Origin of the sequence: Ruthenibacterium lactatiformans (assembly GCF_000949455.1) — a bacterium.
Lineage (GTDB): Bacteria > Bacillota > Clostridia > Oscillospirales > Ruminococcaceae > Ruthenibacterium > Ruthenibacterium lactatiformans.
The window spans coordinates 1-115,343 of record NZ_JXXK01000002.1; the positions used below are offsets into that span (position 1 = coordinate 1).

100 protein-coding genes, 1 other RNA gene, 1 pseudogene and 1 riboswitch (1 of these 103 running past the window's edge) are annotated in these 115,343 nt (G+C 58.7%); of the genes and pseudogenes, 50 read left to right on the forward strand and 52 right to left on the reverse strand.

Features of this window, described 5'->3' with window-relative positions; all coding sequences use genetic code 11:
• A pseudogene (locus tag TQ39_RS01960) lies at positions 1-177 on the reverse strand (dihydroxy-acid dehydratase); the annotation flags it as partial.
• 384 nt (positions 178-561) lie between these two features.
• Here TQ39_RS01960 and TQ39_RS01965 point away from each other — a divergent pair.
• Positions 562-1,242: a CatB-related O-acetyltransferase gene (locus TQ39_RS01965; RefSeq protein ID WP_050004378.1), complete on the forward strand. Its 681-nt coding sequence runs from the start codon at positions 562-564 to the stop codon at positions 1,240-1,242.
• A gap of 80 nt (positions 1,243-1,322) precedes the next feature.
• Here TQ39_RS01965 and TQ39_RS01970 read toward each other — a convergent pair whose 3' ends face one another.
• A complete protein-coding gene (locus TQ39_RS01970) occupies positions 1,323-1,700 on the reverse strand; it encodes a RidA family protein (RefSeq protein ID WP_009325917.1) in 378 nt (125 codons plus the stop codon).
• 288 nt (positions 1,701-1,988) lie between these two features.
• On the opposite strand from TQ39_RS01970, the gene TQ39_RS01975 reads away from it, so the two are divergent.
• Together TQ39_RS01975 and TQ39_RS01980 are read left to right on the forward strand one after the other, a co-directional pair.
• Positions 1,989-2,825: a polysaccharide deacetylase family protein gene (locus tag TQ39_RS01975; protein ID WP_050004379.1), complete on the forward strand. Its 837-nt coding sequence runs from the start codon at positions 1,989-1,991 to the stop codon at positions 2,823-2,825.
• Positions 2,822-3,733 carry an N-acetylmuramoyl-L-alanine amidase family protein gene (locus TQ39_RS01980; protein WP_050004380.1) on the forward strand — a complete coding sequence of 304 codons (912 nt, stop codon included), beginning with the start codon at positions 2,822-2,824 and terminating at the stop codon, positions 3,731-3,733. Before TQ39_RS01975 ends, TQ39_RS01980 begins: the two co-directional genes overlap by 4 nt.
• A gap of 113 nt (positions 3,734-3,846) precedes the next feature.
• Here TQ39_RS01980 and TQ39_RS01985 read toward each other — a convergent pair whose 3' ends face one another.
• The 3 genes from TQ39_RS01985 to pfkB form a co-directional block, all read right to left on the reverse strand.
• Positions 3,847-4,986 (reverse strand): MFS transporter, encoded by a 1,140-nt coding sequence (locus TQ39_RS01985; protein WP_050004381.1) that lies wholly within the window; start codon positions 4,984-4,986, stop codon positions 3,847-3,849.
• Positions 4,987-5,195: 209 nt separating this feature from the next.
• A complete protein-coding gene (gene ptsP, locus TQ39_RS01995) occupies positions 5,196-6,905 on the reverse strand; it encodes a phosphoenolpyruvate--protein phosphotransferase (protein WP_050004383.1) in 1,710 nt (569 codons plus the stop codon).
• 28 nt (positions 6,906-6,933) lie between these two features.
• Positions 6,934-7,836 carry a 1-phosphofructokinase gene (gene pfkB, locus TQ39_RS02000; RefSeq protein WP_009325922.1) on the reverse strand — a complete coding sequence of 301 codons (903 nt, stop codon included), beginning with the start codon at positions 7,834-7,836 and terminating at the stop codon, positions 6,934-6,936.
• Between the two features lie 532 nt (positions 7,837-8,368).
• Between pfkB and TQ39_RS02005 the strand changes: the two genes are divergently transcribed.
• The 18 genes from TQ39_RS02005 (at position 8,369) to TQ39_RS02095 (ending at position 31,487) form a co-directional block, all read left to right on the forward strand.
• Positions 8,369-11,020 (forward strand): cation-translocating P-type ATPase, encoded by a 2,652-nt coding sequence (locus tag TQ39_RS02005; RefSeq protein ID WP_420865171.1) that lies wholly within the window; start codon positions 8,369-8,371, stop codon positions 11,018-11,020.
• Positions 11,021-11,206: 186 nt separating this feature from the next.
• Positions 11,207-12,523, forward strand: a complete 1,317-nt coding sequence (locus TQ39_RS02010; RefSeq protein WP_050004385.1) for a sodium-dependent transporter — start codon at positions 11,207-11,209, stop codon at positions 12,521-12,523.
• Between the two features lie 123 nt (positions 12,524-12,646).
• The gene (locus tag TQ39_RS02015) at positions 12,647-13,270 is read left to right on the forward strand and encodes a TetR/AcrR family transcriptional regulator (RefSeq protein ID WP_050004386.1); all 624 of its coding nucleotides are present in this window, start codon (positions 12,647-12,649) and stop codon (positions 13,268-13,270) included.
• Between the two features lie 344 nt (positions 13,271-13,614).
• Entirely contained in the window at positions 13,615-14,100 is a 486-nt protein-coding gene (locus TQ39_RS02020) for a hypothetical protein (RefSeq protein ID WP_050004387.1), read from the forward strand.
• A 412-nt stretch (positions 14,101-14,512) separates the two neighbouring features.
• The gene (locus TQ39_RS02025) at positions 14,513-15,211 is read left to right on the forward strand and encodes an ATP-binding protein (RefSeq protein WP_050004551.1); all 699 of its coding nucleotides are present in this window, start codon (positions 14,513-14,515) and stop codon (positions 15,209-15,211) included.
• 222 nt (positions 15,212-15,433) lie between these two features.
• Complete coding sequence (locus tag TQ39_RS02030; protein WP_050004388.1) at positions 15,434-16,642, forward strand: FprA family A-type flavoprotein; 1,209 nt, start codon at positions 15,434-15,436, stop codon at positions 16,640-16,642.
• A 188-nt stretch (positions 16,643-16,830) separates the two neighbouring features.
• Positions 16,831-17,253 carry a MarR family winged helix-turn-helix transcriptional regulator gene (locus TQ39_RS02035; RefSeq protein WP_009325931.1) on the forward strand — a complete coding sequence of 141 codons (423 nt, stop codon included), beginning with the start codon at positions 16,831-16,833 and terminating at the stop codon, positions 17,251-17,253.
• Entirely contained in the window at positions 17,250-18,956 is a 1,707-nt protein-coding gene (locus TQ39_RS02040) for an ABC transporter ATP-binding protein (RefSeq protein WP_050004389.1), read from the forward strand. Before TQ39_RS02035 ends, TQ39_RS02040 begins: the two co-directional genes overlap by 4 nt.
• The gene (locus TQ39_RS02045; protein ID WP_082052086.1) at positions 18,957-20,765 is read left to right on the forward strand and encodes an ABC transporter ATP-binding protein; all 1,809 of its coding nucleotides are present in this window, start codon (positions 18,957-18,959) and stop codon (positions 20,763-20,765) included.
• Positions 20,766-20,895: 130 nt separating this feature from the next.
• Positions 20,896-21,567 carry a response regulator transcription factor gene (locus TQ39_RS02050; protein WP_009325934.1) on the forward strand — a complete coding sequence of 224 codons (672 nt, stop codon included), beginning with the start codon at positions 20,896-20,898 and terminating at the stop codon, positions 21,565-21,567.
• Positions 21,564-22,649 carry a HAMP domain-containing sensor histidine kinase gene (locus tag TQ39_RS02055; protein ID WP_050004390.1) on the forward strand — a complete coding sequence of 362 codons (1,086 nt, stop codon included), beginning with the start codon at positions 21,564-21,566 and terminating at the stop codon, positions 22,647-22,649. Before TQ39_RS02050 ends, TQ39_RS02055 begins: the two co-directional genes overlap by 4 nt.
• Entirely contained in the window at positions 22,636-23,565 is a 930-nt protein-coding gene (locus TQ39_RS02060) for a hypothetical protein (protein WP_050004391.1), read from the forward strand. Before TQ39_RS02055 ends, TQ39_RS02060 begins: the two co-directional genes overlap by 14 nt.
• A gap of 14 nt (positions 23,566-23,579) precedes the next feature.
• Entirely contained in the window at positions 23,580-23,984 is a 405-nt protein-coding gene (locus tag TQ39_RS02065) for a hypothetical protein (protein ID WP_050004392.1), read from the forward strand.
• Positions 23,985-24,269: 285 nt separating this feature from the next.
• On the forward strand, positions 24,270-24,980 hold the full coding sequence (locus tag TQ39_RS02070) for an ABC transporter ATP-binding protein (RefSeq protein ID WP_050004393.1): 711 nt from the start codon (positions 24,270-24,272) through the stop codon (positions 24,978-24,980).
• Entirely contained in the window at positions 24,977-26,605 is a 1,629-nt protein-coding gene (locus TQ39_RS02075) for a hypothetical protein (protein WP_009325939.1), read from the forward strand. The genes TQ39_RS02070 and TQ39_RS02075 overlap by 4 nt, the downstream gene beginning before the upstream one ends.
• A 95-nt stretch (positions 26,606-26,700) precedes the next feature.
• Positions 26,701-27,024 (forward strand): hypothetical protein, encoded by a 324-nt coding sequence (locus TQ39_RS02080; protein WP_009325940.1) that lies wholly within the window; start codon positions 26,701-26,703, stop codon positions 27,022-27,024.
• A 619-nt stretch (positions 27,025-27,643) separates the two neighbouring features.
• Complete coding sequence (locus TQ39_RS02090) at positions 27,644-30,388, forward strand: sensor histidine kinase (RefSeq protein ID WP_050004394.1); 2,745 nt, start codon at positions 27,644-27,646, stop codon at positions 30,386-30,388.
• Between the two features lie 136 nt (positions 30,389-30,524).
• Entirely contained in the window at positions 30,525-31,487 is a 963-nt protein-coding gene (locus tag TQ39_RS02095; protein WP_050004395.1) for an aldo/keto reductase, read from the forward strand.
• 64 nt (positions 31,488-31,551) lie between these two features.
• Here TQ39_RS02095 and TQ39_RS02100 read toward each other — a convergent pair whose 3' ends face one another.
• Together TQ39_RS02100 and TQ39_RS02105 are read right to left on the reverse strand one after the other, a co-directional pair.
• Positions 31,552-32,844: an acyl-CoA reductase gene (locus TQ39_RS02100; RefSeq protein WP_050004396.1), complete on the reverse strand. Its 1,293-nt coding sequence runs from the start codon at positions 32,842-32,844 to the stop codon at positions 31,552-31,554.
• Positions 32,841-33,962: a LuxE/PaaK family acyltransferase gene (locus tag TQ39_RS02105; RefSeq protein ID WP_050004397.1), complete on the reverse strand. Its 1,122-nt coding sequence runs from the start codon at positions 33,960-33,962 to the stop codon at positions 32,841-32,843. Before TQ39_RS02105 ends, TQ39_RS02100 begins: the two co-directional genes overlap by 4 nt.
• A gap of 126 nt (positions 33,963-34,088) precedes the next feature.
• A riboswitch (Fluoride riboswitch) is annotated at positions 34,089-34,163 on the forward strand.
• Positions 34,164-34,216: 53 nt separating this feature from the next.
• On the opposite strand from TQ39_RS02105, the gene TQ39_RS02110 reads away from it, so the two are divergent.
• From TQ39_RS02110 to TQ39_RS02165, 12 genes are all read left to right on the forward strand, one after another.
• Positions 34,217-35,395 carry a cation:proton antiporter gene (locus TQ39_RS02110; protein ID WP_050004398.1) on the forward strand — a complete coding sequence of 393 codons (1,179 nt, stop codon included), beginning with the start codon at positions 34,217-34,219 and terminating at the stop codon, positions 35,393-35,395.
• 136 nt (positions 35,396-35,531) lie between these two features.
• Positions 35,532-36,509: a LacI family DNA-binding transcriptional regulator gene (locus TQ39_RS02115; RefSeq protein WP_050004399.1), complete on the forward strand. Its 978-nt coding sequence runs from the start codon at positions 35,532-35,534 to the stop codon at positions 36,507-36,509.
• A 77-nt stretch (positions 36,510-36,586) separates the two neighbouring features.
• A complete protein-coding gene (locus TQ39_RS02120) occupies positions 36,587-37,684 on the forward strand; it encodes a phosphate/phosphite/phosphonate ABC transporter substrate-binding protein (protein WP_050004400.1) in 1,098 nt (365 codons plus the stop codon).
• Between the two features lie 90 nt (positions 37,685-37,774).
• Positions 37,775-38,527: a phosphonate ABC transporter ATP-binding protein gene (gene phnC / locus TQ39_RS02125; RefSeq protein ID WP_009325949.1), complete on the forward strand. Its 753-nt coding sequence runs from the start codon at positions 37,775-37,777 to the stop codon at positions 38,525-38,527.
• Positions 38,524-39,345 carry a phosphonate ABC transporter, permease protein PhnE gene (gene phnE / locus TQ39_RS02130; protein WP_009325950.1) on the forward strand — a complete coding sequence of 274 codons (822 nt, stop codon included), beginning with the start codon at positions 38,524-38,526 and terminating at the stop codon, positions 39,343-39,345. Before phnC ends, phnE (TQ39_RS02130) begins: the two co-directional genes overlap by 4 nt.
• Positions 39,346-39,358: 13 nt before the next feature.
• A complete protein-coding gene (gene phnE, locus TQ39_RS02135) occupies positions 39,359-40,168 on the forward strand; it encodes a phosphonate ABC transporter, permease protein PhnE (protein WP_009325951.1) in 810 nt (269 codons plus the stop codon).
• A gap of 2 nt (positions 40,169-40,170) precedes the next feature.
• Positions 40,171-41,691 (forward strand): bifunctional metallophosphatase/5'-nucleotidase, encoded by a 1,521-nt coding sequence (locus tag TQ39_RS02140; RefSeq protein ID WP_050004401.1) that lies wholly within the window; start codon positions 40,171-40,173, stop codon positions 41,689-41,691.
• Positions 41,692-41,757: 66 nt separating this feature from the next.
• Positions 41,758-42,561: an inositol monophosphatase family protein gene (locus TQ39_RS02145; RefSeq protein ID WP_050004402.1), complete on the forward strand. Its 804-nt coding sequence runs from the start codon at positions 41,758-41,760 to the stop codon at positions 42,559-42,561.
• 263 nt (positions 42,562-42,824) lie between these two features.
• On the forward strand, positions 42,825-43,082 hold the full coding sequence (locus TQ39_RS02150; protein ID WP_009325954.1) for a (2Fe-2S) ferredoxin domain-containing protein: 258 nt from the start codon (positions 42,825-42,827) through the stop codon (positions 43,080-43,082).
• Positions 43,079-44,746 carry a [Fe-Fe] hydrogenase large subunit C-terminal domain-containing protein gene (locus TQ39_RS02155; RefSeq protein ID WP_009325955.1) on the forward strand — a complete coding sequence of 556 codons (1,668 nt, stop codon included), beginning with the start codon at positions 43,079-43,081 and terminating at the stop codon, positions 44,744-44,746. Before TQ39_RS02150 ends, TQ39_RS02155 begins: the two co-directional genes overlap by 4 nt.
• Before the next feature lie 19 nt (positions 44,747-44,765).
• The gene (locus TQ39_RS02160; RefSeq protein ID WP_050004403.1) at positions 44,766-45,941 is read left to right on the forward strand and encodes a SpoIIE family protein phosphatase; all 1,176 of its coding nucleotides are present in this window, start codon (positions 44,766-44,768) and stop codon (positions 45,939-45,941) included.
• Between the two features lie 113 nt (positions 45,942-46,054).
• On the forward strand, positions 46,055-46,351 hold the full coding sequence (locus TQ39_RS02165; protein WP_009325957.1) for an alpha-helical endospore appendage domain-containing protein: 297 nt from the start codon (positions 46,055-46,057) through the stop codon (positions 46,349-46,351).
• A 95-nt stretch (positions 46,352-46,446) separates the two neighbouring features.
• On the opposite strand, the gene TQ39_RS02170 is transcribed toward TQ39_RS02165, so the two are convergent.
• From TQ39_RS02170 to TQ39_RS02190, 5 genes are all read right to left on the reverse strand, one after another.
• On the reverse strand, positions 46,447-47,163 hold the full coding sequence (locus tag TQ39_RS02170) for an ABC transporter ATP-binding protein (protein WP_009325958.1): 717 nt from the start codon (positions 47,161-47,163) through the stop codon (positions 46,447-46,449).
• Positions 47,163-47,927, reverse strand: coding sequence for an ABC transporter ATP-binding protein (locus tag TQ39_RS02175; protein WP_009325959.1), 765 nt, complete (start codon positions 47,925-47,927; stop codon positions 47,163-47,165). The genes TQ39_RS02170 and TQ39_RS02175 overlap by 1 nt, the downstream gene beginning before the upstream one ends.
• Positions 47,928-47,930: 3 nt before the next feature.
• Complete coding sequence (locus tag TQ39_RS02180; protein WP_050004553.1) at positions 47,931-49,004, reverse strand: branched-chain amino acid ABC transporter permease; 1,074 nt, start codon at positions 49,002-49,004, stop codon at positions 47,931-47,933.
• Positions 49,005-49,013: 9 nt separating this feature from the next.
• Positions 49,014-49,895: a branched-chain amino acid ABC transporter permease gene (locus TQ39_RS02185; protein WP_009325961.1), complete on the reverse strand. Its 882-nt coding sequence runs from the start codon at positions 49,893-49,895 to the stop codon at positions 49,014-49,016.
• Positions 49,896-50,121: 226 nt separating this feature from the next.
• Positions 50,122-51,297: an ABC transporter substrate-binding protein gene (locus TQ39_RS02190; RefSeq protein WP_050004554.1), complete on the reverse strand. Its 1,176-nt coding sequence runs from the start codon at positions 51,295-51,297 to the stop codon at positions 50,122-50,124.
• A gap of 1,146 nt (positions 51,298-52,443) precedes the next feature.
• Between TQ39_RS02190 and TQ39_RS02200 the strand changes: the two genes are divergently transcribed.
• Positions 52,444-53,484, forward strand: a complete 1,041-nt coding sequence (locus TQ39_RS02200) for a uroporphyrinogen decarboxylase family protein (RefSeq protein ID WP_050004405.1) — start codon at positions 52,444-52,446, stop codon at positions 53,482-53,484.
• Positions 53,485-53,620: 136 nt separating this feature from the next.
• Here the strand turns inward: TQ39_RS02200 and TQ39_RS02205 are convergent, their stop codons facing one another.
• From TQ39_RS02205 to TQ39_RS02225, 5 genes are all read right to left on the reverse strand, one after another.
• Entirely contained in the window at positions 53,621-53,932 is a 312-nt protein-coding gene (locus TQ39_RS02205; RefSeq protein WP_009325967.1) for a YerC/YecD family TrpR-related protein, read from the reverse strand.
• A gap of 178 nt (positions 53,933-54,110) precedes the next feature.
• Positions 54,111-55,031, reverse strand: a complete 921-nt coding sequence (gene tsf, locus TQ39_RS02210; protein ID WP_050004406.1) for a translation elongation factor Ts — start codon at positions 55,029-55,031, stop codon at positions 54,111-54,113.
• A 21-nt stretch (positions 55,032-55,052) separates the two neighbouring features.
• Positions 55,053-55,784, reverse strand: a complete 732-nt coding sequence (gene rpsB, locus TQ39_RS02215; RefSeq protein ID WP_009325971.1) for a 30S ribosomal protein S2 — start codon at positions 55,782-55,784, stop codon at positions 55,053-55,055.
• 164 nt (positions 55,785-55,948) lie between these two features.
• On the reverse strand, positions 55,949-57,856 hold the full coding sequence (locus tag TQ39_RS02220) for an LTA synthase family protein (protein WP_050004407.1): 1,908 nt from the start codon (positions 57,854-57,856) through the stop codon (positions 55,949-55,951).
• A 96-nt stretch (positions 57,857-57,952) separates the two neighbouring features.
• Positions 57,953-58,228, reverse strand: a complete 276-nt coding sequence (locus TQ39_RS02225; RefSeq protein WP_009325974.1) for a YlmC/YmxH family sporulation protein — start codon at positions 58,226-58,228, stop codon at positions 57,953-57,955.
• 204 nt (positions 58,229-58,432) lie between these two features.
• Between TQ39_RS02225 and TQ39_RS02230 the strand changes: the two genes are divergently transcribed.
• Positions 58,433-59,098, forward strand: coding sequence for an HAD family hydrolase (locus TQ39_RS02230; protein WP_302386905.1), 666 nt, complete (start codon positions 58,433-58,435; stop codon positions 59,096-59,098).
• Between the two features lie 282 nt (positions 59,099-59,380).
• On the opposite strand, the gene sigG is transcribed toward TQ39_RS02230, so the two are convergent.
• The 3 genes from sigG to TQ39_RS02245 form a co-directional block, all read right to left on the reverse strand.
• On the reverse strand, positions 59,381-60,151 hold the full coding sequence (gene sigG, locus TQ39_RS02235; protein ID WP_050004408.1) for an RNA polymerase sporulation sigma factor SigG: 771 nt from the start codon (positions 60,149-60,151) through the stop codon (positions 59,381-59,383).
• A gap of 115 nt (positions 60,152-60,266) precedes the next feature.
• A complete protein-coding gene (gene sigE / locus TQ39_RS02240) occupies positions 60,267-60,992 on the reverse strand; it encodes an RNA polymerase sporulation sigma factor SigE (RefSeq protein ID WP_009325977.1) in 726 nt (241 codons plus the stop codon).
• An 83-nt stretch (positions 60,993-61,075) separates the two neighbouring features.
• On the reverse strand, positions 61,076-61,948 hold the full coding sequence (locus tag TQ39_RS02245) for a sigma-E processing peptidase SpoIIGA (RefSeq protein WP_050004409.1): 873 nt from the start codon (positions 61,946-61,948) through the stop codon (positions 61,076-61,078).
• A 193-nt stretch (positions 61,949-62,141) separates the two neighbouring features.
• Between TQ39_RS02245 and TQ39_RS02250 the strand changes: the two genes are divergently transcribed.
• The 3 genes from TQ39_RS02250 to TQ39_RS02260 all read left to right on the forward strand — a co-directional run bounded on the left by TQ39_RS02250 (position 62,142) and on the right by TQ39_RS02260 (position 66,923).
• Positions 62,142-64,565, forward strand: a complete 2,424-nt coding sequence (locus TQ39_RS02250) for an HAD-IC family P-type ATPase (protein WP_050004410.1) — start codon at positions 62,142-62,144, stop codon at positions 64,563-64,565.
• A gap of 207 nt (positions 64,566-64,772) precedes the next feature.
• Positions 64,773-65,888, forward strand: a complete 1,116-nt coding sequence (locus TQ39_RS02255; protein ID WP_050004411.1) for a helix-turn-helix domain-containing protein — start codon at positions 64,773-64,775, stop codon at positions 65,886-65,888.
• A gap of 390 nt (positions 65,889-66,278) precedes the next feature.
• Positions 66,279-66,923 carry a DUF3885 domain-containing protein gene (locus tag TQ39_RS02260; RefSeq protein ID WP_050004412.1) on the forward strand — a complete coding sequence of 215 codons (645 nt, stop codon included), beginning with the start codon at positions 66,279-66,281 and terminating at the stop codon, positions 66,921-66,923.
• A 297-nt stretch (positions 66,924-67,220) separates the two neighbouring features.
• Here the strand turns inward: TQ39_RS02260 and TQ39_RS02265 are convergent, their stop codons facing one another.
• The 9 genes from TQ39_RS02265 to TQ39_RS02300 form a co-directional block, all read right to left on the reverse strand.
• Entirely contained in the window at positions 67,221-69,608 is a 2,388-nt protein-coding gene (locus TQ39_RS02265) for an endonuclease MutS2 (protein ID WP_050004413.1), read from the reverse strand.
• A gap of 228 nt (positions 69,609-69,836) precedes the next feature.
• Positions 69,837-70,577: a DNA repair protein RecO gene (gene recO, locus TQ39_RS02270; protein ID WP_009325983.1), complete on the reverse strand. Its 741-nt coding sequence runs from the start codon at positions 70,575-70,577 to the stop codon at positions 69,837-69,839.
• Complete coding sequence (locus tag TQ39_RS20645; protein WP_155201229.1) at positions 70,522-70,674, reverse strand: YqzL family protein; 153 nt, start codon at positions 70,672-70,674, stop codon at positions 70,522-70,524. Before TQ39_RS20645 ends, recO begins: the two co-directional genes overlap by 56 nt.
• A gap of 113 nt (positions 70,675-70,787) precedes the next feature.
• Positions 70,788-71,690: a GTPase Era gene (era, locus tag TQ39_RS02275; protein ID WP_009325985.1), complete on the reverse strand. Its 903-nt coding sequence runs from the start codon at positions 71,688-71,690 to the stop codon at positions 70,788-70,790.
• The gene (locus tag TQ39_RS02280) at positions 71,691-72,152 is read right to left on the reverse strand and encodes a diacylglycerol kinase family protein (protein WP_050004414.1); all 462 of its coding nucleotides are present in this window, start codon (positions 72,150-72,152) and stop codon (positions 71,691-71,693) included.
• Position 72,153: 1 nt separating this feature from the next.
• Positions 72,154-72,651 (reverse strand): rRNA maturation RNase YbeY, encoded by a 498-nt coding sequence (ybeY, locus tag TQ39_RS02285; RefSeq protein WP_009325987.1) that lies wholly within the window; start codon positions 72,649-72,651, stop codon positions 72,154-72,156.
• 14 nt (positions 72,652-72,665) lie between these two features.
• On the reverse strand, positions 72,666-73,631 hold the full coding sequence (locus TQ39_RS02290; protein WP_009325988.1) for a PhoH family protein: 966 nt from the start codon (positions 73,629-73,631) through the stop codon (positions 72,666-72,668).
• Positions 73,632-74,028: 397 nt separating this feature from the next.
• Positions 74,029-75,234 (reverse strand): sporulation protein YqfD, encoded by a 1,206-nt coding sequence (locus TQ39_RS02295; protein ID WP_050004415.1) that lies wholly within the window; start codon positions 75,232-75,234, stop codon positions 74,029-74,031.
• Positions 75,234-75,545, reverse strand: coding sequence for a YabP/YqfC family sporulation protein (locus TQ39_RS02300; protein ID WP_009325990.1), 312 nt, complete (start codon positions 75,543-75,545; stop codon positions 75,234-75,236). Before TQ39_RS02300 ends, TQ39_RS02295 begins: the two co-directional genes overlap by 1 nt.
• 63 nt (positions 75,546-75,608) lie before the next feature.
• On the opposite strand from TQ39_RS02300, the gene TQ39_RS02305 reads away from it, so the two are divergent.
• Positions 75,609-76,769: a hypothetical protein gene (locus TQ39_RS02305; RefSeq protein ID WP_050004416.1), complete on the forward strand. Its 1,161-nt coding sequence runs from the start codon at positions 75,609-75,611 to the stop codon at positions 76,767-76,769.
• 80 nt (positions 76,770-76,849) lie between these two features.
• Positions 76,850-77,065 (forward strand): hypothetical protein, encoded by a 216-nt coding sequence (locus tag TQ39_RS02310; RefSeq protein WP_050004417.1) that lies wholly within the window; start codon positions 76,850-76,852, stop codon positions 77,063-77,065.
• A 122-nt stretch (positions 77,066-77,187) separates the two neighbouring features.
• Here the strand turns inward: TQ39_RS02310 and TQ39_RS02315 are convergent, their stop codons facing one another.
• Entirely contained in the window at positions 77,188-77,883 is a 696-nt protein-coding gene (locus TQ39_RS02315; RefSeq protein WP_050004418.1) for a YoaK family protein, read from the reverse strand.
• Between the two features lie 181 nt (positions 77,884-78,064).
• Here TQ39_RS02315 and TQ39_RS02320 point away from each other — a divergent pair, with 181 nt between their 5' ends.
• From TQ39_RS02320 to TQ39_RS02330, 3 genes are read left to right on the forward strand one after another with little or no spacing between them, the layout of a single operon-like run.
• Entirely contained in the window at positions 78,065-78,274 is a 210-nt protein-coding gene (locus TQ39_RS02320; protein ID WP_009325994.1) for a helix-turn-helix transcriptional regulator, read from the forward strand.
• Positions 78,275-78,745, forward strand: coding sequence for a hypothetical protein (locus TQ39_RS02325; RefSeq protein WP_009325995.1), 471 nt, complete (start codon positions 78,275-78,277; stop codon positions 78,743-78,745).
• Positions 78,746-78,759: 14 nt separating this feature from the next.
• On the forward strand, positions 78,760-78,966 hold the full coding sequence (locus TQ39_RS02330; protein WP_009325996.1) for a hypothetical protein: 207 nt from the start codon (positions 78,760-78,762) through the stop codon (positions 78,964-78,966).
• Positions 78,967-79,036: 70 nt separating this feature from the next.
• On the opposite strand, the gene TQ39_RS02335 is transcribed toward TQ39_RS02330, so the two are convergent.
• The gene (locus TQ39_RS02335; RefSeq protein ID WP_050004419.1) at positions 79,037-80,773 is read right to left on the reverse strand and encodes an ABC transporter ATP-binding protein; all 1,737 of its coding nucleotides are present in this window, start codon (positions 80,771-80,773) and stop codon (positions 79,037-79,039) included.
• Positions 80,770-82,503: an ABC transporter ATP-binding protein gene (locus tag TQ39_RS02340; protein WP_009325998.1), complete on the reverse strand. Its 1,734-nt coding sequence runs from the start codon at positions 82,501-82,503 to the stop codon at positions 80,770-80,772. Before TQ39_RS02340 ends, TQ39_RS02335 begins: the two co-directional genes overlap by 4 nt.
• Positions 82,504-82,697: 194 nt before the next feature.
• Here TQ39_RS02340 and TQ39_RS02345 point away from each other — a divergent pair, with 194 nt between their 5' ends.
• From TQ39_RS02345 to TQ39_RS02360, 4 genes are all read left to right on the forward strand, one after another.
• Entirely contained in the window at positions 82,698-83,375 is a 678-nt protein-coding gene (locus TQ39_RS02345) for a response regulator transcription factor (protein WP_009325999.1), read from the forward strand.
• Positions 83,372-84,394, forward strand: a complete 1,023-nt coding sequence (locus tag TQ39_RS02350; RefSeq protein ID WP_009326000.1) for a sensor histidine kinase — start codon at positions 83,372-83,374, stop codon at positions 84,392-84,394. Before TQ39_RS02345 ends, TQ39_RS02350 begins: the two co-directional genes overlap by 4 nt.
• Before the next feature lie 214 nt (positions 84,395-84,608).
• Positions 84,609-85,376: an ABC transporter ATP-binding protein gene (locus TQ39_RS02355; protein ID WP_009326001.1), complete on the forward strand. Its 768-nt coding sequence runs from the start codon at positions 84,609-84,611 to the stop codon at positions 85,374-85,376.
• Positions 85,369-87,318, forward strand: coding sequence for an FtsX-like permease family protein (locus TQ39_RS02360; RefSeq protein ID WP_050004420.1), 1,950 nt, complete (start codon positions 85,369-85,371; stop codon positions 87,316-87,318). Before TQ39_RS02355 ends, TQ39_RS02360 begins: the two co-directional genes overlap by 8 nt.
• A gap of 240 nt (positions 87,319-87,558) precedes the next feature.
• On the opposite strand, the gene TQ39_RS02365 is transcribed toward TQ39_RS02360, so the two are convergent.
• The 6 genes from TQ39_RS02365 to gdhA form a co-directional block, all read right to left on the reverse strand.
• Positions 87,559-88,044: a 23S rRNA (pseudouridine(1915)-N(3))-methyltransferase RlmH gene (locus tag TQ39_RS02365; RefSeq protein WP_050004421.1), complete on the reverse strand. Its 486-nt coding sequence runs from the start codon at positions 88,042-88,044 to the stop codon at positions 87,559-87,561.
• Positions 88,045-88,094: 50 nt separating this feature from the next.
• A complete protein-coding gene (locus TQ39_RS02370) occupies positions 88,095-88,886 on the reverse strand; it encodes an MBL fold metallo-hydrolase (RefSeq protein WP_050004422.1) in 792 nt (263 codons plus the stop codon).
• A gap of 71 nt (positions 88,887-88,957) precedes the next feature.
• A complete protein-coding gene (locus TQ39_RS02375) occupies positions 88,958-90,244 on the reverse strand; it encodes a UDP-N-acetylglucosamine 1-carboxyvinyltransferase (RefSeq protein WP_009326006.1) in 1,287 nt (428 codons plus the stop codon).
• Between the two features lie 362 nt (positions 90,245-90,606).
• The gene (locus TQ39_RS02380) at positions 90,607-92,226 is read right to left on the reverse strand and encodes a M23 family metallopeptidase (RefSeq protein WP_050004423.1); all 1,620 of its coding nucleotides are present in this window, start codon (positions 92,224-92,226) and stop codon (positions 90,607-90,609) included.
• A gap of 228 nt (positions 92,227-92,454) precedes the next feature.
• A complete protein-coding gene (locus TQ39_RS02385; RefSeq protein ID WP_050004424.1) occupies positions 92,455-93,345 on the reverse strand; it encodes an RluA family pseudouridine synthase in 891 nt (296 codons plus the stop codon).
• Positions 93,346-93,442: 97 nt separating this feature from the next.
• The gene (gene gdhA / locus TQ39_RS02390; RefSeq protein ID WP_009326009.1) at positions 93,443-94,792 is read right to left on the reverse strand and encodes an NADP-specific glutamate dehydrogenase; all 1,350 of its coding nucleotides are present in this window, start codon (positions 94,790-94,792) and stop codon (positions 93,443-93,445) included.
• Positions 94,793-94,955: 163 nt separating this feature from the next.
• Here gdhA and rnpB point away from each other — a divergent pair.
• Positions 94,956-95,296: RNase P RNA component class A (rnpB, locus tag TQ39_RS03315), an RNA gene on the forward strand.
• 39 nt (positions 95,297-95,335) lie between these two features.
• On the opposite strand, the gene TQ39_RS02395 is transcribed toward rnpB, so the two are convergent.
• The 10 genes from TQ39_RS02395 to secG all read right to left on the reverse strand — a co-directional run bounded on the left by TQ39_RS02395 (position 95,336) and on the right by secG (position 105,758).
• A complete protein-coding gene (locus TQ39_RS02395) occupies positions 95,336-96,352 on the reverse strand; it encodes an N-acetylmuramoyl-L-alanine amidase (RefSeq protein WP_167541518.1) in 1,017 nt (338 codons plus the stop codon).
• 141 nt (positions 96,353-96,493) lie between these two features.
• Positions 96,494-97,591: a hypothetical protein gene (locus TQ39_RS02400; protein ID WP_050004425.1), complete on the reverse strand. Its 1,098-nt coding sequence runs from the start codon at positions 97,589-97,591 to the stop codon at positions 96,494-96,496.
• A gap of 69 nt (positions 97,592-97,660) precedes the next feature.
• Positions 97,661-99,088: a sensor histidine kinase gene (locus tag TQ39_RS02405; RefSeq protein WP_167541519.1), complete on the reverse strand. Its 1,428-nt coding sequence runs from the start codon at positions 99,086-99,088 to the stop codon at positions 97,661-97,663.
• Positions 99,089-99,127: 39 nt separating this feature from the next.
• A complete protein-coding gene (locus TQ39_RS02410; protein WP_050004427.1) occupies positions 99,128-99,784 on the reverse strand; it encodes a response regulator transcription factor in 657 nt (218 codons plus the stop codon).
• 180 nt (positions 99,785-99,964) lie between these two features.
• Positions 99,965-100,858: an EamA family transporter gene (locus tag TQ39_RS02415; RefSeq protein WP_009326014.1), complete on the reverse strand. Its 894-nt coding sequence runs from the start codon at positions 100,856-100,858 to the stop codon at positions 99,965-99,967.
• A 387-nt stretch (positions 100,859-101,245) separates the two neighbouring features.
• Positions 101,246-102,064 carry a C39 family peptidase gene (locus TQ39_RS02420; RefSeq protein WP_050004428.1) on the reverse strand — a complete coding sequence of 273 codons (819 nt, stop codon included), beginning with the start codon at positions 102,062-102,064 and terminating at the stop codon, positions 101,246-101,248.
• A gap of 300 nt (positions 102,065-102,364) precedes the next feature.
• The gene (locus TQ39_RS02425; protein ID WP_009326019.1) at positions 102,365-102,805 is read right to left on the reverse strand and encodes a GNAT family N-acetyltransferase; all 441 of its coding nucleotides are present in this window, start codon (positions 102,803-102,805) and stop codon (positions 102,365-102,367) included.
• 63 nt (positions 102,806-102,868) lie between these two features.
• Positions 102,869-103,135 (reverse strand): pro-sigmaK processing inhibitor BofA family protein, encoded by a 267-nt coding sequence (locus TQ39_RS21175; RefSeq protein ID WP_009326020.1) that lies wholly within the window; start codon positions 103,133-103,135, stop codon positions 102,869-102,871.
• A 175-nt stretch (positions 103,136-103,310) separates the two neighbouring features.
• On the reverse strand, positions 103,311-105,410 hold the full coding sequence (gene rnr / locus TQ39_RS02435; protein ID WP_050004430.1) for a ribonuclease R: 2,100 nt from the start codon (positions 105,408-105,410) through the stop codon (positions 103,311-103,313).
• Between the two features lie 99 nt (positions 105,411-105,509).
• Positions 105,510-105,758 carry a preprotein translocase subunit SecG gene (gene secG / locus TQ39_RS02440; RefSeq protein ID WP_009326022.1) on the reverse strand — a complete coding sequence of 83 codons (249 nt, stop codon included), beginning with the start codon at positions 105,756-105,758 and terminating at the stop codon, positions 105,510-105,512.
• Between the two features lie 293 nt (positions 105,759-106,051).
• Here secG and TQ39_RS02450 point away from each other — a divergent pair, with 293 nt between their 5' ends.
• Positions 106,052-107,788, forward strand: a complete 1,737-nt coding sequence (locus tag TQ39_RS02450) for a gluzincin family metallopeptidase (protein ID WP_050004432.1) — start codon at positions 106,052-106,054, stop codon at positions 107,786-107,788.
• A 96-nt stretch (positions 107,789-107,884) separates the two neighbouring features.
• Here TQ39_RS02450 and TQ39_RS02455 read toward each other — a convergent pair whose 3' ends face one another.
• The 4 genes from TQ39_RS02455 to TQ39_RS02470 form a co-directional block, all read right to left on the reverse strand.
• Positions 107,885-110,131 (reverse strand): DNA gyrase subunit A, encoded by a 2,247-nt coding sequence (locus TQ39_RS02455; protein WP_050004433.1) that lies wholly within the window; start codon positions 110,129-110,131, stop codon positions 107,885-107,887.
• A gap of 114 nt (positions 110,132-110,245) precedes the next feature.
• Positions 110,246-112,225: a DNA gyrase/topoisomerase IV subunit B gene (locus TQ39_RS02460; protein ID WP_009326025.1), complete on the reverse strand. Its 1,980-nt coding sequence runs from the start codon at positions 112,223-112,225 to the stop codon at positions 110,246-110,248.
• Between the two features lie 151 nt (positions 112,226-112,376).
• Complete coding sequence (locus TQ39_RS02465; protein WP_009326026.1) at positions 112,377-113,306, reverse strand: hypothetical protein; 930 nt, start codon at positions 113,304-113,306, stop codon at positions 112,377-112,379.
• Positions 113,307-113,322: 16 nt separating this feature from the next.
• Entirely contained in the window at positions 113,323-114,441 is a 1,119-nt protein-coding gene (locus TQ39_RS02470; protein WP_009326027.1) for a putative NPN-dependent ornithine cyclodeaminase, read from the reverse strand.
• Between the two features lie 121 nt (positions 114,442-114,562).
• On the opposite strand from TQ39_RS02470, the gene TQ39_RS02475 reads away from it, so the two are divergent.
• Positions 114,563-115,343, forward strand: partial view of an aldehyde dehydrogenase gene (locus TQ39_RS02475; protein WP_270248419.1) — the 5' portion only. It continues 650 nt past the right edge of the window; 781 of the gene's 1,431 nt are visible here — the first part of the coding sequence; it begins with the start codon at positions 114,563-114,565; the stop codon falls past the right edge of the window.

A 115,343-nucleotide genomic window follows, 5' to 3' on the forward strand; every position in this document is an offset into this window, starting at 1 on the left:
TACTCCCGCAGCGGCGGCTTCCACCAAACACAGCAGGTGCGCGCTGCCGGGATGGCTGTCGCCAAACGTGCTCTCCACCATTACCTGCGGTTTTTCCAGGTCGGCCTCCGTCTGCCCCATACCCATGCGCAGCGGGTCGATCTCCGGCGAAAGCGTCCGCACCTTCTGGCTGATCATTTCCTGCATTCTCTACACTCCTTTTGATGATTGCGGCGGCTCACCGTTTTTTCCTGTACAGCGTTAAATAGATATCCATACCACAAGCAAATTCCTTTGGGGAATAATATCTTTTATGTCTAAAATATTGTAGCATATAGGCGCTGTCACAGCAAAAGCTTTTTTGCTGTACCAAATATTTTTCCCGAATACAAAAGGCGGGACGTCTACGCTTGCCTTCAACCTCTGTCGCAGTTATAATAAATGTTGTTCGCGGCTGCAAGGCAAGCAGCTTTCACCTGATATCAGTGGTGCATTATGAAAGAGATACGAAAAAAGAGGGCGGTTTCTGCCGCATTAAAAAATACGTCCGGAGGTGATATTGAATAGACAGGAGAATGATATATGAATCGCATCCCCAACCCTGACACAGTCTTTCCCAACGAATACGGCACTTCATGCTTTTTAAAAAACGTGATCACCGCCCCCAACATCTTTGTCGGCGATTATACTTATTACGACGACCCCGCTGCACCTGCGGATTTTGAAAAGAACAACGTGCTGTTCAACTGGCCCGAATTCGGCGACAGACTCATCATCGGGAAGTTCTGCTGCATTGCGAGCGGCGCGCGCTTCATTATGGGCAGCGCGAACCACCGGATGTGCAGCGTCACCACTTACCCATTCAATGTATTCGGCGGCGCATGGGCTGAAAGTACGCCGCCGCACCTGTCCCAGCTCCCATTCAAGGGCGATACCGTTGTGGGCAGCGATGTATGGCTGGGGCGGGAATGCACCGTCATGCCGGGCGTAAAAATCGGTGACGGCGCCATTGTTGCGGCTTATTCCGTTGTGACGCGGAACGTAGACCCTTACACCGTCGTGGGCGGCAATCCCGCAAGGCTGCTCAAGCACCGCTTTGACGCAGAGCTGACCGGGCTTTTGCTGCAGTTTCGCTGGTGGGACCTTCCGGCGCAGCAGGTGACGGAGCTTCTGCCGCTGCTGTGCGACCCCGACCTGGAGCATGTGCGCAAAACACTGCGCGCCCTGCTCCAGACGGAAACGGAGCGGCCGCATATATTATAAAATGCAGAACACCCGGCAGCCGAAACGGTCTGCCGGGTGTTTCCCTTATTTTGCCCCTATTGACATAAAGCTTATATGCTTTACAGTGCCGCGATCGCTTCGATCTCGCACAGGACATTCTTAGGCAGTGTCTTCACCGCCACACAGGACCGTGCGGGACGTGACACGAACGCCTCAGCATACACAGCGTTGAAAGCCGCAAAGTCGCTCATGTCCGCCAGGAAACAGGTCGTTTTCACCACTTTGTCAAACGAAGTGCCGTTGGCTTCCAGAATCGCCCCGACATTGGCGACGCTCTGGCGCGCCTGTTCCTCGATGGTCGCACCCGCGATCTCGCCCGTGGCCGGATCAATGGGGATCTGGCCGGAAGTGAACAGCAGATTCCCGACAGACACCGCCTGCGAGTACGGGCCGATGGCCGCGGGTGCTTTTTCTGTCTGCGTGTATTTGATTTCCATGTTTCTTTCCTTTCTGTGGAACAAAAGCGCCATGTGCCGTACCGAATGCCGCACCTCTTCCACCTCGCATAATAGATATGGATTTATCGTAGCACCGGCGTTTTCACTTGTCAACCGAAGCGCTGTATTTTCTCGTGTATGCCTCTCCACGGGGCGCAGCGCTCTGCAAAATATTCGGCGGCTCATTCTTTTCCGTCACAGGGTGTGCACGGCGAACAAAATCTGTCCGCCGTTACATTTTTCTTTTTGCGCCCGCATATGATTGCACCACAAGGCAGGTGAACAAAGATGTATCTATGCATCCCGAAAAAAGCGGCCCACCGCGTACTGGCTGCCGTGCTGTGCGCTGCGGCGGCGGGCGGCGTTCTGCTGGGGCTCGGCTGGCCGCGGGCGGAGGCAGAACCCGCGGCTGTGGCTGCTGCTTCTTATGAATGGGGCCTTTCGTTTCAGACGGAAAACGAACCGCCCGTTCCCAACCTCTCAGCCGAAAAGCTGCGCCCCTTCGATGCTTTTTACTGCGGAGACGCGGAGCAGAAGCGGCTGTATCTGACGTTCGATGCAGGGTATGAGAACGGCAATACCGCACCCATTCTTGACGCGCTGAAAAAGCACAACGCCCCCGGCACCTTCTTTGTAGTAGGCAGCTATATCAAGGAAAACCCGGACCTGATCAAGCGGATGGTCGCCGAAGGCCATACGGTAGGCAACCACACCTATCACCACCCGAACATGTCCCAAAAAGATGAAGCCTCTTTCAAAAAAGAGCTGAATGATCTTGCCGCGCTGTTCCAGGAAACGACAGGAACGCCCCTGCCGCTTTTCTATCGACCGCCCGAAGGCAAATTCAGCGATGAAAACCTTACCTGGGCGCAGGAACTGGGCTACAAAACCATTTTCTGGAGCCTCGCCTATGTGGACTGGAAACAGGATGCACAGCCTTCGCGGGAGGCCGCTTTTGACAAACTGATGCCCCGTACCCACGACGGCGCGATCGTGCTCCTGCATTCCACCAGCGCCACCAATGCGGCAATTCTGGATGAATTGCTGACACGGTGGGAAGAGATGGGGTATACCTTCGGCACACTTTCAGAACTTGGCGCGCCGCCTGCCGCGCCTGCCGCATGAGCGGGCCCGCACGCGCTTCCGGAGGCCGCGGCCCGCGCTCTGCGAGGCAGGGCGGCGTATACAGCCTGCACACCCGCGGCAGGCGCGCGCTTTGCCTTGGAGCGGTATGCCTTGCCGGCCTGCTGATGGCCGCATGCATGCACACGGTGCTCAGCGAGCCTGCCGGTTTTTCGGGCACGCCCCGCAGCCCGGCGCCTGCATCGCCTTCACCGCCCCAACTCACGGGCGACCCGGACCGGCCGTATCTGCTGCAGACCCAGCCGCCCTACACCGTGGCGCTGGATGCCGGACACGGCGGCTTCGACACCGGTGCGGAGGCGATCATCAAAGAACTGGAAGTATGCGAACAGACGGTAAACGCCCTCTATACGCTTCTGGAGCAGGACTCCAACTATGCGCCTGTGCGCACGCGCCCCAACGGCGAGGACCGCTCCATCAAGGAGCGTGCACAGGCCGCGACCGACGCCGGCGCTTCCCTGCTTCTGAGCGTTCATGCCAACAGCGACGAAAGCACGGGACAGTCCCACGGCTTTGAATGCTTCCCCACGCCGCCCGGGCGCACCTACTCGGAAGAATCCATGCGCTTTGCCCAATGCATCGCGCAGAAAATGGGCGGCGCCGGGCACCGCCTGCGCGGAGAAAACGGCATTCGTTTCGCCTATTACAACGGAAAGAGCAAACGCATCGTGGACAGCACCGACACCAAGATACGCGAGCAAAAGAGCTTCGGCATCGTGGAAAGGCCCTACTGCCCCGCCGTGCTGGTGGAGCAGTGTTTTCTGACCAATTACAGCGATGTGGAAAACTGGACGGGAGAGGCCGGATGCGCCCGCGCCGCACGTATCTATTACGAGGCGATCTGCGCCTATTTCGGCACCGAGCCTCTGCCGCAGGGCGGCAGCGTGTGAACGCCGCACCGCTCTTTCCACGAATACAGCAGCGCGCCCCCGGCCCTTGCGGCGGGGGCGCGCGTTTTGCATCCGGCGGCAACCGCCGTTTTTCAAGCGCCGGTGCGGCACGTTTATTTCATATCGTTTCTGCGGTGCAGCGCAACGGCGCATGCCGTCATGCCCATCAGCGCAAACACCGTGCACAGCATGCCTGCCCAGATGCCGAACCGCTGCGCCACCGCGCCTGTGATATACGGCATTAAAACCGCGCCCACGCCCGCTGCGGGAAGCATCACGCCGAGGCCCGCGCCGGAGAGCGCATTCCCCGCCGCGACAGCCGTCGGGTTCACGCCTGCAATGGCCAGGCCGAACAGGAACAGGCAGATCAGCGCAGATGCGGGCGTTTTTGCCACGAGAAGCAGGATATAGGTGCCTACGCAGCATGCGGACATCAGAGAAAGGGTGCGGAAGCTGTTTTTTACCGGGAAAACAAATGCGATGCACAGACGCCCGGCCAGCATTGCGCCCCAGATGACCGTAACGGTCATCTGGCCCGCCGGGCCCGAGAGGATGCCCACATCCTTGAAATATGTCACCATCCAGCCCGTGACGCTGATCTCCGTGCAGTTTTGAAAAAAGACAAGCCCGGTCAGCACCCAAAAACGGGGCGAACGCAGAAAAGACCAGTCGTTTTTGACACGCGCGCCGTCTCCTGTGCGGCCCGGCAGACCCGCCAACGCGAACACGCCCCACAGCGCCGCGCCGCACAGTGCAAGGCCTGCCATGGGCGCCCACCAGGGCAGCCCGCCCATACCCAGCGCCGCAATAAACAGCGGGCACAGCAGCGACCCCGTGGCAAAGCATGCATGGATGAGATTCATGCATTTCGTGCGCTCCCGTGCATGCGCCGCGATAAGCGCGCTGCTGGTGTTCAGCGTTGTGCCCTTGGCCACGCCCACCAATGTGAAAGCGGCCAGCAGCGCCCACGGGCTTCCCGTGAGGATCATTGCGCCGTAACCCAGCGCCGCACCGCCCGCCAGCATAAGAACGGTGCGCCGCTGGCCCCAGTGCGCGGGCAGCATGCCCGCGGCAAAGCCCGCCGCAAGGTTGCCCACGCTCAGCATGGCCAGCAGCAGGCCGCTCCACTGGTAGCTCAGGCCGTACCGTTCCTGCAAAAGCGCCATCACCACTCCGCCGCTGCTGGCGCACACACCATTGAGCAGCATGGCCGGATATGCGCAGGCCGCCTTGTTTTGCCGCAAAGCATTCATAAAACATCCTCCAGGCAAAGTAATGCCGCAGGCCTTTCCCGACCCGCAGCTATGGGTGCGGCGCTTTTGGCGCGGCGCCCGTCTTTTTGTATTCCAGTGTAGAAAAAAACGCCCGCCCCGTCAAGCGGGCAGGCGCAAAACCGCAAGAATGGCATGTGGGAACGGGATTTCCGCAATTTGTGCAAATCCTGCTCCCCGCCGCTTTGCTGCTATCTGCGGCGCGCGGCCAGCAGCGCCCGCACAGCATCCGCATCCGGACAGGCCAGTGCCTCCTTCGCCGTGCAAAGCGCTTCTTCCTCCGTCCAGCGTGAAACAGTCCGGCGCACTTCCGGCAGAGCGGAGGGCCCAGCACTGAAAGAATCCAGGCCAAACGCCATCCACAGAGGAATAAGACACGGGTCTGCTGCAGCTTCGCCGCACATGCACACCGGCACATCTGCCGCACGGCCCGCGGCGATCACATCCCGAATGCTGCGCAGCACCGCCGGATGGCAGGGTGCATATAGCTCCGCAATGTCTGCATTGCCCCGGTCCGCGGCTAAAATGTACTGCACCAGGTCGTTGGTACCAATACTGAAAAAATCCGCCTCCTTCGCCAGCAGATCCGCAATGACGGCGGCGGCCGGCGTTTCGATCATCACGCCCAGAGAAATCGCCCCGTCAAATGCAACGCCCCTCGCGGAAAGCGCCTGCTTTTCCTGCTCCAGCATCGTCCGTGCAGCGCGCAGCTCCTGTACGCCCGTCACCATTGGCAGCATGAGCCTGATGTTCCCACGCTCCGCCCCCGCGCGCAGCAGCGCCCGAAGCTGCGTGCGGAACACCTCAGGCCGGGCAAGGCAGTAGCGGATGCCCCGGCGGCCCAGGTAAGGATTCTCCTCCTTTTCCTGTCCCAGATACGGCAGCGCCTTGTCGCCGCCGATATCCAACGTACGGACAACCGCGGGCCTGTCCCCCATAGCGCGGGACACCGATGCATAAGCTTCGTACTGCTCCTCCTCCGTGGGCAAGGATGTACGTCCCATAAACAGAAATTCCGTCCGCAGCAGCCCGACTCCTTCCGCCCCGGCTTCATCCGCCGCAGCGGTCTGCCACACGCCGCCGATATTGGCGTACAGCGCGTACCTTTGGCCGCGGGCGCTCACCGCCGGGCCCGCGCGGTACGCCTGCAGCGCCTCCGCCTGTCTTTTCTCCTCCTCCTGTTTTTTCCGGTACCGCGCCAGCTCCGCCCCGCTTGGAGATACGATCACCGCGCCCTGCCCGCCGTCCACGACGACATCCTCCCCGCTCCGCAGCACAGACGCGGCCCCCGCGGCTCCCAGTACGGCGGGAAGGCCCAACGCACGCGCCAGAATGGCGGCATGGCTCGTCATGCCGCCGCATTCCGCCACAAAAGCGGCAACATTTTCCCGGTTCACGCTCACGGTCATGGAAGGCGTGAGATCCCATGCGACCAGCACGGTGCCCGGAGGCACGTCCGGGATGGACGCTTCACTGCGCCCCAGCAAAATCGCCAGCAGGCGGGCGCGGATATCCTCTATGTCCGCGGCACGCTGCGCCAGCAATTCGTCGCCTGCCGCGGCAAACAGCTGGATGTATGACGCACACACTGCGTCCAAAGCGGCCTCCGCGCATTCGCCCGCTTCAATGCGGCTGTCTGTCTGCGCAAGCAGAGCCGGATCGTTTGCCATCAGAATCTGACTGGCGAGGATGTCCGCCTCTTGTCCGTCCAGGCGCGCGCGCAGCGCGTCCGCCATAGCCTGCGTCCGCTGTGCAAATGCCTGCACGGCCGTGCGCAGGCGTGCTTTTTCCTGCTGCACGCCCGCGAAATGGACCTGTGTGTAATCAAGGCTCCCCTCCGCAATAACCACGGCCCGGCCGATGCCGACACCAGGGGAGACGCCTACGCCTTGCAGCAACATGTTCCTCTTCCCTTTCCCGGTATTCCGCTTAAAAGGTATTCAGCAGCTTCAATATTTCTTCCTTTGTGGCCAGCTCATCGGAAAACGCCGTCGCGCTGCCCGCGGCCGCGCCCATGCGCAGAGCGTAGGAATAGGTGCCCAGCTTGAGGTAACCGGCCAAAAAGCCCGCCACCATGGAATCGCCCGCACCCACTGCATTGCGCACCGTGCCCCGCGGAACGCCGATCTCCTGGAACTGACCCGTTTCGTCCAGCAGGATCGCACCGTCGCCCGCCAGAGAAACGAGCACGTTGCGCGCGCCCTTGTCCTGCAGCTTTGCGGCGCATGCACGGATATCATCCCCGGTTTTCAGTGTGCGGCCGAACAGCTCGCCCAACTCGTGCTGGTTTGGCTTGATAAGGAACGGGCGGTACTTCAGAACATTCAGCAGAAGATCCCCCGTGGCATCCACTGTGACGCGCACCTTCTTTTCCTGCAGCGCGGCCATGATCTTCTCATAGATATCGCCCGGCATACCCGCGGGAATACTGCCCGCCAGAACAAGGTCATCGCCGTCCGTGACGGCGTCCAGCTTTTTGTACAGCAGCGCCAGCGCCGCCGGGCCTATGTCCGGCCCTTTGCCGTTGATCTCCGTCTCGCAGGCGCCGCGAATTTTCACATTGATGCGGGTCATCCCGTTTTGCAGACGGATAAAATCCGTGCGCAGCCCTTTTCTTTGCAGCGCGTTTTCAACGGCATCGCCTGTGAAGCCCGCCAAAAAGCCCAGCGCCACATTTTCTATGCCCAGGTTCGTCAGCACCGTGGAGACGTTGATCCCCTTGCCGCCGCAATAGACCGCCTCATCGCCGGTCCGGTTCACAGTTCCTTGCGTCAGGTGCTCCAGCTGCACCACATAGTCGATGGCCGGATTGAATGTAACTGTATAGATCATATGTTTGCCTCCTTGATCGTTGATGCTATCATAACACTGCATGCGTTCAATTTCAAATATTTCCCACCGCGCACGAAGCCTGAGTTTTCCGGCGGAAAACGTGCGGAAAATGTCTTTTGTTAACGTTTCCTTTACAAACAGGGACTTGCAAGCGGCGAAAGCTGGTGTATAATATTGAACAAAGGAAACTTTTTCTTTTCTCCATGAGGGAGTAGTTCACGCCCCCGCCGGGGCGGTTTTAAGTCAACAGCATGGCCCGCACACGGACCTGGCTTAAAAGTAAGAGCGAGACTCATGTGTGGCGCCAAGCCGCACGTGGGTCTTTTTTCTTATCCAGGCCTCTTGACGGACAGGGATATGCCCCACAGGCCGCCCCTGCATTTTGCCGGGGTCTGGTATTGTGCGTGGCTTTTTTGCGTTGTTCCCCCATGCCGGGCGCTCGGCGCATGTTCCGCGGATGAAAAACAGCTTGCTGTTTTTTCATAGAAACACCAAATTGGGAAACCCTTGAAACGAGAAAGGATGTTGTGTGTTGAAGTTTTATTGTGACGAGGCCGGCCGGGCGCTTGCCGAACTGAAGAGCACCCCGGACGGCCTTACCGACGCGGAAGCCGCCAGGCGGCTGGCCGAAAAAGGCCCCAACAAGCTGGCCGAAGGAAAAAAGGTCACAACGCTGCAGCGCTTTCTGCAGCAGCTGAGCGACCCTATGATCATTATCCTGCTTGTTGCGGCGGCAGTGTCCGGTGTAACGGCGGCTTATTCGGGCGAAAGCTTTGCGGATGTGTTCATCATCCTTATCGTCGTGCTCATCAACGCCGTGCTCGGCGTGTATCAGGAGAGCAAGGCGGAAAAAGCCATTGAGGCGCTGCAGGAAATGACGGCCGCCACCAGTAAGGTGATCCGCGGCGGCAAACAGGTCTCGCTGAAAAGCGAGGAGCTGGTGCCGGGCGACGTTGTCGTTCTGGAAGCCGGCGACGCCGTGCCCGCAGACGGCCGCATTCTGGAGAGCGCCAGCCTGAAGATCGAGGAAGCCGCGCTCACGGGCGAAAGCGTACCCGTGAACAAAGTCGTTTCCGCACTGGGCCTCGACGACGGCAAGGACGTCCCCCTGGGCGACCGCAAAAACATGGCCTATATGGGCAGCACCGTAGTATACGGCCGCGGACGTGTCCTCATCACGGGCACCGGTATGGACACCGAGATGGGCAAGATTGCAGGCGCGCTGGCGCAGGCCGAAGAGGGACAGACTCCGCTGCAGAAAAAGCTGGCGCAGCTCAGTAAGATCCTGAGCTGGCTGGTGCTCGGCATCTGCGTATTCATCTTCGCCTTCAGCCTTATCAAGGCGGGCGATTTCCACCTCGACGTCATCATCAGTACGTTCATGGTAGCGGTCAGTCTTGCCGTCGCGGCCATCCCCGAGGGCCTTGCCACCGTCGTTACCATCGTACTCTCCATCGGCGTAACGAACATGTCCAAGCGCAATGCCGTCATCCGCCGCCTTACGGCTGTGGAGACGCTGGGCTGCGCACAGGTCATCTGCTCGGACAAAACCGGTACGCTGACGCAGAACAAGATGACGGTTGTGGAGCACGTGGGTGAAGAAGATCCCCTGGCCCGCGCGATGTCTTTGTGCAGCGACGCCAAGCCCGGCGAAAACGGCGACGCTGAGGGCGAGCCCACCGAATGCGCGCTGGTAAATTACGCCACCGGCGTCGGCCTGCCCAAGGGCACGCTGGAGGCGGCCCAGCCCCGTGTGGGCGAGGCTCCTTTTGACAGCGGCCGCAAAATGATGAGCACCGTGCACGAAAACAACGGCGCATATATCCAATACACAAAGGGCGCGCCCGACGTGGTGCTCAGCCGCTGTACCTCTTACGCCAAGGATGGTAAGATACTGCCCATGACGGAGGAAGCCCGCGCCGAGATCCTGCGCCAGAACAAGCAGATGGCCGACAAAGCGCTGCGCGTGCTGTGCGCGGCCAGCCGCGAATGGCCCCAGCTTCCGCTGGATTTCGAGCCGGACACGCTGGAGCATGACCTGACCTTCCTGGGCCTGACGGGCATGATCGACCCGATCCGCCCCGAGGTAAAGGACGCCATTACAGAGTGCCGCCAAGCCGGCATCCGTCCCATCATGATCACAGGCGACCACAAGGATACCGCCATCGCCATCGCCAAGCAGCTCGGCATCATCGAAACAGCGGATGAAGCCATCACAGGCGCGGAGCTGAACGACATCTCCGACGACCGGTTTGCGGAAGTGATCGGCCGTTACAGCGTGTATGCCCGCGTGCAGCCCGAGCACAAGGTGCGCATCGTCAACGCATGGCGCAAAAACGGCTTTGTTACAGCCATGACGGGCGACGGCGTCAACGACGCGCCCAGCATCAAGAGCGCGGATATCGGCATCGGCATGGGCATCACCGGCACGGATGTTACAAAGAACGTGGCCGATATGGTGCTGGCCGACGACAACTTCGCCACAATCGTCAACGCCGTGGAGGAAGGGCGCCGCATTTACGACAACATCCGCAAGGCCATCCAGTTCCTGCTGGGCTCCAATATGAGCGAGGTGCTGAGCGTGTTCTTTGCCACGCTCATGGGCTTTGTTATCCTGGAGCCCGTGCACCTGCTGTGGATCAACCTCATCACCGACTGCTTCCCCGCTCTGGCCCTGGGCCTTGAAAAGGGCGAGCCGGATTTGATGCACCGCAAGCCGCGCCCGTCCACAGACGGTATCTTCTCCGGCGGGCTGGGCGTAGACGTGGCGTATCAGGGCTTTATGGTCACCTGCGTAACGCTGGCCGCCTACTTTATCGGCCACTGGATGGAATCCGGCGTATGGGAGATCGCCGCCAGCCCCGACGGTGTGACGATGGCCTTTCTCACCATGAGCATGGCCGAGATCTTCCACAGCTTCAACATGCGCAGCCAGCGCGGCAGCGTGTTCACGCTCGGCTCTCACAACAAGGTGCTGTGGGGCGCCATGCTGCTCAGCCTTGTGCTGACGACCGGCGTCATCTACCTGCCCGGCATTTCGGGCGCGTTCGGCTTTACGCACATCAGCGCGCCGGAATATGCTGTTGCCATGGCTCTGGCCGTGTGTGTGATCCCCATTGTGGAATGCGTCAAGTTCTTCCAGCGTAAGGCTGCACGCCGCCGCGCGGAAAAACAGCCTGCGTAACCACGCGCTTTGAAGATTTCCCATTTGGTTTTTACGGGCCGCTGCAAATGCAGCGGCCTTTTTTACACCGCTCATGCCGGTAAAAACACAAAAAAGGCTTGGGAAGCATCCTGTTTTATGATATACTGAATGACATCACACTGCCGCAGGGCGCAGCTCCGCAGCGGCTGAAAGGAACGCTTTCTCATGCAGCAGAACCAACCTGCCAATTTCAAAAACCGCATCGGCTTCGTCCTTGCCTCTGTCGGCTCCGCCGTGGGCATGGGCAACATCTGGATGTTCCCTTACCGCGTGGGCCAGTACGGCGGCGCGGCGTTCCTGCTGATTTATTTCGGCTTTGTTGCCCTTTTCGGATGGGTGGGCCTTTCCGGCGAATTCGCCTTCGGCCGTCTGACGGGCACGGGGCCCATCGGCTCCTACGCTTACGCGCTGCGCAGCCGCGGCAAAAAAGGCGGCGGCGTGCTGGGCGCCATCCCTTTGCTGGGTTCGCTGGGCATCGCCATCGGATACGCCGTCATTGTGGGATGGGTGGTGCGTTACTGCTGGGGAGCCGTCTCCGGTTCACTGTTTGCCGTGGGATCCGAGGAATATTTCGGGCAGATCACCGGGCCGTTCGGCAGCCTGCTGTGGCACGGCGTGGTGGTGCTCGTCACGGTGCTGGTCCTGGCGCGCGGCGTGCTGCAGGGAATTGAAAAGGTGAACCGCATCATCATGCCCGCTTTCTTCGTGCTGTTTCTCGTTGTGGCTGTTTATGTGGGTTTTTTGCCCGGCGCTGCCGAGGGCTACCGCTATCTGCTGATTCCCCAGTGGGAAAAGCTGCTGGACCCGATGACATGGGTCATGGCCATGGGACAGGCGTTTTTCTCTCTGTCCATCACCGGCTCGGGCATGATCATCTACGGCAGCTACCTCTCCAAGAAAGAGGACATCCCCCGCGCCGCCATGCAGACGGCGCTGCTGGACACCTGCGCGGCTCTGCTGGCCGGCTTTGCCATCCTTCCCGCGGTGTTCGCTTTCGGCATGGACCCTGCGTCAGGCCCTCCGCTTATTTTCATCACGCTGCCCAAGGTATTCGCACAGATGCCGGGCGGGCGCTTCATTGCCGTGCTGTTCTTCCTCTCTGTTATTTTTGCCGGTATCACCAGCCTCATCAACATGTTTGAGGTGTGCGCCGAGGCAGTGACGACACATCTAAAGCTGCCGCGCAAAGCCGCCGTTGTACTGGTGGGCGCGTTGGCCTTTGCGGCGGGCGCGTTTATTGAATTTGAGCCGTACCTGGGCAAATGGATGGACGCCATCACCATTTATGTCGTGCCCTTCGGAGCGCTGCTGTGCGCGTTCATCATCTACTGGGTGCTGGGCGGCAAACGCATCGGAGAAGAGCTTGTGCTGGGCCGCAAAAAAGCGCTGTGCCGGGCGTTCCTGCCCACGGCGCGGTACCTTTACGTAGGGCTGGCCGTGTTGGTATTCATTTTAAGCATCATTTGCGGCGGCATCGGCTGAGCCTCTTCTACTTTTAGCTCCGGCTTCTTCTTTGTTTCAAAAAACTCTGAATTGTTTTTTTCGATTGCATATGGTAAAATAAAAACAAGTTTATGCATTTGTTTTTATTTTTAGGAGGATAAAATGCCAAAGGTCGCTTATTCTGAAGCGGAAAAGGCGCAAGTGCGAGAGGCGCTGCTCACCAAAGGCCTTGAGCTCCTGGCGAAACAGGGAATACAGCATACGACTGTGGAACAAATCTACAAGGCGGTAGGAATCTCTCGCACATTCTTCTATTCTTTTTTTCCCACAAAAGAGTCCCTCATCATAGAGGCACTTTACCTCCAGCAGCCAAGGGTTCTTGTATACGCACAGAAATTGATGGATGCTCCCTCTTTGAGTTGGCGAGAGGCTGTCACACAATTTCTTTGCGCCTGCTGCTACGGTGAAAAAAATGGGATCCTGATTTTGACCATTGAAGAGCAGCAAATGCTCTTTCGCCGTTTGTCGCACGAAGCCTATCGGACCTTTCGGGAAAAGCAGATCCGTTTGTTCGGCAATATTTTAGAGTGTTTTGGGATCGGGGCAGATTGTGCGAGAGTTGGTTTGTTTACAAATATAAGCCTGATGGCCATGATTGTCCGCAGAGCGATCCCGGAAACAATGCCGCTGTTTGTTCCCGAAGCGGCTGATGAAACAGTCGCATTTCAAATCAAGGCCATCGTGGACTTCCTGGAGCCTTTAAAGAAAGAAAACTTCTGCCGATGATGGTATGCATCGCATAGATTTATCCGGATTGTATGCTTTAATGCCGCACATCCGGATAGTTTTTTGAGCAAAATAAATACAAATTATAGAATTTGTATTTATTTCAGTTTTGGCTGCTGTAGTTTTATATATCTCTGAGACTGAAAATTCGCACATGGAAGTATCGCACTTTCCAGAACCTCTGGCCTGTGCGGCTGGCGATTGGAACAGCCATGCAAGGATTCCAGCGGCAAGAGCTTATGGAGGGCTTGGCCAGTCCACCAAGCGTATGTCCCCCTTTATTCATGACAGCAGAAACGCTGTGGTGATAAAACAAAATTGTTTTACAAGCAAGGAGAATGGTTATGGGTTTTTTCAGCAAATTATTTAAGGGGCCTGAAATCGACATGGAAAAGAGCAATGCAAACGCCGAAAAAATGCGTCTGCTGTTCAACCAAGCGGTAGAAAACGGAGCCGACTATCAACTGATTTTCGCCTACACAGAGGATGTGTCGCGGTTCAATTACGGGTTTGTCCACGGCAGTAAAACAAAAGTAGGGAATTTGATCGTCGGTTGGAATGAGGCAGAGCAGACGATCGTGGCGCTTCCCACCGTACCGGCTCTCTCTGGGTGCGGTGCACCTACCTATTACCGCCGTTCTGAAATTCTGAAAGCCTATCGGAACAAGTACCCCACCGATGCCTTTATTATCTACCCTGACAGAAAAAGCTACATCGGTATCAATGCCTGCGACTGGTTGGAAGACGAGAGTCTCTATGTATATGTGTCACAGACCGAAGCGCTCGCCGCTTTCACAGATTTTTTTATGAACCGTTTTGCCAAAAAGTGATACAGGCCACTCCTCTTAAAAAACGGAGAACCGATCGGGAGCACGGTTATGCCGATATTGGCAGGGTCCGAAGCCTATTTGCAGCAGAGCTGCAAAAACGGAGAAGAATATTTTTCCCAAAGCAAACGGTCACAGGCGCGCTCCCCTATCCCCTTGGCGCACCGTAGAGCCAGCAAGAGCGACGCAATGAGAACCGCGCCGCTCTTGTTTTTTCACCACAAGCGCGGAATAGCATCGGCCTTTTTTGTTGCGCACGGTGCACGGAGCGCTTTTTATTTGTATCTGCAAAAATATGGATTTCGTTGTAAAAACAACATACTGTTTCTTGTGGACGCGGTATGCTTACAGCAGCAAAGGCCGTGCGTGTGCAGCCACGCGCCCCGGCCGGCAAATGAACCGGGAGGAAAATGACATGAAAAGACGGATCATCCACATTGACGAAGAAAAATGCAACGGCTGCGGCCTGTGTGCCGCCGCCTGCCATGAGGGTGCCATCGGCATGATAGATGGCAAGGCGCGGCTGCTGCGCGAGGATTACTGCGACGGCCTGGGCGACTGCCTGCCCGCCTGCCCCACAGGCGCGATCCGCTTTGAAGAACGCGAAGCTCCCGCCTATGACCATGCGGCCGTCATGGCCGCCAAAGCGCAGAACGCCGCCCCGCAGCCCTGCGGATGCCCCGGCAGCGGTGCCCGCAGCATCCGGCGTGAAGCCGCCCCGGCGGACAGCGCCGTCCCCCGTACCGCCAGCGCGCTGTCCCAGTGGCCGGTCCAAATCAAGCTTGCTCCGGTGAACGCGCCTTATTTTCAAGGCGCACGACTGCTCATCGCGGCGGACTGCACCGCGTACGCCTACGGTGCGTTTCACGAGGATTTCATCCGCGGCCGCGTAACGCTCATCGGATGCCCCAAGCTGGATGAGGGCGACTACGCGGAAAAGCTCACCGCCATCCTGCGTGAAAACGATATCCAGAGCGTGACCGTGGCGCGCATGGAGGTTCCCTGCTGCGGCGGCATTGAAAACGCCGTCAAGCGCGCATTGCAGCAGAGCGGCAAATTCATTCCCTGGCGTGTAGCAGTTATCTCCACAGACGGGCGCACTCTGTCGGACTGACCGGTATGCCGCGGCAGCACGGTTCGCTTTTTCATGCATGTGCAGAGGCATTTTCTTGTAATTCGGGGCAAAATATGCTATGATTCTATTAGCTTTTGCTAACCTCTGCCGCCCGGATCGAACCTGCATGCAGAGCACTCCGCATACAGGTCCTCCTCCCTCCGCGGGGCGGCCTGCCGCTGTGCGGAGGGCCTGTTTTTATCAAGAAAGGAGCTGTCTCTCATGTACTGCACACGCGCTGTCAGCGACGCCGTTACCTGGGTCGGCGGCAATGACCGCCGCCTTTCCCTTTTTGAAAATCTGTTCCCCATCCCACGCGGGGTCACGTACAATTCCTATCTGATCCTGGATGAAAAAACCGCGCTTATCGACACGGTGGATGCCTCCATCTCGCGCCAGTTTCTGGAAAACATCATGCATACGCTCGCCGGACGGCATCTGGACTATCTTGTCGTCAACCATATGGAGCCGGACCATTGCGCCAACATTGAGGAACTGCTGCTGCGCTTTCCCGAGCTGAAAGTCGTGGGAAACGCCAAAACCTTTACTCTGATGCGCCAGTTCTATGACTTCGACCTGGAGGGCCGCATCATCACTGTGGTGGAAAACGATACGCTCAGCCTTGGTGCGCATACGCTGCGCTTTGTGTTTACACCGATGGTCCACTGGCCCGAAGTGATGATGACTTATGAAGAGCACGAGCATATCCTTTTTTCCGCCGACGCCTTCGGCAGCTTCGGCGCACTGAACGGCCACCTGTTCGACGACGAGATCGACTTTGAGTGCGGCTGGATGGCGGATACGCGGCGCTACTACGGCAATATCGTGGGCAAATACGGCCCGCAGGTCCAGGCCGCACTGAACAAGCTTTCGGGCGTGGAGATCCGCATGGTGTGCCCGCTGCACGGGCCCGTTTGGCGCTCCGGGTTGGACAGGCTGCTGGACAAATACCGGCATTGGAGCACCTATACACCGGAGGAACGCTCCGTGGCCGTATTCTACGGTTCCATGTACGGCGATACGGAAAATGCCGTAAATATCCTTACCTCCCGCTTGGCGGAGGCCGGTGTAAAAAACATCGCCGTCTATGATGTTTCCAGCACACATGTCTCCACGATGATCGCCGAGGTGTTCCGCTGCAGCCACCTGGTCCTTGCCGCGCCCACCTATAACAATGGGGTCTACCCCGCCATGCTGAATCTGCTGCACGACATGAAGGCGCTCAACCTGCAAAACCGCACCGTTGCCCTGATGGAAAACGGCTCCTGGGCACCGTCCTGCGCCCGGCAGATGCGCGCCCTTCTGGAAGAAATGAAGAGCATGGAGATCTTGGAGCCTGTGGTCACGCTGAAGTCCGCGCTGAAGGACGATTCTCTGGCCCAACTGGACGCGCTGCGTGATGCATTGATCGCTTCCCTTATGGCAGAGTGAACTGCTTTTCCCGGTTGCATTTTTTTCGCCCACTCTGTATACTGTTATTGTTATAAGCATACGCCCCGCTTTCCCCATTCGGACGGCGGGGCGTCGTTCGGCCCATATTGTTGCGTGCGCAACGAATGCGCGCGCAGCAGTTCACCATTTTGCGCCTTTGCCGCGCGTTTTCTGCGAAGGAGGTTTTTATGAAGCAGCATTTGATGCGCAACATCAATACCATCTCCCGGTGTGCCGCACTGTACCGGGACGCTCACCTTGCAGACTGCGGGCTGAGCGGCTGGCAGGCGCCTTATATTCCGGAAATCTGCGCCGCGCCGGGCATTACGCAGGATCAACTGGCTCTGCGCCTGCACGTGAACCGCAGCAACGTAACGCGCCAGCTGGCCATGCTGGAGGAAAACGGCTTCGTCCTACGGCGCCGCAGTGAAAGCGACCGCCGCGCGGTGGAGGTTTATCCCACGCAGAAGGCCGAGGAAACACTTTCCGCCGTACGGGCCGTATACCGGTCCTGGCGGGAAAAGCTGTTTTATGACCTGACTTCGGAAGAACGCGACCGGTTGGAGTCACTTCTGGAGCGCCTGGCCCGCCGCGCGGAGGACATTCAATGAAAACAGTTCTGCATTATCTGCGCCCCCGTCTGGGCATTATGAGCGTGGGGCTGCTCATCAAGTTTTTCGGCACCGTTGCCGAGCTTCTTTTGCCGTGGATGCTCTCTATTATTTTGGATAAGGCTGTTCCCGCCGGAGCGCTGGGCGGCATCCTTTTCTGGGGCGGGCTTATGGTGCTCTGCGCAGCGGCGGCGCTGGGCGGCAACGTAATCGCCAACCGACTGGCTTGCTCCACTTCCCGGGATGTGACGCGGCGGCTGCGGCACGACCTGTTTGCACGGGTGATGCAGCTATCCTGCGCACAGGAGGATGCATTCACCACGCCCTCCCTCATCTCCCGCCTGACGAGCGATACCTACAACGTACACCAGATGGTGGACAGGATGCAGCGCCTGGGTGTGCGTGCGCCCATCCTGCTGGTGGGCGGTATCGCGCTGACGCTTTCGCTGGAGCCGGTGCTCACACTGGTGCTCATTGCAACACTGCCTCTGCTGGGGCTTGTGGTGTGGTTCGTTTCCACACGGGGCATACGGCTTTATACCCGTACACAGCTTGCACTGGACGCCCTGGTACGGCGCGCGCAGGAGAGCATGGCGGGCATCCGCGTCATCCACGCGCTGTCCAAGGGAGACTATGAGCGCGCCCGCTTTGACGAAGCCAACGCCCGTGCGGTGAACTGCGACCAGCGCGCCGGCTTTTTGATGAACGTAACGAACCCTGCTATGAACCTTCTGCTCAATGCAGGGCTCACGGTGGTCATCGTGCTGGGCGCATACCGCGTAAACGCAGGACTTGCACAGCCCGGCTCCATCATCGCATTTTTGAGCTACTTCACCATCATCCTCAACGCGCTGATGATGGTCTCCCGCCTGTTTGTTATGTACTCCAAGGGCGCGGCCAGCGGACGGCGCATTGCCGAGGTGCTGGCCGCGCCCGCGGACCTTGCGCCCCAGAACATTCCTCCGGTGCAGGAGGACGCGTTCCTCCGCTTTGACCATGTCTCCTTTTCCTATGACAAGGTGAAAGACACGCTTTCAGACGTCAGCTTTTCTCTGAAACGGGGCCAGACGCTGGGCATCATTGGGCCGACGGGCAGCGGAAAAACCACCATTCTCTGGCTGCTGCTGCGTTTTTACGACCCAGACAGCGGCGCGGTACGGCTGAACGGACGCGACGTTCGTTCCATTCCGCCCGAGGTGCTGCACAGCAAGTTCGGCGTGGTGTTTCAGAACGACTTTCTCTACGCGGATGAAATCGGTGAAAACATCGACTTCGGGCGGGGAATTTCCCCGGAGCAGACTGCTGCGGCGGCACGCACGGCGCAGGCGGATTTCATTGCACAGCGTAAGGGCGGTTTTTCCGCTCAATTGGCCGCAAAAGGCGCCAACCTGAGCGGCGGGCAGAAACAGCGCGTGCTGCTGGCCCGCGCCCTTGCGGCTGACCCGGAGATCCTGCTGTTGGACGACAGCTCCAGCGCGCTGGACTACAAGACGGACGCTGCGCTGCGCCGCGCGCTGGCGCGCGACTTTGCGGATACCACAAAGATCATCGTGGCCCAGCGCGTCAGCTCCATCCAGAACGCGGACCGTATCCTTGTTCTGGAGGACGGCCGCGCCGCAGGCCTCGGCACGCACAGCGAGCTGCTGCGCTCCTGCGAAAGCTACCGCGAGATCGCGCAGGTCCAAATGGGGGAGGGGGAATAAATGGCACGCAGCAAAGGAATGGGCGGCGGGCCGAGCATGGCCTTCGAGAAGCCCCGCGCGGGAGCAAAAGCCATTCTCAGGCGCCTGTGGCGCTATCTGTACCATTACAAATGGCTGCTGGCCGCCGCAGTGGCGCTCAGCCTTACCGGCAATCTGCTTGCTTTGGCAGGCCCGAAGCTTTCGGGCTACGCCATCGACGCCATCCGCCCCGGGCCGGGCCGAGTGGACTTCACCACGGTTTTCCACTATGCAAAACGGATGCTTGTGTTTTATTTTGCCGCAGCGGCGCTGAGCTATGTGCTGGCCACGCTGATGGTGCGGCTGAGCCGCAACGTTGTTTACCGCATGCGCAAGGACATCTATGACCATTTGATGCGCCTGCCTGTGCGCTTTTTCGATACGCATGCCATCGGCGACGTATTGAGCGTGCTCTCCTACGACGTGGATACCATCAACGCCTCCCTTTCCAACGACCTGGTACAGATGCTCACCAGCGTCATCACCGTGGCCGGTTCCTTTGGAATGATGCTCTCCATCTCTCCTCAGCTGATCCTTATTTTCGTTGTGACCATTCCCATTTCCGTGATGTTTACACGACACCGTTCCAAACGGGTGCGGCCGCTGTACCGCCGCCGCTCTGCCGGTCTGGGCGCTTTGAACGGCTTTGCCGAGGAAATGACGGGCGGGCTGAAAACCATCAAGGCCTATGGCCGGGAGGAGGTGTTTCTTTCCCGTTTTGAGGAAAAGAACCGCCTCGCCTGCGACGCCAACTATGAGGCGGACGCCTTTTCCAGTTCTACTGGGCCGGGCGTCAACTTCATCAATAATTTGTCTCTGGCACTGGTGAGCCTGTTCGGCGCGCTGCTGTACATGGCGGGCGGCATCAGCCTGGGCAGTGTGTCCTCTTTCGTATTGTATTCCCGCAAATTTTCCGGTCCCATCAACGAATTTGCCAACATCATCAGCGAGCTGCAGTCCGCGCTGGCTGCCGCCGAGCGCGTGTTCCAGCTGCTGGATGAAGCAGAGGAGGCCCCGGATGCTCCCGGCGCACGGGAGCTTTCCGGTGTGCGCGGCGCAGTGGCACTGCGCGGCGTGCGCTTCGGCTACGGCGGCGCGCCGGTGCTGGACGGCTTCACGCTGGCCGCACAGCCCGGCCAGGTGGTTGCCATAGTGGGGCCGACGGGCGCGGGCAAAACCACTGTCATCAACCTGCTGATGCGCTTTTACGATGCAGATTCCGGTTCCATCACCGTGGACGGACAGGAGATCCTTTCCCTCACCCGCGCCAGCCTGCGCCGCGCCTATTCCATGGTGCTGCAGGACACCTGGCTGTTTTCGGGCACCGTATACGAAAACCTTGCCTACGGCAAGGAGGGTGTGACGCTGGAGCAGGTGCGCGCTGCAGCGCGGGCCGCCAAGATCGACCGCTTTATAGAAGCGCTGCCCCAGGGCTACGACACCGTGCTGCGGGACGGCGGCAACAGCATCTCCAAGGGCCAGCGCCAGCTGCTCACCATCGCACGGGCCATGCTGCTGGACGCGCCGATGCTCATTCTGGACGAAGCGACCTCCAATGTGGACACCCGCACCGAACGCCGTATCCAGGCCGCCATGCTTCGGCTGATGGAAGGACGCACCTGCTTTGTCATCGCACACCGGCTGTCCACCATCCGAAACGCGGACGTCATCGCCGTGCTGCGTGAGGGCACGGTAGCAGAATGCGGCACCCACGACGAGCTGATGCGCCGGGGAGGCTATTACAGCGAGCTGTACCGCGCCCAGTTCGACGCCGCTCAGGATGCGGGCTGACCATACGGGGCGGGCGCGGCCAAAACGCCGCTCCCGCTTTTTTCGCCATTTTCTCAAACGGAACGCGCGCAAACAAAACTTTAACAATCGCATTTTATAATAGCAGCAGAAAATTGAGGAGGGAAATGTTTTGTTCAAGATATTGGTGGTGGAGGACGACCGGGAGCTGAACCGTGCGGTCTGCGCGTTTCTGGGGCGGAACGGATACGAAGCGGTGGGCTGCCTTTGTGCGGAGGAAGCCTATGACGCGTTGTATGAAACTGTGTTCGACCTTATCATTTCCGACATCATGATGCCTGGGACAGACGGCTTTGAATTTGCCCGTACCGTGCGGGAGCAGAACACGGAGCTGCCCATCCTGTTTATGACGGCCCGGGATGATCTCACGGCTAAACAGCGCGGTTTTTCCGCCGGAGCCGACGATTACATGGTAAAGCCCGTGGACCTGGACGAGCTTTTGCTGCGGATCGGCGCGCTGCTGCGCAGGGCAAAAATCGCCAGCAGCAAAAGGCTTACGGCAGGCAGCCTTTTGCTGGACGCAGACGAGCACACGGCCTATCTGAGCGGCGCGGAGGTTCCGCTCACCGTACGGGAATTCGACCTGCTGTACAAGCTGCTCTCCTACCCGAAAAAGACCTTCACCCGCGCACAGCTTATGGAGGAATTCTGGGAAATGGAAACATCCTCCGGCCCGCGCACTGTGGATGTATATATCACCAAGCTGCGGGACAAATTTTCCGCCTGCCCGGATTTTGAGATCGTCACCGTGCACGGGCTGGGCTATAAGGCGGTGCTGAAATGAACCGGGATCGCTTCTCGGGAGCCGGGCGGCTTCCCCGGTATCTGTTTTCCGCAACAAAATTCCTGATTTTTTTCGCACTGATCGCATTCGTGGTCACCTGCTCTTTCCTGCTGTTTCTTGATTCCATGCGGCTCGACCCGGATATCCTGCGGGAAAACGCGCTGCTCACTTTTCTCAATATCCTGCTTCTGAGCGCGCTTTTCACCGTCATCGACGGCATCCGGCGCAGGCTGACAGTGGAGCGCCCGGTGCGGCGCATCCGCGCCGCTACCCAGCGCATCATCCAGGGCGATTTCAGCGTGCGCATCGAGCCGCTTCACGGCCCGGAGCGTGCCGACGCCTTCGACGCCATCATTGAGGATTTCAACCAGATGGCCCGGGAGCTTTCCGGCGTGGAAACGCTGCGTACAGACTTCATCGCCAATGTTTCACACGAGCTGAAAACGCCGTTGGCCGTCATCCAGAACTACGGTTCCCTGTTGCAGGACCCTGCCCTGCCGAAAGAGCAGCGCGTCGAATATGCCAAGGCCGTCACAGATGCATCCCGCCGCCTGGCGGACCTGATCGCCAATATTCTCAAACTGAACAAGCTGGAAAATCAGCAGATCTTCCCGCAGGCGGAGACTTACGATCTGGGTGAGCAGCTTCGAGAATGCCTGTTGGGCTTTGAGGACGCATGGGAGGCAAAAGAGCTTGCTGTTGAGGCGGACATTCCGGACGGCGTGGCCGTCCGTACGGACCGCGAGCTGCTGACGCTGGTGTGGAACAACCTGTTCTCCAACGCCGTCAAATTCACGGATGCAGGCGGCAGCATCCATGTTTCCCTTCGGCATACCGGCACGCAGGCCGAGGTGTGCGTCACAGACACCGGCTGCGGCATGAGTCCCGAAACGGGACGGCATATTTTTGAAAAATTTTATCAGGGCGACAGCTCCCACGCAACGCAGGGCAACGGACTGGGGCTGGCGCTGGTGCGCCGTGTGGTGGATATCGTGGGCGGAGAGATCGCGGTGAAGAGCACGCTGGGCAAAGGCAGCACGTTTTCCGTGGTGCTGCGCTCCGAAACCAATGAAACGCCCTGAGCCTTTGCTGCGCCGCCTGCTTTTCCCCGGCGGCGGTTGGGCGGCGCTGGCTGCCTTTGCTGCCGTGGCCTCCCTGTGGACCGTCTTTTCCAACGGCTGGGAGGACGCTCCCGCCGCGCGCGCAGCCTATGCCTTTTCCGCCTATGCACTGGTCGTGGCCATTTGCCGTGCAGTGCCTGCAGCCCGGCGTGCAAAAACCGCTGTCTACGGCCTGCCCCCGGTGCGGCGCTGGCGTGCCGACGCCGCGCTGCGCGCGCTTGTTTCCCTTCGCGCCGGGCTGTGCGTCAATCTTTGCTTCGCCGCCTGCAAGCTGTACGCGGGCATCCGGTTCCGCTCACCCTGGTTCGGTGCGGCGGCAGTGTATTACACCGTTCTGAGCACCATGCGTTTTGCAGTACTTCGCGGCGTGCGGAACGCTCCGCCCGCCGGGCCGTCTGCCGCTCCTGTCCGGCAGATGCGCGGGCTGCGTGTCTACCGGCGCTGCGGTGTGCTGATGTTTGCCCTGAATCTGGCCATGACGGCCATAGCCGCACAAATGGTCTGGCAGAACCGCGCATACCGTTATCCCGGCACGCTGATCTATGCCTCAGCCGCATATACGTTTTACTGCTTCGGCAGCGCAGCAGCCAGCGCGGTGAAAGCGCACCGCATGCATGACCCCGTGCATGCGGCCGCAAAAATGCTGGGCCTGGCCGGTGCGCTGATGAGCGTACTGACCCTGCAGACCGCCATGCTTGCCCAATTCGGCGGAGACGCGGCCATGCGCCGGACGATGAACGCCGTCACCGGAGCCTGTGTGTGCTCGCTTGTATTCTGCATGGCCGCATTTATGGCCGTACGCGGAAATATCCTTCTCCGGCGGGCCGCGCGGCAGAACGCGGCTGCTTCCGCTGCACCGCCGTCCATTCATTTCTAAAGGAGTGTCTGTTTATGGAAGAAAACAAGGAGATTTTCACCTATACCTACTCCGCCCGGCAGCAGGAGGAGGTCAGGCGCATCCTCCAAAAATACACGCCGCCCCAGGAGGATAAAATGGAGCTTCTGCGCCGCCTGGATAAAAGCGCCCAGCAGCCCGGTACCATTGCCGGCATCGCGCTCGGCGTATGCGGTACGCTGATGCTCGGGCTGGGCATGTGCTGTACCATGGTGTGGACAGGTGTTTTCGCCCTGGGCGTGGCCGTCGGCTGCACCGGCATCTCCGTGCTGGCGCTGGCTTATCCGATGTTTCTGCACCTGACAAAACGCCGGCGCGCACAGCTTGCGCCGCAGATCGAAGCGCTCAGCCGGGAGCTGTTGGGGCAATCGCCTGCATGCGGGCGAGAAACAGAACGATAACGGCAGTCTCTGCTCCTCCCGCCGGACAAACCAGTTTTTCCGGCCTGAAAATGCCCAAAGCTGCCTGCGACAATTCTTGAAGTATTTTGTGGATGTCTGCTATAATAAGGGCGCTATCTGACCCGTTCATTGGAGGAAACCATGCAGAACAGCGACAGCACCGCTCCTGCGCCCACTGCGCTTTTCCCGGAGACAAGGCATTGCCGCGCCCTTTTCCGGACAGGGTGCCGGCGGTGCCTTTTCGCGTTTCCGTGGCCGGGAGGATCGAAAGGAGAACAAGCATAAATGAAATTGAAACTGACAGGCATCCGAAAACACTTTGGAGAAAAGGAAGTTCTTAGAGGCTGCGGCTTCACGTTCCAGCAAGGCAAGATCTACGGCCTGCTGGGGCGCAACGGCGCAGGCAAAACCACATTGTTCAACTGCCTGACGGACGAGGTGCCGCCCGACGGCGGCACAGCAGAGCTTGTGCTGGACGACGGCACACGCCGCGCCCTGGCTCCGGACGACGTGGGTTATGTGTTCGCGACACCCATTCTGCCGGACTTTCTCACCGGATATGAATTCGTGCGTTTTTATATGGACGTCAATGCTGCACGTATTCGGGATGGACGCTCCGCCGATGATTATTTCGACATGGTGCAGATTGCTCCGGAGGACCGGCACCGGCTCATCAAGGGGTACTCCCACGGTATGAAAAACAAGGTGCAGATGCTGTGCTTTCTCATCGCGCGGCCGCCCGTTATTCTGCTGGACGAACCGCTCACCTCCTTTGACGTAGTGGTCGCGCTGGAAATAAAACAGCTTCTGCGCCAAATCAAGCACGAGCATATTATCGTATTTTCCACACATATTCTGCAGCTTGCCACAGACCTTTGCGATGAGATCACCGTGCTGCATGAGGGCATGTTGAGCCAACTGGACCACGCGCTGCTGCACAGCGGAGATTTTGAGGCACAACTCATCGAGCTTCTGAAAGACGAGGGCGAAGCATGAGACAGATGGTCGGACAAATCATAAAAATGCGGGGCGCTCTTTGGGTGAACGCGTTTCTTTATTATTTCAGCCGTCTTTGGATGGTTGGCCGTCTTGTGCCGCCGACGGCCTACGCGGGCTACCGTGCAAAAAAAGCGCTTTCCGCTGCGGCGGTGGCCGTCCGGCAGATCATCGACCTGTGCGGCAAACCGCTTTATCTGCTTACATTTCTGCTTTTGCCGGTCATTCTGCTGGCCGGCAGCCGCCCGCAGTTTGCAGGGCAGGAATTCTCTCTGTTCCTGTCCATGCTGTTTTTCCTCAGCTGTATCCTCGGCGCTTTTGGCGACAGCCATATTTTCAATGTAACGCGGGAAAAGGTCGCATTTCTCAAATATCTGCACGCCGATGCCCGAAGCTATATTCAGGCTTCTCTTGCGCTGCGGTATGTGCCGTTTTTCTCCTATTATCTTCCCTTCCTTCTGCTGGCTGCATGGCTTTTCGGCGCGCCGCTGTGGCAGGGCGCGGCCGCCTGGGTTCTGCTGGCGGCTTTCCGCATGATGAGCGAGGCCTTCCATCTGTTTGTGTTCGACCGCACGGGGCGTGTGCTTGTCCGCAGCACCGGGTACGCCTGGCTCGTCATCGCCGTGGGGCTGGCGGGGGCATACGTGCCGCCGCTGCTGGGCCTTGATTGGCACATGGGCCTGGCCGCATTTCTGCTGCATCCCGCATCCATATCGGCCTTTGCCGCGGCAGGTGCGCTGTGCCTTTATTACATCGCCGCCGGATATCCCGGCTATGCACGCAAGCTGCCGCGCTCGCTGGACCTCAACTTTCTTTTGTCTTCCATGCTCAAAACTGCCTCCGGCTCCTCGTTCAAGGAGGTGGAGGTACGGGAGGCCGACGCCGCGCTTTCTTCGGAAGCGCTGGCAAAGCTCCAGCGCCTGAAAGGGTACGATTACCTGAACGCGCTGTTCTTTGCGAGGCACCGACGGCAGCTGCTGCGCCCTGTGTGGTACCGCCTGGCCGCTGCGGCGCTGGCCTTTGCCGCGGCCGCGGCGCTGCGCATCTCCAGCCCGGAACTTGCCGCAGCCCTGAGCCGGAACCTGACCGCTATGCTCCCCTCCTTTGTTTTCATCATGTACAGCATCACTGTGGCGGATAAATCCTGCCGCGCCATGTTTTACAACTGCGATAAAGACCTGCTCCGCTATGCCTGGTACCGCAAGCCTAAGGTCATCCTGCGCAGCTTCGGCATTCGCCTGCGCCGCGTAGCCCTGTACAACGGGCTTGTAGCGGGCGCGCTGTGCCTTGCGGCGGCCGGCTTCTGCCTCATCAGCGGCACCGGTATTTTCACCGCGGATCTTGCCCTGTTCTGTGCCGCGCTTCTTTTGCTCTCGCTTTTGTTCACCGCGCACCACCTGTGCCTTTACTACATCTTCCAGCCCTATTCCGAAAGTCTGAAAACCAAGAACCCTCTGTTTTCGGGCATCCATGCCGCCATGTATCTGCTTTGCTTCGCCTGCCTGCAGATAGAGGTGGGCGGCAGCTTTTTTACGGCGGTGCTGCTTGGATTCACGGTTTTGTACATTGCCGCCGCACTGGTGCTGGTGTATTTCCGCGCTCCGCGCTCGTTCCGCATAAAGTAACATTTTGTATGGCTTCGTCAAAAAAGCCCTTGTTCCCGCAAACGTCTTGTGCTATATTGTTATTAGAAAAATTTACCGCTGGGAGTTGTTGATAGATGGCTGAACAAAAACGTGTCCGCAGGACGCCTGAACAGATCGCCGCCGATATCGACGGGCAGATTTCCAAACTGGAGGAAAACATTCGCGGACTGGAGGAGAAAAAAATCGCGGCGTGCGCGGAATTTGACGCGAAGATTGCCGCTGTGCAGGAAAAGGCCGCAAAACTGGCCGAGCGCAAAAAAGAAGTGCTTTCCCCTAAAAAGCGAAAGCCCCGCAAAAGCAAGGCCGAGCGCATCCGGGAGCTTGTAAAGCAGGCTCAGAAGTCCGGAATGAAGCTGGACGAAATCGCGGAAAAGCTGGGCATGCCCCTTTCTGAGTGAATCCTGTGCAATAGCCAAAAGCCGCTGTGAAGCTTTCACGGCGGCTTTTATTCTGTGTCCTTATGCAATATTAACAGTATCGAAAAACTCTTAACGGCACGCAAAGCCTTCGCGTCTTATACTGAAATTGTCCGGAATACGGTCTTAATAAAGCCTTTATTTTGGCTTTGCAGCTTTTTTGCGCGCCCTCCGGCACCTTAACGGCACGTTCACAGCGGTTGTGATACACTGAAGCTGCAAAGGGGAACAAGTGTTTTCCCCCTTTGCAGGAGGCTTTCACAATGATGAACACACAGGCTGTACGTTGTCCCGCAGAATGGTCCCGCCCGGACAAAAGAGAAAAGAGGCGTGCGGCGGTTTCTTTCGCCGCGTTGCGCAGGAGCATCGCAGCATATCTTGAAACACACACTGCGGCATTCTGGTTTTTCAGCTATATCGGCATACCTGTTCTTCTGCTAAGCGGCGTTTCAGCCCTTGCATGCCTGTTCGCGCTGCCCATGCTGCTGTTTTGTTGAGCGCACATGCTTTTCACTCCCGCCGCGTAATGTGCGGGAGCTCTTTTTGTTTGCGGAGTTTATTTATTTCCAATTTTAGCAAGCGCACGACAGGAGGCGTTTTCATGCAGGACACAAGGCCGGACCCCGACCGGATTTTGCATCAGATCCAGCAGCAAGAGGCCGATGCGGCGCATGTGCGCGGCAGACTGAAGATATTCTTCGGCTATGCTGCGGGCGTGGGAAAAACCTACGCCATGCTGGAAGCCGCACACGCGGCACTCGCGGCGGGAACCGACGTTGTGGCCGGATACATCGAGCCTCACACGCGTCCGGATACGCTCGCCCTGCTGGAGGGACTGGAACAGCTTCCTCCGCTGTGCGTGGAATACAAAAATGTGACGCTGCGCGAATTTGACCTGGACGCTGCCATCGCACGCCGCCCTGCCCTTCTTCTTGTGGACGAGCTTGCCCATACCAACGCGGAGGGCTGCCGGCACCGAAAGCGCTGCCAGGATATCGAAGAATTGCTGGCGCTTGGCATTGATGTGTACACCACCGTGAATGTTCAGCATTTGGAAAGCCTGAACGACATTGTAGCCGCTGTTACAGGCATTACAGTGCGCGAACGCGTGCCGGACAGTGTGTTCGATAATGCCGATCAGGTGGAGCTGGTGGACATCGAACCCGATGACCTTCTGGCCAGGCTGGACAGGGGAAAAGTTTACCGTCCGCTTCAGGCCCGCCGCGCCATGGACCATTTTTTCACCAGAGAGAACCTTGTGGCGCTGCGGGAGATTGCTCTGCGCCGCACGGCCGACCGTGTGAACCGCCGCGCGGAAAAAGGCAAGGATGCCAGCGCCGGCTATTATACCGGCGAACATATCCTCATCTGTCTGTCATCCTCTCCCTCCAATGCCCGTGTCATCCGCACAGCGGCGCGCCTTTCCGATGCATTTCACGGCCGTTTCACCGCCCTGTTTGTTGAGGTTCCCGGCACCCGGGAGCTGAATGGCGAGAGCCTCGCCCGCCTGCGCGGCAACCTGCGCCTGGCCGAACAGCTCGGCGCACGCATCGCCACGATTTACGGCGAGGACGTCGCCGCGCAAATTGCCGAATACGCACGCGCCAGCGGCGTTTCCAAAATCGTCATTGGACGTTCCAACAACAGACGCGGCATTCTGCCGCGGCCCACGCTGGTGGAGCAATTGACGGCGCTGGCCCCCAATGTGGATGTGTACATCATTCCGGATAATCTGCCGCCCTACCGCAGACACCGCCGCGCGCCGCCCGAGCGGCTGACGCCGGCAGATACGTTCAAGACGCTCGGCCTGCTTGGCCTTTCCACCGCGGTGGCACTCGGCTTCGCCGCAATTGGCCTCAGTGAGGCCAATGTCATTACGGTGTTCATTCTTGGGGTACTGTTTGTTTCCGTTTGCACCGGCAGCCGTATTTACGGTGCCGCTGCTTCATTTTTCAGCGTGCTTCTGTTCAACTTCTTTTTCACCGTGCCGCGCTTCACGCTCCAGTTCAACGATCCCGGCTATGCCGTCACCTTCGCGATCATGTTCGCCGCATCATTCATCACCAGCACCCTGACGGTGCGCGCCCAGCGCCAGGCGCGGCAATCCTCCCTAAAGGCCTACCGCACCGAGGTCCTGCTGGAGACCAGCCAGAAGCTGCAGCAAAGCGAAACGCAGGATGACATCATCCGCCAAATGGCCCGGCAGATGCAGCGCCTTTTGGGGCGCACCATCTGCCTGTACCTGGCCGACGGAAAGACGCTGGGCCGCCCAACCGTCTTTCCCACCCCGGACGCCGGCACGGATACCGCTCCCTATATCACACCCGGCGAACAGGCCGTGGCGGAGTGGGTATTCCGCAACAACAAGCACGCCGGCGCCGGCACGGACACATTGCCCGGCGCGAAGTGCCTCTATCTTGCCGTGCGCAGCCAGGACACGGTGTTCGCGGTGGCGGGTATCGCCATGGACCTCGGAGGCCCGCTCGACGTTTACGACCGCAATCTGCTTTTGGCGATGCTGAATGAATTTGCTCTTGCTCTGGAGCGCCAGCAGGCTGCCGAGGCCCGTAACCGGCTGTTCATCCAGGCCCGCCAGGAGCAGCTGCGCGCCAATCTGCTGCGCGCTGTTTCCCACGATCTGCGCACCCCGCTCACCAGTATTTCCGGCAACGCCAGCATCCTGATGGGCGGCCCGGAGCTGTTGGACGAGAAGAAAAAACAGCAGCTCTATACCGATATCTATGACGACGCCATGTGGCTCATCAGCCTTGTGGAAAATCTTCTCACCGTAACGCGCATCGAAAACGGTACCATGCAGCTCACACTGGAGCCGGAGCTCATCGACGAAGTAGCCCAGGAGGCGCTGCGCCACTTAAACCGCCGCAGCGCGGAGCACACCGTCACGCTCGCTGTCCCCGACGATCTTCTGATGGCCAAAATGGACCCGCAGCTCATCGTCCAGGTGCTCATCAATCTAACGGACAACGCCATAAAATATACGCCTGCGGGCAGCAGCATTGCAGTGAGCGCACAGCGCAGCGGAGAAACGGTTCGCGTGGAGGTCGCTGACGACGGCCCCGGCATCCCGGACGCAGCCAAAGAAAAGCTGTTTGAAATGTTTTACACCGCACAGGCAAAGCGCGGCGACGGACGGCGTGGGCTCGGCCTCGGGCTTTCCCTGTGCCGTTCCATCGTGGAAGCCCACGGCGGCCAGATCGGCGTGCGTGACAACAACCCCCACGGCACTGTATTCTGGTTCACGCTGCCTGCATCAGACACTCCTTCCGCCCCGCCGCAAAACGGACCGGCTGTACTGCAAAAATGTGTTTTTTCCGATTTCGCTTGACTTGGAGCGAACTCCATATGATAAGCTTTTTCCTGCAAGGCCGCTATGGGCGGGCATGTCTGCCCACAACGGCGTAAAGGCTCGGAAGCTGCCTGTGCAACAGGAAGCCCCCTATTGTTAAAAAGGAGAAAATACAATGGAATATGTAAAGCTCGGTAATTCACCTCTCACGGTGTCACGCCTTTGCGTAGGCTGCATGAGTTTTGGCGACCCGGCCAGCCGGATGCACGCCTGGACGCTGGACCCTGCTGAAAGCGAAGAGATCGTGAAGCACGCGCTTTCGCTGGGCATCAACTTCTTCGATACTGCCAACACCTACTCAGCGGGTACCAGCGAAGAATACCTGGGCCGCGCCATCCGCAGCAACGTCCCCCGCGACCAGGTCATCCTCGCCTCCAAGGTCTACTTCAACGAGGGGCACCTCTCCCGGGAGGCCATCCTGCGCGAGATCGACGGCACGCTGCAGCGGCTGGGCACAGACTATCTGGACCTGTACATCATCCACCGCTTTGACGCAGACACGCCCGTCGAGGAGACGATGGAGGCGCTGGACAGCCTTGTACGGGCGGGAAAAGTACGTGCGCTGGGCGCTTCCGCGATGTACGGCTATCAATTCTTCAACATGCAGCTTGCAGCGCGGGACAACGGCTGGACGCCATTCGTTTCCATGCAAAACCACTACAACCTGCTCTACCGCGAGGATGAGCGGGAGCTGATCCCCATTTGCACGCAGCAGAACGTGGCCCGCACCCCGTACAGCCCGTTGGCGGCGGGGCGGCTCTCCCGTTTGGAATGGGACGCAGACACCAAGCGCAGCCGGACGGACAAAACCGCCGTTTCCAAATATGACAGCACCCGGGAGAGCGACTACGGCATTGTGTTGCGCGTCCATGAGCTTGCCCAAAAGCACGCCGCCACGATGACACAAATCTCGCTTGCATGGCAGTTTGCCCGCGGCGTGGCCTCACCCATCATCGGCGCCACGAAGGCCCGCTACCTGGATGACGCGGCCGGTGCGCTGGACGTCCGCTTGAGCGCTGAAGACGTTGCTTATCTGGAAGAGCTGTACGTCCCCCACCGCGTTGTGGGAGCGCTGTGAGTATTTGACCATACCATTTTTCCATAAAAGGAGACGCGCTGTGTGGCGCGTCTCCTTTTGTGTTTCAGGGCTCCACCTCCACAATGCGCACATACCGGCGCAGCGGATATTCCCCATCGTGCGCTTCTCCGCACAGACTCTCAGACATATCTCCCGCACGCGTAATGCGCACAAGGCCGCAGCACATAAGGCGCTGTGCCAGCGCCAAACGGCGCTCCGGCGCACAAATTAACCCCGCCGTCTGCAGCCTGCCCTTTTCTCTGCGCAGCACCGGCAGCATACGTGCCGCCGGCAGACGCTTGACCGGGCAATTCCCGAACAATCCCGACAGCACCAGATTGTCATCCAAACACGCTTCAAGGCGGCAAAATTCTCCTCTGTACACGCGTGTGTCCGCCGCTCTTCCCCGTATGGCTTGCACCATCTCATCCAGATAGCGCCGGAGCGTCTGCTCCGCCGTTTCCTCGATGCCTTCCTGTGGGAAACGCCGTGACGCTTCTTCTAAGTATGGCAGAAACTTCTCGCAAAAAGCATATACCTGTTCCATGTCCTCTGTATCCAGAAAAATTGTCTGGCAGGAGCTGCACAGCAGCTGCTTTGTCTGAATGATATGTTCCGCCAGGGCCCGCAGCTCCAGCTGTTCATCCTCGTAGCCGGAGATATAAGCAAAACTCAGCCTGTGCCCCCATTCGATCAATTTTGCTCCCACAGGTGCAAAACGGCGCACCGCCTCTATAGCCGCATCTCCTCCCCACGTAATGATGCCGTCGCATAGGGCTGCCAGCCTTTGCAACGTAACAACATCACTGGAAGGCGTGTCGAAGATATAGATATAATCCGCCAATTCCGGTTCGATTTCCAGCATGCAGCGAACCGCTTCAACCGAAAGCCCGCCGTCTGCCTGAGGCAGCTTGAGCAGATTAATATTACCGGTGAGCAGCCCTTCCGCAAGGCTCAGAACCGGCAGGCCGTCTGCATTGCCCGCGGCAATATGCAGCACTGTGCCCAGCGGCACAGCGCGGCATATGCGCCGTGCGCTCCCGTTCGGCGGCGTCAGCGGATACTCACTCCCCAGGTGCATTCCCAGTTCCATGTGCAGACGGTATTCCAGATTTTCCCGCCGCAGCATGGCGGTCGCTGTACGCACCGCATCTGTGCGGCGCGAAAGCCCCAGCGCAGCAAGCTGTGCGTCAAACTGTCCGTTTTCGATATGTCTCCCAAGTGCGTCCAGCGCTGCAATCACCGTTTCTGAGCGCAGCGGCGCGCGGACACGTGTCTCATTGATTTCATCTTCCAGCCGTGCCAGCAGCACTTCACGTTCTTCTTCGCCGTACAGCTTCCCCTTCGCCAGTATCATCCGTTCACCCCCGCCAGCAGCTCCGCGGCACCCGCCGCACAGGTCTTGATTTCCTTTAAGCCCACACGCCCCAAAAGCTCCAAATAAGGACTTTCGATGCCACAGCCACAGGAGGCGCCGTCATGCAGCACCCCCAAATCGTCTGTAAGCACGCTTACGACCGGTGTTGCGCCTACCATCGGCGTAATCAAATTCACCAGGCCCGGCTTCCCGTGCGGCAGGGGCGCAAGCGTACGCACATCCCGGATTATCACACGGCTGTATACAGGCACATGGAAATGCTGGTTGGGACAGGCGCAGTACAGGATCGGATGCTCCACAGCCCCAAAAAACTCAACGATATTCTCTTGTCCCACGCCCAATACTTTTTCCGCCAACGCATAAAGCGTGCGCTTGTCTACCTGCTGCCGGTAAAACTGTTTCCATCCCCCGCCCAGCATGATCTTGGACCCACGGTGCAGCCGCAGCCGCATTCCCTGTTCCTCCATTTTCTGCAGCATAAAATAAGTGTAGGACGGAAACCCCATAAACCGCAGCGGGAACGCAGAATCCGCATGCCGCCGCACCGCAGCAACAACGCCATCCAGATCCGGCTCATACCCCTGCGGGCCATAGCGCAGTGCGTAGGTACGGCTTAGCGCCGGCGTGAAAAGCGTTGCTCCGAATGCAGTTTTTGTGACGGCCGTCTGGTTGCCCCGGTGCGGCTTGTATCCCAGCAGAATATAATGTGCGGGCCGCACAGAAAACAGGCTGTGCCGCTGCGCGATGCGCACCACCATCTCCAGCCCGCACAACAGCCCTCCCGCGTCAAAGCCGATCCGGCTCATCTGTCCTTTTGTGCCGGATGACGTTGCCCGGACCAGCTGGCGCCCACGCGGCATGGAATAAATCTCACGTCCTTTAAAAAAGGCGGTGGGCAAGGCGGGCAGACGGGCCAGATCCGTTTCACAACGCAGCGTTTCAGGTGAGAAATGAAAATGCTCAAGAATCGCACGGTATTCTCCGCAATGCGCGTAATGGTACGCACAATTTTCCCGGACAGCCTGTAAAAACAGATCCTGCGAAGCTTCTATGTCGTAAGGGTCGCGCAAGCGGAAAAGCTTCCTCCTGTATCTCAAATCCATTCCTCCTTCAATCTGCAGCGCAGCTCTACGCTGTTTTTTCTGAACACATTGTAACACGGCGAACACGGAAACGCCAGAAAAGCCCCTCCCTCTTGACATGCCTTTTTCTCCAGGTTATAATCCATTACAGGGAATGAAGTTCTCCCCTGGATTTTATCCAAAACCGCTTTTCAAGCTGATGACTTCTGCGATTTTATTTACGTCGCAGAAGCATCGGCTTTTTTGTTTCTGCGAAAAGGAGGAACACTATGTTATTCAGTCTGGCCGTGATCTTTCTGTGCGGCATGCTGCTGGGCGGGCTCTGTAAAAAGCTGAAACTGCCGCCGCTGCTGGGCATGCTGCTCACCGGAATCCTGCTCGGTCCTCATGCGCTGGATGTGCTGGATGGCAGCATCCTTGCCATCTCGGCCGATCTTCGCCGCATTGCGCTCATCATCATCCTAACGCGCGCGGGCCTGAACCTGGAGCTTGCCGACCTGAAGCGGGCCGGACGGCCCGCCGTGCTGCTCTGCTTCGTGCCTGCCTGCTTCGAGATCGCCGGAATGGTGCTGCTTGCGCCGCGCCTGCTGGGCATCTCTGTGTTGGACGCAGCCATCATGGGCAGCGTCGTGGCGGCGGTGTCGCCCGCTGTGATCGTTCCCAAAATGCTGCGTCTAATGGAGGAAGGGAGAGGTACGCGCGCCGGCATCCCACAAATGATCATGGCCGGCGCCTCGGTGGACGATGTGTTCGTTATCGTTCTTTTTACGGCCTTCACCGGGCTTGCGGACGGCGGCGGTATCTCGGCGGGCACGCTTGCGCGGATCCCGTTCTCCATTGTGCTGGGCATTCTGGCGGGTGCGGCATGCGGTTCCCTGCTGGCGGCCGTGTTCCGCCGCCTTCGTCTGCGGGACAGCGCAAAGGTGCTGATCCTGCTGAGCATTTCGTTCCTGCTCGTCACGCTGGAGGATAGCCTCAGCGGCCGGATGGGCTTTTCCGGTCTCATCGCGGTGGTGGCAGCCGGTGTGGCGCTTCAGCGGAAGCGGGGTGAGGTCGCCGCGCGGCTCTCGGCCAAATATGCAAAGCTTTGGGTAGCCGCCGAGCTGCTGCTGTTTGTTCTGGTGGGCGCCACAGTGGACCTGCGCTATGCCGCGGGCGCCGGCACAAAGGCGGTGCTGCTCATCTTTCTGGTACTTCTCTTCCGAATGCTGGGCGTATGGGTGTGCCTGCTGCGCACCCGCCTTTCCCTCAGAGAGCGCGCATTCTGTATGTTGGCCTACTGTCCCAAGGCGACCGTACAGGCCGCAATCGGCTCCATCCCGCTGGGCATGGGCCTTGCCTGCGGTGATATCGTGCTGACAGTGGCCGTATTGTCCATCCTAATCACCGCGCCGCTGGGCGCGTTTGCCATCGACTGTACCTATCAAAGGCTGCTGAAAAAAAACTGACTCTGCCGGACGGCGCGTTTCCTTCAGAGCGCGCTGTTCTTTTTTGTTTTATTTTAGTAAAAAATCAGTAAAAATAGTTGACTTTGGCATCGTGCCCGGTATACTTAAATTGTAAAACCAGAGGAGGGAACTGCACATGGCCACCATCAAAGACGTTGCACAGAGCGCACAGGTCTCTGCCACAACGGTATCACGGGTGCTGAACAGGGATGACAACATGTCCGTCACGCCTGAGGTGCGCATGCGCATCTTCCAGGCCGCCCATGCGCTGGGCTATGTTTCTCCCCGTCAGCGCAGGGCTGCGGCGGAAAAGACAAAGCTCATCATCGGCGTAGCTGATTGGCGCATCATCCGGCCGGACAGGCCCAACATCCGCCTTTCTTCTCTGTCGTGCCTGGTGCAGATGATGACGGATCAGTACGACGTTTCCTTTATCCGACTGATGTTCGGCCAACCTCAGCCCGTGGACGGCGTGATCGCTTTTGGCGCATTCACCGCGCCGGAGATGGATTTTCTCCGTTCTCTGTCTTTCGCCATCGTGTTCGTCAATTCCGACCAGCACAATTACGAGTTCGACCAGATCCAGGTGGATTTCGACCAGGGCCTGAAGCAGATGGCAGCTTACCTGCTGGACAAAAAGCAATACCGCGGCATCGGTTATATCGGGGGCGTGTACGAGCACGGCGGCGTGCGCATCGGCGGCCGCCGCCTGTCCGGTTTGCGCCGTATTTTAGAGGAACGTGGCCTGTATGATCCCACTGTGTTCCATGTGGGAGACATCAGCCGTGAAAGCGGCTATACTCTTGCCCGGCAGGCCGCACGCGAGGGCAGGCTGGCCGAGGCCATGCTGCTGGGCAGTGACGAGGTGGCCGAAGGCGCGCTGGAGGCTTTCCGTGAACTGGGCCTGCGCGTGCCCAAGGATGTTGCCGTCATCATTTATCAGGATATCCAGACGCTGGAAAGCAAATGGCCCACCGGTACCTGCATCGAAATGTTTCCGGACTATATCTGGGAAAACGCGCTGGAGATCCTATTCGGGCGCATCAGCCAGAAGCGGACGCAGGCGGTCACGGTTGTTGTCCCCACGCACATCCGCATCGGCGATACGGCATGAGCGCTTTTCCGGTTGCAAGGGCGCGTCGTCCCTTACAATATATCTGCCACAAACAAGAAAACACAGGAGGACCTAACATGAAAAAATCTGTTTCCCTGCTCCTTGCAGGCGCGATGTGCGCTGGCTTGCTGGCCGGCTGCAGTTCGTCCAGCACATCCGGCGGCACCTCTGCGGTCGCTTCCGGCAGCACTGCTCCTTCGTCCGTTGTCTCCGGTGAAGCGGGCAGCAAATCCATCGAAAAGCTCAGCATCGCCTTTGTTCCCTCCCGCGAACCGGAGGAGATCATCACCGCCACCGAGCCTCTGAAAGAAATGCTCACTGCCGAGCTTGCCGGCCTGGGCTATGACGTGGGCGAGGTGGAGATCACTGTGGGCACCAGCTATGAGGCTGTGGGTGAGGCCCTTTCCGCCGGCACTGCCGACGTTGGCCTGATTCCGGGCGGCACCTATGTATTGTACGACGATGGATGCGACGTACTGCTGACAGCCACCCGCGACGGCCTGTCCATTGATTCCGACAGCGCCAAGGACTGGAATGACAACGCCCCCACCGAGGCTACCACGAACCAGGTCACCAGCTACCGCGCTCTGATGATCGCCGGCCCGTCCGAAAAGGGACAGGCGCTTGCCGCCAAGGTCAACGCCGGCGAGGATCTCACCTGGGAGGATGTGAGCGGCGTAAACTGGAGCGTTATGGGTTCCTCTTCCCCCGCGGGCTACATCTATCCCTCCCTTTGGCTGCAGGAGCAGTTCGACAAAAATATCACCGAGCTGCCCCACGCCGTACAGTCCGATTCTTACGGCAGCGCCTTCGCCCGCCTGGCATCCGGCCAGATCGACGTGCTGTGCACCTACGCTGACGCCCGCCGCGACTATGCCGACAAATGGACCAGCGAGTATGCGATGACGAACAGTATCTGGGAGGATACTGCCGTAATCGGCGTGACCCCCGCCATTTACAACGACACCATCAGTGTCAGCAAATCATCCCCCATCATGGACGATGATTTTAAAGCCGCTCTCTCCCAGGCGTTCATCAACATCGGCAACACCGAGGAGGGCAAGGCTGTCATTTCCATTTACAGCCACCAGGGTTATCAGCCCGCGCAGGCCTCTGACTATGATTCCGAGCGCGCCGCCCAGAAAATGATCCAGGAGCTGAACAGCGCCGCCTGATTTCCCCGAAACAGACGGACAACGTGTAATGCAGAAAAGGAGGGAGAGCTGTGCGCTCCCTCCTTTTTTTGAGAGTGTGAGGTTTATAAGATGATTGAATTCAAACATGTAAACAAAAAATACCCCAACGGCTTCGAGGCGCTGAAGGACATTGACCTGACCATTGGACAAGGCGAGTTCGTGGCCATCATCGGCCTTTCCGGCGCTGGCAAATCCACGCTGATCCGCACCATCAACCGCATGCATGACATCACGAACGGCACACTGACGGTGGACGGCACCGATGTGATGCAGCTGCACGGCAAAAGCCTGCGCGCGTTCCGCCGCCGCATTGGCATGATCTTTCAATCCTTCAATCTGGTCACACGCACCACAGTCATCAAAAATGTACTCACCGCCTTTGTGCCGGAGCTTCCCTGGTGGCGTGCAGCTCTCGGCATCTTTACCAAAGCGGAAAAGACAGCCGCGCTGGAAGCGCTGGACAAGGTCGGCATTCTGGACAAGGCCTTTGTCCGTGCAGACCAGCTCTCCGGCGGCCAGCAGCAGCGTGTCGCGCTGGCCCGCACACTGGCGCAGAATCCACAGATCATCCTGGCCGACGAGCCTGTGGCTTCGCTGGACCCCGTCACCGCCAAACAGGTGATGGATGATTTCCAACGCATCAACCGGGACATGAGGATCACCATTCTCATCAACATCCACCATGTGGACCTGGCGCTGCAGTATGCTACCCGCGTCATTGGCATTCGCGCAGGGCGCGTGGTATATGACGGCCCGGCCGGTGAGGTGGACGGCGCCGTCCTGGACGCCATTTATCAGGATCGGAAGGAGGCCACGGCATGAACCTTTACGACAAGGTGTTCCCGCCCAAAGTCATTGTACTGCCCAACGGAAAAAACGTGACGAAGCCCCGCTCCCGCGCCCCACTGGCCGCCGCTGTGCTTTTGGCGCTCACGGTGCTCTCTGTTAAGGTGACAGGCTTTGACATGTCTCTGCTGGCCCGGCGCATCAAGGAATTCTTCGTCATTCTGGGACAGATGATACCGCCGCAATGGAGTTATATGCCTCAGATCTGGCAGCCGCTGTTCGACACCATCAAGATGTCTCTGCTTGGCTCTGTTATCGGCTCGCTGCTGGTGGTTCCGTTCGCCATGCTGGCTTCCTCCAATATTATCCACAACCGTGCGGTCGTCAGCGTCATGCGTTTGATCCTCAGTATCATCCGCACCCTGCCCACGCTCGTTACGGCGCTTATTGCCACCTATGTGTTCGGCCTGGGCACGCTGGCCGGCACCACAGCCATTGCCGTGTTTACCTTCGCCTACATCGGCAAGATCTTGTATGAGGAGATCGAGACCGTAGACATGGGCGCGTTTGAAGCCATGGAGGCCATGGGTTCTACCAAAGTGCGCGCATTCATCAGTTCTATCGTGCCGCAGGTGCTTCCCTCCTACCTTTCCAACTGCCTGTTCTGCTTTGAGGGCAATGTGCGCTACGCCTCCATCCTGGGCTATGTGGGGGCGGGCGGCCTTGGACTGATTTTGAATGAAAAGATCGGCTGGCGCGAATATTCCAGTGTGGGTATGATCCTGCTGGCGCTGTTCGTGACAGTATTCATCATCGAAAGCATCAGCCGCGCCGCGCGCAAACGGCTGGTTTAAGGAGGCGCAGGACATGAACGAACGCATTGAAAAGGCCTATGCCCAGCGCCCGAAGCGCTGGGTCTTTGAGCTTTCCGTCGCGGTTATCGTTACGGCTCTGATTGTGTGGAGCGCAACAGCTGTGGAAACCAGCGGTACAACGCAGAACGGCGGCAAAATCGCTCTGAACATCCTTTCCGGCATCTTTCATCCGGACACGGGCCTGCTGTTCAATCTGACGGTGCAGGGTGTTCCCTATCTGCTTCTTGAGACCGTATGCATTGCATTTCTCGGCACTGTTGTGGGCGCCGTCATCTCCATTCCGCTGGCGTTTCTCTCCGCGTCCAACCTGACGCCGAAGCCCATTGCTTTTATCGGCCGCATCATCATTATGGCCGTGCGCACGGTGCCCGCGTTCATCTATGGGCTGATGTTCATCCGTGTCACGGGACCGGGCGCTTTCGCGGGCCTGCTGACGATGTCGCTGTGCTCTGTGGGCATGGTGAGCAAAATGTATATTGAAGCCATAGAAGACCTGGATGTACGCGTGCTGGAATCTCTGGACGCCGCCGGATGCACCACTTGGCAGAAGATCCGCTATGGCATCCTGCCTCAGTTGATGCCCAACTTCGCTTCCACCGCCATCTACCGTTTTGACATCAACCTGCGCGACGCTACTGTTCTGGGCCTTGTGGGAGCTGGCGGCATCGGCGCGCCGCTTATCTTTGCAATGAACAGCTACCGTTGGAGCGAAGCCGGCGCCATTCTTGCTGGGCTGATCGTTTTGGTGCTGGCCGTGGAGTGGCTCTCAACAAAAATCCGCATAAAATTGGCGAGAGGCTGAACATGGAACGTACTTTTAAAATTATTTATACGTCCGATACGCACGGACATATCTTCCCCGTCAACTACGCCGCCGGATGCGGCGAAAGCTCCGGCCTGCTGAACCTGGCCGCACAAATCGACAAGAACGGAAACACGCTGGTGCTGGACGGCGGAGACTCTTTGCAGGGCACGCCGCTGGTGCAGTATTATCTGGCGCACGCGGACGAATTTCCCCATCATCCTGTGGCCGAAGCCTTCAATGCCATGGGCTGTGATTATTTCACACTTGGCAACCACGATTTCAACTTCGGCTATGACGCGCTGCGCGCATATCTGTGCGCCATGGACGGCGTGTGCCTGTGCGCCAATGTACAAGATCTGGGCGGCGCGCTGCCTTTGCTTCCGGAGACTGTCCACACGCTGAAAAACGGCCTGCGCATCGGCATCACAGGCATTGTCACCGATTATGTAAACGTCTGGGAGCAGCCCCAGAATCTGAAAAAGCTGCGCATCACCGAGGCTTTTGACGCCGCGCGTGCTGCCTGTGCCCGTTTGCGCCCGATATGTGACATATGCGTGTGTATCTATCACGGCGGCTTTGAAGAGGATCTGCACACGGGCGCGGTGCTGTCCGGCAGCGGAGAAAACCTTGCGTGCAGGATCGCGCGCGAGCTTGACTTTGACCTGCTTCTTACGGGCCACCAGCACATGCCCGTAGAAAGCGTGCGCATCGGCGGAACCTTCGCCGTGCAGCCCCCCGCCAATGCCGGGCGCTATCTGCAGGTGGAAGCCGCGGTACGGGACGGCGGTGCAGAATTTTCCGCACGCCTGCTGCCTGTGGGCGGCATACACCGGGAACAGCCTTACCGCCGCCTCCTGCCTCTGGAGCAGGCCGCACAGGGCTGGCTGGACGAACCTGTGGGGCATCTGGAGCAGGCCATCCCCCCTGAGGAAAAGCTGTGCGCAGCGCTGCACGGCAGCGCTGTGGCGGCATTGTTCAACCAAGTCCAGCTTTCACACACCGGTGCCGACATCTCCTGCACCAGCCTCGGCAATGAACCCGCAGGCCTTGCCGCGTCCGTAACCATGCGTGCCATTACGGCGGCATACTTGTTCTCCAACACACTGGTGGTGCTGGAGATTACGGAAGAGATCCTGCGCGCGCTTCTGGAACGCTGCGCCTCCTATTTCACACTGGAAAACGGAACGCCCCGGGTGTCCGATGCTTTTCTCTCCCCCAAGGTGGAGCATTACAACTACGATTTCTTCGCTGGGATCTCTTATCAGTTTGATCTGCGGCAGCCTGTGGGCCGCCGACTGACCCGGCTCTCCCGGCTTGACGGCACCCCCTTGGGGCCTGGGCCTCTGCGGCTTTGTACCAGCAATTACCGTGCCACGGGCACCGGTGGCTACGACGCACTGCGCACCTGCCCCGTATTGTGGCGCGGCAGCGTGGAAATGCCTGAGCTTGTGGCAGAGTATGTGCGCGCCAACAGTCCCGTTTCCCTGCCGTGTAACGGCCGGATGGAGGCTATATGGTAACACACTTGACACAATATGTCGGTTATGCTTTGATAAAAGCAGGATGTTGCGGAAAGGAGGAGGAACATGGACCGCTTTGATACAGCCCGCGCGCTGGTGCTGGCGGCGGGCGCGCGTCTGCGTCTGGCCCGCCCGGAGGCCGGCGCGGTTTGGGAGAAAACCGGGCATCAGGATCTTGTAACACGTTGTGACCGCGAGACGGAACAGTTCCTGCGCAGCGGCATCCTGTCCGCCTTTCCGGGCGACGCCATCGTAGGCGAGGAATATCCCGCCACGCCCCCGGGCGGTACGGGCTGCGTGTGGTATCTGGACCCCATCGACGGTACAACAAATTTTGTCAGCCAGCACCGCAACTATGCGGTGTCTGTGGGCTGCTACCAGGACGGTGTACCTGCCTTCGGCCTTGTGCTGGACGTTGAACGCGGCGCGCTGTACTCCGCCCGGCACGGCGGCGGCGCACTGCGCGATGAAGCGCCCATTCATGTTTCGCACTGCGGCGTGCTGCGGGACGCATTGCTCACGACACCGGGCGTTCTGCACACTTTTTTGCGGGAGCACCCCCGGCGCGCTGGGCTTGTAGAGCTTGCCGGAGCTGTCCGCGGGGTGCGCAGCATGGGGTGTGTGGCACTGGAGCTGTGCGCCGTGGCCGCGGGTGAAGCAGAGCTGTTTGTGGCGCTGCGTTCGTGTCCATGGGACCATAACGCGGCGCGCATCATTCTGGCTGAGGCCGGAGGCTGTATCTGTGCGCTGGACGGAGCCCCTCTGCCGCAGGACACGGGCAGCGCAGTGCTTGCGGCCTGTTCCCGCCCGCTTCTGGAACAGGTGCTCGCCGGCATTTCCGCAAATACGTCAAGCCGGGAGAACGGTTGACGCACCGTTTGCCCGGCCGAGGCCGCGCCACTGCACCGACGTATTCTGGACCGTGCACTCCCCCTAAACAGCCGCCGGGCCTTCTGTGAAGCCCGGCGGCTGTTCTGCTGCACACCGGGCGGTGTATTTCGCGGAAAAGCGCCCTCAATTCCCACAAAAGCTTCTTTTGCGGATTGACCTCGCCTGTTCATTCATATTATAATATAAACAATTGCAGTTGTTATGTTTTTAACGGCGCAAACTTGTTAAGGATGGATGTACTTATGAAAATCTGCGTATGTGTCGGTTCTTCCTGTCACCTCAAAGGCTCCTACGACATCATCAACCTGATGAAGGCGGCGCTTGAAAAGTACGGGCTCACGGATACGGTGGATCTCTCGGCCGCATTCTGCCTGGGCAAATGCACCCACGGCGTCTCCATCAAGGTGGATGACGAGATCGTTACCGGGCTGAACCGTGATAACTTCGATGATATTTTTGCCGGCTCGGTGCTGGCGAAGCTTGGGAGGAAGCCGGAATGAACAAATTCCTGCAGCTCAAAAAATCGAACTGCAAAAACTGCTACAAATGCATCCGCAACTGCCCGGTGAAAAGCATCAAATTTGCCGACGGGCAGGCGAATATCATCCCGGATGAATGCATCCTGTGCGGCCGCTGCTTCGTAAACTGTCCCCAGGACGCAAAACAGATCCGCGACGACGTGCCCCGCGTAAAAGAGATGATCGCCTCCGGCAAAAAGGTCATCGCCAGTGTGGCGCCCTCGTTTATCGCGGAATTTCCGCTGATGGACTTCGCCGCGATGAAGGACGCTCTGCTGAAGCTGGGCTTTGCCGACGCACAGGAGACCGCCATCGGCGCAACCATCGTCAAAACCGAATACGAAAAGATGATCGCCTCCGGCAAGCACGACGTGATCATTTCTTCGTGCTGCCACAGCGTCAACGCGCTCATTCAGAAATACTATCCCAGCGTGCTGCCGTATCTGGCGGACGTGCTCTCCCCCATGCTGGCGCATTGCCGCGTCATCAAGGAGGAAAATCCCGGCGCATGTGCCGTATTCATCGGCCCGTGCATTTCCAAGAAGGAAGAGGCTGAGCTGTACGGCGAGTGCGACGTTGCCCTCACCTACGAGGAGCTGGAGGCATGGATGAACGAGGCCGGCGTGGTGCCCGCGGGCGATTCCACCGAGCCGGATGAGGGAAAGCGCGGCCGCTTCTTCCCCATCAAGGGCGGCATCATCAAAAGCATGCACACCGAAAACACTGGTTTCACTTATCTGGCCGTGGACGGCGTACAGAACTGCATCGCCGCCATCAAGGAGATCGAATCCGGTGCGCTGAAGAACTGCTTTATCGAAATGAACGCCTGCGAGGGCGCATGCATCAACGGCCCGGCCATCAGCCATCATCACAAGCCTCTGCTCAGCGGCGAGGTAAAGGTGGTCGCCTTTGCCGGGGACGATGAGTTCCGTGTGGCGATGCCCATCGATACATTCAAGAACATCCCCTACATCGGCACCCACGAAAAGATACCCGGAGAAGCAGCCATCAAAGAGATTCTGGCCAAGATGGGCAAAACCAGCCCCGAGCAGGAGCTCAACTGCGGCAGCTGCGGTTATCCTACCTGCCGTGAAAAGGCCATTGCCGTATATCAAGGCAAGGCCGATCTTTCCATGTGCCTGCCTTTCCTGAAAGAAAAGGCCGAAACATTCTCCGGCTATGTCATCAACAATACGCCCAATGCCATTTTTGTGCTGGATGAAAATCTGTGCGTACAGCAGATCAACAAAGCAGGCTGCGCGCTGTTCAACCTCAAAACGCCTTCTGATATCCTGGGTTCCCCCATCGTGCGGCTGCTGAACCCGGCCGATTACCTGGGCGTGATGACCAGCGGAGTGCCTATCAAGGAGAAAAAGCACTATCTGGCCGAATACAAAAAATATGTGGCTGAAACCATCGTTTACGACCACGAGTACCACATCGTGTTCAGCATTATGCGCGATATCACCAGCGAGGAGGAACGCCAGAGCGAACGCTCTGAGCTGTGCAATAAGACGGTGGCCATCACCAATGAAGTGATTGAAAAGCAGATGCGCGTGGTGCAGGAGATCGCTTCCCTGCTGGGCGAAACCACCGCCGAGACGAAGATCGCGCTGACGCAGCTCAAGGACGCCCTGCAAAAATAAAGGAGGGCCATAGGCACCCATGAATAACCTTTGGACAGACACCGGCTACATCAGCCTGAACCACGTGAATGAGCAGCTTTGCGGAGACCGTGTGGAAATCATCGGCAACAATGAAAAATCTCTGACAATGGTGCTGGCGGACGGTCTGGGCAGCGGCGTAAAGGCCAACATCCTTTCTACGCTCACCAGCAAAATCATCTGCACGATGATGGCAAACGGCATGCCCATTGAGGAATGTGTGGACACCATTGCAAAAACTTTGCCCGTGTGCAGTGTTCGGCAGGTGGCCTATTCCACATTCACCATCATCCGCATTACCGACAACACCACGGCCGAGATCATTCAGTTCGATAACCCCAACGTCATCCTGCTGCGGAACGGCAAAAGCGTGGATTACCCCATCGTCAGCCGCGTCATCGAGGGCAAAACCATACTGGAAAGCCGCATTCCCCTGCAGCTGCATGATGTGTTCATCGCCATGAGCGACGGCGCCATCTATGCAGGCGTAGGCAAGACGATGAATTTCGGCTGGCAGCGCGAGAATATCATCGAATACGCCGAGCGTCTGTACGACGACACGCTCTCGGCCAAGATGATCGCGTCCATGATCGTGGACGAGTGCAACCGCCTGTATGAAGGCGAGCCCGGCGACGATACCACCGTGGCCGCCGTGCGCATCCGGGAACGCACGCCTGTCAATCTGCTGATGGGCCCGCCCGCAGACCCGCGCGACGCAACGAAAATGATGACGCTTTTCTTCTCGAAGGAAGGCAAAAAAATCGTCTGCGGCGGCACCACCTCCCAGATTGCGGCAGACTATCTGCACGAAACCATCGTCACCTCTCTGGATTACGGCACCGACCCCGCCATTCCTCCCGTGGGCCATATGAAAGGCGTGGATCTTGTGACAGAGGGCGTCATCACCATGAGCCGAGTGGTGGAATACGCCAAGGCCTTTGTGGAAGGCACCGACCTTACCAACCTGTGGAGCGTGCAGACGGACGGAGCCTCGCAAATCGCCCAGCTTTTGTTCGAGTATGCCACGGACATCAATTTTTTTATCGGCAAGGCCATCAATCCGGCGCACCAGAACCCGGATCTGCCGATTACCTTCGGCATCAAAATACGCCTGGTACAGGAGCTTTCCGAATATCTGGAAAAGATGGGCAAACAAATCAAAGTGAGCTACTTCTAAGCAGAAAACCCCGCCGCAAGGCGGGGTTTTCACAGTTTCGGCGGTTTCTCATATACTGATAATAACCATACGGCAGATATGGAAATCAACCGCAGATAAGGGAGGAAACCGCAATGTCAATGCCCACCATCACAACGTCCCCGAACCCCATCTCCATGAGCCAGGCCATTACCGATCTCATCGAGTCCATTGCGCTGGAGGAAACGGCTTTGAGCCATATTCTGAACGCAGAGGGCGAAAAACTGCAAAAGGTGCTCGCCATGGAAGACGTTTCGCTGAATCAGATCCTGGATGTGAACGAGACCGTCATGAACATGGTCACCACAGTCAACGAGCTGGAGCACACGCTCCGCGACAAGCTGGAGTTCATCTCCAACAACCTTTATTACCCTTCCCGGGAAAGCTGCTGAGGCATGCCGCACAGGCTTACTGCCTCCCCTGGCGGCGTGCAAAAAAGAAAAGGGCGTGTCCCCGACAGGGACGCGCTCCTTTCTGTTTTGCTGTTTCAACCGCCCAGATACGCTTTGCGCACCTGGTCGTTATTGGCCAGTTCATGCGCGTCGCCGGACATGACGATGGAACCTGTCTCCAGGACATAGGCCCGGTTCGCGATCTCCAGCGCCATCTTGGCGTTCTGCTCCACCAGCAGAATAGTCACGCCGGATTGATTCACATCGTGGATGATGCTGAATATCTCCTGCACCAACAACGGAGACAGGCCCATGGAGGGCTCGTCCAGCAGCAGCATCTTGGGTTTGCACATCAGCGCGCGGCCAATGGCCAGCATCTGCTGCTCACCGCCGGAAAGCGTTCCGGCAATCTGCCTGCGGCGCTCCTTCAGACGCGGCAGGCGCTGAAACACCATCTCATAATCCGCCGCAACGGCATCCGCGCCGTCCTTTCGGGTGTACGCCCCCAGCGCCAGATTCTGCTGCACCGTCAGCTGCGAAAACACGCGCCGCCCCTCCGGCACCTGTGTCAGGCCCAACTGGATGATTTTATGCGCTTCCATGCTGCTGATGGGCTGGCCGCAAAAGGATATCTCCCCCTGTTTGGGCTTGAGCAGCCGGGAAACAGCATGGAGCGTGGTCGTTTTGCCCGCACCGTTTGCGCCGATCAGCGTGACGATCTCGCCCTCGTTCACATCGAATGAAATGCCCTTGATGGCGTTGATGGCGCCGTAATTTACAACAAGGTCCTTGACCGAAAGCATCACGCCCATTACGCCTCACCTCCCAAATATGCCGCAATAACCTTTGGGTCGCTGCGGACGGTCTCGGGGTCGCCCTCCGCGATGATACGGCCGTAATCCAATACCGTGATATGCTCACACAGGCCCATAACAAAGCTCATGTCGTGTTCGATGAGCAGAACCGCGATGTCGAATTTATCCCGCACAAAACGGACGGTCTCCATCAGTTCGGCAGTCTCATTGGGGTTCATACCAGCCGCAGGCTCGTCCAGCAGCAGCAGCTTGGGATTCGTTGCCAACGCTCTGGCGATCTCCAGCTTGCGCTGCTTTCCGTAGGGCAGGCTGGAGGCCGGCTGCCCCGCTTCTCCGTCCAAATCGAAGATCTTCAGCAGCTCCATTGCCTTTTCATTCATGGCCCGCTCCTTCACAAAATAGGAGGGCAGACGCAGAATTCCCGTGGCCGTGGTGTATTTCACCTGGTTATGCAGGCCCACCTTCACGTTGTCCAGCACCGTCATATCCTTGAACAGACGGATATTCTGAAACGTGCGCGCGATGCCCGCCTTATTGATGACAGCCGGCTTGAGACCAACGATGCTTTTTCCGTCCAGCACGATATCGCCTTCCGTGGGCTGGTACACACCGGTGAGCATGTTGAACACCGTTGTTTTGCCCGCACCGTTGGGACCGATAAGGCCGTACAGATGGCCCTTTTCAATGGAAAGCGCAAATTTTTCCACGGCCTGCAGGCCGCCGAATGCGATGCCAAGGTTCGTTACTTCCAGCAAAGCCATGCATCACACCTCCTTCTCGCCCGCCGCAGCCTTCTTGCGCGGCAGCGGCAGCCTGGCGGCCAGCCTGCGGCGCCAGGCCACAAGCTGCGGGCTCTGGTTGAACAGCATCATCACAATGAGCACGACAGCATACACCAGCATGCGGTAATCGCTGAAGCCGCGCAGCAGCTCCGGCAGGATGGTGAGCAGCGCAGCCGCAATGATGGAACCACGGATGTTGCCCATACCGCCCACAACGACAAACACCAGAATCAGAATGGAAGTGTTGTAATCAAACTTTTTCGCCACCAGCGAGGAGAAATTATGCGCATACAGCGCGCCCGCCAAACCGGCCAGCGCTGCGGAAATGGTAAACGCGATGAGCTTATACCGCGTGACATTGACGCCCACGGATTCCGCTGCGATGCGGTTGTCCCGGATGGACATGATCGCACGGCCCGTGCGGGAATTGATGAGGTTCAGAACGATGAAGAGCGTGATGAGAATAAGTACAAAGCCCAGCCCGAAGGTGGCGCTTCGCGGCATGCCGGTGATGCCCTGTGCGCCGTTGATGATCACATCGCCTGTCTCGTCCAGGTTCAGCGAAAGCGCGTCCTTCAGCGAAACATGGAAGCCGGACGCATCTCTGCCGACATAGAAGGAATTGAGCAGGTTTTTGATGATCTCACCAAAGGCCAGCGTTACGATGGCAAGATAGTCCCCCTGCAGGCGCAATACAGGAATGCCGATCAAAAAACCGAACAAGGCTGCGGCCGCGGTCCCCGCCAGCAACGCCAGCGCAAAGCAGAGCCAGCCCGGCACGGCGTCCCCAACACACACGGAGACAAACGCCCCCACAAAACCGCCCACGCTCATAAAGCCCGCATGCCCCAGGCTCAGCTCGCCCAGGATGCCCACGGTGAGGTTGAGGGAAATTGCCATAATGATATATGCGCAGATCGGAACGAGCTGCCCCGACAGGGAATTTGTGAGCATGCCTATGCCTGAAAGCAGCTGGATGGCCAAAAACATCACAACGACCATTCCATAGGTCACAAGGTCGCGCCGGAAGCTGCGGCTCAAAGTTTTCATTTTCATTGCGCCCACCTACACTTTCTCTCGCGTCTGCTTGCCCAGTATGCCCGCAGGGCGGACAAGCAGTACGATGATGAGCACGCCGAACACGATGGCGTCCGCCATCTGGGACGAAATATACGCTTTGCTCAGGCTCTCGATGATGCCCAGCAGCACGCCGCCCAGCATCGCGCCGGGGATGGAACCGATGCCGCCGAACACCGCAGCCACAAAAGCCTTGATGCCGGGCATTGCGCCCGTCGTTGGCATCAGCGTGGGATAGGCCGAACACAGCAGCACGCCCGCGACGGCCGCCAAAGCACTGCCGATGGCAAAGGTGAGCGAAATGGTGGCGTTCACATTGATGCCCATAAGCTGTGCGGCGCCTTTGTCCTCGGATACGGCCTGCATGGCGTGCCCCACTTTCGTCTTGTTGACAAACAACGTGAGCGCCACCATGATGACTGCGGATGTAACAATAGTGACCAGTGTCTCGCCCGTGACGACGAGCTGCCCGCCGAAGAGACGGAGCGGTTCGATGGACACGACCGACGTGAAGGATTTCGGCGCAGAGCCCCAGATGAGCAGCGCCAGGTTCTGCAGCAGATAGCTCATGCCGATGGCCGTAATGAGCACGGCGAGGCTGGGCGCCTCCCGCAGCGGCTTATAGGCCACGCGTTCGATGGCAACGCCCAGCAGCGTGCAAACCACCACCGCCGCGCAGATTGCCGCCAGCGCGGGCAGGCCCAGCGACGTCATCATTACAAAAGCAACGTAGCCGCCCACCATGATGACGTCGCCATGCGCGAAATTCAGCATACGGGCAATGCCGTACACCATCGTATAGCCCAGGGCAATGACCGCATAAATACTGCCCAGGCTGATGCCGTTCACAAGGTAAGATAAAAATTGCATGTGTTTCGCCCCTTTTTTGTTTCCCATAAAACGCCGTGCCGCCGGCGTCCAAGAGAGGATCGCTCCACAGGTACCAGACTTTATAAGTATACCATACCGGGTGCCGCCCGGCAATTGAAAACCACAAAAAACGGCCTCGCACGCTGTTTTCCACCGAAAAGATGTCGATTGGAAAGAAGGCTGCCGGTAAAAGCCGGCAGCCTTCTTGGCCTTTTTGTAACAGAAATTATGCCGCGGTGTAAACGCCGTCCTTGATGATGTAGACAAGCGGGCTCTTGGCAGGCGCGCCGCTGGCGTCCCAGGTAATGCCCTTGCCGGTCAAGCCTTCCAGTGTAATCTCAGTAAAAGCGGCCTTCAGGGCGTCGCAAATGGCGGACGCATCCATGTCGGCTGTAACGCCGGCCTTCTCCACAGCCGCGTGGATGGCGTAAATGGCGTCATAGGCATCGGCCGCGAACTGATTGGGGTCCTCGCCGTAGGCTTCGTTATAAGCCTTTACAAACGCGGCCGTTTTGTCATCGGTAGCCGAAGCGGTAAACGGAGTCATCAGCATGACATCCTCGGCCAGACTCGTGTCGAAGTTCTCCACAGACACCAGACCGTCCAGACCGTCGCAGCCGAAAAATACCGGCTCATAGCCGATCTTGTCGGCCTGCGTCAGAATCAGGGACGCCTCGGTGTAGTAAATGGGCAGGAACACCAGCTCTGCGCCTGCAGACTGGGCCTTCTGAATCTGGACTGTGAAGTCCTTATTGCTGTCGGCGGTAAACGCCTCGTCGGAAACGATCTCCAGGCCCTTTTCCTGCGCCTCGGTCACGAACGCATCGTGAATGCCGGAGGAATACGGGTCAGAGCTGTCATAGATGACGGCGACCTTTGCCGCAAGGCTGTTCTCAACGATATAATCGGCGGAAAGCGTGCCCTGCTCCGGGTCGGAGAAGCAAACGCGGAACGCATTGTCGTTTGCGATGCAGCCTTCAGCGGAGCCAGACGGCGTCAGCTGGAACATATTGTCGTTTGCCGTCTCGGCCGCAACGGCGATGCAGGGATTGCTGGTGACGGTGCCCATCAGGATCTGCATGCCCCAGTCCTTCAGGCTGTTGTACGCGTTGATCGCCTTCTCGGCATCGTTCTCGTCATCCTCGAATTTCATCTCATACTGCTGGCCGCCCAGCGCGTTGATCTCGGCAATGGCGATCTCCGCGCCGTTCTTCACGGCATTGCCGTAAACCGCGGTGCTGCCTGTAACAGGGCCGATACCGCCGATCTTAATGGCCGCGCCGGAACCCGCCGTGCCGCCGGACGGCGCGGTGGACGCCGGTGTGCTGGAGCCGGAACCGCCGCACGCCGCCAGCGAAAAGGCGAGGCAGAGGGCCAGCGCTGCGCTCAGAAACTTTTTCATACTTTCTTCCTCCAATGTTTCAAACTTTCCATACACAAAGCTTCCAACAAAGCCTTTGATAGGAATTGAATCTATTTTAACGCGGAAGATGCACAAAATTCAATACACTATTTTTACATACTTTTCTTTGCTAAAGCGTTCAATTGTGTGATATTGCATAAAAAAACAGAAAAAAGCTCCGTCGCTCCCGTACATCCGGGCAAAGTTGTCCGCCGTAGACGTATATTCACTCTCTTTTTTGCACAAGAATGCACACGGCAAACGGAACCGAGAAGGCCAATTTCACCGTCACGCTTTTCCGGTCTCGGTTTCCGGCGCAAAACGCGGGGCCGGTTTACGGCCCCGCACATCGTTCTCGCGCATCGTTCATTTGCTCTCTGGAATGCTTTAAAATTTTCTTACAGCCCCCATTTCCATAGTATTTTTCGCCCTTTCGTACATGCAATACGCAAAATCTTATCGTATGGCTTTAAATTCTCCCCGCACACAGGACAGATCGATACATTATTCCTAACCATATCACACCTCACAGTGCCGGAGTTGATAATTCCTATACTACAATATATTCTCACAAATATTAATTCAAATAACGGAAAGGAGAAAACAGTGCTCATAAAATGCCTGAGTGCGAATAACAAGTAAGCGATAAGGCTTTGTCGTACCCACACCACGGATACCCTCTATAAACTAAGCCTCAACCTCGAAAGCCAAAAAGAGGTCCTCAAAGAAAATGCCCCGATGCAGACGTATGTATTAAAAGCCGGCGCTATAACAGTTCGAGGCAATCTTATATACACCCCTGCGCACAAACCGCACGATGGTGGAAAGCACTTTGCAGCAATGGCGGAGAACCACAAAGTCGATGGGTGCGCCATCAAGTACATGGGTAGTTACGAAATAAACGATCTCGCTAAAAGCGTATACACTGAACGTGAAATTTCTTGGCTAAAAAAGGAACAGAGCTTTTGGGCTATCTGCACACGCTTTTCAAACGGTTTGGAATTTTTTAAGTAAAAAACAAAATATTCCCAAAAATTAAATCATAGTACAATACTTCGAATTGAAACAATTGTATGATACAGGCATGAAACACATAACAAGCCCAATATGTTATGTAAAACAAAACAATTATGGGAGGAACTGTCCATGGAAACGATGACACCCAAAGAAAGAATTGACGCAGTTATTAAGCACCAAGCTGTAGACCGCACTCCTTTTACCGTAGTCGATGGCGGAGCATGGATTGCTAAAACAGAGGGGGTGACATATCGGGAGCTATATAGCAGGCCGGACAGCGGGGCTTCATCTGTTGTAGATTATCTCAACAAAATTGACAGCGATATGATCAGCGCAGTTTCTGGAGTTTTCACTGCATGTCTCAACGCATTTGGCTGCCCAATCAGTATTGATAAAATTGGAGGTGCAATCGATACCGGCTCTGTTTTTAAAGATCCAATAAACGAGATTCCGCAACTCAATAGAGAAACAATTCGTGATACCCTTCTTGCTAATGATTTTGTTCAAAAAATGATAAATCAGACACGGCATGTCAAGGCCCTGGTGGGAAATCAAAAATATATATTCGGGGATGTAGCAGGGCCATTCACTATGGCAGCCGTCATGGTCGGAACAAGTGACTTTATCATGCTCATGCTGGAGGAGCCGGAAATTGTGCATGAACTGCTGGATTTTACGGTATGCGTCAGTGCTGAAATGTTCACATTATTGCACGAGAACGGGTGTGATATAGCTTTCCCCGCAGAACCGGTTGGAAGCGGCAGTTTGATCAGCCAAGAAATGTTCGAAGAATGGGTTGTTCCATCATTAAAAAAGCTAAAAGAAAAACTCCCCTTTTATAAGTATTTTTACGCCCATGTTTGCGGCGCATCCGGAAACCGCGTTGCAGCATTACGCGAATGTGGAGTGAACGTATTTTCGGTAGATTATCTTGTGGACTTCGAAAAGGCTGTAGAGGCAGCAGGCGAAAAAATGGTTATGATGGGAAATATCAAACCAGCCGGCACGCTCCTTACCGGTACGCCCAGCGAAGTTTACAAAGAGGCATGCGAACGGATAAAAATTGCAAACGGGCATTCTCACATTCTTGCCCCCGGGTGTGATTTGGGTGCAGATACTCCGTTGGAAAATGTCAAAATGCTTTCCAAGGCTTGCAAAGATATGGCCTGAAAATCAAACGCCCATTTGTATTATAAAAATATACATCATATAAAATAGAGCGTAAGAATGCGGTGCAAAAATAGTGTAGGGATAATGTATGCAACTCATACACTATCCCTACACTATTTTACTTCCGCGAAAAAACTCAACCCTTGATTTTGCTGGCTTTTTCTGCACGATTCAGAATTTTCTCGTAACCGCCGCTTCCATATTGGATACAACGATTAATCCGGCTGATGGTCGCTGTGCTGATCTCGACATTTTTGACGATCTGCTCGTATGTATTGCCGCTCAGCAGCATCTTGGCCGCCTCCACGCGCTGCACCATATCCGCCAGTTCTTTCATCGTACAGAGGTCCTCGAAGAAATCGTAGCATTCATCCAGCGTTTCCAAAGAAAGGATCGCTTTGAACAGCACATCCATGTCTTTGTCTCTGCGGGTATTTTTTTCTGCCATGATGCACCTCGTCCTTTTTGATGGTTCCGTTTTTATATCATTCCCGATATTGCTTTAATACTTTAACATATTAAATGCAAAAAAGCAATGACGAATCTGTTAAATATTGGGCGCACAGGCCTGGCGTCAAAAAACCGCCCACACTTCCGTGCGGGCGGCCTGTATCCGAGCGATACGCTTATTTCATCATGCTGGCAACTTCGGCCGCAAAATCGTCGGCGCGCTTCTCCAGGCCTTCGCCCTTCTCAAAACGCACAAACTTGACAATCTCGATGTCCGCGCCCAGCTCTTTAGCGGTGTTCTCAACATACTTGGAGACAGAAATATCCGGCTCCTTGACATATGCCTGATCCACCAAGCAGTTCTCTTTGTAGAACTTGCCGATTTTGCCTTCGACCATCTTCACCTTCACAGGCTCGGGCTTTCCGGCCAGCTTCGGGTCGTTGCTGATCTGCGCCAGCAGGATCTCCTTCTCTTTCTCGACCACAGACGCGGGCACCTCGGCCTCGCACAGATAACCGGGATTGGCCGCGGCGATCTGCATGGCAATGTCTTTGCCGAACGCCGTGAACTCAGCTTTCGCAGCTGTCGCATCGTCGGTGTCGAACTGGACCAGCACGCCGTGCGTACCGCCGCCGTGCACATAAGCGGAACAAACGCCCTCGAAGCGCGCGAAGCGACGGATCTTAATGTTCTCGCCGATGACAAGAATCTTTTCCTGCAGCGCGGCTTCTACCGTCTGCTCGCCCAGCTTGCAGGCCATCAGAGCCTCCACGTCGGCGGGATTCTGCGCCATGACAACGTCTGCAACTTCTTTTACAAAGGTCTGGAAACTGTCGTTTTTCGCAACAAAGTCGGTCTCGGCGTTCACTTCGATGACAACGCCCACCTTGTTTGCCACGTCGGCCGCAGCGTAGACCATGCCCTCGGCGGCAATGCGGCCTGCCTTTTTCGCGGCGGCGGCAAGACCCTTTTCGCGCAGATACTCGACAGCCTTGTCAAAATCGCCGTCAGACTCGGTGAGCGCCTTTTTGCAGTCCATCATGCCGCAGCCGGTCTGTTCGCGCAGCTTCTTAACATCTAAAGCGGTAAATGCCATTTTTCTTTTCCCCCTGTTCGATTATTCAGCAGCCGCGACTTCTTCTTCAGCCTCGGCCTCGTCCATCTGCTCGCCCTGACGGCCCTCCAGCACAGCGTCCGCCATTGCGCCCGCGATCAGCTTTACAGCGCGGATGGCGTCGTCGTTGCCCGGAATGACGTAGTCGATCTCGTCCGGATCGCAGTTGGTGTCGACAATGGCCACGATGGGGATGTTCAGCTTGCGGGCCTCGGCAACAGCGATACGCTCCTTGCGCGGGTCCACAATGAACATGGCGGCGGGCAGCTTATCCATCGTCTTCACGCCGCCCAGGAATTTTTCAAGCTTCTCCAGCTCCAGCTCCAGCTTCGCAACTTCCTTCTTGGGGAGCATGTCGAAAGTGCCGTCCTCGCGCATTTTATTGATCTGCTCCATGCGGTCGATACGGCGGCGGATGGTGCGGAAGTTCGTCAGCATGCCGCCCAGCCAACGCGCGTTGACATAGTGCATGCCGCAGCGGGTGGCTTCCTCACGCACGGAATCCTGCGCCTGCTTTTTGGTGCCCACGAACAGAATGCTGCCGCCGGCGGTGGCCGTGTCGCGCACAAAGCTGTAAGCCTCATCCAGCTTTTTCACAGTCTTCTGCAGGTCGATGATATAAATGCCGTTGCGCTCGGTGAAGATATACTTCGCCATTTTGGGGTTCCAGCGGCGGGTCTGATGACCGAAATGCACGCCGGCTTCAAGAAGCTGTTTCATAGATACTACTGCCATAATTGTGTCCTCCTAAAATTTGTTTTTTCCTCCGCATGTCCTGCATGGCGCGCCACCCGAAGGCACCGGACGCCAAAGACATGCGTGCGTATTGCCGAATCAGTATACCATACCCGCGCTCGGATTACAAGTGTTTTTCGCTGTACAGCGCGTTTTTTTGCCGTTCATTCCTGCGGCGTGTAATCTTCCAGGTACGGCTTGCCGAACATCAGGTCATACTGCAGCAGCCAGTGGCCGTCATAGCACTGCCGCTGCGCCTCGGTCATTTCCTCGCTGAAGGAGCCGTCCGTCTCCACGGTAACACCGCGGGTGCGCGCACGCATCACCGAAAGGCTGTCTGTCAGATACTCGAACAGCAGCGGCTTTTCCAGGCCGTACAGGTCCATCATTACAGGCGAGATATCATAGGCCGCGATGGTGCCCAGGTCGATGGAGGCGCCGCCGTAGTTGCTCCAGATCAGCAGGTCCGTGCGGTGCAGGTCCGGGCTGCCGGTATCTCCCTTTTCGATATAGCCCGTCTTTTCAAACAGCTCGTAGCCCTTGCCCACGGGGTTGAAATGGTCGCCCCAAAACACGATGATGGTGGGCTCGTCCACATTGCGGAAATAATCCACCAGAGCGCCCAGAGCCGCGTCCGCCTCATACACGCCCGTTGCAAAATCCTGCAATTGGGAAAGCGTCTGCGTGGAAAGACCGGGATGCTCCGTGATCTTCACCAGTTCGTCCGCCGCGTAACGGCTTGCGTCGTAGGTCGTGTGGTTTTGCATCGTCACCGCATGGATGAAAAGCGGTGCGCCGCCGTCCCGCGCTTCGTATTCCTCAATAATGCGCTGCGTCATGGCTGCGTCCGAGATAAAGCCGCGGCGGGTGTGCGGGTTCACAAAATCCTCGGCGGCGATGAACTCGTTAAAGCCGAGGTATGGGTACGCAGTGTTGCGGCTCCAGAACTTGCGGTAGTATCCGTGCACGGCCAGCGTATCGTAGCCCTGCGCCCGCAGATACTGCGGCAGAGAAAACATATCATGGGTGACATGCTGCTGATAGGGCTTGCTGCCCGCAGGCAGATGCTCCACTGAAAAACCCGTCAGCGCCTCAAATTCCACATCACAGGTTCCGCCGCCGAAAGACGGTGTATAGCAGTAGCCGTAGGCCGCCTCGTTTTTCAGCGCCGTCAGATTGGGCGTCAGCTCCCGGTCATAGGATATGCCCTCCAGGCGGGAGGCATCCCAAAACGATTCGTTCATCACAAAGATGATATTGGGCCGCTGCTCGGGCGCGTCCGCCGTGGCCGCGTAGGATTCCTTATACAGCGGCTTCGCCGTTTCGGCCGTCTCTTCCACGCGGGCGGCCAGCTCCAGAACCGATTTTTCAGAGTAGTTCTCCGGCGCTTCGATGTCCAGCACCTGCAGATTCGTCATGAACCCCGTGATGACGCCGTAGTTTTTGTAATAACGGTCCTGCATCCACATATCGGAATAAATGCCGAAAAATTCACACATGGAGGCGTTCAGGTATACGCCGAACACCAGCAGACACCACAAAAAGCCCGAAACCGCCGCGCTGCCGATGCGCCAGCGCCAGCGCGTCTCTTTTCTATAGGGCATACGCAAAAAGCAGCTCGCTGCCAAAAGCTCAAGGAAAATTGCAAGCGTCCACAGCATCGTGGGCTGTATGTCCAGCTCCACCTTGCCGGCCACGCCGGCAAAGTCCCCTACCTGGGTGATATCCCAAGGCAGAAACGGCTCGCCGCGCATCTCCAGCTTAAAATAGGTGACGGTCCCCGGCACGTTGCTGATGATGCCCGTAAGCAGCGTGGCCAGCCAGTGCAGGCCCGAAAGCTGGCTGATGAACACATACAGCAGCACCAAAAACAGCCACTCAAAAATAAAGCCCCAGGGATGCGGCTGCACGCGGGCACTCCAGAAATCGCCGCCCAGCGTACCGCGGTGGATCCACTCCATCGTAACAAAAAAAACAGTTGGCACCAGCACCGACCATACGGCGCTCAGCCAGAAAGAGGCGCGCAGCTTCGCAAAACGCGTGGGCTGCGCACCGGGTCCGATCTGTTGCACGTCAAACGTCCTCCCGATTTTCAAATGCCAAGCTTCCGCTTTTCAAAAACTTTACGTTTTCCACTTCATTATTATAAAACACCTTGTCAACCCATTTTATTTCACTCCAAACAATTTTTTTCTGCTTCTGGGCGGCGCGGATACCGCCGTGCGCACCAAAAGAACATCCGTCCCGATTTTTTCGATGTCTCCCCACGGGATGGCCGTGTCCTCCTCCCGGCCCAGCAGGCCGAACAGCTTTAGCCGCCCGTACAGGATAACGCCCGTGATGCTGGCCGTCTCCGGCTCGAAGGAAATATCATCCACTTTACCAAGGTTCTGGCCTGTGGTAACATTTACAACGTCCCGTTCGCACAGCTCATATACTGTCATAACGACAACCTCCCTTCTCCGGCTACACGCCGGCATTCCATACCTATTCCGAACGAAGCCCTTTCTATACCGCAAAAAATGTTGTATAATAGTGAAAAAGCTGCCGAAAGCCGCTTTTTGGGTCCCGCCGTCCACGCGCGCGGCGGCGGGCGCCCGGACGAGGCGCGCAGGAATCCAGGGAACGCGTTCCCCCGCACAGGACAGGTGAACGTTTTGTATAAAAATATTATTTTTGATCTGGGCGGCGTCGTGGTGGATTTTGACCCTCGCGAATTCCTCGTCGACCATTTCATGAACGAACGTGTGGAGGACCAGCTCTACGACATTACCTTCGGCAGCGAGGAATGGCTGCAGATGGACGCCGGCCTGCTCACCCGCGAGGAAGGCGACCGCATCATGCGCGAAAAGGGCGCGGCTCTGCGCCGTTCCTTTGAGGTGGGCGTTATTCTGGACGACTGGTACGATATGCTGCGCACCAAGGACGACACCGTGCAGCTCATCAAGCGGTTGAAAAAGCGCGGATACGGCGTGTTTTACCTTTCTAATATTTCCTGGGACGTGCTGGAAATGCTGCAACAGCGCAAATTCTGGCAGCTGTTCGACGGCGGAGTTGCTTCCTGTGAGGTAAAGCTGACCAAGCCCGACCTGCGCATCTACCATGCGCTTCTGGCCAAATACGGTCTTTCGGCAGCGGAATCCATTTTCATTGACGACAACACCGCCAATGCGTCCGCCGCTTTCGACGCGGATATCACTGGGATCCACTTCAAAAATGTGCGTACGCTGCAGCGCGCGCTGCTGAGCTACGGCGTGGAAAGCGAAAAAAAACTGAGCAGGCAGAAACAGGCTGCCACGGTTGCCGCGGAATAGCCGCATTGCCGACGCAAACAAACCCAAAACGCGCCCCGGAACATTTTGTCCCGGGGCGCGTCAGCTTGGCGGAAAAGCCCAGCTTTTTCGCCAAGCTGCCTACGAACAGGGCCTGCGGCCCCGTTCGCCGCGCACGGCGCGGGGTTATTTTAAATGAAAAAGGGGTTCACCACCCCTTTTTCAAGCTTTTTCCCCGGACGTTTCTTTTACCTTTCTGGCTTTTTCAACAGTCTGGGACGCGCCCCGGAACATTTTGTCCCGGGGCGCGTTTTTCATGCGGTGTCACAGCTGTTTTTTGATGCGCTCCAGCGCGTTTTTTTCCAGACGGCTCACCTGCGCCTGGCTGATACCGATCTCCCCCGCAACCTCTACCTGCGTTTTACCGGCCAGGTAGCGCAGGGACATGATTTTTTTCTCCCGGTCCGACAGCTTGCTGACGGTGTCGCGGAACTGGATGGAGGAGATCCAATTTTCCTCACAGCCTGTCTCGCCCACCTGATCCATCACATAGATGGTGTCGCCGCCGTCGCTGTATACAGGCTCATACAGGGAAACCGGCTCCACCACACTCTCCAGCGCCAGCGTAACAGTCGCCTGCGGCAGGCCCACCGCCTCGGATATCTCCCGCACGTTAGGCTCCCGCCCCAGCTTCTTTTGCAGCAGCTCCCGTGCCTGCATGGCCTTGTACGCCACATCCCGCACCGAACGGCTGACGCGCATGGCGTTGTTGTCCCGCAGAAAACGGCGTATCTCGCCGATGATCATGGGCTGGCCGTAGGTGGAAAAGCGAAGGCCCAGCCCTGGGTTGAAATTGTCGATGGCCTTGATGAGTCCGATGCAGCCCACCTGAAACAGATCGTCCAGATTCTCCCCCCGGCCTGTGAATTTCTGCACAACGCTCAGCACCAGCCGCAGATTCCCGTTGATCATCTTCTGGCGGGCTTCCTTGTCGCCCGCCTGCGCTTTGACGATGAGTTCCATTTTCTCCTTTTCCTTCAGGACCGGCAGCTTTGCGGTATTCACGCCGCAGATCTCCACCTTGTGATAATACAAAGTATCCTCTCCTCCAAGCAAAACGTCTTGCCCGGAGTATTGGCCCTGCGGCGGCGTACAATCCAAACGGCGGGCTGGGAAAATTACCCGGCCCGCCGTTTTACGTTTGTTCTGTTCAGGAAATGCGTTCCAAATCGCCTTTCAGCCGTTTGATGATGCGCTTTTCCAGCCTTGAAATGTAGCTTTGGGAAATGCCGATCATATCCGCCACTTCCTTCTGCGTATGCTCCGCCCCGCCCGAAAGGCCGAAGCGCAGCTCCATGATCTGCCTCTCCCGTGCGGAAAGGCGGCCCACCGCCTCCAGCAGCATATTTTTTTCCGCCGCCTGCTCCAAATCAGCTCCCACCTGGTTCCCATCTGTCCCCAGAACATCCGAAAGCAGCAGCTCGTTGCCGTCGCAGTCGGTGTTCAGGGGTTCGTCGATGCTGCTCTCCTGCCGCTTGTTGCTGCTCTTGCGCAGGTACATCAGGATCTCGTTTTCGATACACCGGCTGGCATAAGTGGCCAGCTTGATGTTTTTCGACGGGACGAAAGTATTCACCGCCTTGATGAGCCCGATGGTACCGATGGAGATCATGTCCTCCACAGAGGCCGTTTTGCTCTCGAATTTTTTTGCGATGTAGACCACCAGCCGCAAATTGTGAACGATAAGTACATCGCGGCAGTCGGGGTTTCCGGCCTCCAGGCCGGCAAAAACGACCTTTTCCTCTTCTTTGCTCAGCGGCGGAGGCAGCGTTTCCGGCCCGTTGATATAATAAGCGTAGTCCGGCAGGCGGATGCAGATGATGAATTTCCTGCACAGGGCCGCCAGCCCCGTGCGCAGTGATGCAAGCAGTGGCATTTTTCTTCTCCTTTGTATGGTCTGCAGGCGGCGCGGCGCCCTGTGCGGCCGGAAGCTGCGTCTTTGTTCGCCCGGCGGCTGCGTCAGGCTCCGCAAACCCCTCCCTCCGCGGGTACGATGGCGCAGAAGCCGCCGTCCGCCAGAGGCTCCGGCGTGAACACCGCACACACGCCCGTATAGCGGCGGGGCGCGCCGTCTGCCTCCAACACCAGTTCACGTACGCGCACCGCAGGCAGGGCACGGGTGCCCGCCGCCGTTTTGGTGGGGATGAGCCGCAGCGGCATGCCTCCCGTCTCCATGGCGCCGTCGTCGAAATAAAGCGCCAGCGCCCGCAGCAGCCCAGGCGGCAGCGCGCCGCGCACCGCGGGAAAGCTGAGCAGAAACGCGGGCGTTCCCGTGATGGGGTCGCGGACCGAAAACCCCGTGTCCACCAGCGCCAGCCCCTGCACGCAGCCATCCTCGAACCGGGCGGTGAACGGTATGGTCCGCACCTGCTGCGGCCGGCCGAATGCCCATGCGCAAAGCTGTACGGCCAGATATACGCCGGCAATGCACCCGATAAGCAGCAAAGGGGAAACATTGAAATACACCGACAGGTTATTGGTGCTGACATTCTGCGCCGCACCATAGTATGTAGCCGCAAATACCGCGCCTGAAAGCGCAATGTTCAGAAACACATACCAGAAGCAGCATTTCAGGAAGCCGCGCACATTGTGCACCGGGAAGCTGGCGAATACGATGAGCACCGCGCTGCCGATTTTTGCCCCCCACATGAGCCATTGCGGCAGAGGAGGCAAAAGCAGCAGCAGCGAAGAAAGGCCCGCGGCGGCCGCCCCCAGAAAGATGCGCCAATCGGCGGCGATGCGCCCGGCCAGCAGCGCCGCGCCCCGCAGCAGAAAATATCCGATGAGGGCATTGACAAAAAACAGAATATCCACATAGATCACACCGCGCATGCCGCCGCCCCCTCTTCTCCGAGTGTAGTACACCCGGAGCGAAAAACATGTCAAACCAAAGGGGCGCGCGTCGCAGGTTTTGTATGCGGGCTTGTAGCATGGGCCGTTTCTGCCTCGTAATGATAAGCAAAGGACATTTTTCACGTTCCAAATACAGCGCGGAGCGCCGCGCGGAAAAAGGAAGCATACGACCATGAAGCAAAACCGCAAACGCTCTGAACGCCGCCCTGTGGAACGGCTTTGCCCCACACCGGAAACAGGGCTTACAGAGGAACAGGCGGCCCAGCGCCGGGCCGCCGGATGGAACAACGCCGCGCAGGACAGCCTCTCCAAAACAGAATGGCAGATCGTGCGGGACAACGTATTTACCTTTTTCAATTTTGTGTTCGTGGCGCTGGCCGCCTGCCTGTTCGCTGTTGGCGCATACCGCGACATGATGTTTTTGGGCATTGTGGCCGCCAATGTGTTCATCGGCATTGTGCAGGAGCTGCGCGTCAAACGCACGCTGGACAAGGTGACACTGCTCTCGGGCAGCACGGCTTGTGTGGTCCGCGGCGGCCGAACGCGCACCGTCCCCACAGACGAGCTGGTACTGGACGACATTGTGCTGCTGCGCCCGGGCAGCCAGGTGTGCGCGGACGCCGTTGTTGCGGACGGGACGCTGGAGGTAAACGAAGCGCTGCTGACAGGCGAGGCAGAGCTTGTGCAAAAACGCCCCGGGGACACGCTGCTCTCGGGCAGTTTTGTGGTGACCGGCGCGTGCGCGGCACGGCTGGATAAGGTCGGCACCGACTGTTATGCCGCGCGCATCACCGGCGAGGCCCGGCGCCGCAAACGTCACCGCTCGGAGATGATGCGCGCATTGGACAGGCTGCTGCGTTTCATCAGCATTGCCATCATCCCCGTATTCGTCATCATGTTTGCAAAGCAGTATTTCTTTCTTCACACAGGGCTGGAGTACGCCATGAGTTCCACCGTGGCCGCCATCATCGGCATGATCCCCGAGGGGCTTTACCTTCTGGTGAGCGTAGCGCTGGCCGTGAGCGTCATCAGCCTGGCGCGCAGCAAAACGCTGGTTCACGAGCTTTCCTGCATCGAGAATCTGGCCCGGGTGGACACGCTGTGTCTGGACAAAACAGGCACCATCACCGAGGGCTGCATGGAAGTGCTGGAAACCATCCCCGTACCGGGCATGGAGGGCGGCGCACTGGCAGAGCTGCTGGGCAGCTTTACCGCCGCCGCGGGCGAGGACAACGCCACGGCGCAGGCTCTGCGGGCACGCTTCGGCGCTTTGGGCGGCGGCTGGCAACCCAAAGCCGCCGTCCCCTTCAGCTCCGAGCGCAAGTGGGGTGCTCTGGTGCTGAAAGACGGAGACGAATACATCCTCGGCGCACCGGAGATCGTGCTGGGCGGCGGGTATGCCGCCTTCCGGGGTACGGTAGAGCCGCAGCTGGCGGCAGGACGGCGCGTGCTGGTGCTGGCGCGCGGACACGGCGTGCTGGAGGGCGGTACGCTGCAGCACGATCCGCAGGCGTTGGGCTTTGTGGTGCTTTCGGATAAAATCCGTGCGGATGCACCTGCAACACTGGCCTATTTCAAGGCACAGGGCGTGGATGTAAAGGTCATCTCCGGCGATAACGCGGTATCCGTGGCCGAAGTTGCGCGCCGGGCGGGCGTGGAGGGCGCGGAACATTATCTGGATATGTCCCGCGTACCTGAAGACGCGGACCTTCGCGGTGCGGCGCAGGCGCATGCCGTGTTCGGCCGTGTGACGCCGCAGCAAAAGCGCGCGCTCATCTGCGCGCTGAAGGACACGGGCCGCACCGTGGCCATGATCGGCGACGGGGTAAACGACGTGCTGGCTTTAAAAGATGCGGATTGCAGCATCGCCATGGCGGCAGGCAGCGAGGCTGCGCAGCATGTGGCCCAGCTGGTGCTGCTGAGCTCCAATTTTTCTGCCATGCCGCAGATCGTCAAAGAGGGGCGGCGTGTCATCAACAATATCGAACGTTCGGCGACACTGTTCCTTGTAAAAAACATCTTCTCATTCGTTGTTTCGTTGGTTCTTCTGTTTGCGGCCATGCCCTATCCGCTGGTGCCCGCGCAGATCAGTCTGCTCAGCGGGCTGCTTATCGGCGTTCCTTCGTTCCTGCTGACATTCGAGCCATCCTATGGGCGTGTACGCGGCAGCTTTATGCGCAGCGTGCTGCTGAACGCACTGCCCGGCGGGCTGGTCAATGTGGTGAACCTGCTGGCTGTGATGTGGATCGGCTCCGGGATGGGCCTTCCCATGGAGCAGATCTCCACTGTGTGCACACTGCTGGCAGGCACGGCAGGATTTATGGTGCTGCTGTTTTTGTGCTGGCCTCTGTCCAGATGGCGCTTTGCCATCGTGGCCGCCATGGGCGTGGGCTTCATCGGCGCATGCGTCCTGCTGGGGCCGCTGTTCGGCCTTTCCCCTCTTTCAGGGCGTGCGTGGACGCTGCTGGGCGTATTTGCCGCCGCCACTCCCGCGCTGATGTGCCTGTTCGTGTTCCTTGTGAGCCGCGTCAAGCAGAGACTGCGCCGTTCCCAGCGCGCCAAGCATGCCGCCGGGCTGTCTGCCACACTTTCCTGAAGCACATTTTTCTTTATTTCACAGCGCGCTCCGCCTTCCGAAACATATGCCGGAGGTTGGAGTGCGTTTTCTCTGCCCCGCACCGTCCGCAGCTTGAATTCAATTCAAAAAAACCGCATCTGCGTTCAACATCAGCTCCATTGTATACGCGGCGCTCGTATGTTACGATGGAACCGGGCCCAAAAGAAACGAAAGGAATTTGCCGAAATGGAAATGCCAACCGGAAAAACCATCCAAACACTGCGCAGACAAAAGGGACTGACGCAGGAACAGCTTGCCGAGGCCGTGGGCGTTACCGCCGCGGCGGTGTCCAAATGGGAGACGGCCAGTGCCTACCCGGATATTCTGCTGCTGTGCCCTCTGGCGCGGGCGTTGGGCACCACACCCGACACACTGCTGGATTTTCGGCCTCTTCTTTCCGAGGAAGAACTGAAAGCCATCTGGGAAAAAGGACGCGTCCTGTTTGAAAGCGGCCGCGCCGAAGAAGCCTGCGCCTATTGTGAAGATATTCTGCTTTCCCATCCAGGCGACACCGCGCTCAAATTCCGCATCGCATCGCTGTATATGCGCTATATGGCGGCCCTGAAAGACGAAGCGTTCGTACAAAAGCAATTGGAACGCTCCATCCGCCTGTTTGAGGACAGCACGCACAGCACGGACACCGAGACCCGTGAGGCCGCATTCTACACGCTGTCCGGCCTGTATATGATGAATGGAGAAGCCGGTCGTGCGCTGGACGCCGTAGAAAAACTCCCTCAGCCCGATTACGACGCCCGCATGCTGAAAGCATCCATCCTGAGACAGATGGGACAAGCGGAGGAAGCGGAAAAGCTGCACCAGACCTGCCTTTGGGGATATGTGCGGGACGCGGGACTGTGCTTATACAGCCTGTCCGCCGAGGCACGTGCGCGCGGGGATACGGAGAAGGCCCTCGCACTGTTGGACGCAGCCTGCCGTCTGGACGTTTTGTTTCATGGTGAAAACGCGCCCGGCATGCACGGAAACTATGAGCTGGCACGCGCCGAATTGCTGGCTCTGGCGGGCAAGACGCCGGCTGCGCTGGACGCCGCCGAAGCCTACGCGGAAAGCGCTGTTACGGGCTGCCGCGCGCAGGAATATTCGCCGCTGTTTTTCGACCGGCTCTCCTCCTCCGGCATCATGGATGTATCGGATGATTTTCTGCGTAAAAACGCGCTGTTCGTACTGGAGAGCTCTGAACCGCTGCACGCACTGAAGCAGGAGCCGCGCTATGCCGCGCTGCTGGAGCGGTTGAAAGCGGCGGCGGGCACGAAGCCGGATGACGCCGGCCGCAAGGCGAATTAGGCAGCCGGCAAATGACAGAATCACGCCCAAAGCATGGTTTCCGAAGACGCGGCGCATCCTGCCGGAATGGACAGTGCGTAAAAGATTTATAAAAAAACTCCCGGCAAGCCCTGAAAGTTTGTTGTTGATTAGCCATGCAGTTATGCTACAATATGGATAATCAATAAATTTAAGGCAACACCGCACAATTCTAAGAGTCGAATCGCGCCGGCAGATTTTTTGGCAGGTTAAACAAAAAGCGCAGCGAATACTTTGTGTATTCGCGGGCATTTTTGTGACAGTTGCCGGAAAATCTGCAAGCGAGGCGGCGCTTAAGGCTTCAGCCGTGAATTGTGCGGTGTTGCCTTAAATCTGATGAGAAGGCGCACTCTACGGAAGGAGCGATATTCTATGCTGCCAGAAAGGTTTGATAATCTTCTTATTAGAATAGGGAACCCAACGCTGGAGCATCCCGTGTTTTATAAATGCCCCGTTGCCATTCGCTTTGAAATAGGAGGTGAAACACCTGTATATTCAGACGCTTCACTTCTTCGTGATACGGTTGTAAATTCCCAATATATCGGTGCGTCACTACAACGGGCAAAAGCTATATATAGCTCTCTTCCACAACCTCCGAACTTGTTACGGATAGATACCCATCCCAACGAAGATGGGCCGGGGTATGGAAACGGATTGGATTTGAGTGTGCTTCAGAATCTGGTTTCTTTGCCCCACGAACAAAGGGAGCAACAGATAAATGACGGAGACGAACAGTATATGGTATTGCAGCTCTATTGGGATCTGTGTAAGATTGATTTTTCGCCAGAGCTGCTGCTAAGAGAAATCATTAAAGCCGACCTGGGCGGTATTTCATCCTTGGTTTCAAGCGTTTATTTTGCAAATACAGAAGAAGTGTATTTGTATCATATTTACGATGATAGGGGCGCAGATTTAGTTGCAGAACGCAAAGAAGCACTGTGGCCTATTTATCATAATTTTAACCAATGGATTTTAGATTGCGATAGAAAGGAAATCGATAAGCTATTTGCAACGTAAGAATATTCTTTTTCGCATGAAATCCCAGTTTACCGGCAGCATATAAAGCTCCGACAGAATCATACCTTTAGCCTCTCATTCAGCGTCCAAGGGCAGGAGAACGATTCTGTCATGGCGTCAAATTTGCTTCATGCTCTTGTCGGGGCGTGCCTGCCCCGGACCCGGCATATACAAAAGGCCGTGTATCCAATGCGATACACGGCCTTTTGCTGTTTTACGCGCTCCCCGGAACCGGAGCTTTTCTGTTTTTCGCGGCGCGAATCCCCCGTCAGGCGGCAGGCTTCCCCGTGCCGTCCCCTATTTCAGCTCTACTACCGTAACGCCCGCTTCGCCCTCGCCGTAAACGCCAAGGCGGAAGCTGCGCACATTTTTATGACGGCGCAGATGCTCATGAATGCCTTTGCGCAGCGCGCCCGTCCCTTTGCCGTGAATGAGGTACAGCGTCGTTTGTCCGTTCATCACGCCGTTGTCGATAAATTTGTCCGCCTCATGCAGAGCTTCTTCTACCGTCATGCCGATCAGGTTGATTTCCATGCTGGGCGTACGTGTTACCTTATCCCCGCTTGACGCGGAGGCCGGCGCACGGCGCGGCTGATACTTTTTCTGCGGCGCGGGCTGCTGCTTGTGCGGCGCGCACAGGCCGTTGAGCGGCACTTTTGTCTTGATAATACCCGCGCGCACCTCCACCATGCCGTCACGGTCCGGCAGAGCCGTCACGATACCGGGCTTGTCCAGCTCGGCGATCAGCACCTCCTGCCCCAGTTTTACGCTGTCCAGCGGCTTGAAAGTACGCTGAGGCGCATGCACCACGTCCGTTTTGCCGAACAGCTTTTCCGTTTCCTTTTTCGCGATCTCCCGCGCACGGGCCGCGCGCTGGGACGCGCTGAGCTGCTTGTCTTTTTCCAGCTTGCGCAGCTCATCCATCAGGCCGTAGGCTGTGTTCTGCACGTCCTGCACCATACCGTGGGCCTTCTCCCGCGCAGCGGCCAGTTCTTCCTCGCCCTGCCGGATAAGCGCAGCACGTTTTTCCTCGGCCTGCTCCAGTGCATGAGAGGCCGTGTGCTTCAGGCGCTCCACCTCGTCCTGCTGCGCCTTCAGCTCCACCTTCAGATCCTCAAGCTGGTTGAGGATATTGTCAAACTGCTGGTCCTCGTTGGACAGATGCGCCCGGGCGTTCTCAATGATCTCCGGCGCAAGGCCAAGCTTCTGGCTGATGAGGAACGCGTTGGATTTTCCCGGTACGCCCACGGAAAGGCGGTAGGTTGGGCGCAGCGTTTCCACATTGAATTCGCAGGAGGCGTTTTGCACGCCCGGCGTATCCAGCGCAAAAATTTTCAGCTCTGAATAGTGCGTGGTGGCCATGATCTTCGCTCCAAGACCGCGCAGCGCCTCGATGACGGATACCGCCAGCGCCGCGCCTTCAGCCGGGTCGGTCCCCGCGCCCAGCTCGTCCATAAGCACCAGCGTCTGAGGCCCCGCCAGTTTCAGGATTCCTGTGATGTTTTTGATGTGCCCTGAAAATGTGGACAAACTCTGTTCGATGCTCTGCTCGTCACCGATGTCCACCAGTATCTCGCCGAACACACAGACAGAGCTGCTTTCGTGTGCCGGGATCAGATAGCCGTGCTGCGCCATCGCACACAAAAGGCCAGCCGTTTTAAGCGTAACCGTCTTGCCGCCCGTGTTGGGGCCGGTGATGACCATCGTGTCGCAAGCGCCGCCCAATGCGATGTCTACCGGAACGACCACAGCCGGATCGATGAGCGGGTGGCGCGCACGCACAAGACTGAACGCATGGTCGTCGTTCACCTGCGGTTTCATGGCCTTTTGGTCCAGCGCCAGCCTGGCCTTGGCCAGCAGCACATCCAACTCCAGCATCGCTCTGTAGCCAAACGTAAACATCGGCTCCAGTGCCGCAGTCTGAGCGGAAAATGCTGCCAGAATGCGTTCGATCTCAGCCTGTTCCAAATTGCGCAGCTGCAGGATCTTGGCATTGGCCTCCACCACGGCCGTAGGCTCCACAAACAACGTGGAACCGCTGGAAGAAACGTCGTGGATGACGCCGCCCACCTCGCCGCGGTGCTCCGCTTTCACGGGCACGACAAAGCGCCCGTTGCGCAGCGAAACCACGGCGTCCTGCAAATATCTTGACGCCGACTGTGATTTTGTAATGGCGTCCAGCTTATCGCGGATGGAATTTTCCGCCGCGTGGATCTTGCGGCGGATATCATACAGCGTGTCGCTGGCCGTGTCGGCCATTTCATTTTCGGACAAAATCGAATCCTTTATCGTCTTTTCCAGCGTCGGCTGGGGCGTCATGGCATAGAACAAATCGTCTACCGGCAACACGTCGTGCTCCGTCAGGCCGTACCATTTCACCAGCTCACGGAAGTTGCGCAGTGTGTCCGCCACCGTAAGCAGCTCCGCCATGGAGAGCACGCCGCCCTTTTCCGCTCTCTGCACGATACCCCGCACATTCTCCACCGAGGAAAAACGGGGCGAACCGTTTTTGATCAGCAGCGTCGTCATGGCGTCTGTCTGCTCCAGCGCCGCACGCACCTCGTCAGGCGTTTCCCATGCGGGCTGCCCCAACAGCATGCCCCGTGCCTCCGGACAGACGATGCCGTCGGCCGCGCGTGCGCGTATCTTGTCGAATTCCAGTGCCTCTAAGTATTTTTCGTCCATATTCTCCTCTTGGTTCCTTTCCCGGCGGCCGTGCCGCCGGAGCATCCGAAACGTTCCCGTGCCGCGGCTGCAAAGCCGCTTCGGGAGCACCCCGCTGTTGCGCCCGCCGCATCGGACCGCAAAGGCGTTACGCGGAGCCGGGCGTGCCAACTCTAAACAAATATTGCGGCGCAGACAAGCCTTGCCCGCGCCGGGTGACGGTCTATCTATGTATGCCGCACGCACGCTTTAATCCAGAACGGTATTTAAAAAATCCAGCGAACGCAGCGGCCTGTCCACACAATAAAGCGCCCACCGCCCCGTCACCGCGCCCAGCAGCTGCGTGCTGTGCTCCGCCAATGAAAAAGAAAACAGCTTGTCATCCCCGCTGAACACGATGTGCCGCATGGCCGCCAGCGCCGCCGGGTCCAAATTGCATTCCAGCTCGCGCTTCGCGGCGCATTCGCCGCAGTACAGGCGGCCCTTCCGTGCATCGAAGCAGAACGCGCCGCCCTCGTATTTCACACAATCCGCGCAGGCCACCAGGTCCGGCATAAAGCCCGCCAGCGTCATGGCGCGCAGCTCGTACACGGCCTTTACCAAACGCGGAGCGCGCCTTCCTTCACTCAGCAGGTAAAGGCTGTTGAGCAGAAGCCGCAGCTGCGCCTCGGCCTCCTGCCCCGTGGGCGAGAGCGTGGACGCAAGCTCTGCGAAATACATGGCGAGCGCCATATGCTCCACGCTTTCGTGGATGCCCCAGAACACCTGGCGTACCTCCGCCTCGTCCACAACAAACATGGTTTTGCCCTCGAACAGCGTGAATTCACTGTAGCAAAACAGCCCCGTACCGCTGAACAGCCTGCTTTTCAGGCGCAGTGCCCCCTTTGCCATGGCACTGACAAGGCCATCCGGCGTCAGCAGCAGCAAAGCGCGGTCAGCTTCGCCAGTCTTTGTCGCCCGCAGCACCAGGCCCATTGTCGTCGTCCGCATTTTGTGTCTCCTCCTGCGTGCCGTGCTGCTTAAAGGCAAGGTAGTCCTCTACCTGGCCCGTACTTTCAAACAGTTTCCAGTAGTTGCTTGTTTCCATGGTGAACACCTCCGCTAACAGGTACTATTCACCATTGTAGCGCGCATATAAGCGGAAATGTTGTCCAAAAACAGGGAACGCGGCGGATTTATTTCTCCTGCCCGGCCCTGCGCTTATTTTTGAAAGCCGAAATTGTTTAACAGAAAATCGTTGTCGCGCCAGTCGTCCTTGATCTTTACCCAGCACTGCAGGTTCACCCGTGCGCCCAGAAACTCCTCGCACTCCACACGCGCCTCGGACGCGATTTTCTTGAGCATCTGCCCGCCCTTACCGATGATCATACCCTTATGGCTCTTTTTTTCGCAGTAGATGTTTACGTCGATGTCGATGATATCCTTGTCTCCGCGTTCCTTGAAGCGTTCCACGGTCACAGCCGTGCCGTGGGGAATCTCGTCCCGCAGGTTCAGCAGCATCTTTTCCCGCAGCACCTCCGCCACGAGAGCCTTTTCCGGCATGTCGGTGTAGGCGTCGTCCGGGAAATAGTGAGGGCTTTCCACCGCGAAAGGCAGCAGTGCGTCCAGCAGTTCCGTACAGCCCCTGTCCTCTGACACGCACAGCGGCAGCACGCCCCGGAACACGCCCAGCTCTTCCAGAAACTGCATGCGCACGGCAAGGTCTGTTTCTTTTTTCAGCGTATCCGTCTTGTTCACCGCCGCCAGCGCAGGCACTTTTTTCACGCGGATGTCCTCCACCAGCGCCTGCTCGGCTTCCGTCAGCTCGCCGTACGGTTCAAACAGCATTACCACCGCGTCCACCTCGGCCACGGAATCCGCCGTTGCTTTTGCCATGCGCTCGCCCAGCCTGGTGCGTGGGCGGTGGATGCCCGGCGTGTCCAGAAATACATACTGCACCGCACCGCGCGTCAATATACCCGTGATGCGCGTTCGTGTCGTCTGGGGTTTTGCGGTGACGATGGCCACCTTTTCCCCCACCATTCTGTTCAAAAGAGACGATTTCCCCACATTGGGGCGGCCCACGATGGCCACGAAGATCGATTTTGTCTGTTCCTGCTGCAATTATTTGCCTTCCTTCCGTTTTCCAAAAATGAACTGCCACGCCACGGCAAGAGACGCGGCCAGCAGCACCGCCAGCAGCGGCCTTGCCGCAAAGAAAGCGAACATGCGCCGGAACGCCGCGACATCCCAGAACAGGACAGCGCCGCACACCGCGCACCCGATGCTGAATACCAGCACCGCGCCCGCGGCCATGTCTTTCACCACGCCCGCAGTCATGTACCGGTCCGGCGCAGGGCGCTCCACCGTGCGCTCCAGGCTGGAGTTGACAAGCTCCAGCGCCAAAACCCCGCATACCATGAGCGTGATGAGAATGTACTCTGTTTTGCCAAAGCCGTAAAACAGCGAAAAAAGATAAACGTAAAACGCGGCGCACAGGTGGAACCGCATATTGCGCTCCTCGCGCACCGCGGTGCGGATGCCCTGGGCGGCGTACAGAAAGCTGTCCACGAAGCGCGGCTTCATCTCAGTCCACCTGGCTGTACGAAACCGTGCGCGGCAGGCCCAGCTGGATGAGCGCCGCCTCCTCCTTTTCGCGCATACGCACGGCCTCCAGGCCGCCTGCTTCGTGGTCGTAACCCAACAGGTGGAACATGGAATGCACCGTCAGGAACGCGACCTCCCGCTGGAGGGAATGGCCGTATATATTGGCCTGCTCCATGGCCCGTTCCATCGAGATGACGATATCCCCCAGCATCGCGGCGCCCGTCTCCTGATTGATGTCGTACTTGCCGTCCTGCCCCAACGGAAAACTGAGCACATCGGTGGCCTGGTCCTTATCCCGGTACTGCTTGTTCAGCTGCTGGATCTCGGCGTTGTCCACAAAAGTGACGCTGATCTCGGCAGGGCCCTCGAAATGCTCAGCCTCCAGCACCGCGTGGCACGAGCGGCGGATGAGGATGCGCAGCCCGGACGGCACCTTCACCGTGTTCTGCTTGTTGGTGATATATACTTTATGAGACATCAAAAACACATCCTTTACTTTCTGTTTCTCGCAGCCTGCGCTTTGTCGTAGGCGCGTATGATCTCCTGCACCAGCCTGTGGCGCACAACGTCCTTTTCGGAAAAATGGATCATGGCGATGCCCTCAACGTTTTTCAGAACGCCCAGCGCGTCCACAAGGCCGGAGCGTGCCTTATCCGGCAAGTCGATCTGCGTAATGTCGCCCGTCACCACGACCTTGGAGCCGGCGCCCATGCGTGTGAGGAACATTTTCATCTGTTCGGGACTGGTATTCTGCGCTTCGTCAAGGATGATGAAGGCATCATCCAGCGTACGCCCGCGCATATAGGCCAGCGGAGCCACCTCGATGAGCTGCTTTTCCAGCAGCTTCTGATAATTTTCTGCGCCCAGCATATCGAACAGAGCGTCATACAGCGGGCGCAGGTACGGGTCCACCTTATTCTGCAGGTCTCCGGGCAAAAAGCCCAGCTTCTCACCGGCTTCCACAGCGGGCCGCGTGAGAATGATGCGGCTCACCTCCCGTGCCTTGAAGGCCTTCACGGCCATGGCTACGGCCAGATACGTCTTGCCCGTGCCTGCCGGCCCCACGCCGAAGGTCACGGCATTTTTGACAATGGCGCCGATATACGCTTTCTGGCCCAACGTCTTTGGCCGCACCGGACGGCCCTTGGCTGTGATGGCAATAAAATCTCCTGTCAGGTCCTTCACGCGCGCTTCATCCCCGCTGCCGGCCAGCGAGATGCAGTAACGCACCGTCTGTTCTTCCAGCGGCGTACCGCCTGCCCGCAGCATCAGCATGGCGTCCAACGCCCTGCGGGCACGCTCCACATCCTCTTCTCCGCCTGTCAGCTTCACCTCGGTGCCGCGGCATATGGCCGTTACGCCAAAGGCCTGCTCCAACAGACGGATGTTCTCATCGCAATTTCCAAAAATGGCAAGTGCCGTATCCACTGAATCCACTTCAAGCACTGTTTCCGCCATTCCAACACCTCTTATTTTTTATTGTACGCTGCAAGTTTTTGCAGCATATTTCAGCATTCCCCAAACCGCATGCCCGCAAACGCCTTTGCGCGTTTCAACAGGCGCAAAGCCTCATGCGCGCCAGCGCATCCGGGCATGTCTGCGCATGCCCGCGACCGCGCAGCGGTAGCTTTGAGACTATTATAACGCGACGCCGCAAAGCGGCTGCAACAAAACAACGCCATGCCGTTGTTTTGCGCGTTTCAACAGCCACAAAGCCCATGCGCGCCAGCGCATCCGGGCATGTCTGCACATGCCCGCGACCGCGCAGCGGTGGCTTTGAGACTATTATAGCATATTTATCAAAATTTAAAAGAGGATTTTGTACATAAGTTCTACAAATTTTTCTGAATTTTTCCTATGAATCTGCACCAATCGTGCTGTCCGGCTCCATGGCCTCCCCCTCATAGGGCACCATTTTCCCGATATCCGCCAGCATGCGCACCCGCAGCGTCAAGGTCACCGCACCGTCTGCTTCCTCAGCAGACGGCGTTTCTTCCAGCAGCTCATAGTCGCCAAATTCCGCCCGGATGGCGTCCAGAATGCGTGAGCGCGCGATATCCTCCGCCAGCCCGGGCGTCAAATCAAAGGGCACGGCTGCGGCCTGCCGCACCTGCGTTTCCTCCACAAGCGCAGGCAGATGGAATCCGAAAGGGGCTGCCGGGCGGCGCAGCACGCGCTGGGACGCGTTTTCCGGCACATCAAGCTGTGCATAAAGCGAAAGTTCACCCCAGGGAAGGTACAGCTTGTAATAGCTTTTGCTCACGGCTTGGGGCAGTACAGGCTCCACATGCAGCGGCTGGGTATATACATAGCTTTTTTCCACCTCCGCCAGCACCTCGGCCTGAGCATGGGAATAAAGCGGACGTTCATACTGGCTCAGCGTCATACCGCTGACAAGCACCTGGCCCTGGGCCACATACTGGCCCGGCACCACGCGGGGATAGCCGTCCACCAGCTCCAGCCGCCGTATGATGCCGTCGCTCTTCGCCACTACGTTGGTGACCTCCGTGCCGATGGGCTCCGGCACCTTCTCCCGCTGTGTTTTTTCCACCACCAGACGGCCCTGCACAAAATTCAGCGCGACCCAGCCGTATTCTTCCGACCCCACAAACAATTCGCCCGCCGCGCGCACCAGCTTCTCATTGTTTTGAAACGCACCTTCATAGATTCCCTTTTCAAACAGCTGCGCGCGGGCGGATGCTTCCTGCTCCGGCGTAAAATTGTAAAAGCAGATGTTCCAGATAAGGTTGCGGCACATGCACAGCAGCAGGACGCACAGCACAAGGCCCGCCAGTATCCCCCAACGGTGACGGTATGTGAACAGCGCGAAGTATGCGCCGTATTTCTCCCGCACGCGCAGGCGGCACCGGTTCCGGCGCGCATATTTGTGCATGCGCTTGTAATCCCGCAGAGGCACTGTGGCCAGATAGCCCGTTTGTGTGGGGCGGATATGTTCGACCGGGACGCCCGCGTTCACGCAGTCGTTTAAAAAGCGCTCGCCGCGCCCGCCTGTTACCTCAAAATTCACGCTTCCCATCGCGTACCGCGCCAACCTGTTCATCAACCGCCCTGCACTCCTCCGTAACCAAAATGGATGGAAAACACCTGCCCTCGCACCGTGATGAGCGTTTTTTGGTAAGTGTCCACCACCAGCTCGTTTCCTTCGATCGTAACGCTCAGCTCGCCCATGTCCAGCTTGAGTTTTTCGGCATCGTACTGCAGGATGCTCCGGCAGTTTTCGATTTCCAGCGCGCCGCCGCAATCCACATGCAGCACCGGCCGCCCGTACAGCACGGTCTGCACCGTCTGCGTTCCAAATCCCATCGCGCGGCGAAAAGAGTAGCGCTCGCCCGGCTTCTTTTTCCTGCGCATCAGCCGCCCTCCCTACTATTTGATTCCGGTTCAATCATATATATCAGGGTGGAGGGACGGTTTATGAATATTCTTAAAATAAAACGCGCTCTGGCCGAGCTTGTGTGGACTGGCGCGCTGTTGTTTGCCGCAGCCAGCGTGTTCCTTCGCCCGGGGGCGGCGGCGGGCGGCGTACTGCGCGGGCTGAGCGTATGCTACGAGACGGTCATCCCCGCGCTGTTTCCCTTTCTGGTGCTTTCCCGTCTGCTGCTGGAGAGCCGTGCCGCAAACGCGCTCGGCCTGCTGCTGCGGCCCTATACCCGTTTGCTTGGCCTGCACAGCCCAAAGGCCCCCACAGCCATGCTGTGCGGCGTGCTGGGGGGCTTTGCCGGCGGCGCAAAGGCGGTGGATGTTCTGTACCGCACAGGCGAGTTAACTGCCGCTGAGGCCGCGCTGCTGCTGGTATGTACCATTGGCTCCGGACCGGGGTTCGTCGTCAGCAGCGTAGGCGCGCTGATGTTGGGCAGCGCGGGCGCGGGCTGGCTGCTTTTAGGCGCACAGCTGGGGGCGTCACTTGTCTGCGGGCTGGCCGCCGCACTTTTTGTTCGCCTGCGCAAACGCGGCAGCATGGCGGGCCGTTTCCGGGCCGCCGTGGCCTGCGCAGCGCAAACGGGCAAAGGCATGCCCGCCGGCCGCTGTTCCGTCCCGCAAAAAACACAGCCGGACGCCGTTCCGTCTCACACGGGTTTTGTTCCCGCCGTACGGGACTCGGTCAACGCCATCGTGATGCTGTGCGGCTATGTAACGCTGTTCTCTTTTTTTGCCGCCATTGCTGTCCCCACAGGCGCAGATGCGTCCGTCCGCTTTTGGGCCACGCTGCCTCTGGAGGTCACCAGCGCGTGCCGCGCCGCCTGCGAGACTGCATCCGCCTGGCGCACACAGCTGTGCTGCGCCGCACTCAGTGTAATGGGCGCTTCCGTCTTTCTGCAGGTGCGTGCGCTGCTTGCCCCCCGTATACCGCTGCTGCCGCTGCTGCTGTCCCGTCTGCTGCATTTGCCGCTCTCGCTGCTGCTGTTCGGGCTTTTGGCAAAGCTGTTTCCCATGGCGTTGTCCGTGGGCGCTCAGTGGGACGCCAGCCCTCTTCTGGCCGTGCGCATGCCGCCGGATGTAATGCTGATATTATTCGCCATGGCCGCGCTGGCCTGCGGCGCCTTACCCGTGCCCCGGTATTTACGCCGCCGCTGAAAAGGGGTATAATCAATGCAGGCCGCACAAATGCGCCCCTTCCGCAGCGCGGCCAAGCTCCAGGAAAGGAATTCACTCCCATGTTTACAAAACCGCTGTTCGGCAGGGATATCCCCCCGGCCTGTGAATACTGTTCCCACGTGGTCCGTGCTGCCGATGGTTTGCTGCGCTGTACCCGGCGCGGCGCAGTGCAGCCTTTTGACCACTGCCGTGCCTTTTCTTATGACCCTCTGCGCCGCGTGCCGCGCCGCAGGCCACAGCTCCCCACCTTCAGCCCGGATGATTTTAAGCTGTAAGAGCTGCTGCATTTTTACGCGTTTTCCGCACAACATGAAAACAGGCCCGCGCCTGTACCCTGCCGAACGGTTCACGCCGCCGGGCGGGATACAGGCGCGGGCCTTTCTGTTTTCAGCTTTCGTCATCTTCCCGCCAGCATCAGCCCGAAAGCCGCCAGCAGCGCGGCGCTGCACGCCCACACGGCGTGTACGCCCCAGGCGCCGGCCAGCACCGCGCCCGCCCAGGCTCCTGCACAGAACACGAGGATGACCGCACAGTACCGAAGCGCCGCACGGCCCGCCGTTTCGTCGCCGTGTGCCCAGGCGAACACATGCTCGCCTGCGCTGCGCAAATTGCCCGTGCACATCGTTGTGGCATAAGGCAAGCCCCTCGTGCGCCGGAAACTGTTCACCTGCAGAGAGCAGATGAACGAAACCGTCACATTCACCACAGCGTCCGGCGCGCTCCGCGGCACGAATCCCACCGCAAAAACCAGTATTGCCTCCGCCAGCAGCACCACGTGCTGCCAAGCGATATGCTGCGCGTTCGTCAGGCGCGCCTTGAGCCATTCCGTGACGATTACCCCTGCCAAAAACGCCGCTATGGGCAGAAGATAATAAAAGGCCCGCCCGTCCCGCCGGGCGGCGTACAGGGCCATCAGCACCATATTGCCTGTCTGCGCGTTGGCGAACACTCCTCCCCGCAGAAGATAGGTATATGCGTCCAGAAAGCCGCCGGTAAAAGCCAGGCACAGCCCCACACGCAGCATCTCGTGCGCCGGGGCGCGTTCCAATGTTTCGCCTTCACGCCGCAGAAATGCGGCAATGGCATGCAGCATACTGTTCTCCCCTCTCTGGCGGGCCATGCCCGCCGCTTGCAGACATCATTATAGCACCTTCTTTCCAAAAGAAAAGCGCCTTGAATATGACATTGTTTTTTGCAAAGCTTACTTGACATTTTTTTGCAAAGCAAACTATACTAAAAGTGCAAAGCCTGCTATACAAAGGAGAACATGTCCCATGAAGACGAAAATCCCGGAACTGCGCCGTGCGCGCAGGCTGTCGCAGGAGGAGCTTGCCCAGGCCGTGGGTGTGACGCGCCAGACCATTACCTCCATCGAGGTGGGCAAATACACCGCATCTCTGCCTCTTGCCCACAAGCTGGCGCGGTATTTTGGGCTTGCGATTGAGGATGTGTTCGACTTCAGCGACCTGGATGGGGAGGAATGAATGATGATGGAACAGATCACCCTGGAGCAGTTCCGGAGAACAGTGCGCATACGCCTTCGGCTGCTGCGCGTCTTTATCCTTCTGTGCGCCGCAGCGGTGTTCTGCGCGCACTTTTGGGGCCACCGGGGCGGTGTGCCGGGCGCTCGGTTTCCTTATTATGCCGACCTGCTCACCGGCGCGCTTTCCGCGCTGGGCATCTCCGCCGCTTTTATTTGCATCCGCCTTACAAAAATGCTTCGTGACGACGTGCTGCTGCATAAGATGTATACGAAGGCCACCGACGAGCGCGAAGCCCTTTTATGGCAGAAGGCCGGACGGCAGGCGTTCTGGGTCGTTGTGCCCGGGCTCGTGCTTGCGGCGCTGGCCGCGGGCTACTGGAGCGCCACGGTATGCATGACGCTGCTGGGCGCGGCTTTGTTCACGGCCGTCACCACCAAGGCGCTTCGGTTTTATTATATGCGAAAATTCTGAAAGGGGCGTCCGGCATGAACGGCATCGAGGATCGTGTCACTTCCCTGCTCACCTGGGGCCTGCCCCTGGGCGCGCTGGCCTTCTGCGCCAGCCTTGTGCTGGCATGGTTCGGTGCGCCGGATGGATTCTGGCGCGGCTTTTGGGAGGGAGCGGCAGCTGTGCTCGTGGTTGCGGGGCTTGCCGCGCGGCTGTGGCGCAGCTTCCGCACGCGGGGAAAATAACACCAGCAAAACAGGCGGCCCGGAGCATTTTCCGGGCCGCCTGTTTTTTCGTTTCATCCTCTGCCGTCCGTTATTCCACGGCGAACTGGCTGTTGTACAGGTTTGCGTAAAAGCCCTGCTTCGCCAGCAGCTCGGCATGCGTTCCCTGTTCGATGATATGCCCGGCATTCATCACAAGGATACGGTCCGCAGACTGGATCGTGGACAGCCGGTGCGCCACCACAAAGCTGGTGCGTCCCTGCATCAGCTTTTCAAACGCCTGCTGCACCAGCATTTCGGTGCGGGTGTCGATGCTGGATGTTGCTTCGTCCAGTATGAGCATCTGCGGCTGGCACAGCATGATACGCGCGATGCACAAAAGCTGCTTCTGCCCCGCCGAAAGGTTTCCGCCGCCCGGTGCAATGACGGTATCATATCCCTGCGGCAGACGCTTGATAAAGCCGTGGGCATAAGCGGCTTTCGCCGCGGCCTTTACCTCCTCGTCCGTGGCGTCCGGCTTGCCGTAGGCGATATTCTCGCGCACGGTAGCGCATTTGAGCCAGGTCTCCTGCAGCACCATGCCGTACATGCCCCGCAGCGCACTGCGCCGCAGTTTGGCAATGCTGTTCCCGTCCACGGCGATCTCACCCCGGTCCACCTCGTAAAAGCGCATGAGCAGGTTGATGAGCGTCGTCTTGCCGCATCCCGTCGGCCCCACGATGGCGATGCGCTGGCCCGGCATCACATCCAAGTTGAAATCCTCAATGAGCGGCACCGCCGGAACATAGGCAAAGTCCACATGGCTGGCCGTCACACGGCCCCCGCAGGCCGTGGGGGCAAGGGCGTCCGGCGCATCCGGGCGTTCGGTCGGCTCGTCGATAACGGCGAACAGGCGCTCGGCGCTGGCCACAGCCGTCTGAAGCTGCGTCAGCACGCCCGTCACCTCGTTGAAGGGCTTGGTGTACTGGTTCGCATACGTCAAAAAGCAGCTCAGCTGGCCCACCGTAATGGAACCTCCAATGGCCGAGATCGCGCCGATAACACCTACCGCCGCGTAGACGATGGCATTGACAAAGCGCGTGCCCGGATTCGTCACAGAAGAATAAAACACGCTTTTCAGGCCCGTGTCGTACAGCTCATCGCTGATGGCGTCGAACTGTGCGAAACAGCGGTCCTCGTAGCCAAAGGCCTTTACGACGCTCTGCCCGGCAACCATCTCGTTGACAAAACCCGACAGACGGCCCTGCGCAGCGCTCTGCGCCTTGAAAAAGCCTGTTGTGCGCCTGGCAACGAAGCCCGCAAAAGCAATGGACACCGGCGTCACCAAAACCACGACCAGCGCGATGACAGGATTCAGCACAGCCATCACCACAAGCGTGCCCAGAATGGTAGCCACTCCCGGCAAAAGCTGTGTCAGGCCCTGCAGAAGCCCCTCGGCTACAAGATCCGCATCGTTGACCATTCGGCTGATGATGTCGCCGTGCGTGTGGCCGTCGATGTACTTCAGCGGCGTGCGGTTCAGCACGCGGAATGCTTCGCCGCGCATATCATTGGACGCCCTGCTGGAAATCTTGCGGGTGCAGACATTCATTACCCACTGGCTGGCTGCGGCCAGCAGCACCGAAATTCCCAGCAGCGCCAGATAGTACAGTACGCCGCGCAGGTCCACCTGCCCCGGGCCGAGGATGTTGTCGATGGCGCGCCCTGTGAACACCGGCCCAAGCAGGGTAAAAAGCACATACAGCAGCGCGCTGGCGCAAGATGCCGCAAACGCCGCGCGGTAGGGCCGCACGTAGGTGAGGATGCGTTTAACGGTTCTCCGTTTCATGCGCCCACCTCCTCTGTTACAATGCCCTGCGAACGGCAAATTTCTCGGTAAACCCCGCAGCTTTCCAAAAGCGCCTCATGGGTGCCGAAACCGCACTGCCGCCCGTCGTCCAGCACAAGGATGCGGTCCGCGTTTTTGATGGTGGACGCCCGCTGAGAGATCATCACGACCGTCATATTTTCCGTCTGCGCCCGCAGCGCGCGGCGCAGCGCCGCATCGGTGGCGTAGTCCAGAGCCGAGGCGGAATCATCCAAAACCAGGATATCCGGCTGCTTCGCCAGTGCCCGCGCGATGGTCAGGCGCTGCTTCTGGCCGCCGGAGAGGTTTTTGCCGCCTTCCTCTACGGGAGTATCCAGGCCGTCGGGCTTGCCGCGTACAAAATCGGAGCCCTGGGCCACCTCCAGAGCCTTCCACAGCGCGCTGTCCGGCGCGTTTTCCGCGCCCAGCTGCAAATTGCTGCGCACCGTGCCGCTGAACAGCTGCGCCGCCTGCGGCACAAGACCGATCTTGGCGTGCAGCCGCCGGGAGGTATATTCCCGCACATCCGTGCCGTCCACGCGCACCGCGCCGCCCGTCACGTCGTAGTCCCGCGTCAGCAGACGCACCAAAGTTGTTTTGCCGCAGCCCGTGCCGCCGATGATTCCCAGCGTCTGGCCCGGCTGTATGGAAAAGCTGACGCCCTCCACGGCGTCCTCGCCCGCGTCCGGATAAGCGAAACGCACGCTTTCAAACTCAATGCGCGGCGCACCGGGCTTCTCCGCGGCGCTTTGGCGCGGCTCCGGCATAGAGCTTTCCTGTGCCAGCACTTCGCTTACGCGCTTCGCGCTGGCCAGCGCCTTCGTGAGGATAACGATGATGTTCGCCAGAACGATGAGCGCCAGCAGCGTCTGCGTCATATAGTTCACCATGGCGATGATCTGGCCCTGCTCGATGCCTCCGTCCTGCGCAAACAGGCCCCCGAACCAGACGATGGCCACAATGGCAAGGTTTGCGATAACCGAAGTGATGGGGTTGAGCGCCGCCGAGAGCTTGCCCACGCGGATGGTAATGTCCGACAGCGTGTCTCCCGCCTGCTGGAACTGTTCAATCTCGCTGTCCTGCTTTGAAAAGGCACGAATGACCCGCGCTCCCTCCAGGTTTTCACCCGCAAGGCGGGAGATAACGTCCTGCTGGCGCTGGATACGGGTGTATTCAGGCAGGCTGCGGCTCATAACGCGGTACAGCACGAACACGATGAGCGGTGTAGAAAGCAGAAACACCAGCGCGATCTTCCAGTTGATGGTAAAGGCCATCACAATGGAGCCGACGGTAAGGAACGGCGCGCGGATGGCCAGGCGGATAAACATGTTCACACCCGTCTGCACCTGATTCACGTCGCTGGTGAGGCGCGTAATGAGCGAGTTCGTGCCCACAGAGCCATACTCGGCCTGGGACAGGCTGAACACATGGCGGAACAGGTCTTTGCGCAGGCTGCGGCCGAAGCCCTGTGCGCACACAGCCGCAAAATACTGGCACGTCAGCGCGCAGGCAAGGCCCACCGCACCCAGCCCAAGCATAAACAGGCCGTGCGTAACGACGTATTTCACGTTACCGTTTTTAATGCCCACGTCGATGATATTTGCCATCAGCAGCGGCACAAACAGTTCCAGAACGGCCTCCGTCAGCTTGAACAAAGGCCCCAGAACGAGCTGCCTGCGGTAACCGTCAAAATAGCGGAACAGTGCTTTCAAACTTTCACATCCCTTTTCTCAGAAGCGGTTTTCATTCATAGTTATTTTATCACAGCATTGCCCATTTTCAAGAAATGGATATTCTTTTTTCCAAAATTGAGGAATCAGGCCCTTCTGCCGCGTTACAAGAACGACGTATTTTTCAGGCATACCGCAATGCACGGCGCCCCGCAGGGCGGGAAGGAGAGCGACAGATGTATAAAATACTGCTTGTGGAGGACGACCCCACCATTACCGAGGTGCTGGAGCGCCAGCTTGCAAAATGGGGCTATGAAGCATCTCATGTAACAGATTTCCAACACGTTCTGGAAACGTTTGTTCAGCAAGCGCCCCACCTTGTTCTGCTGGACATTTCGCTTCCCTTTTACGACGGCTATCACTGGTGCGGCGAGATCCGCAAAATCAGCAAAACGCCCGTGCTGTTCATCTCCTCCGCCAGCGACAACATGAACCTTGTGATGGCGCTGAACATGGGCGGAGACGATTTCCTGGCCAAGCCCTTTGACCTGAACGTGGCCATTGCCAAAATCGAGGCGCTTCTGCGCCGCACATACGATTTCGGCGCCGGTGTAAATGCACTGGCCTGCCGCGGTGCGGTGCTGGATCTAAAAGACGCCTCGCTGCACTACAACAGCCAAAAGCTGGAGCTGACGAAAAACGAGTTCCGCATTTTGCAGCTTCTGTTCGAGCGCCGGGGCCGCACGGTTCCCAGGGAGGACATCATGCAGGCCCTGTGGGAAAGCGACAGCTTCATCGACGACAATACCCTCACGGTTAACGTGGCGCGCCTGCGTGCCCATCTGGCGGAAATCGGCCTGGAGGGACTCATCCGCACACAGAAGGGCCTGGGTTACCTGGTGGATGAGACATGATGGGCGCACGGGAGCTTCTGCCTGTATTTTTCAGCTACTGCCGCCGTATGCTCCGGGCGTTCCTGCTGGTGGCGCTGGGCGGCGCCACGCTGTTCGTGGTGACCATTCTGTACCGCGCGCCGCTGGAGCTGCCCCTATACACATGCTGCCTTGTAGGCGCTGTGGGAGCCGTGTTCTTTTTTTCCGGCTTTGCCCGGTATTACCGCCGGCATGCCGCGCTGCGCATGCTGCGTGCCCAGTGCGCCACCAAGCTGGCAGCGCTGCCTGCACCCCGGGATATTTTGGAGAAAGACTATGGCGATATCATTGCCGCTCTGGAGCGCAACCGTCTTTCTGCCGCGGCAGACGCCGCCCACCGCGAAGCCGATGCGACGGAATATTATACGCTTTGGTCCCACCAGATCAAAACCCCGCTGGCGGCCATGCGCCTTCTGCTGCAGGAAAGCCCGGATATCCCTGGCCGCAGCGCCTTTGCCCAGGAGCTGTTCAAGGCCGAACAGTATGTGGACATGGTGCTGGGCTATCTGCGCATCGGTTCTATCCATGCAGATCTCTCGCCGCAGGAGGTCCCTTTGGAGGCCCTTGTGCGGGAGAGCGTGAAAAAGGTGTCCACTCTGTTCATCCATCAGAAAAGCACAACGCTGCAGATCAGCTCCCTGCCGGGCACGGTCCTCACGGATAAAAAATGGTTCTCCTTTGTGCTGGAACAGATCCTTACCAACGCGGCCAAGTACACGCCGCGCGGCACGGTGCGTGTGTATCTGGCCAAGGACTCGCCCGATACGCTGGTCGTCGAGGACACGGGCCTTGGCATCCGCGCAGAGGACCTGCCCCGTATTTTTGAGCGCGGCTTTACCGGCTACAACGGGCGCGGCGGCCAGCGCAGTACAGGGCTGGGCCTGTATCTGTGCCATGAGGTGCTGCAAAAGCTGGGGCACACGATCTCCATCCGCTCCGAGCCGGGAAAAGGGACGGCGGTGTGCATCTGCTTTGCCCGCGGCACGCTGGTGGTGGAATAATCGCTTCGGCGCACGGCAGGCGTTCAGCGTCTGGCGCGCGCTGTTTTTGTCTGCTGCCGCAGGTGCGTTCCTTACGGTTTTGTAAGCCGGAACGCGCCAATCGTAAGCGTATGTTATGGCAGGCGTGGCGGACAGGATACTATAATGAAAGCACACCGGAGATCCGGAACGGCGCGGGCGGACAGCCGGCGCTATTTTTTGAGGAGGCTGCTTTATGCCATTGCTTGAAGTTGAACACTTACAAAAGGTATATACCGCGCGCTTCGGCGCAGTACAGGTAGAGGCCCTGCGGGACGTAAATTTCACCGTAGAGGAGGGCGAATACGTCGCCATCATGGGCGAGAGCGGCAGCGGAAAAACCACTCTGCTGAACATCCTTGCCGCGCTGGACAAGCCCACCAGCGGCGCGGTGCGTCTTTCGGGCGGGGATATCACCAAAATCAAGGACAGCAAAATGTCCCAGTTCCGGCGTGAGCATCTGGGCTTCGTGTTCCAGGATTTCAACCTGCTGGATACGTTCAGCCTGCGGGACAATATCTTTCTTCCGCTTGTGCTCTCGCACAAGGGCCACGCTGAAATGGCCGCCCGCCTTGCGCCCATCGCGCGGCAGCTCGGCATTGAAGCTCTGCTGGACAAGTACCCTTACGAAGTCTCCGGCGGGCAGAAACAGCGCGCAGCCGTGGCCCGCGCGCTTATCACAAAGCCGGAGATTGTGCTGGCGGACGAGCCTACAGGCGCGCTGGATTCCAAGGCGACCACAAAGCTGCTGCGCATGTTCGGCGAGATCAACCGCGGCGGCCAGACCATATTGATGGTGACGCACTCCACGCGGGCGGCCAGCCATGCGGGCCGTGTGCTGTTCATCAAGGACGGCGTGGTGTTCCATCAGCTTTACCGCGGCAATATGACAAGCGACGAGATGTTCGCCAAGATCGGCGATACGCTCACCATGCTGACGACGGGAGGGGCGGACCGTGGCTAACGCGCTTTACCCCAAACTGGCGCTGACGAACCTTGGCAAAAACAAAAGCACCTACTTTCCCTATATGCTCACCAGTATCGTATGCATCATGACGTACTATATCATGCAGTCCATCGCCATGAACGAGGGGCTGATGGAGGTGCCCGGCGCCGCCATCGCCATGACCATCTTTTTTCTGGGCACGGGCATTATTGCTGTTTTCTGCATTGCGCTGATGTTCTACACCAACAGCTTTCTCATCAAGCGGCGCAAAAAGGAACTCGGCCTTTACTGTGTACTGGGCATGGAAAAGCGGCACGTTGCGCTGGTTTTGTTTTTTGAAACACTGTTCACCGCAATTGCGTGTCTGGCGCTGGGGCTTCTGTTCGGCGTATTATTCTCAAAGCTGCTGTTCATGGCGCTGCTGTATCTGCTGGATTTCGCAACGCCGCTGGCGTTCTCCGTCTCGGTGCCGTCGCTCGTCACCACTGTGGTGCTGTTCGCGTGCATCTACGGCGCGACACTGCTGTACAACATGGTGCACATCCGCCTTGCCAACCCGGTGGAGCTGCTCCACGGCGGGCAGAAAGGCGAAAAAGAGCCAAAAACCTCCTGGCTTCTCACTTTTGTAGGCCTGGCCGCGCTGGCAGGCGGCTATTTTATCGCCGTATATTTCAAAAGCCCGCTGAATGCGCTTTTGCTGTTTTTTGTCGCTGTATTCCTCGTCATTCTGGGTACGTTCTGCCTGTTCACCGCCGGCAGCATTGCTCTGCTGAAAGCCCTGCGGCGCCGCAGGAATTTCTATTACAGGCCCAACAACTTCATTGCCGTCTCTGGCATGATGTACCGCATGAAGCAGAACGCCGCCGGCCTTGCGGCCATCTGCATCCTTTCTACGATGGTGCTCGTCACGATCTCTACTACCGTAAGCCTGTACATGGGGCGCAATGACATGGTGACAAGCATGTACCCCAGAGAAATTTGCAGCAATTCTACCGCAGCGGAAAATGCGCCGGCGGTTCAGGATGCTTTTGCACAAAGCACCCGGGCGCTGGGCCTGGAAATCAAAAATCCCATCGCCGGCCGCAGCCGTAGCCTTAATGTGATTTCTGTCGACGGTTCCTACGAAGACGCGCCTGCTTCGGTGAGTTCCGGAGAGGTTGTTGCGGTCTCACTTGTCCCTCTTTTAGACTATAATTCTACTTTCGGCACAAACTTCCAGCTCGCTTCCGGCGAAGCCCTTGCCTATCCCACGGGAAACTTTGTGCTTTCGGATACTGTTACTCTCGGCGGGCAGGCTGTTCATATCGCACAGCGGCTGGACGAGAGCCCTTATATCGGCTCCGGCAACTACACCGCCATAACCGGCCTTATCCTCGTTGTTCCGGATGAAGAAGCCACTTCCCTGTACCGTGCCATGGGCGGAACGCAGGAACAGTTCGCTTACAGCGCCGCCTTCGACGTGGACGCCACGCCGGAGCAGATCGCCGCATTGCAGGAGGATCTATGGACGCGGCTTAACGGTATCTGCGGCATTTATGCCCGCTCCGAGCTATATACCGAGTGGAACGCCATGTACGGCAGCTTCCTGTTCCTTGGCATCTTCCTGGGGTGCCTGTTCCTGATGGCCACGGTGCTGATCATCTACTACAAACAAATCAGCGAGGGCTATGAGGATCACGACCGGTTCCGCATTATGCAGCAGGTGGGCATGAGCCGGAAAGAGGTCAAACGCGCCATCAACAAACAGATATTGCTGGTGTTTTTCCTGCCGCTGCTCATGGCTGCGCTGCATATGGTGTTCGCCTTTGAGATCATCTGCAACATGCTTCTTGTGTTCGGAATGGTGAACCGGCTTTTGTTCTTCGGCTGCACGGCCGTCACATTTCTCATTTTCGCCGCCGCGTATGTGGTGGTATACCGCATTACCGCGCGTACCTATTACCGCCTTGTGGAGGCGTGACGCCTCTTTGCTCCACTTCAAAACGAAAGGATGAAGCCCTCTATGAAAACCTTTGGAAAATGCATCCTCGCCCTGCTGGGCGTTGCCGTCCTGCTGTTCTGCATCGGCAAAATGAAAGCGCCCGATGAAGCGCTCGCCTACCGGGAGCGCCGTCCGGATTAACGCCCGGAGAGGCAGCCACAAAAAGCGCCCCGCACATCGGTCCGGTGTCCGTCCGGCCGTGCGCGGGGCGCTTTTGGGTCACTTGTGGTATTTTCCGCCGTGGTTGATGGAAAACGCGCGGTAAAGCTGCTCCAGCAGCATCACCCGCGCAAGCTGGCGCGGGAATGTCATTTTGCTCATGGAAAGCCGCAGAGACGCCGTCTGCTTTACGCTGTCCGCAAGCCCGTGGGACGAGCCGATCACGAACGCCACGTCCCCCGCGCCGCTGCCCGCGCGCTCGTCCAGATACGCGGCCAACTCCTCGCTGGTTTTTTGTTTTCCTTCGACGCACAGCGCCGCCAGGCCGCTGCCCTTGGGCACGGCAGCCAGAATGGCGCGCGCCTCTTTTTCCAGCGCCTTGCCGATGACGGCGGGTGAAGCGTTTTTTTCCGCAATGGGCTCCTCCGGCAACTCCACGATGTTCAGCCTGCAATAGGCCGAAAGACGCTTTGCATATTCGGCGGCGGCCTTTGCGTAATAATCCGCGTTCAGCTTCCCCAGCGCGATGAGCGTAATGGTCTGCACAATGCTTCCCTCCTGTTATCCGGCGGCCGCCGCACGGCGCGCTTAAACGCTTAAAATTCAATGATGGGCGATACCTCGTGGCGGCGCGCCGCATTCACAACGCAGTCCCGCCCTGGCACAATGCCCGCGCCCAACAGCGCGGCGCGCACGCTTTCCAGCGCAAGCTCCGGGGTATTGTTCTCCTGGCTGATATGGCACAGCGCGAACCTTTCACATCCGTTTTCCAGCAGACGCACCAGCGTGGCCGCGTTCTCCTCATTGCACAGATGCCCGCGCTGGGACGCAATGCGCGTTTTCAGATAATATGGATACGGCCCCGTCATGAGCATATTATAATCATAATTGGCTTCCAGCGCCACCACATCCGCCAGCAAGAGGTTCGCCAGCACCTCGTCGCTCACATAGCCAAGGTCTGTTGCGACGCCTGCCACCCGGCCCAAAGGCGTGGTGATGCGGTAACCCCGGCAGGCCACAGAGTCGTGGCTCGTTTCAAAGCTCTGCACCGCAAAACCGCACACGTCCTCGGTGCGGCCGTCGATGTCTATCAATTCCGCGCCCGGCGGCACAAGGCCCCGGCAAGCCAGATAATCCAGCGTGGCCGCGCTGCCGTACACCGGCACAGGGTGATATTTTAAAAAGATGGCAAGACCGCTCACATGGTCCGAATGCTCGTGGGTGACAAGGATGCCGCCCAGGTCCGCCAGCGGCAGCCCCAACCCTTTCAGCGCGTTCTGCGTCATGCGGCAGCTCTTGCCCATATCCACCAGTAAGTAACGGCCGTTTTCCTCCACCAGGGCGCTATTGCCCGAGGAACCGGAATACAGCGTGGTAAAACGCGCCATGCGCAGCCTCCCTTTTAACATTCAAAAACGGAAGGAGCCGAAACGCTCCTTCCGTTCTGCTTTTTGTAAGCTTACAGCGCAGCCTGCCGCAGCACGCCCGCGGGCTTTTCCACCCGCTTGATGTCCGCGCCAAGCCCCCGCAGCTTTTCCACGATATCCTCGTAGCCGCGTTCGATGTGGCAGATCTCGTCCACTTCGGAAACGCCGTCCGCCGCCAGCGCCGCAACCACGAGTGCCGCGCCCGCGCGCAGGTCCGCCGCGCGCATGGGGGCCGGCAGCAGCTCCTGCACGCCCTCAATCACAGCCACGCGCCCGTCCACCTGGATGTTCGCGCCCATACGGGTCAGCTCATCCACATAACGAAAACGGTTTTCCCAAATCCCTTCGGTGATGATGGACGTCCCCTTTGCCAATGTGAGCAGCACGGTCATCAGCGGCTGCATATCGGTGGGGAAACCGGGATGCGGCATTGTTTTGATATTCAGCGGCTCCAGGTCGCCCGTGCGGTACACCCGCAGGGAATCGTCGAACTCCTCAATGGTGGCGCCCGCCTTTTCCAGCTTGCTGGTGATAGGTTCCAGATGCTTGGGGATGACATTTTTGATGAGTACGTTGCCGCCTGTGATCGTGGCGGCGACCATGTAGCTGCCCGCTTCGATCTGGTCCGGGATGATGGAATAGGTGCAGCCGTGCATCTGCTTGACGCCTCGGATCTTGATGACGTCGGTGCCCGCGCCGCGCACGTCCGCGCCCATCATATTCAAAAAGTTGGCAACGTCAACAATGTGGGGCTCTTTGGCCACGTTTTCCAGCACGGTCTGGCCCTCGGCCATCACAGCCGCCAGCATGGCGTTGATGGTGGCGCCCACCGAAACGGTATCGAAAAACACGTCCTCGCCGCGCAGGCTGTCGGACTCCACACTGATCATACCGTATTCCACCGAGTCCTTCGCGCCGAGGGCCACAAACGCCTTGAGGTGCTGGTCGATGGGGCGCGGGCCGAGATTACAGCCGCCGGGCATGGCCACGGTGGCTTTGCCGAAACGGCCCAGCAGCGCGCCCAGAAAATAATAAGAGGCGCGCATCTGGCGCGAAAGCTCGTTGGGCACACTGGTGGCGGTGATATGGGCGGTGTCGATCTCCAGCGTGTGCTTGTTGATGACGCGCACATGCGCGCCCATAGCGCTGAGGATGTCCACAGAGGCGCTGACGTCGCTGATATTGGGCAGGTTTTCGATCACACATTTACCGCCTGCAAGAATGGTGGCCGGCAGGATGGCGACCGCCGCATTTTTCGCGCCGCTGATCTCGACTTCGCCCACCAGCGGTTTACCGCCGTGAATGACAAACTTTTCCAATAGACGTACTCTCCTTTGAGCGTTCTTTATAGGATCGGGCCGAAAGGCCGCGCATAGAGCGCATGGTAACTCTTTTAGTATACACTAATTTTGCGCAGATTAAAAGCATAAATGCATATTCGACAGGATTTGGCACAAATTAACTGAACGTGCGGAAAGGCTCTGTCACAACCGCACTTATTATATCCATTTGCCGGGCTTTTTGCAACAAAAACGGCATGATTCGTCAATTTTTTGTCACCAATGTAAAGGCCGGGCGCTGTGCGCCCGGCCTTGTGTGTCCACGAACGGCACTCGGTCAATTCTCCGCGCGCCTACGCCGCCTAAGCGGGAAGCACGCCGGTGAATTGCGTGGTGCATCCTTAGGGCATGACATACCTTCGGGTATCTGTCCACTGGCCATTCACCTGAATCTCAAAATGGCAGTGGTTGCCCGTGGAATACCCTGTGGAACCCACGCGCGCGATAGGCTGGCCCTTCACTACATATTCACCCTGCTGCACCAGAAGCTCGGAGCAGTGCGCATACACAGTGGCAAAGCCGTTGCCATGGTCGATCTTGACAAATTTCCCGTACGTCCACCATGCCGTGCCGCGCGCGTCTGTCGCAACTTCCACCACGCCGTTATCCGCCGCAACAATGGTCGTACCGTAACGCGCCGTGATATCCGCACCGCGGTGATAGCGTGAGGCCCAGCGGCTGATGCCCTTATAATCCGGTACCGGCCAGGTGAATTCACCTGTCGCCGGGTCTCCCGCAGTGCCGCCGTATGGGTTATACGTGCCGTACCGCGTGATCTTCGGCACCGCCTCCACCAGCACGGTCGGCTCACGCGTCTGAATGCGCTGCACCTCCTGGCCGTCGATATAAACGACGTCCTCGTTTACTTCCTCCAGGCCCGGTGAAGCCTCCTGCTCCACCACTTCGCGGCCCCACTCCAGCTCGGGGTCATTGATGACCTGCGGCTCGGCCGCAGTTTCAACGGTGCGGGTCACATTCTGCACCGCCTGCACGCCCAGCATATCCCAGCCCACCAGGATATTGCCGTCGGAAAGCTCCACCGGAGCCGTTCCATGCAGGCGCGCCAGCAGATCGTCCAGTGTGACGATGGTGCTGGTGAAATACAGGCCCGGCTTAAGTTCCACCTTTTGCTGGAACTCCACGCGCCAGCTGTCGTCGTTCTCATGTCCTTCGTAAAGAGGCTCTTTCAGAGCCTCCAGCGCCTGTGTCAACGCGGCGGAATCCGCCGTAACGCCGATGAACTCCGTATTGACATAGACGCCTGTCGCCTCGCGGAATTCAGCAGATGATGTCTCGATGATGCGGTCCGTCAGTTCGCCTTGGGAATACAGCGCCGCCTGATCCACAATGGTGAGCGTATATTCCGGGCGCGCTTTCCAGTCCTCGCCCGTGTCCACATTCTGGATGCGGTCCAGAATATCCGCGTGCGCCGCATCATAAACGCTTTCGTTGGCAATGAAGCCCACGAATTCGCCGCGGAATTCCACCCGCAGTGCAAAAGTAGAGGACAGAACACCGTCCACGGTAACGAGCAGCACGCCCAGCGCGGCCGCAGGCAGCAGATACGCCAGACCGCGCAGGAGCAGGTGCTTGTACGCCAAAACGCCGCGGAAGAAATAGGCAAGTCCTTTGCCCGCCGGCGAGCCGCCGGCCTCCCGTTCTTCACGCACTACCTGGCGGATGTTGCGCAGCCCGCTGCGCATCTGCCGCCAGGGGGCGCGCAGATCCTCCCATACAGCGGCAAAAAACGGCCGCAGAATATTGGCGCCCAGCGCCAGCATCCAGCACACGCCGTGCCAGAGCGCCAGTACGGCGGCGCGTGCGCCGCGGCCGAAGTTCAGCAGAAAATATTCCGAATGAAGGCCGACATAATAAAACAGGCGGCCGATCAAATGCAGGAAAGCGCGCACGGATATCTCGTCGTCCGGGATATACCTGCGCCAGCGTTTCCTTGCAGCCATACGCCCCCTCCTTTCCGGGTCTCCGTGGGGATATGCCAGCCGCGCAAAGCGCGGTGCAGAAACAGGCAAATGTCCGGTTCCATCTGCATCCCCGGCACAGGAGCGCCGGTCAGAGCGGAGGTCCGAACTTTATTATTATACACTATTTTGCCCACGATGCAAGTTTAATCCCTTTCCAGCGCGGCGACGCATACCTTTTTTCACATTTGTATCAACACACGGAAGGGGTCAAATGCCGAAATCTTCCGCCCGGATGCCGCACGCCGCCAGCAGCGCACGCATGTCTTCGGGCAGCGGCGCGTGCACTGTGTGCGCCGCATTCTCCCCCGGCAGGCCAAACGATACCGCGCCGCAGTGCAGCGCCGGGCGCGCCATGTGCTCCGGACATCCGCCGTACATGCCGTCGCCCGCCAGCGGATGCCCCCGGGACGCGAAATGCACACGGATCTGATGTGTGCGCCCCGTAACGGGCACCACCCGCAGCAGTGTATGCCCTCCGCCCCGTGCCAGCACCCGGTATTCCGTGCGGCTGGGCTGCCCCCGGCCGCACACGCACCGCTGAATGATGGACCCGTGCGCCAGCGCAATGGGCGCGTCGATGGCGCCCTCCTCCCCGTCCACCAGCCCCTCGGCCACGGCATAGTACACTTTTTGCACCGCGGCGGCCAGCAGCGGCGCGGCATAGGCGTTCATCGCGCACAGCACAAGGCCGGAGGTTCCCCTGTCCAGCCGGTTCACCGGACGGAACACGGCCGCGCTGCCCCGCGCGGCCATCCGGCCGCGGAAAGCATTGGCCAGCGTGCCGTCCGCATACCCCCGGGTGGGATGTACCGTTTGTCCCGCGGGCTTGTTCAGCACCATTGCATGGGCATCCTCATACAGGATATCCAGCGGCAGCGCCTGGGGCAGCACCTCCGTAGGAGGCTCCGGAGGCAGCGCAAAGGAAATCCGCTGGCCCGCTGAAAGGCGCATATCCGTGTGTACGGGCGCGCCGTCCCGGAAAAAGCCGTCCGAGGCCTTCACGCCCTTGGCCAGCGCTGCCGAAACACCGCGTTTGCGCAGAAAGTCCCGCAGCAGCATACCGTTTTCCTTTTGCTCCACCGTAAATTCCAGCGTCATGCGCTCCGCTCCTTTCCCATGGATGCCCCGCCGTCCCGGCAGGCAAAAAACAGGGGCCGCTCTGCGCGGCCCCTGCCCGGTTTTGTACGGTTGATGCTTAATACGCAATACCCTCGGCGAGCATGGCGTCGGCCACCTTGATAAAGCCCGCCACGTTGGCGCCCACCATCAGGTTTCCTTCCGCACCGCATGCCTTGGAGGCGTCATAAGCATTGTGGAAAATATTCTTCATGATATTCTGCAAACGCTCGTCCACTTCCTCGAATGTCCAGGACAGGCGCAGAGAGTTCTGGCTCATCTCCAGGCCGCTGGTGGCCACGCCGCCCGCGTTGGCGGCCTTGGCCGGGCCGTAGAGCATGCCGTTTTCCAGATACACGTTGATCGCCTCCGGCGTGGAGGGCATGTTCGCGCCCTCGCACACTACCTTGCAGCCGTTTGCGGCAAGCAGCTTGGCGCTGGCCTCGTCGATCTCATTCTGCGTGGCGCAGGGCAGCGCGATATCGCAGGGGATGCTCCAGATGCCGCTACAGCCTTCGTGATACTCGGCGGCGGGCACCGCCTTAACATACTCGGAGATGCGGGCACGGCGAGCCAGCTTGATCTCCTTCACCACATCCAGGTCGATGCCGTTTTTGTCGTAGACATAACCCGTGGAATCGGACAAAGCCACGACCTTGCCGCCCAGCTGGGTGGCTTTCTCCGTGGCGTAGATGGCCACATTGCCGCTGCCGGAGATCACCACCGTTTTGCCCTTAAAGCTGTCGTTTTTCATGCAGTTGAGGGCTTCCTCGGTAAAGTAACACAGGCCGTAGCCGGTGGCCTCCGGACGCACCAGGCTGCCGCCGTAGGAAAGGCCCTTGCCCGTCAGCACGCCCGTCACTTCGTTGCGCAGGCGTTTGTACTGGCCGAACATATAACCGATCTCCCGCGCGCCCACGCCGATGTCTCCGGCGGGCACGTCGGTAAACTGGCCGATATGCTTGGAAAGCTCCGTCATAAAACTCTGGCAGAAACGCATGATCTCTGCGTCGGATCTGCCTTTCGGGTCAAAATCGCTGCCGCCCTTGCCGCCGCCCATGGGCAGGCCCGTAAGGCTGTTTTTGAACACCTGCTCAAAGCCCAGGAACTTAATGACGGACGCCGTGACGGAAGGATGCAGGCGCAGGCCGCCCTTGTACGGGCCGATGGCGGAGTTGAACTGCACGCGGTAGCCACGGTTCACATGCACCTTGCCCGCGTCGTCCACCCAGGAAACACGGAACTGAATGAAGCGTTCCGGCTCCACCATACGCTCCAGAATGCCTTGCTGTTCCAATTCGGGATGCTTTTCCACATAAGCCTCCAGGCTCTCCAGCACCTCGCGCACAGCCTGCAAAAATTCGGTTTCGCCCGCGCTGCGCCCGCTTACTTCGTCATACACGCGCGCCAGATAATCGTTTTTAAACATAATCTTTCCCCTTTTCCTGTTGCCCGCGCCCAAGGCGCGGATATTTATAAATTCCCATACATAAAATTATACCCATTAAATGGCATTTTTTCAAGAGAAAATTGCAGTTTGTGCGCCGGTGTTGCAAATGCTGCAAAATGTGTGCTATACTAAGATGCCCAAACGAGTAAAACATACGGCGGCGGGGCGTTTCACGCGCTCTGAGGAAAGTCCGGGCTCCACAAGGGAATGGTAACTGCTAACGGCAGCCGGGGGTGACCCCAGGGATAGTGCAACAGAAATAGACTACCCGCGTTTTGCGCGGGAAAAGGTGGAAAGGTGCGGTAAGAGCGCACCAGCGCGCTTGGTGACTTGCGCGGCTCTGTAAACCCTACCAGGAGCAACGCCCATATGGGAACTATGCGTGCCCTGCGCGTTCCCGGAGGCGGCTGGAGCTGCATGGCAACATGCAGTCGAGATAGATCGTCGTTTAATACAGAACCCGGCTTACGGTTTAGTCGTTTGGGCAAAACGCCCCGCTGTTCGCAGCGGGGCTTTTTTGCATCATGTCTCGGGCAGCGGCTCGGTGCCGAAATATTCACAAATGGCTTCGTAATACAGCCGGGCTGCGCGCCTGCAGCCGTCGTCCGTTCCCCAGGCAGCCACATCGGCCTCGCTGGTAACAAAGCACTGCTCCACCAGTACGGCGGGACAATCTGTTTTTTCCAAAAGGCCAAAGGTCTGCTCGGAGTAAACGGTGCTGTCGCTCTCCTCCACCACCTGCTTTTCGTAGCCGCTTTCATCGTCGCCCGCATAGTAGATGTAACGCACGCCCGCGTTGCCGCGCAGGCGCTGGCCCGCCGCGCCGAATTTATCGGCAATGAGATGCGCAAGGCGCAGCGAATCCTCATGATGGGTGCGCCCCGGCGGCTGCGGATAGCATTCCAGGCCATAGGAATCAGAGGAATAAGGGTCTGAATTGCCGTGCACGGAGAGCAGCAGTGAAGCGCCCGCGCTGTTTGCCGCGGCCGCGCGCTCGGTGTTTTTGGAAAATGTATCCGCCGCGTGGGTGCGCACGGGCGTATAATTCTCGTCCTGGGTGAGCCAACCCTCCAGATATCCGATCGTTGCTTCTGTGAGCTGGATCTCGTTGATAACGCCTTCCGCGCCGATGTCGGTGCCGCCGTGGCCCGCGTCGATGGCAATGGTATAGGGCGGGCCCTCATGGGGCGCCGCGGCCGTGGGCAGAGCGGCGCTCTGCCCGGCGGCGCCGCCCTCCGTCCCGGCGGGCTGGGCAGCGGACGTCTGGCGCAGCACGGCCAGCAGCACGATGGCCAGCGTCAGGCAGGCAAGCCCCAGTGTGACAAGCCGCCTGCGGCGCTTCTGGCGGCGGCGCGCCGCCGCACGTGCGCCGCGCACGGTGCGCGGGCCGGGCGCGGCCGGATATCCGTAAGGCCCCGGCTGCCGCACGCGGGCCGCTCTTTGTCCCCCGCTTTGGGGCGGGACACGCACGTTCGCCGCATGCCGTGCGGGACGGCGCGCACGGCCTCCCTGGTTGATATTTCTGTACTCCGTCTGCACGCACACCCGCCCTTTTTCGCCATTTTTTGATAGTTTAACACACAAGTGTGTCGAAATTGTATCATGTTCCTCTTAATTTTACCTTAAATTTTGACCAGTGTGCTTTTGAAGAATAGCTTTGCGGGCCGCGGCCCTGTAAAGTTATTTTCCATTCAAATAAGTATTGTTTCTGAACCAATATGCGCGTAATGGATACCCTTCAAAACCATAATTTACATATGCTTGCATAGAGTAGTTTCTATAGAGCTGATATGTTTTCCCATTGTCTCCTTCGACCAGTAAACTTATTTGATTTTCTCCGCTATCTTCCATCTTTCCGAGAAGTTCCACACGAACATCTGTCACTGCTGCACCACCAATCAACATACTGCCGGAAAGCTGTTCTCTCGTTTGCTGCTTTAACTTCTCCGCTACCTCTGCATAACTCGCTTCGGTCTCATTCCAATAGCCATAGCTATCTGTAGTCTCAATACTAGTCTTTTTCACAAAGCATGACGGCAACTCCGTCGCCCACATTTCAGTTAGTTCATCATTGCTGGGAGTATAGTCTACACTGATGAACTCACCGGTTGTAGCATCCAACGTACAGCCTACTGCATTGGTACTGAACAAGACACCGTCTGCGGCTTCTTCTCTACTTACATTCCATACTGAGCGTATCACTTCTTCGCCGGGATTAATGTTTGTATTTATTTCCACACAAGACAACGTCAAAATATCCTGCGACAGTTCAATTCCATAAATTTTTTCAAATACCGCTCCCGCCGCGTTTGCTGCCTCCTGTGCCGATACAACCGGATCGAGCGCCAACTCACTTTCCAGCATTTTTCTCTTTTCTTCCTGAAGCAGTGGTATTTCATTTAACATCTCATCAAAGGAATTTTTCAACTCTTCTTTTTCATCACCACTGACTTCTCTTCCGTAATAATTGCCTGTATCTGCAATCTCTTTCCAATGCTTCACACTCTGTTCTGTTGATTCCCGTACCGCTTCCAGTTCTTCCTCAATATGTTCTGCCGCCCAATAATACTCATAATTTTTACCACCGCCAATATCCTGCGCAATGGCCTCCTGCGCGGCGCTGGGCGGCGTCAGGTCGTCGCTGGTCACAACGGGCCGGCTCTCCTGCGGCGCACAGGACACCAAAGCGCTCATCGTAAGCGCCGCCGCCAGGCACGCCGCCGCAAATCCCGTCCAAGCGCTCCGCATCTTCCGCACCGTTCTGTTGCTTTTCTTCATCGCAAGCAACCTCCTTTCGATGCTCCCAGTATCCCATGAAACTGTTGCGGCATTTTCTTCAAGATGTCATCAAGCTGTAAATATTACGGCGGCCGTGGTGCCCGCGCCCGGCGCGGAGGTAAAGGACAGCGCCGCGCCATGGCTCTGCGCGATCTGGAAGCACAGCGCAAGGCCCAGCCCCGCGCCGCCCTGTTCCCGGCTGCGGGCCTTGTCCGGCCTGTAAAACGGTTCGCCGATGTGCGCCAGCGTCTCCGCGTCCATGCCGCGGCCCGTATCCTGCACCGTGAGCATCAGGCGGCCCGTCTCCCGCCGTGCGCAAAGGCGCACACTGCCGCCCGGCCCGCATGCCTTTACAGCATTGTCCGCCAGGTTCACCATCAGGCTTTCCAGCAGCGCCGCTTCTCCCTGCACCGTACAGGCGTCCGCCTGCACCGGCTCCAGCGCCACGCCCCGGGCAGCGGCTTTGGGTGCGACGGTGCGTGCCGCCTTTTCCAGCAGAGCGGGCACGTCCACAGGCTCCCGCGCCGCCTGTTCGCCCCGCAGGGCCGCCATTTGCAAAAGGCGCTCGCTCATCACGGCAAGGCGGTTTGCCTCCTCCACGATGTACTGCGCAGCCTCATATTTTTCCTCCTCGGACAGCTCGGCCCGCTGGATGTATTCAGCATAGCCGCCCACAGCCGTGAGCGGGGTGCGCAGCTCATGCGCTACGTTGTCCACAAGCTGCTGCTTGCGCCGGGCCGTTTCACGCAGCTCGGCCACGTTCCATTCCACACGGGCCGCCATCTCATTCAGCGCATGGGCAAGCTGGCCCACCTCGTCCCGCGTGCGCTCCGGGCTGCGGGCCGTGTAATCGCCGTCCGCCAGCCGCCCGGCCACCCGGGCCAGCCGCTCCATGGGGCGGGAAAGCCCCCGCAGCACAACGTACAGCGCAGCCGCCAAAACAGCGGACACCGCCGCGCCTGCCAGCAAAAATGCCCGGCGCGTCTGCGCCCACTGTACAAAAAAGGCCTCCATGTCAAACGCGCATGTGACGGCTACATCCTCCGGCGGGGCGGGCAGCACGGCGGAGATATACAGCACATGCCGCCCGCCGGACAGCAGTACCGTATGCACGCGCTGTCCCTCGGGCGGCACCTCAGGCAACGCGGAATCCGGCTGCGGCAGCTCATCCGCCCATACGTCGCCCGCCTGCGCCACACGCAGAAAAACGCCGGAGCGTTTCAGCTGCCCGGCGTAGTTCTGCGCCAGACGCGGCAGCGCCTCCGGCCTGCGCGCCTGCACTGCGGCGGCGTCCGCGGCAAGGCTCTGCGCCACGGAATGCTGCTGCGCCAACAGCTTGCCGCATTCGGCTTCAAACGCACGCTGCTGACTGACGGACGCAATGGCCGTTGTGCCGCCGCCCAGTGCAAGCAGAAACAGCGCCAGTGTGAGCAGATAGGTCTTTTGCCAGAATTTCAGCCGGACGCTCCCGCGTCCCTTTTCCATTTTGTTCCGCAAGCGCCGCGCCTCCATTTTCGGGAGCGCCCGGCGCGCTCCCTATTCCTTTGTGCTCAGCCGGTAACCGAGCTTGTACACCGTCTGGATACGATCTTCAAAGCCCAGCTTTTTGCGCAGCTTCTGAATATGTACGTCCACGGTTCGGGTGTCTCCCTCATAATCGTAGCCCCAGGCCAATTGCAGCAGCTTTTCCCGGGAAAGCGCCAGATTCCGGTTGCGCACCAAAACGCCCAGCAGCATAAATTCCTGCGGCGTAAGCGCCACCTCGTGCCCGGCAACGAACACACGGTGCGTGCCGAACTCCACATGGCAGTCGCCCAGGTCGAACACCTCGGCCCCGGCGTGCACGCGGCGCAGCACGGCCTCCACGCGGGCCAGCAGCTCCAATATCTCAAAGGGCTTCACGATATAATCGTCGGCGCCAAGGCCCAGCCCCTGCAAACGGCTGGAAAGGTTGTTCTTCGCCGTAACGAAAATGACGGGCAGCGCCGGGTCCAGCTGTTCCTTTACTTCAAAGCCGGAGCAGCCCGGCAGCATCACATCCAGCAGCACAAGGTCGAACCGCTCGGCCCCGGCCATCTCCAGCGCACAAGGGCCGTCGAAAGCCTGCGCCGCTGTGTGGCCCACCAGCATAAGGTTGCGTTTGACAAGCTCACTGATGGGGCGCTCGTCCTCCGCGATCAATATTTTCGCCATAAAGCGACACTCCTTTTTTTCCGATCCCCATTATCTCTCAGACTTGTTAGAAAGTTGTAATGGGCGGCGGCGCGCCGGTATGCCGCGCGGGGAGGCTTTTTCCCCGGCGCACAACAAAAGCGCCGCACGTCATATAGACGCGCGGCGCTGCCGTTTTGTTGCAAAAAGTTTACAGTTTCGTCATTCCATGCCCAGGATCGCGATGCCCACGGCAGCCACCGCAATAACGGCGTACTGCGCCTTCGACAGCTTTTCCTTGAGGAAAATGCGGCTCCACACCAGAGACATGATACAGTAGGAAGAGATCATGGGCGCGGCCACGATGGCGTTTGCGCCGATGGCGAACACATAAGCGAACTGGCCCGCGGTCTCGCACAGGGCGGCGGCCAGCTTGGGCTTTTCCGCCGGAAGGCTGATCTTCTGCTTTTTGACGATCACCACATACACAAACGCAAAAACGGCCATCATCAGAAACGTCAGCTCATAGGCGATGTTCGCCTGCTCCTCGGCAATGACGGTATCCAGCAGGAGCGCATCCGCAAAGGTGCCCAGGCCGTCGATGATGCAGTACAGGATAGGGAACAGAATAGCCAGAAAGCTGCGGGTATGCTTTTTGTCGGGCGTATCGCCCTCCCGGCGGCGCAGCGCATCATCCTGCTTCTTTTCGATATAGGAAAGCGCGAATACGCCCACGCATACCAGCGCCACCGCGAAGAACTGCAGGCCGGACATCGTTTCCTTCAGAATGAAAAAGCACAAAAGGGCCGCTACCGCGCCCGAGGAATTGCAGATGGGCGAGGAAATGGAAAGCTCAATGTACCGCAGGCCCGCATAACCCAGGATCATGGACAGGATATACATAGCCGAGGCGGGCAGATAGGTGACGATATCCGAAATGCTGAACGGCGTGCCCGTGGCGATGAGAAAGAAGGCGTGCGCGCCCATTACAACGCCCACAGCCATGACCATCTTCCAATGGCTGTATTTATCGTCGGGCCTGGAGCCCAGCTTGGAGAACAGGTCCGAACCGCTCCAGAACAGAATCGCAATCAGGGAAAGAATAAACCATGTCATATGTAAAACATCCTTCTAAATTTTATAAAGGCACACAGCAAAACAAAGCCTGCGCACGAGGCGCGGGCGGCTGCATGCGGGTGGCCGTGCGTTCAGAAGGATGCGGCCGGGGGCGGCCTGCGGGGAAACCGGGTATTGTGCCAGCACTGGGTACGCCGGATGCTGTTTCGTGTCATGAAAAGATGCCGCCTCCTTTTGCCGAAAATTTGTAAGCGATTCATTCTATCATGAACACACAAAAAAGCGCAAGTGTTTTGGTGCAAAAAACGCTTGCCGGCCCACAAAGGGCCGCCAAGCGTTTTGCGTGCGCCGGCGCCAAAGCCGTCATCCCACAAAGGCGCTTTCTTCCGCAGAGGCTCCTTCGCGCTCCGCGTTTCCCCGCTTTGGTCAATGCACCACGACGGCGCGGCTGCCCATTTGTCTGAAGCATTGCAGAAACGCAGCCGCGTCCACTCTGCGCCTGCCCTGCAGCGGGTCTGCGATGGTGCAGGTATCCCCGTCCCACCCCGCAAGCACGACGCAGTGCAGATTGACATAAGGCGCGTAGGTCTCGCCCGTATCCGCCAGCAGCCAGGTGCAGCCTCCCGTGCGCGGTGCGGAAAGGTCTTTTGTGATCCACACGATCACAGGGTCTCCGCCGCGCAGATACTGCAAAAGCCCCTGTCCGGTAACGCCTGTTATATCCGCCGCACGCAGAGCCGAGCCCTGCGCCGCCAGATAGGCGTTCGCCCCCTGTGCCACCGGCTGTGCGAAGCAGTAAAAGCCCAGGCCCGCGGCTGGGTCGCCCGCATAGGCCAGCTCTGGGTCAGGCCCGGTGCGGCCGTCCGTGGTTTCTTCGATATCGCCGCGCGGGATATAACCATAGGCAAGATCCAGCTTGTCGGCGGGCACGCCCTTATATTTCAAAAGAGCCGCCAAGCTGGCGGCCTCGCAGCCGTTGGGCAGCTCCGGGTTTTGCAGGACCGTCCTGACCGGGAGCTGCACTCCGAACCGGCTGCGTGCCCTTCCATACAGACGGAACGCACACAGCAGCGCCCCGCAGCACAGCGCCACAGCGGCAAGCCGCCGCCATGCGCCGGGCTGTGTTTTGCGCGCATGAGCCGGTTTGTAAAAGACGGCGGCACGCCCGGCGCGCTCCGTCAGAGCATTCCGGCCCTGCACGTTCCGCGAATGGAGCGTCACCTCCCGATCATAAACGGTCTGCATTCCCATTCCTCCCCTTTGGGCAGGCTGGCTCCTGCCCTTTTTTCCAGATTAGCGCGCGTTTGTTTCAAACTTGTCGCCTTTTTGTATCCGGCATGTTACCGTGCTGCAAAAAAGGAGGACCACTCAGCCCAGCGGAACGGCAGCAGCTTCCGCTCCGTTCGTTTGCTTCGTGTTCTGAATCCGGACCGCTAAACCATCCAGGGGCGCCGTGCGCAAAAAAGCTCCCGGCGGCGGGGGCACAGGCTTCTTCGCCTGCGCCTTTTCCCGCCGCCGGGAGTCATCGTCTGCCGTTCTGTGCTTTTACAGCGCCATACGCATAGGAACGTGGGGATACCCTTCGTCCAGATACGGTTCACCGTACGGCGCAAAGCCAACGGCCTCGTAAAAGCCCTGCTTGTCGTACTGTGCGCCCAGCTCCAGCGTGCGCGCCCCCTGCGCCCGCGCCTTATCCGCCACGGCCGCCAGAAGCAGCCGGCCCACGCCCTGCCCGCGCAGGCCCCGCTGTACGGCAATGCGCCCCGCATGCCACACGCCCGGCGCGTCCGCAAACACACGCGCCGTACAGCGCGCGGCCCCTGTTTCGTCCAGGCCCAATACATGCAGGGCGTTCTTGTCCTGCTCGTCCCTGTCCGCCTCCAGCGAAAAGCCCTGCTCGTCCACGAATACCTCTTTGCGCAGCCCATGGGCCAGCGCCATGCGCGCTGCGTCGTCAAACCCAAACCATTCAAAGTGCAGCGTCAATTTTATTCCTCCCTCCGCGGCGCGGCATGCGCCGCCTTTGGGGAATATTGTAGCCGACGGACGTTAAAAAAGCAACAGCACACGCAGCAGCAGCATGGTGACCACGCCCGGCGCGCCCAGCACCACGGCTACAAACGCCGTGGCGTAATTAAGCGCGATGGAAACGCCCGTGTACCCTGCCAGCAAATTCACCGCGCCCAGAGATGCGGCCCCGCACACCGCGCTGCCCAGCGCCCGCAACAGCGGCCGCTTTGCCTTGGATGCTGCCAGCACTACGCCGATCACGCTCATCAGCGCCGCGAACACTCCGATGGTCTGTACCAGGATCATTTTTTTCACCTCGCCACAGCATATGCGGACAAGGCCCCCAGTATGACACCCGGATGCGTCCGGGGAGCAGCCGCCGCGGCAGCGCTTTTCCCGGGCGCGCAAAAGCCCCGGCGGGTACGGCTGTCTGCCGCACGCCCGCCGGGGCCCGCCGGGCCGGAAGCACCGGCTCCTTCCGCTACTGTTCCTGTGCCGGAACGAAATCCACATTGCCCTGAGAGACATCCACGCCCGCCACACGCACGCGCATGACGCCGCCCAGCCGCCATTCCCGGCCGGACAGAATATCCCGCAGCGCCACGCCCTCGGTGAGCGTAAGCGCGTTTTCTGAAAGCGCCTGCGCGCGCACAAGGCCTTCTACGGTATTGGGCAGCTCCACATACAGGCCGAACTGCGTGATCGACGAGATCACGCCGTCGAATTCCTCTCCCTCGAAGCGGCGCATGTATTCGGCCTTGTAGCAGTCCTCCACATCGCGCTCCACCGTCATGGCCAGCACCTCGCGCTCGGAGGACTGCACCGATGCTTCGGCCGCGAACTGCGCATATTTTTTCTGCACCGCGCCGTCGTCCATACCCGCGCAAACGTCGGAAAGGATACGGTGGATGGCAAGGTCCGGATAGCGCCGGATGGGCGAGGTGAAGTGGGCGTAATCTGCCAGCGCAAGGCCGAAGTGGCCCTTGGGCTGCGGCTCGTACTTTGCCTTGGCCATGCTGCGCAGCACACTTGTGTGCACCGGGCGCTCCAGATTGGTGCCCCGGGTATCGGCCAACAGCTTCGCAAGCTCCAGCGTGGTGGGCGTATCGCCCGCAAAATGGAAGTCCACACCCGCCGCCGTCAGCGTCTGCTTCAGCTTTTCGATCCGCTCTGGGTCCGGCGCTTCGTGCACACGGTACACGAACAGCAGCTTCAGCCGCCGCGCCAGCGCCGCCGCCGAGGAATTGGCCAGCAGCATAAATTCCTCGATCATCTGCTCCGCCTCGCCGCGTTCGCGCTTCACCACGTCCACACAGCGGCCCGCCTCGTCCAGCACCAGCTTTGCCTCGCCGCTCTCAATATCCATCGCGCCCCGGGCTGCGCGCAGCTTGGCCAGCTTGTGGTACAGCTCGCGCATCAGCGACAGCTCCTGCGCCACGGCGGCGTAACGCTGGCGCAACGCGTTGTCCGCCGTGCCGTCAAAAATGGCGTTCACCTCTTTGTACACACCTTTCACGCGGGAACGGATGACGGATTTCACGAACGCGTAATCCACTACACGGCCCGCGGCGTCCAGCTCCATCATACAGGAGAATGCCAGCCGGTCCGCGCCCTCGTTCAGGCTGCAGATGCCGTTGGAGAGCTGGCGCGGCAGCATGGGAATGACGCTGTCCGCATAATATACCGATGTGCCCCGCGCAAACGCCTCGGCGTCCAGCGCGCTGCCGGGGCGCACATAATGGCTCACGTCCGCGATGTGTACGCCCAGCCGGTATCCCGTATCGGTCTTTTCCAGGGAAATGGCGTCGTCGATGTCTTTCGTCTCGGCGGAATCTATGGTGAAGACAGGCATGCCGCGGTAATCCCTGCGGCCCGCCGCCTCTTTTTCCCCCACGGCCGCGCCCTCGTATTTTTTCGCTTCAGCCTTTGCCTTGAGCGGGAAATGGCGCGAGAGCCCCGCGCCATACAGCAGTGCCTTTGCGCACTGCTTGGCCTCCTCGGCGCTGCCGAAGCGCATGGCTACGCCCGCCCGGTGGTCCTCGTGGGAATCGCCGCGCTCCAGAATCTCCACCGCAGCCTTTTCACCGTCGCGCGCGCCGCCGTCGGCGCTCTTTTTGATATAGATGGGGCAGTGCGGACACGCGTCCGGCACCAGCGCCAGCCTGCCCTCAATGGTCTCCACCGTTCCGGTAAAGCGGTTGTTTTCCTTCACCACGGCCAGCACCTCGCCCTCGGACGAGCCCTCTACGCGCGGATGCTCGAACAGCGACACCAGCAGCGTGTCGCCGGGCATGGCTCCCATCAGGTATTTGCCCGGAATGAAGATATCCTGCCCGTCGGGCTGCACAGGCCGCGCGAAGCCAAACTTGCCCGCCAGCTTCACCAGCGTACACTCCACGGCGTTCCCTGTTTTCGGGTCCGGCACGGCGTACACGCCCTTGCGGCACACCACCTTGTTCCGCTCCACCAGCTCGTCCACGGCGCGGGCCACTTTTTTGTCGTTGCCCAGCTTCGCCTTCAGCTCTTTCAGGCGGCGCGGCTTCTTTTGCAGCTCTTTCAGTATTTTTGCTTTGATTCCCATAATATGCTCCTTACTCCACACACATAACAATACTTTTCCCCGGTCTTCGGAGATATATAGCAAAAAAGCCCGCCAAAAGCTGGCGGGCTTTTTTCTGGCTTATTTCAGATAGATGCTGATGACGCCCACCAGGATAGCGAGCACAAAGAACACGATGGCCGCATACTTGGTGTATTTGGCAAGCATGGCATTGGAGGAACGCGAGCGCCCTTCGTTGCCCATCATCTCACCGCCGGCGATCGCACCGGACAGGCCGTTGCCCTTGGATTCCTGGAACAGAACCATCACGATGATGGCAATGCTGCACAAAATCAGCAAAACACCGCTGATAATCTCTAAAACACCCATTTTGAAACCTCCAGTTCATTCGCGTAAATAACTATACCATAGCCCGCGGCAAAAAGCAAGCATATTTCTCGCGCGGCGCGCGGGTTTGCGAGGCCTTTCGTGTTTTATCCCATCCTTTGGCGCGCCCGGCGCCCGGCCGCGGGGCAAATTTGCAAAAAAGAGCGGCTTTTCCCCGCGTTTTGTGGTATGCTATTAACAGCCGCCGGTGCGCCTGTATGGGCGCACCGGCCATGCGCGCGGCGCACCTCCGGGGCGTCCCGCCGCTTTCTAAAAAACGAGCAAGGAGAGATCATATGATTCACCGCCGTAAAGCCGGCCGCGCGGCCGCCGCCGTGCTGGCCGCCTGCCTGCTGTTTTCCGCCTGCGGGCCGAACCTGTTCCAGACGCAGGCCGAGGAACGCCCGCCCGTTGTGCATGCCGATGTGGATTTCAGTACGCTGGAGTACACACGTCCCGACCTGGACGCGCTGAACGCGAAGATCGACACAGCGCTGGAGCAGGTCTCCGCCGGAGACAAGGAAGAAGAAACATTGGCCCTCTACGACGACATTCTGGCGGATATCAGCGAGCTGGACACCATGAGCGCCATCGCCGGCATCCGCTACAATATCGACCTTACGGACGAATATTACGAAGCCGAGGAGCTGGCTCTGGACGAAGCATACACCCGTCTGGACAACCGCATGAACGAACTGACGGGCGCGATCCTGGAATCCGGCTACGGCAAGGCCGCCCGTGCGCGCTGGGGCGACGGCTTCGTGGAGCGTTACGAGGTGAACAGCAAGCTCAATTCTCCTGAGATAGAAGAGCTGAGCATACGGGAACAGGCCCTTGTGAGCGAGTATCAGAAGCTGTCCGCCACCGAATATACGGCCGAGCGCGACGGAGAAGCCGTGACGCTGAACGATCTGGATCTGACGCAGGAATCCGATATCGCGCTGTACTATGCGATCTATGAAAAGCGCAACGCAGAGCTGGGACAGATCTACCGTGAACTGGTGCAGCTGCGCGTGGAGATCGCCAAAAAGCTGGGTTATGACAGCTACACCGATTACGCCTATGACCTCCTGGGCCGCGATTTCACCAAAGAGGATGCGGCCGCGTTCAGCGAAAAGGTCAAGGAGTACCTGGCCCCCATCAGCGACGCGATCTACAACCGCTATTACAGCGATATTGCCGCGGCACAGGCCCGCACGGACGTTACCTTTGACGACGGCATCCCTGTGCTGGAACAGGCGCTGAAGAACGGTGGATATCCCGCCGCCATGAGCGACGCGCTGACCTACATGCTGGAACACAACCTGTACAGCTTCGGCGGCGGCGCAAACAAAATGGCTGCGGGCTACACCACGCTGCTGAACCGTTACGCCGCGCCGTATATGTTTGTGAATACCGATTATTATACCGACCCGGGTACACTGTTCCACGAGTTCGGCCACTATTACAACTTCTACCTCATGGGAGAGACGCTCTGGAACGACGGCAACAATCTGGATCTGGCGGAGATCCACTCCCAGGGTCTGGAAGTGCTGATGTTCGACACCTACGAGGATATGTACGGCGAGGACGCCTCCTATATCGAGTACGCACAACTGATGAACCTGGTGGATTCCGTACTTCAGGGCTGTGCCGAGGACGAATTCCAGCAGGCCGTGTTTGAGGACCCGGACATGCCGCTGGACGAGATGAACCTTCTGCATGCCCAGATCTATCAGGACTACATGGGTTATCCTCTGGTTTACGAGTGGGTGGATATCCACCATCATTTCGAAACGCCGTTCTACTATGTCAGCTATGCCACCTCCGCCGTGTCCGCGCTGGAACTCTGGGCGGACGCGCTGGAAAACCGGGACAAAGCCATGCAGATCTATGATAAGCTGACGCAATATACCATCAACGTGGAATACCTGGAAACACTTAAGAAAGTGGGGCTGAGCGACCCGTTCTCCTCCGATTGCGTGCAGCGCGTGGCGCAGGCGCTGAATGACGAGATGCAGCTTTCCGGCAAGCCGGGCTCCAAGGCCGCATGACCTTTATTCCGCCACCATTCCTTCGTATCAAAAAAGCCGCCGCGGCTCCGCTGAACGGGAGCCGCGGCGGCGTTTTCGATTCCGTTTTCCGGGCCCTTACAGCAGCTGCATCTGCTCGGCGGTGTCCTCGCCGCGCAGGATAGCACCTGCCGCGGGCAGCGTACGCACGCGGTAGCGGTGCGGGTCCGTCAATTCCAGATTGGCTGCGCGGCGCACATGGATGATGGACTGGTTCTTTTTCAGCGTAACAACGTTCACACCTGCGGTATTCTTTGTCTGCTTCGCGGGCACCTGGGCCGAATTCACCAGCAGCATGCGGCCTGCGCTGGTGTAAATGGCAAGCTCGCATTCCTCGTGCAGGTGTGCCGCGTACACCAGCGGCGATTTGTCGCTGAAGGCATTGAGCAGCTTGCGCCGGTTCTGCTTGGTGGCGTAGCTTTCCATGGGCACCTTTGCCGCTTTGCCGTTGGCAAACAGGAAGAACATATGGCCTTTGTAATCCGTTGTAAGGGCCATATACACGGGCGTTTCGCCCTCCTCCATGCCCAGCCGCGCGGCGATATAGTCGCCCATCACGCTGGCCTTGCCGTCGTCAAAATCGCCCACGCGGCACTTGTACACCTGGCATTTGCTGGTGAAGAACAACAGCTCGGCGTTGTTCTTCGTTTCCATCTGGACGGTGATCTCGTCGCCCTCCTTGAGCTTTTGCTCACCGGACATCCGCAGGGACTGCGGCGTGATCTTTTTAAAATATCCTTCGCGGGTATAGAACACGGTAACGGGATAATCCGGCATGCCTTCGTCCTCGTCCTCATCCTCGGGCAGCTCCGCCTCGTACAGGATCTCGCTGCGGCGCGGCTCGCCGTATTGCTTGGCGACCGCCGCCAGTTCGTCGATGATGACCCTTTTGATTTTTGCCGGGCTGTTCAGGATATCCTTCAGCCGGGCGATGTCCGCTTCCAGGTCCGTCGTTTCCTGTGTACGCCTGAGGATGTATTCGCGGTTCAGGTGGCGCAGCTTGATCTCAGCCACATACTCTGCCTGCACCTTGTCGATGCCGAAGCCGATCATCAGGTTGGGCACCACCTCGGCTTCCTCTTCGGTCTCGCGCACAATGCGCACAGCCTTGTCGATATCCAGCAGAATGGCCTCCAGGCCCTTGAGCAGATGCAGGCGCTTTTCCTTGCCCTGCAGATCGTAATACGTACGGCGGCGCACGCACTCGGTGCGGAATGCGGCCCACTCGCCCAATATCTCGCGCACGCCCATCACACGCGGCATGCCCGAGATGAGGATATTGAAATTGCATGGGAAACTGTCCTCCAGCGGCGTCATGCGGAACAGCTTCTGCATCACCTTGTCCGCGTCCTGCCCGCGCTTGAGGTCAATGGTCAGCTTGAGGCCGTTGAGATCCGTCTCGTCGCGCATGTCGCTGATCTCTTTTACGCGGCCGGATTTTACGAGCTCGGCGATCTTGTCCATAATGGCCTCGATCGTGGTCGTGGGCGGGATCTGGGTCACCTCGATCATATTGCCGTCTTTCTGGTACTCATATCGGGCGCGCACGCGCACGCCGCCCCGGCCCGTCTCATAGATCCTGCCGATATCCTCCTCATTGTACAGGATATAGCCGCCGCCCACGAAATCCGGTGCGGGCAGGGTGGAGCGGATGTCATGATCCGGGTTCTTAAGCAGGGCAATGGTGGTCTCGCACAGCTCCGCCAGGTTGAATGAGCAGATGCTGGACGCCATACCCACGGCGATGCCCAGTGTGTTGTTGGCCAGGATCGTCGGGAACGTGACGGGCAGCAGCGTGGGCTCCTGCGTGGTGGCGTCGTAGTTGTCCACAAAATCGACGGTATCCTTGTCGATGTCGCGGAACAGCTCGTTGCACACCTCCTCCAGCTTCGCCTCGGTATAACGCGAGGCGGCGTATGCCATATCCCGGCTGTACGCTTTGCCGAAGTTGCCCTTGCCGGAAACGAAGGGCACCAGCAGGCTTTCGTTTCCCCGTGCCAGGCGCACCATGGTATCGTAAATAGCCTGGTCACCGTGGGGGTTCAGGTGCATGGTGCTGCCCACGATGTTGGCGGACTTTGTGCGGTTACCCTTCAAAAGGCCCATGTCATACATCGTGTACAGCACCTTGCGGTGGGCCGGCTTAAAGCCGTCGATCTCCGGCAGCGCGCGGGAGACGATGACGCTCATGGCGTAGGGCATATAGTTGGTTTCCAGCGTCTGGGTGATGGGTTCTTCCAGTACGCTGCCCGCGTCCAGTATCTCTACGCTGTCGCCCAACTGCGGGCGCGCGGCTGTTTTTTTCGGCTGTTTTTTCTTTGCCATCTGTTTTCCTCACATCTCAAGAATTGTGCGGCCGCCGAACGGGTCCAACGTATGGCCCTTGGGGCAGGCCGCGGACGCGGCTTGTTCAGCGTCCGTCCGGGAAGGACGCATCCGTCAGGACACGTCCAGCTCATCCAGATATTCGTAGCCATGGTTGGCGATATGCTCCTTGCGGCCCGCCAGGTTGTCGCCCAACAGCAGGTCAAACACTTCTCCCGTGCGCTTTGCATCCTCCGGCGTTACCTTGATGAGGCGGCGCGTCTCGGGGTTCATCGTCGTCAGCCACATCATCTCTGCGTCGTTTTCGCCAAGGCCCTTGGAACGCTGGATGGTATACTTTGCACCGCCGATGCGTTTCAAAAATTCAGCCTTTTCCGGTTCGGTATAAGCAAAGTACGTCTTGCCCTTGCTCTCGATCTCATACAGGGGCGATTCCGCGATATACACATAGCCTTCCTCGATGAGTGAAGGAACAAGACGGTAGATCATCGTCAGGATCAGCGTGCGGATCTGGTAGCCGTCCACATCGGCGTCGGTACAGATGATGACCTTGCTCCAGCGCAGGTTGGCGATGTCAAAGCTGGAGAGATCCTTTTTGCCCTTGCCGCCCAGTTCCACACCGCAGCCCAGCACCTTGATGAGGTCCGTGATGATATCGCTTTTGAAAATCCGGTCGTAATCCGCCTTCAGGCAGTTGAGGATCTTTCCGCGCACGGGCATGATGGCCTGGAATTCCGAATCCCGGCTGGTTTTGACGGCGCCCATGGCCGAATCGCCCTCCACAATATATATCTCACGGCGGGCAAGGTCCTTGGAGCGGCAGTCCACAAATTTCTGCACGCGGTTGGCGATGTCTATCTGGGCAGAGAGCGTCTTTTTCGCGCCCTGGCGCACCTTGTCCGCATGCTCGCGGCTCTGCTTGTTCACCAGCACCTGCTGGGCCAGCTTCATCGCCTCGTCAGGCTTTTCGATGAAGTACACTTCCAGGTTGTGCTTGAGGAACTCCGTCATGGCCTGCTGAATGAACTTGTTGGTGATGGCTTTTTTCGTCTGGTTCTCGTAGCTCGTCTGCGTGGAGAACGAACTGGAGACGAAAATCAGGCAGTCCTGCACGTCGGTGAAGGTGATCTTGCTCTCGCCTTTTTTGTACAGGTTTTTCGCCTTTAAAAATGCGTCGATCTGGTTGACGAAAGCCAGCTTCACGGCGCGGTCCGGGCTGCCGCCGTGCTCCAGCCAGCTGGAGTTGTGATAATATTCCAAAAGCTGATTTTTATTGGAAAAACAGAACGCGGCGCTCATTTTGACCTTATAGTCCGGCCTGTCCTCCCTGTCGCGCCCTTCGGCGGTGGACTGGCAGAACACCACGGGGGTCAGGCTTTGAAGGTCGGCCACTTCCTCCACATAGTCCTTGATGCCGTTTTCGTAGCAGTATTCCGTTACTTCCTTTTTCTCGCCGCTCTCGTCGGTGAACACAAAGGTGACGCCCGCGTTGACAACGGCCTGGCGCTTGATGACGTCCTTATAATATTCACTGGGCACGTTGATATCGGTGAACACTTCGGCATCCGGCTTCCAACGGATGGCGGAGCCCGTTTTTTTGCGGGTGGCAGGCTCTTTTTTCAGCCCTCCCGTGTTTTCCCCCTTGCGGAAATCCAGGTGATAATGGAAACCGTCCCGGTAAATATCCGCCGTCATCCATTCGGACGCATACTGCGTGGCGCACAGGCCCAGACCGTTCAGGCCCAGGGAATATTCGTAATTGTCCGCGCCGGCGGAGTATTTGCCGCCCGCGTACATCTCGCAGAACAGCAGCTCCCAGTTGTAGCGCTGCTCGTTTTTATTGTAATCCACGGGCATGCCGCGGCCGAAGTCCTCCACCTCTACCGAGCCGTCCTTAAACTTGGTGATGAGGATGCGGTTGCCGTAGCCCTCACGCGCCTCATCGATGGCGTTGGACAATATCTCGAAAATGGAATGGGCGCAGCCGTCCACGCCGTCGGAGCCAAAAATAACGCCGGGACGCTTGCGCACCCGGTCGGCGCCCTTCAGGGATGTGATGCTTTCATTGGTATAGGCGGCAGGTTTTCTTGCCATTCGGTTTGTGCCTCCTTGGAGCTTCATATTTGTGATCGCTTTGCCGTACAGAGCTATAAAACAGCCCTATAGCCATATGCTGTAACCGCGCACAGGGCGGCCCGTCTGGGCCGCCCGGCGCAACGCTGCTTTTGTTTTGGGCGTTCCCGCATCACAGCAGATACTGCGACACCAGCACCGCCCCCATCGTGAACACCGCGGCCGCGGCCATGGTGACAAAGGGCATATACCGCAGGATAAAATCCGCCGTGGAATCCTTCATGATGGAAACGCAGGCCTGCGGTGCGCCGCCCATGGCCGGAACGGCGGGCCGTTCCATTTCCTGCTCCGGTACGCCGCGCAGCGCGCGCGGCATCCGGGGCTTTTGCACAGCATACTGCACGCCGCCGCCCCGCTGCCCGCCGGAGCCGCCGGCGGGCGCTTCGTCCTGCACGGGCAAAAACTGCATATCCGCACCAAACTGGGGGCGTGCCGGCGCCGCGCCGCTCTGCGCATCGCGCACGGCCGCCTGCATCAGCACCTTTTCCACGCCGCACTCGCTGCAATAACGGATGCCGCGGCCCGCGTTGTAATTGAACGCGCCGCAGGTGCAGCGCCAGCCGTCGGCAGCCTCCTCGGGGTAATAGTCCGCATCCTGCGTGCCCAACGCGCGGCACACGGCCGCGCGTTCGCGCTGGGGCAGGGGCCGCAGCGCAGGCAGCGCCACAGCCGGGCAGCGGCGCAGATCATGAGGCGCTCCGTCGTCGTAGGTGACGGAGCCCAGGCGTACCTCCACGCTGCCCAAAGGCTCGTCGCTGACAAACACCGCATCGTCGAAGCCGAAGCACTCGCCTTCCCCGGCATACACGTTATCATAGGTAAAGGAGTCCTCCACCACCACTTCGCCGTATTTGTTCTTGCAGCGGAAATACGCTGTGAACGAGACCAGCGGGCGGGAGAACAGGTTTTTGAACGTAAGCGTCACGACCGTGGCGCCCGTGCCTTCCATGCGGAACAGCTCCACCATAACAAAATGCACCGGGCTGCCTTTACAATAATAGCTCGCGCGGGACTGCGCAAGCGGCGTAAATTTCTGACTCATTGGAGCAACACCACCCTTAACGGTTTATTTTATCATATTTTTCCGCAACCGGCAAGCCGAGCCCTGCGGCCACGCGGCACAAAAAGTCCTGTGCATTGGCCACGATGGGCACGCTGGAAAGGCTGCCCCTGTCCCGCAGTTTGTTGGTGACGAACTCGGAGATATCCACACAGTACAGGTATACCGGCCGTACCCGGCCGCCGCGCACACAGTAGGAAGGCGTCATATTGCCCGTGGCAATGGTATGCAGCTGGGTGGCCACACAGATGACGGTGGTGGCCTGCTGCACCAGCTCCCGCATGGCGTTCTGCGCTGCGTACACGTCGCCGTATACGCCGGGCAACGGGCCGTCGTCGCGGATGGAACCGGCCAGCACATAGGGCACGCCGTGCGCCACGCAGGCATGCATAATGCCGTCCCGGATGCCGTTCTGTTCGATGAACGCCGGAATGGAGCCTGCAGCCCGCGCGGCGTTGATGACGTCGATGTGGTGGTAATGGCCGTTGGGGCGGCTCTCCTGCGTGTAGATATCCTGCCCCAGCGCCGTGTGCAGCAGCGAACCCTCCAGGTCGTGCGTGGCAAGAGCGTTGCCCGCCAGCAGGCCGTGGGCATAGCCATTTTCGATGAGCGCCTGCATGGCCGCCTTGGCCGACGCGTCGAAGCTGCATGCCGGACCGAGCACCCATACCACATTGCCGTGCTCTTTTTCATGGCGCAGCAGCCCGGCCAGTGCGTCATAATCCCGCGTGAAAGCCGTTTCCCGGCTACGCCCGGTGCGGAACGCGAACGCTTCGGCGCTTTTGCCGCCCGCGGAAAAGCCCTCCGTATGCATCAGAATGCCCTCGCTGCCATCGTCCGTGCGGCCCAGCACCACGCTGTCGCCCTGCACAAGATTGCGGAACTCCACAATGCGCAGTTCCCCGTCCGGGGCCAGAACAGGCACGCAGTCCATACGGCTTTTTTCAGCAAGACGCCACACGCCGTCCACTTTATAATATTCCGGATACATGCCTGTGGCATGATAGCCCGCAGGCGCGGCGCCGTCCGCAGGGGCCGGTGCCGTGCGCACGCTGGGCGCATTTTGTAAAAGCGGCGCGGAAAAATCCGGCGCGCAGTATTCGGGCAATGTAAACATATCATTCCCGCCTTTCCTCTGTTTTACAAGTATTCCGCAGGCGCCGGCCGCACGGCAGTGCGCGTTCGTTTTCGGAAAGCCGCGGCGCCGCTCCTGCAAACACAATGTTTACGAGTGCATTATAACATGCTATACTGACAGCAACAACCCATACCACTATAAACCACAGGAGGGCCAAGGCATGCAGATTGAAGAGCTGGTATCCGCCCAGAGGGCTTTTTTCAATACAGGCGCGACAAAAGACGCCGCTTTCCGCCGCCGCGCGCTGGCCGCGCTGAGGCAGGCGGTAACGGCCCGGGAGGCCGATATCTGCGCCGCCCTGAAGGAGGACCTGCACAAATCTCCCTTTGAGAGCTATATGTGCGAGACAGGCCTTGTACTGAGCGAGCTGACCTATATGGAAAAGCATCTGAACCGCCTGATGCGTGCCAGGCGCGCCAAAACCCCGCTGGCGCAGTTCCCCGCCCGCAGCTTCGTCGTGCCCGAGCCGCTGGGCGTGGCGCTGGTGATGAGCCCGTGGAATTATCCGTTCATGCTCTCGCTGGACCCGTTGGTCGGCGCGATCGCGGCGGGCAACTGCGCGGTGCTCAAGCCCAGCGCGTACGCGCCGGCCACCAGCCGCGTTTTGAAGGAGCTTGTGGAAAGCTGCTTCGCGCCGGACCATATCGCCGTCGTGGAGGGCGGACGCGCGGAAAACGAAGCCCTGCTGGAACAGAAATTCGACTATATCTTTTTCACGGGCAGTGTGGCCGTTGGCAGGCTGGTGATGGAAAAGGCCGCGCGCTGGCTCACGCCCGTGACGCTGGAGCTGGGCGGCAAAAGCCCGTGCATCATTGACCAAACCGCAGACCTCCCCCTGGCGGCAAAGCGCCTCGCCTTCGGCAAATACCTGAACGCCGGGC

Bases quoted from the DNA above. Each gene is read 5' to 3' on its own strand.
- TQ39_RS01965 (WP_050004378.1), top strand. From the start codon at position 562: ATGAATCGCATCCCCAACCCTGACACAGTCTTTCCCAACGAATACGGC.
- TQ39_RS01970 (WP_009325917.1), bottom strand. From the start codon at position 1,700: ATGGAAATCAAATACACGCAGACAGAAAAAGCACCCGCGGCCATCGGC.
- TQ39_RS01975 (WP_050004379.1), top strand. From the start codon at position 1,989: ATGTATCTATGCATCCCGAAAAAAGCGGCCCACCGCGTACTGGCTGCC.
- TQ39_RS01980 (WP_050004380.1), top strand. From the start codon at position 2,822: ATGAGCGGGCCCGCACGCGCTTCCGGAGGCCGCGGCCCGCGCTCTGCG.
- TQ39_RS01985 (WP_050004381.1), bottom strand. From the start codon at position 4,986: ATGAATGCTTTGCGGCAAAACAAGGCGGCCTGCGCATATCCGGCCATG.
- ptsP (WP_050004383.1), bottom strand. From the start codon at position 6,905: ATGTTGCTGCAAGGCGTAGGCGTCTCCCCTGGTGTCGGCATCGGCCGG.
- pfkB (WP_009325922.1), bottom strand. From the start codon at position 7,836: ATGATCTATACAGTTACATTCAATCCGGCCATCGACTATGTGGTGCAG.
- TQ39_RS02010 (WP_050004385.1), top strand. From the start codon at position 11,207: ATGCAGCAGAACCAACCTGCCAATTTCAAAAACCGCATCGGCTTCGTC.
- TQ39_RS02015 (WP_050004386.1), top strand. From the start codon at position 12,647: ATGCCAAAGGTCGCTTATTCTGAAGCGGAAAAGGCGCAAGTGCGAGAG.
- TQ39_RS02020 (WP_050004387.1), top strand. From the start codon at position 13,615: ATGGGTTTTTTCAGCAAATTATTTAAGGGGCCTGAAATCGACATGGAA.
- TQ39_RS02025 (WP_050004551.1), top strand. From the start codon at position 14,513: ATGAAAAGACGGATCATCCACATTGACGAAGAAAAATGCAACGGCTGC.
- TQ39_RS02030 (WP_050004388.1), top strand. From the start codon at position 15,434: ATGTACTGCACACGCGCTGTCAGCGACGCCGTTACCTGGGTCGGCGGC.
- TQ39_RS02035 (WP_009325931.1), top strand. From the start codon at position 16,831: ATGAAGCAGCATTTGATGCGCAACATCAATACCATCTCCCGGTGTGCC.
- TQ39_RS02040 (WP_050004389.1), top strand. From the start codon at position 17,250: ATGAAAACAGTTCTGCATTATCTGCGCCCCCGTCTGGGCATTATGAGC.
- TQ39_RS02045 (WP_082052086.1), top strand. From the start codon at position 18,957: ATGGCACGCAGCAAAGGAATGGGCGGCGGGCCGAGCATGGCCTTCGAG.
- TQ39_RS02055 (WP_050004390.1), top strand. From the start codon at position 21,564: ATGAACCGGGATCGCTTCTCGGGAGCCGGGCGGCTTCCCCGGTATCTG.
- TQ39_RS02060 (WP_050004391.1), top strand. From the start codon at position 22,636: ATGAAACGCCCTGAGCCTTTGCTGCGCCGCCTGCTTTTCCCCGGCGGC.
- TQ39_RS02065 (WP_050004392.1), top strand. From the start codon at position 23,580: ATGGAAGAAAACAAGGAGATTTTCACCTATACCTACTCCGCCCGGCAG.
- TQ39_RS02070 (WP_050004393.1), top strand. From the start codon at position 24,270: ATGAAATTGAAACTGACAGGCATCCGAAAACACTTTGGAGAAAAGGAA.
- TQ39_RS02075 (WP_009325939.1), top strand. From the start codon at position 24,977: ATGAGACAGATGGTCGGACAAATCATAAAAATGCGGGGCGCTCTTTGG.
- TQ39_RS02080 (WP_009325940.1), top strand. From the start codon at position 26,701: ATGGCTGAACAAAAACGTGTCCGCAGGACGCCTGAACAGATCGCCGCC.
- TQ39_RS02090 (WP_050004394.1), top strand. From the start codon at position 27,644: ATGCAGGACACAAGGCCGGACCCCGACCGGATTTTGCATCAGATCCAG.
- TQ39_RS02095 (WP_050004395.1), top strand. From the start codon at position 30,525: ATGGAATATGTAAAGCTCGGTAATTCACCTCTCACGGTGTCACGCCTT.
- TQ39_RS02100 (WP_050004396.1), bottom strand. From the start codon at position 32,844: ATGATACTGGCGAAGGGGAAGCTGTACGGCGAAGAAGAACGTGAAGTG.
- TQ39_RS02110 (WP_050004398.1), top strand. From the start codon at position 34,217: ATGTTATTCAGTCTGGCCGTGATCTTTCTGTGCGGCATGCTGCTGGGC.
- TQ39_RS02115 (WP_050004399.1), top strand. From the start codon at position 35,532: ATGGCCACCATCAAAGACGTTGCACAGAGCGCACAGGTCTCTGCCACA.
- TQ39_RS02120 (WP_050004400.1), top strand. From the start codon at position 36,587: ATGAAAAAATCTGTTTCCCTGCTCCTTGCAGGCGCGATGTGCGCTGGC.
- phnC (WP_009325949.1), top strand. From the start codon at position 37,775: ATGATTGAATTCAAACATGTAAACAAAAAATACCCCAACGGCTTCGAG.
- phnE (WP_009325950.1), top strand. From the start codon at position 38,524: ATGAACCTTTACGACAAGGTGTTCCCGCCCAAAGTCATTGTACTGCCC.
- phnE (WP_009325951.1), top strand. From the start codon at position 39,359: ATGAACGAACGCATTGAAAAGGCCTATGCCCAGCGCCCGAAGCGCTGG.
- TQ39_RS02140 (WP_050004401.1), top strand. From the start codon at position 40,171: ATGGAACGTACTTTTAAAATTATTTATACGTCCGATACGCACGGACAT.
- TQ39_RS02145 (WP_050004402.1), top strand. From the start codon at position 41,758: ATGGACCGCTTTGATACAGCCCGCGCGCTGGTGCTGGCGGCGGGCGCG.
- TQ39_RS02150 (WP_009325954.1), top strand. From the start codon at position 42,825: ATGAAAATCTGCGTATGTGTCGGTTCTTCCTGTCACCTCAAAGGCTCC.
- TQ39_RS02155 (WP_009325955.1), top strand. From the start codon at position 43,079: ATGAACAAATTCCTGCAGCTCAAAAAATCGAACTGCAAAAACTGCTAC.
- TQ39_RS02160 (WP_050004403.1), top strand. From the start codon at position 44,766: ATGAATAACCTTTGGACAGACACCGGCTACATCAGCCTGAACCACGTG.
- TQ39_RS02165 (WP_009325957.1), top strand. From the start codon at position 46,055: ATGTCAATGCCCACCATCACAACGTCCCCGAACCCCATCTCCATGAGC.
- TQ39_RS02170 (WP_009325958.1), bottom strand. From the start codon at position 47,163: ATGGGCGTGATGCTTTCGGTCAAGGACCTTGTTGTAAATTACGGCGCC.
- TQ39_RS02175 (WP_009325959.1), bottom strand. From the start codon at position 47,927: ATGGCTTTGCTGGAAGTAACGAACCTTGGCATCGCATTCGGCGGCCTG.
- TQ39_RS02180 (WP_050004553.1), bottom strand. From the start codon at position 49,004: ATGAAAATGAAAACTTTGAGCCGCAGCTTCCGGCGCGACCTTGTGACC.
- TQ39_RS02185 (WP_009325961.1), bottom strand. From the start codon at position 49,895: ATGCAATTTTTATCTTACCTTGTGAACGGCATCAGCCTGGGCAGTATT.
- TQ39_RS02190 (WP_050004554.1), bottom strand. From the start codon at position 51,297: ATGAAAAAGTTTCTGAGCGCAGCGCTGGCCCTCTGCCTCGCCTTTTCG.
- TQ39_RS02200 (WP_050004405.1), top strand. From the start codon at position 52,444: ATGGAAACGATGACACCCAAAGAAAGAATTGACGCAGTTATTAAGCAC.
- TQ39_RS02205 (WP_009325967.1), bottom strand. From the start codon at position 53,932: ATGGCAGAAAAAAATACCCGCAGAGACAAAGACATGGATGTGCTGTTC.
- tsf (WP_050004406.1), bottom strand. From the start codon at position 55,031: ATGGCATTTACCGCTTTAGATGTTAAGAAGCTGCGCGAACAGACCGGC.
- rpsB (WP_009325971.1), bottom strand. From the start codon at position 55,784: ATGGCAGTAGTATCTATGAAACAGCTTCTTGAAGCCGGCGTGCATTTC.
- TQ39_RS02225 (WP_009325974.1), bottom strand. From the start codon at position 58,228: ATGACAGTATATGAGCTGTGCGAACGGGACGTTGTAAATGTTACCACA.
- sigE (WP_009325977.1), bottom strand. From the start codon at position 60,992: ATGCCACTGCTTGCATCACTGCGCACGGGGCTGGCGGCCCTGTGCAGG.
- TQ39_RS02245 (WP_050004409.1), bottom strand. From the start codon at position 61,948: ATGCGCGGTGTGATCTATGTGGATATTCTGTTTTTTGTCAATGCCCTC.
- TQ39_RS02250 (WP_050004410.1), top strand. From the start codon at position 62,142: ATGAAGCAAAACCGCAAACGCTCTGAACGCCGCCCTGTGGAACGGCTT.
- TQ39_RS02255 (WP_050004411.1), top strand. From the start codon at position 64,773: ATGGAAATGCCAACCGGAAAAACCATCCAAACACTGCGCAGACAAAAG.
- TQ39_RS02260 (WP_050004412.1), top strand. From the start codon at position 66,279: ATGCTGCCAGAAAGGTTTGATAATCTTCTTATTAGAATAGGGAACCCA.
- TQ39_RS02265 (WP_050004413.1), bottom strand. From the start codon at position 69,608: ATGGACGAAAAATACTTAGAGGCACTGGAATTCGACAAGATACGCGCA.
- recO (WP_009325983.1), bottom strand. From the start codon at position 70,577: ATGCGGACGACGACAATGGGCCTGGTGCTGCGGGCGACAAAGACTGGC.
- TQ39_RS20645 (WP_155201229.1), bottom strand. From the start codon at position 70,674: ATGGAAACAAGCAACTACTGGAAACTGTTTGAAAGTACGGGCCAGGTA.
- TQ39_RS02280 (WP_050004414.1), bottom strand. From the start codon at position 72,152: ATGAAGCCGCGCTTCGTGGACAGCTTTCTGTACGCCGCCCAGGGCATC.
- ybeY (WP_009325987.1), bottom strand. From the start codon at position 72,651: ATGTCTCATAAAGTATATATCACCAACAAGCAGAACACGGTGAAGGTG.
- TQ39_RS02290 (WP_009325988.1), bottom strand. From the start codon at position 73,631: ATGGCGGAAACAGTGCTTGAAGTGGATTCAGTGGATACGGCACTTGCC.
- TQ39_RS02295 (WP_050004415.1), bottom strand. From the start codon at position 75,234: ATGAACAGGTTGGCGCGGTACGCGATGGGAAGCGTGAATTTTGAGGTA.
- TQ39_RS02300 (WP_009325990.1), bottom strand. From the start codon at position 75,545: ATGCGCAGGAAAAAGAAGCCGGGCGAGCGCTACTCTTTTCGCCGCGCG.
- TQ39_RS02305 (WP_050004416.1), top strand. From the start codon at position 75,609: ATGAATATTCTTAAAATAAAACGCGCTCTGGCCGAGCTTGTGTGGACT.
- TQ39_RS02310 (WP_050004417.1), top strand. From the start codon at position 76,850: ATGTTTACAAAACCGCTGTTCGGCAGGGATATCCCCCCGGCCTGTGAA.
- TQ39_RS02315 (WP_050004418.1), bottom strand. From the start codon at position 77,883: ATGCTGCATGCCATTGCCGCATTTCTGCGGCGTGAAGGCGAAACATTG.
- TQ39_RS02320 (WP_009325994.1), top strand. From the start codon at position 78,065: ATGAAGACGAAAATCCCGGAACTGCGCCGTGCGCGCAGGCTGTCGCAG.
- TQ39_RS02325 (WP_009325995.1), top strand. From the start codon at position 78,275: ATGATGATGGAACAGATCACCCTGGAGCAGTTCCGGAGAACAGTGCGC.
- TQ39_RS02330 (WP_009325996.1), top strand. From the start codon at position 78,760: ATGAACGGCATCGAGGATCGTGTCACTTCCCTGCTCACCTGGGGCCTG.
- TQ39_RS02335 (WP_050004419.1), bottom strand. From the start codon at position 80,773: ATGAAACGGAGAACCGTTAAACGCATCCTCACCTACGTGCGGCCCTAC.
- TQ39_RS02345 (WP_009325999.1), top strand. From the start codon at position 82,698: ATGTATAAAATACTGCTTGTGGAGGACGACCCCACCATTACCGAGGTG.
- TQ39_RS02350 (WP_009326000.1), top strand. From the start codon at position 83,372: ATGATGGGCGCACGGGAGCTTCTGCCTGTATTTTTCAGCTACTGCCGC.
- TQ39_RS02355 (WP_009326001.1), top strand. From the start codon at position 84,609: ATGCCATTGCTTGAAGTTGAACACTTACAAAAGGTATATACCGCGCGC.
- TQ39_RS02370 (WP_050004422.1), bottom strand. From the start codon at position 88,886: ATGGCGCGTTTTACCACGCTGTATTCCGGTTCCTCGGGCAATAGCGCC.
- TQ39_RS02380 (WP_050004423.1), bottom strand. From the start codon at position 92,226: ATGGCTGCAAGGAAACGCTGGCGCAGGTATATCCCGGACGACGAGATA.
- TQ39_RS02385 (WP_050004424.1), bottom strand. From the start codon at position 93,345: ATGACGCTGGAATTTACGGTGGAGCAAAAGGAAAACGGTATGCTGCTG.
- gdhA (WP_009326009.1), bottom strand. From the start codon at position 94,792: ATGTTTAAAAACGATTATCTGGCGCGCGTGTATGACGAAGTAAGCGGG.
- TQ39_RS02400 (WP_050004425.1), bottom strand. From the start codon at position 97,591: ATGAAGAAAAGCAACAGAACGGTGCGGAAGATGCGGAGCGCTTGGACG.
- TQ39_RS02410 (WP_050004427.1), bottom strand. From the start codon at position 99,784: ATGGCGAAAATATTGATCGCGGAGGACGAGCGCCCCATCAGTGAGCTT.
- TQ39_RS02415 (WP_009326014.1), bottom strand. From the start codon at position 100,858: ATGACATGGTTTATTCTTTCCCTGATTGCGATTCTGTTCTGGAGCGGT.
- TQ39_RS02420 (WP_050004428.1), bottom strand. From the start codon at position 102,064: ATGCAGACCGTTTATGATCGGGAGGTGACGCTCCATTCGCGGAACGTG.
- TQ39_RS21175 (WP_009326020.1), bottom strand. From the start codon at position 103,135: ATGATCCTGGTACAGACCATCGGAGTGTTCGCGGCGCTGATGAGCGTG.
- rnr (WP_050004430.1), bottom strand. From the start codon at position 105,410: ATGGGAATCAAAGCAAAAATACTGAAAGAGCTGCAAAAGAAGCCGCGC.
- secG (WP_009326022.1), bottom strand. From the start codon at position 105,758: ATGGGTGTTTTAGAGATTATCAGCGGTGTTTTGCTGATTTTGTGCAGC.
- TQ39_RS02450 (WP_050004432.1), top strand. From the start codon at position 106,052: ATGATTCACCGCCGTAAAGCCGGCCGCGCGGCCGCCGCCGTGCTGGCC.
- TQ39_RS02455 (WP_050004433.1), bottom strand. From the start codon at position 110,131: ATGGCAAAGAAAAAACAGCCGAAAAAAACAGCCGCGCGCCCGCAGTTG.
- TQ39_RS02460 (WP_009326025.1), bottom strand. From the start codon at position 112,225: ATGGCAAGAAAACCTGCCGCCTATACCAATGAAAGCATCACATCCCTG.
- TQ39_RS02465 (WP_009326026.1), bottom strand. From the start codon at position 113,306: ATGAGTCAGAAATTTACGCCGCTTGCGCAGTCCCGCGCGAGCTATTAT.
- TQ39_RS02470 (WP_009326027.1), bottom strand. From the start codon at position 114,441: ATGTTTACATTGCCCGAATACTGCGCGCCGGATTTTTCCGCGCCGCTT.